The sequence below is a fragment of the Brooklawnia cerclae genome (assembly GCF_011758645.1).
Lineage (GTDB): Bacteria > Actinomycetota > Actinomycetes > Propionibacteriales > Propionibacteriaceae > Brooklawnia > Brooklawnia cerclae.
Genome location: NZ_JAAMOZ010000004.1, coordinates 57,359 through 172,701, shown reverse-complemented (window position 1 = coordinate 172,701; position 115,343 = coordinate 57,359). Strand labels below are relative to the sequence as shown.

The following is a 115,343-nucleotide window of genomic DNA, read 5'->3' as shown; positions in this document are numbered from 1 at the left end:
ACCAGCGTGGGATCGAGCTGTTTCAGCGCGTCGAGCGTGGCGGTGTCGACTTCGTAGTCGGTGGGGACGACGACGAGCGGCAACCCGGCCAGGGGATGATCGGCGGTGAGAGCGGCGGCGGCACGGAGGAGGACGTCGGTGCGGCCCGCGCTCACGGCTGCGGTCACGTCGGGCGAGCCGTAGAGGCCGCGGTAGAGGGTGCCGTCGTCCTGCAGAGCCTGGAGCCGGGCGAGCCAGGCGGCCGCGAGCGCGGATTCCTGCGGAGTCCCGTCACGTAGCGTCCCGTCGGGCAACTGGACGCGGAAGCCCGCGGCGAGCGCCGTGACCTCGTCGAAGAGCGCGGGATCGATCACAGTGGTGACTCCCGGCTGCTCGGCAAGGCGCATCAGGTCGGAGAGCCGATTGGCCAGTTCGCCGAGCAGCGAGGCGTCCACGAAGGTGGCCGGTTCGCTGCCGGTGCTGTCCAGCGGGAGCAGGGTGGGGCGGCTCGCCAGCACGACGACGGTGGACACCGACACGGTCGTGTCGTCCGGATAGGCCATGAGGGCCGCGGAACGGCCCAGCAGTTGGTACCCGCCGACCGATGCCGTCCCGAAGACCTCGACGCCCACCTGGTAGGCCGCCCCCGAGGGTGTGAGCCAGAGCGACTCGTCCGCGTTCGGATCGAGCGAAGCCTGCACGGTGAAGTCCGCGGACTCCCCGTCGGCGAGCGTCCCGCCGTCGGCGACCAGCACGCGGGCGCCGTCCGACTCCATCGTGGCGCCGAGCGGCTGGGTGTCGCTGAGCGCCCGGTCGAGGCTCGCCTCGTCGTCGATGGGCGTGGCATCGCGCCACAGTCGCACCTCTGCGCCGGTGATCGGGGCTCCGGAGGTGTTGGTGATGCGCCCCTCGACCACGAGATCACCGCTGGAGGTCAGCACGGTCGGAGTGACCGACGTCAACTCGACGCGGAGGTAGGTGGACTCGTCCGCGCTCGCGGCAGGCGTCCCATACGGTATGACAAGGCATAACAGCGCCATGACGAGACCGGCGAGCAGCGGGCGCCGGGCTCGGCGGGCCAGGGGACGCCCTCGCCGCCGCGTCGCGTGCATCCCGGTCCTGTCCACCGGACAATGGTAGGGCTTCGCCGCCCGTTCGCTCATCCGGTCGTCATGCCGCTTCGGGAGGCGGCCCTGGATCACCCAGGGTTCGCAGGTCGAACAGCGCCCACCCGAAGGCCAGGACGAGGACGACGGCGATGACGGCGAAGGCCCCCATGAACCCCTGGGACCAGCTGACGGCGGTGAGGCTGAAGAACACGGCGGTGATCATCGCGTTGCCCAGCGCGGTGCCGATGCGCTCGGCCACCTGCTTGACGGCTCCAGCCGTTCCCGCGATGGGGGCAGGGATGTGCTGCTGGCTCAAGGTCTGGGTGCTGGAGTTGACCGTGCCCACGCCCCAGCCGCACAGCACCAGGGGCAACGTGAGCCAGCGATAGTCGAGACCACCGTGTGCGGGATCGGTGAACCAGCCCATGACGATGCAGGCGAGGATTCCGACGATGTAGATGACGAAGGCGGTGACCACGGTGCGGCGCCCGTTGTACAGCACTCGTTCGCCGCTCCACATCGACGACAGCGCCGATGCGATGGCGTTGGGCACACCCAGCAGGCCCACGCCGAGCGCGGAGGCTCCGATCCCCGACTGCAGGTAGAGGGCGAGGATGACGAAGATCGACGTGCCCCCGATGAACTGGGTGCCGGACACGGCCATGCCGTGGGTGAACGAGCGGTACTCGAAGAGGGACAGATCGACCATGGGCTCGCGGCCGATCCGGGCGTAGCGGCGCTCCCAGGCCGCCCATGCCGCCAGCAGCCCGATACCGGCCGGGATGAGCAGGAACGAGATCGCCTGCTTGAGCATGAAGGGCGCCATGACGCACAACACGGCCAGCGACAGCAGTGCCATACCCACGGGGTCGAGGTCGATGTGGGTGGACACCTTCCTGCCCTCGGCCCGGGCGATCCGTCGCTCCCGCTCCTGCCCGAAGGGGAGCCAGCGGAAGGCGAGCACCACCGCGGCGATACCGAACGGCACGTTCCAGAAGAACGAGACCCGCCAGCCGAGATCGGGGCCGAAGGCACCGATGGACAGGCCGGTGAGCAGCGGGGCCACGGCTACGGACACCGAGACCGTCATGCCGAACATGGCGAACGCACGCGCACGACGGTGCCCGTCGAAGTACTGCACGATCATGCCGTTGACCTGCGGCGACGCGATGCCCGCGCCCACCCCTTGCACGACGCGGGCCGCGTTGAGCGTCATCGGGTCGTGGGAGAGCGCACATGCCAGTGAGGCGAGGGTGAAGACCGAGACCCCGATGACGAAGCAGGTGCTGCGTCCCATCACGTCGCCGACGCGCCCGGCGGCCACCAGGACGATGCCGAAGGCGAGCGCGTAGCCCGACAGCATCCACTGCAGGTCGGCCGGGCTGGCGCCGATGGTCTCCTCGATGGTCGGCAGGGCCACGTTGATGGCCGAGATGGCCATCAACGTCATGGCCAACAGGCTCAACAGGACGATGAGGATGAGCCGGCGGTAGTACACCCGGTCGGTTCCGGGCACGCGGATGGGGCCGCTCTGGGGGAGTTCGTCGGTCATCGGGGTCCTAGTCGTGCGGGTCGGGGTCGGTGGTCACTCGGTGCGATGCTCCGAGGCCCACCAACTGAGCAACTCGTCCCTGGCACGATCGGGGCCGAGGGGTCCGGCGTCCATACGGCGGTCGAGCAGGAACTGGTAGGCACGGCCGACGTCCCTGCCGGGGCCGATGCCGAGGATCCGCATGATCTCGTTGCCGTCGAGGTCGGGCCGGATAGCGTCCAGTTCCTCCTGCTTGGCAAGCTCGTCGATGCGGAACTCCAGCTCATCGTAGGCGCGGCGCAGTCGTTCGGCCTTGCGGATGTTCCGTGTCGTGCAGTCGCTCCTGGTGAGGATGTGGAGATGTTCGAGTTGGTCGCCGGCGTCCTTCACGTACCGGCGGACGGCCGAGTCGGTCCATCCGCTGGACAGACCGCCGGAGGAACCCTCCGCGTAGCCGTGGAAACGCAGGTGCAGGGCGATCAACTGCGTGACCGCCGAGATGACGTCCTTCGGATACCGCAGGGCGGTCAGGCGCTTGCGAGCGAGCCTGGCACCGACGACATCGTGGTGGTGGAACGTCACCTTGCCGTTCTCCAGGGCCCGGGTGGCGGGCTTGCCGATGTCGTGCAGCAGCGCCGCTAGACGGACGACGAGGTCCGACCGATGGTGGGGGTTGGGCTTGCCGTCGACGAGGTCCCGTCGCTTCTCGAGCTCGATGGCCTGCTCCAGCACGGTCAGCGAATGCTCGTAGACGTCCTTGTGACGCATGTGTTCGTCTCGTTCCAACCGCATGGCGGGCAGTTCGGGCAGGACGAAGTCGGCCAGGGTGGAGTCGACCAGGATGTTGAGCCCGGCGCGCGGGGAGTCGGTGAGCAGCAGCTTGCTCAGTTCGTCGCGGACGCGTTCGGCGCTGATGATCTGTATGCGCTGGGCCATCGCCGGCAGTGCCGCAGCGGTCTGCGGGGCCAGCTCGAAACCGAGCTGGGACGCGAAGCGTGCGGCCCGCATCATGCGCAGCGGGTCGTCACCGAAGCTCACCTCCGGGGACGAGGGCGTGCGCAGCAGCCGGGCGTCGAGATCGTCCAGCCCGCCGTGCGGATCGACGAACCGCCAGGTGCCGGGGTCGCCGCCGCTGACGTCGAGGGCCATCGCGTTGACCGTGAAGTCGCGCCGGATCAGGTCGTCGGTCACGGTGTCGCCGAACGCCACGTCGGGTTTGCGTGAGTCGGAGCGGTAACTGTCGGCACGGAAGGTGGTGATCTCGATCAGCCACGAGCGCCCGGACGCGTCGTCCGCCTTCGCGCTGATGGTCCCGAAGTCCTTGCCCACGTCCCACACGTTGTCGGTGAGGCGGCGCAGCAGCCGTTCGGTCTCGTCGGGGCGGGCCGAGGTGGTGAAGTCGAGGTCGTTGCCCAGGCGGCCCAGCAACGCGTCGCGCACGGAGCCCCCGACGAGATAGAGCTCGTGGCCGGCGTTGGCGAAGCCTCGCCCCAGCCGTCCGACGACCTCGCTGGCCGGCAGCAGGGTCGCGAGCACGGTCGATCGGTCGTGGCTGACGTTTGGCACAGCGAACAAGTCTACAAGTGAACGCGGCCCGGACGATCGAACCATCGCCCGGGGCCGCCGGGCGGAGGCCCACCAGGACGGTCGCCGGACCGGGCGAGGCGGGGAGCATGTCTTGGGCTCAAGGGCGATCGGCGTGCGCGGACGTCACCTTGTCGCCCTGCGAGGAGGCCCTGGCACCCTGTTAGGCACAAGAGAATCTGACGCCCGTTGCCGGTATGGATGCCGTGATGGGCAAATTATCGAACTGGCGTCAGATTCTCTTGTGCCGGATGCAGTAACAAGCCGAACTGGCGGTCGATCAGCCGAAGGCCGCACGCCGCGAGGCACGGCGCAGCACACGCAGCACGGGTGACCCGAGCACCACGACGAGCACGATGTTGGTGATCGCTCGCCCGGCGTTCCAGCCCATGCCCGTGACGAGGTTGACGACGAAGAACCGACGCAGGTTCTCCAGCGGGCCGGCCGCCGGATCGAACCCGGCGCCGCCCTGGCCCACGGCGAACGGCCAGTAGGCGAAGTCCATGGCGATGCCGAAGACGAACGACCAGACGGCGCCGTGCACCGCCAGCAGGGCGATCTCCCCGGCCCCGCGCGGGCGCCGGGGGAGCAGCCCCGAGCCCAGCCCGACGAACCCGGTGGCGAGCATCTGATAGGGCAGCCATGGCCCGACGTACCCGGTGATGAGCGCCGACGCGAACAGCGTCGTGTTGCCCAGGACGAACCCGAATCCGGGCCCGAAAACGCGCCCGGCGAGGATGACGAGGAAGAACACGGTCTCCACGCCCGCGGTCCCCGCTCCGAGGGGGCGGGCGAACGCGCCCAGGGCGGTGAGGACGCCCAGCATGGCGAGGGCCTTGATGTCCAACTGCCCGTTGGAGATCTGGACGAGCACGAGCGCGATCAGCAGCGGCAGGATCGCGCCGATGACGATCGGGGCGAGCGAGGTGTAGGACAGGGCGGCGTCCGGGCGCAGGAACAGCGGCCAGGTGAACGCGACGACACCGGCGACCGCGGCCGTGACGAGCATGATCGCCGAAGCGGCCCCGAGGGGGACGACGGCGGCCGCCGCCCGGGGCCGGATCGTCCCGGGGTGGGACGGTGGAGGAGCGCCGGGCTCGGGGCGATCCGGCCGTCCGGAACCGGTGCCGTGGGGTGCGACAGCTGTGGCACTCATCGCAGCGTCCCTTCGGTCGTTCGCCGAACCTCGCTCGCGGAGGCGGGACTCCCGCCGGAGGCCTGGCCGTCGGTGCGTTCCACCTCGTCGGGTGTCAGCAGCGAGCGCGGATGGAAGATCTTGGCCATCTGTGGCGAAAAGCTCGGCGACGAGGTGAGCACCGCGCGCGTCGGCCCGTCGGCCACCACGTCCGCGTCGGCCATCACGATCGTCCGCTGGGTGGAGGCGGCGGCGAACTCGACGTCGTGGGTGCTGATGACCACGCAGGTGCCATCGGCCGCCACACCTGTGATCAGGCGCGTGAGCTCGGCCTTCATCGCGTAGTCGAGGCCGCGGGTGGGCTCGTCCAGTAGCAGGGCCGCGGGGTGGCTCGCCAACTGGATCGCCAGGACGAGTGCCAGGCGCTGTCCCTCGGACAGGTCGCGCGGGTGACGGTCGCCGGGCAGATCGGCGCCGAGTCGGGTCAGGATCGCGCGCGTCGTGCCGTGCGGAGCCCCGGACTCGAGGTCGGCCTGTGCGCACTCGGCGTCCACCGTGGGCAGGTAGAGCAGGTCGGAGGCCGTCTGGGGGACGAGCGTCACCAGGCGTCCCACCTCGTCGGCGGGCAATGTACGGGGGTCGACGCCGCCGATCTCGACGGTTCCGGAGCTGGCGACCGCGCCCTGGATCGCCCACAGCAGGGACGACTTGCCCGCGCCGTTGCGTCCCATGAGGGCGGTGACGGTTCCGCCCACGAGGGCGAGTGAGACCGAGTCGACGGCCACCACCTCGCCGTAGCGGACGCGCAACCGGTCGGTTCGCACGACCGTCGGGGTGTCGGGCAGGGGCGGATCCGGAGGGGCCGGGGCCACCACGATGCGCTCGGCCTGCACACGGCGGCGCGCGTCGCGGACGCTGCCGGGCACCCGATCCCAGCCGAGACGGCGGGCGAGCGCCGACAGGGGTGGGACGACGTCGCAGCGCGCCAGCACCTCGGCGGTCGGCCCGACGTCGACCGTGCCGTCGCCGGGCAGCCAGGCGACCTGGTCGGCCACCTGGGTGACGCGTTCGAGGCGGTGCTCGGCCAGGACGACGGTCAGGCCGACCTCGTGCACGAGCGTGGTGATCGCCGAGAGCACATCCTGCGCGGCCGTCGGGTCGAGGGCGGAGGTGGGCTCGTCGAGGACGACGACCCGTGGCTGCGCGGCGAGGACGGCCGCGATGGCTACTCGCTGCTGCTGCCCGCCGGACAGGTCGAGCAGGGGCCGCCGCCGGAGGTCGGCGATGCCCATGAGGTCGAGGGTCTCCTCGACACGCTTGCGCATGGCCTGCGGGCTCAGGCCGAGTTGCTCCATGCCGTAGGCGATCTCGTCCTCCACCTGGTCGGTGACGAAACCCAGCAACGGGTTCTGCCCGACGGAACCGACGACGTCGGCGAGGTCGCGGGGCCTGTTGAGCCTGGTGGGGCGGCCCGCCACGCGCACCTCGCCGGTGAGCCGCCCCCCGGTGAAATGCGGCACGAGTCCGTTGATCGCACCGAGCAACGTCGACTTTCCCGTGCCGGTGCGTCCCACGACAAGCACGAGGTCGCCCTCGGGGATTCTCAGGCTCACGTTCCGCAGCACGGGCGGCGCGTAGGAGTTCGGGTCCTCCCCCGAGGCGTAGCTGATGGTCACGTCGTCGAAGTCGATCATCGGGAGACCTCCGGGGTCCGTGGCGTGGGCATCAGGCATCCTGCGGGGGACGAGGCGTCGCCACACCGGGTAGCGCCGCGACGACGGCCGTGAGCACCATGAGGGGGGTCAGCCGGGGCCATACCAGCGGGTAGGCGGCCATCGTCATGGCAGGCTCGGAGTTGACCAGCCACACGGCCAGAGCGGCAGCGGCCAGACCGCAGACCGCGACGAGCGAGTCGGGGGCCTGCCAGGGGTCGGGACGATAGCGCGTGACGGCAAGGTAGCGCCCACTACGCCAGACGGCCACGACTCCCAGCACCAGGCCGGCGAACAGCACGGGCAGCGCCCACCGGAGGCTGTCACTGGGCAGCCCCAGCAGGGCGAACATACCGAAGACGAGCAGGATCATGGCTCCGACGAGCGCGGCCGCGTCGAGGACGCCGAGGCGTCGTCCGGCCCGGGTGCGACCGAAGCCGCGCGACTCCATCCCCGCCGCCAACGCCAACGACCGGTCGACGGCGTCCTCCAGCACGGGGACGATGATCGAGACCAGGCCACCGATGCCCTTGCGGATGCCCCCGCGCAACCGCCGAGCGCGCCGGACGCGCAGCACCGACTCCACCAGTTGGGGGGCCACGGTGATCGCGATCACCAGCGAGGTCGCGATCTGGTGGAAGGCTGGGGGGACGCTGCGTAACGCCCGCTTGGGATTGGCCAGGGCGTTCGCGGCGCCGATGCAGATGATCAGGCCGGCCAGCCGTCCGGCGTCGAAGACCGTGTACACAAGGCCCTCGATCGTGACCGGCCCGCCGACGCGGATGCCCGCGGCCCAGCTGGGCAGGGTCAGTTCGGGCAGGGTGAACACCACGGTGCCCTCGCGGAGACCCCCGATCAGCACCTGGAAGACGAGACGGACGGCGATGATGATGCCGGCCAGCACGAAGTACAGGCCGAGCGAGCGCGCCCACGGAGCGGTCGTCCGCCGTTGCAGGACGACGAACGTCACCGCGGCGATCAGCAGGACGAGCAGGAGCGGGTTGTGGGCCAGGCTCACGGCGATGCCGGTGCCGATGGCCCACGACCACCACGCCCAGGGGTGGATGACACGGCCGACCATGCGGGCGCCCGGGCTGGGCGGCGCCTGCAGGACGCCCACCGCCGGGCGTGGCAGCACCCTGCTCACCGGGTCACTCCGGCTCGGGCAGGGTCGGCGGGTCGAAGGTGGTCGTCGGGTCGGGGGAGATCATCGGGTCGCCCGGACGCCTGTGCTTGCGCCAGGTCCACAGGCCGTAGCCGGCACCGCCGACGGCCAGCGCCGACAGCGTCCCGACGGTGGCCCAGGGGCCGCCACCACCTGTTGTCGGCTGTGAGACGGGCGTGGACGAAACCGACGCGTTCGACGAGGCGGAGGACGATGCGTCCGCCGAGCCCTGCGCCGACGGCGTCCCGCTCGACGAGGAGGATTCGGGCGACTGCGATGCGGACGACGGGTCGGTGCTCGCCGTGGTCTGGCCACCACTGGTCGTGGCGCCCGCTGCCGTGGGGCCGGACCCCTGCGAGGTGGTGGTGCCCGCGGCCTGGCCGCCTGCTTGGCCCGAGTCCTGGCCGGAGCCGCTGTCGGGCTGGGCCGCTGCGGGCTGTTCGGTCGCGGGGGCAGGCTCGGGCTGGGCCACGGCAGGATCGGGCGGGCTCACCGGGGGCGCCTGGCCGGTGGAGTAGTTCCATGCCTCGGCCGTGCCGGCGACACCCGCGTAGCCACCTCCGGCCGTGGCATAGGTCCAGCTGCCGTTCCGCCACCACCAGAAGCTCCAGTACACCTGGGTGCTCGAATCGACCTCGCAGGCGCCGTCCGGAACGCCACCGATCTTGCAGATGAATCCGCTTGATGTGGCTTGCGTCCCACCGGCAACCGAGCTGACTCTCTGATAGGCGTTGCTGCCCGAGGAGCATCCTTCAGCGATCTCGCTGCCCTGGTTGAAGACGTAGACGTAGATGCCGCCGTTGCCCATGCAGGTGGCCGCACCGGAATCCGCGGCGGCCGGCCGGGCCGACCCCACGGCCCCCGCGAGGACGAGGAGCGTCAGGAGCACGCCGGCCAGCACGCCGCGAGGGCGGAGAAGACGGCGCAGGGCTGCGGTCACTTCCGGATCCGCGATGCCGCGACCACCCCGGCCGCGAGGGTGATCAGAGCGAGACCGATCATGCCGGAGCCGTCACTCCCGGTCTGCGGGAGCTTCTGGGGCTTGTCGGCCGAGGCCGTCGGCGCCGGGCTGGTGCTGCTCGCCGAGGTCGTCGGGGTGGTCTCCTCCGGCACCGGCGTCGGTGCGACGCTGGTCGGAACGGGGGTCTGGGTCGGCTCGGTGTACTCGAACATCTCGACCGTTGCGAGGGAACTACCGGTGATGGCGATGAGTGCCTGTGAGGTGGCGTAGATGTCGCTGGCTCCGTTGTAGGCGAAGCCGCCGTCGCCTGTCTGCTGGGTCAGCAGCCAGGCGACCTCATCGGTCTCGTCGTATCCCGCGGTGGCCAGAGCCGGGATGACCAGGCCCGAGGTGTTGGCGGGCGAGTAACTGCCCCAATAGGCGCCGACGCTGGTGCACTGGCCGACGACCGTTGTGCACTGGTTGTCAAGCAGCCACTGGACGGCGGCATCCGCGGCGTCCTGAGCGTCCGGGTCTTCTGTGAGGAGGGAAAGCGCGAGCGCGGCTAGGCCGGTGGAGTCGATATCGATGCCTGAGGGAAAGGCGAACGCTCCTGAAGCTTCCTGCGTGGCTGACAGTGCGTTGACGATCCCGTCCGGCACGGTGGCACCGGATCGTGACAGAGCGAGCACCTGAAGAGCCAGTCCGTAGGGATTGCCGGCCTGGCTGCTGCCGTCGTCAGCAACCTTGCTGACCAGGTCGACGCCCCCGAAGTCTGTCGGGTCGATGCCCATGGCGTCCGCGACCAGCAGGAAACGAGCGGAATTGCCCGCGTTCGTGGCTGCCGTCGGTGCTTGGGACTGTAGCCATTCAACGGCCTTGGTGATGGTCTCGGGATGCGCCTGCGAGGCCACCAGGGCCAAGACTGCGTCCGCGGTGTTGGAGGGGTCCCCCTCGCCGGTGAAACCGGTCAGATACGTGCTATCGACGAACTGGCTGTTCAGCCAGTCGGCCGCGCGGGTGGCGGCGTCCTGGTTCTGCACCTGTGAGACGACGGGTCCCGCATGCGATTGGCTGGCGAGCGCCGTTGATGCGACGGGCGTCAGAACGAGGCCGGCCGCGATCCCGACGGCCAGCAGCTTGTTTCGGAGATTCATCCCCGGTCCTTTCCTGGTCCGGGGGAGGTGCGACGAGCGCCTGACCCACCCGTGGACCGCGACGAGCGTTACTGGTCGGCTCCGCACGGGCATTCCGGCTGGGACGCATCGGCGTCCATCACGGCTGCGGGTCAGCTCTGGGTTTGCACCAGATTCCCCCGATCGGATCCTCCTATGAGGCTAACCCAGCCCGTCCCCGGATGCCACCCGGGACCATTTCGGGAGATGCCGGGAGTAGCCGCGTCCTTTCGACAAGCTCAAGGACCACTTGCGGAACGCTCGTTGAGCTTGTCGAAACGAGCTCTCGGTCCAGCTCAAGGACCGCCTGCAGAATGCTCGTTGAGCTTGTCGAAACGAGTTCTTCCTTAGGCTCGAGGACCACTTGCGGAACGCTCGTTGAGCTTGTCGAAATGAGCTCTTCGGCAGGCTTAAGGATCACCCTTCGACCGGATCCTTGTCGTTGCCGCCCGGGTCGCGCGGCAACAGCGACGAGCCGGTGGGTGCCGCGCGGATCACCGACGCGGCCGATGGAGGATCAGCCTGACCGGTGACGGACTGCACGATCTGGCTGGGAGACTTCACACCCGCCTGCCGGAACAGGACGACCGCCCGCGCGCGCACCTCGCGTTCAGAGTCCCACTGCTTGTTGGCCGGGCACTTGATCATGACGGTGTACGTGGCCTGGGTGGCGTCGAAGCCCGTCAGGCCGAGCACCTTCGGCGTCTCCAGCATCTGGTCGCGCCAGGTCGGGTCCTCGTCCAGGGCCGCGCACAGCTCTTCCAGCAGGCCGATCACCCGGAACGGGTCCTCGGTGATGTTGGCGGGGATGGCGATGTACGAGGTCGACCATCCCTGCGACTTGTTCCCCAGGGTCACGATCTCGCCGTTGCGCACGTACCACATCTCACCGTTGGGGTCCTGCACGCGGGTGACGCGCAGCCCGACGCTCTGGACGGTGCCCTCGAGGTCCCCGACATTGATGTAGTCGCCGACGCCGAACTGGTCTTCCAGGATGACGAAGATGCCGGCGAGCACATCTTTGATCAGGCTCTGCGCACCGAAGCCGATGGCGATGCCGCCGATGCCCGCGGACGCGAGTGCCGGCATGATGTTCACGTTCAGCGCCTGGAGCACGGTGAACCCGACGATGATGACGATCAGCGTGTCCAGCAGGGAGTTCAGCATCGTGCCGAGCGTCCGGGTGCGGTGTACCTGGCGCTCGGTGTCGAGGCCACCGGCGCGGATCAGCACCTCCGCCGCCCTCTCCCCGAGAGTGGCCTTCTGCTCCTCGGCGCGCTTGGCGGCGTGCGCGATGGTGCGATTGATGAGGCGCTTGAGCAGGCCGCGGACGAGCACGGCGAGTACCAGGATGACCGTGATCTCGATCAGGGTGTCCGGCCAGGTGAATCGCATGGGGTCTCCAGTGTCCGTCAGGAAAGCAGTGCCGTGACGACGTCCTGCGGGATGCTGCCGCCGTTGTTGGTGTACTGCATCACGCTCACCGCGTAGCGGTCGTCGTAGCCGACCACCCAGCTGTGCGTCTTCGGGGGATCGTCGTTGGTGTATTCGGCCGTGCCCGACTTGGCCCCGTCGAGGACACCGGCCATCTGCGAGAGCGTCCCGCCGGACTGGACGACGGCTCCCATGAGGTCACGCAGCGCTGCCGCCTCCGACTCGGTGAGCGCCTGCCCGGTCGAGGCAGGCACCTGCTGCGTCAACAGGTAGGGGACGACGGTGTGCCCGCTCGCCGCGGACGCGGCCTCGGCCGCCAGAGCCATCGGTGACACAAGCACGTCGCCCTGGCCGATGGCACTCGCGGCACGCACGACGGAGTCGTCCAGCGTCGGGACCGTCCCGTAGAACGCGTCGAAGCCGGCGTCGAGGTCCATGCCGATGCCGAGGCTGGCCGCGGCGTTGCGGAGCTCGTCGGGCGACAGGTCGAGCGAGGCGTTCATGAAGGCGGTGTTGCACGACTTCTGCACCGCGGTGCGCAGCGGGATCATGCCGTTGTAGGCAGAGGGATAGCCGTTGTAGTTGTGGAAGACGCGCCCGTTGATCTCGGCGGTCTCGGTGCAGTTCACAAGGCTGTCGGGTGTCATTCCGCGTCGGATCAGTGCCAGCGAGGTGACGATCTTCATGGTCGAGCCGGGCGGGTACGCGCCGGTGAGCGCGAAGTTCTGGGATTCCTCCACGGGGGAGTTGGCCGCGGCGAGGATCGCCCCGGTCTGGCGGTCGAGGACGACCGCCATCACCAGTTCACCGGTGTAGGCGGCGAGCACTCCTTCGGTCTTCCGCTGGAGTTCGAGGTCGATGGTGGTCTCCAGGTCGGTGCCGTCCACCGCGGCCAGCGAGAACAGGAGCTGTTCGTCCCCCGAGCCGGAACTTCCGCTGGACGAGGCGCTCGGCTGCGTGCTCGACGACCCGGCGCCCGGCGTCGCGGTCCCGGAGGAACTGCTCGACGCGTCCGGCGTCGCGGGCGGCAACGAGGCGAGTTGTGACTCACTCCGGGGAATGATGCTGATGGTGTGCCCGGGCGACCCGCGGAGCTGCTCGTCGTGTTCGGCCTGCAGCCCGCTGAGGCCGACGATGTCGCCCTCGACGACCTTCCCGTCGCCGGCCTCGATCGCCTCGGCGGTGGCCTCGCCCGCGGTGCCCATGAGCCCGTCGGCGAAGTTCGACCACGGAGCCAGCGGCAGCGTCGTCTCAAGGGCCGAGGCACCGGCGACGTCGCCGATCTGGGGCGGTACCTGCCCCTGACGCAGAGTGATGGCCAGGACGAACGCCTGCGGCCCCGATGCCGCCACCTGCTGGGCGAATGCCTCCGCGTCGACGCCGACCAGGGCGGCCAGGGCACGGGCGGACGCGTCCTGTTGTGCCTGGTCGACCCGGGTCTTGTCGATGCCCACCTTGTAGACCGTCCGGTCCTCGACGATCGCCACACCCCCGGCCCCGGTGATGGAGCCGCGGTCGGCCTGCGTCCGCTCGTAGTAGAGCCGCGTCGTGGAGGTCAACTGGGGGTGCACGACGGTCGGGTTCCAGTCGACGAGCCACTGGTTGTCGGTCCAGGTCAGGGTGGCGGAGCTGGTGAACTCCCAGTCGCCCTGGTCGAAGGAGTAGGTCTGGCCGAGCTCCACGGTCGCGGTCGTGCCCGCGGAGTCGTAGGTGATCGCGCCGACCGACACCTCGGGGACGAGGCCGTCCATGGCTCCGGTAGCCTGCTGGTAGTCGAGTTCAGCACGGGACGCGTCCCCGGCCAGGGGGAGGCCATCGATCGTTCCCTCCTCCAGGGCGGAGGCCAGTGAGGCGGCCACTTGATCGGCGCCGGGGCTCGGCTGCGAACCGGGCGAATCGCCCAGCGAGCAGGCAGTGAGCCCGAGCACCGCCGCGACCAGCCCCGCGAGCCCGCGCCGGCGCGTGGAAGTCTTCGTCCGGGTGCCCACGAGTTCCATGACTTGAGACTAGCCGTCGCCTCTGTCACGACACCGGGTGGCAGGCGCACAAGGAGCGGCCGTCGTGTCCGTCTCGCCGGTGGTCGTCGTGTCTGCCGAGGCGACCGGGACCGAACTCGTCGATACCGCCGGGACGACAGGCCGCTCCACGGGCCTCCTCAGGCGGTTGCCGGCTTCTCCCAGAGGTTGACGCCCGACTCCACCGCGTATCGGTCGATCTCGGCGATTTCCTCGGCGGTGAAGGACAGGTTGCCCAGCGCGCCCAGGTTGTCCTGAAGCTGCCGGACGCTGGACGCGCCGATGAGCGTCGAGGTCATGCGGTCGTCCCGTAGCACCCAGGCCAGCGCCAGCTGGGGCAGCGACTGGCCACGACGTGCGGCGATGTCGCCCAGTCCCCGCACCCGTGCGAGCACGTCGTCGTTGAGCCAGCCCTGATCGAAGCTGCCTTGACGCGTGGCCCGCGAGCCCTCGGGCACACCACCGAGGTACTTGGTGGTGAGCAGCCCCTGGGCGAGTGCGGTGAACGCAATCATGCCCATGCCCTGGGCGGCGCACTCGTCGAGCAGCGAGCCGTTCGGGGTGGTGGGCTTCTCGATCCAGCGGTTGAGCATCGAGTAGCTCGGCTGGTGGATCAGCAGCGGTGTGCCGAGATCGCGGGCGATCTCCGCGGCCTCGCGGGTGCGTTCGGCGGAGTAGCTGCTGATACCCACGTAGAGGGCCTTGCCCTGGCGCACCGCGGTGTCGAGGGCGCCGATCGTCTCGGCGAGCGGTGTGGTGGGGTCGAAACGGTGCGAGTAGAAGATGTCGACGTAGTCGAGACCGAGGCGGCGCAACGATTGGTCGAGGGACGCGAGGATGTACTTGCGGCTCCCGCCCACCTGGCCACCGCCGTAGGGGCCGTCCCACATGTCCCAGCCGGCCTTGGTCGAGACGACGAGTTCGTCGCGGTAGGGCGCGAGATCGGTGCGCAGCAGGTTGCCGAAGTTGATCTCGGCCTGGCCCGGAGGCGGGCCGTAGTTGTTCGCCAGGTCGAAGTGCGTGATCCCCGCGTCGAACGCGGCCCGGACGATGGCCCGCTGGTTCTCGTAGGGGTGCAGGTCGCCGAAGTTCTGCCACAGGCCGAGCGAGATCACCGGTAGCAGCAGGCCGGAGGCACCTGCGCGTCGGTAGATCATCGAGCCGTCGTAGCGCGCCGGCGACGCCTGGTAGGCGATTCCATCTGTGAGCATGGCCTCATTGTGCACGGACGCGGGCTCCGGCGCGATGGGCTGAGTGCTCTTTGAGCTTGACGACGGATGGTCCCGGTCCCTGAGCTTGTCGAAGGGTCGTTTCGACGAGCTCAACGGCCGTTTGGGGTCCCTGAGTTTGTCGAAGGGTCGTTTCGACAAGCTCAACGGCCGTCTTGGTGCTCCTTGAGCTTGTCGAAAGGAGCGGTTGTGGAGGTCGTTTCGACAAGCTCGACGGCCGTTTGGGTCCCCGAGTCCGTCAGGACGCGTCCGCCGTGCTTGCCGGAGCGTAACCGGCGCTCAGGCGACGGCGCTGAGGGTCTTCCAGGTCTCCCAGTCGTAGGTCCAGCAGCCGTAGGTGTCCCAGGCCGGCACGGAACCCTTGGCGGACGTCCCCGTGAACTCGGCGGGGTCGCCGATCTGCGTCCAGTTGTACAGCCAGGTGGCGTTGTCGGTCGTCATGCCGGTGCAGCCGTGGCTGACGTTCGTGTTGCCGTGGTAGGCGTCCGCCCAGGGGGCCGCGTGGAAGTACTCGCCCGACCAGGTGATCCGCTGGTTCCAGTAGACGGTCACCTTGTAGCCGTCCGCGCTCTCGTTGTCGACCCCGTAGCTCTCCGAGTCCATGATGGTCTCGTATTCCTTTTCCATGATCAGCTTGGTGCCGGTCATGGTCTCGTCCCCGGGCTTGCCCAGGCTCACCGGGATGACGGCGTCGACGTTGCCGTTGCGCAGGCAGGTGAGTGAGTGGTTGTCGATGTCGGTCTTCAGGACGCGAAGGTCGCCGAACTGGTAGTCGGCGGCGGCGTCGGCCAGCACCCAGGTGTCGGCGGCGGGCAGGCCAGCGGCCTTGACCTCGACGTGGGCGGTGCTGCCCGCCTGCCAGTAGTCGCGCGGGCGCCAGGCGAGCGTGGTGTCGTCCATCCAGCCCCACGACCCCTCCTGGGCGGGCACGGTCGTGATGGTGGCGGTCTTCTCGATCGCGGCGCGCTGCTCGTCGGTGACGCTCATGTCGAACCGCACCCACACGGGCATGCCGTTGCCGATCTGACCGTCGGCGTACCGGAAGTCGACCTCGGTGACGAACTCGGGATCGATGGTGGTGGCGCTCACCGTCGTCGGGAACGCGACGCCGGACTCGTTCTCGGCCTCGACGGTGATCGTGTAGGTGGCCCGGACGAGGAAGTTCCGCTCGGGCTTCCACTGCGCCCCGGTGAGGGTTCCGGGTACGTCGCCGCCGTCGGCGCTCGTGACGGTGACCTTCGACACCGTCCCGCCGCTCACCTGGATGTCGAGGATGTCCTGCGGCCACATCGCATCGAACCCATGCTCGGCGGTGACCTGCACGGTCGGGGCGACGGTGGAGGCGGCCGAGGGGGACACGGGGGTCCCGCTGCCCGCCCCTGCTGTCGGGTCGTCGCTGTCCGACGGCTCGGAGGCGCAGCCGACCAACGTCACCACGGCGGCGCCGGCGAGCAACGTGCGTCGCGAAAAGGCGTTCGGGGGAGCCATCGATCATCCTCCTGCTGGACCGCGGACAGCATACCTCCCGTACATGACATTCCCCTTAACGAAAGGTGTGGGCCACAATTGGCACATGTCGGGCGTGATCGCTGTGCGTCTGCGCGTGATCGGACTCGTGCAGGGTGTCGGATTCCGGTACTCGTGCCTGCATCGGGCCGGTGAGTTGGGCGTGAGCGGCTGGGTCCGGAACGAGGGCGACGGCTCGGTGGGCGTGCACGCCGAGGGCGAGCCCGACGCGGTGGCCGCGATGGTGGCCTGGTGCCGCGAGGGTCCGCCGTGGGGCTCGGTCGAGCGCGTCGAGCAGCGCCTGGTGCCCGCTGAGGGCATGCGGGGGTTCCGTGTCAGGTAGGCAGCGGGGAAGCGGCCACGGGAGAATGCCGACCTGCCGACAATTGTGTCCTTGCCGGTAACGGGCTCGGCGACGGTTCAGCATGGTGGACAGCGCAGGGATCGGAGGAGTCGTGGGTGACAAGCGCTGGTGGCCCACCATGAGCGAGATCGCCGAGGATGTCCGCGGTTGCCTCGCCGCCGGTGACATGTCGCGCGCCCTTCGCATGCTCATGGACGGAGTCGGTCACCTCCCCGATGCGGACGCAGCGGGGCGATTGGACGAGGCGCTCGGCGAACCGGGTTCGACGGGGGACATCCGGTGGGACGCTTTGCTGGCTGGTGCGGTTCGGTACCGATTGCACCGGATGGGATATCGCGCGCTTCCCGCATGGACGGCCAAAGCACCCTTGGAGAAATTCTGGTGGCCCGTCGAAATCGGCAAGGGTCGTGCGCTGTACGACATTGCGAATGCGCCGGCGGAACTGTCGAGGTTGGGAATTTTCCTGAGTGAGAAGGATTTCGAGTCGGCATGAACGATGGCAACCGCGACCTCGCCCGGGACGACGTCGTCCAGCTTCTGACCGAAGTCGGGCAGGTGCTTGCGGGGCAGGGGCTGGTGGCCACGATATATGTGGTCGGCGGTACCGCGATGAGCCTGACGATCAACAGCCGCCGCACGACTCGGGATGTCGATACTGACATGCGGGATCACCGCGAGGAACTTCGTGCGGCGGCGGCTGAGGTCGCCGAACGGCATGGGCTCGATCCCCGCTGGTTGAACTCCGCTGCTGCCATGTTCCTGTCCAGCGAGCCCGATCCGGACGCTGGCGAGATGGATCTTCCGGGGCTGCCGACATCACCAACCGCCTGTTCGATGACACCGCTGTGGGCTGGTTCGATCCCGATGAGGCCCTGCACGTCGCTGAGGACGTCTTTCGTCGCGCGGAACGACTTGGCAGGCCGATCGGTACTCTCCAAGTCCCGGATGACACCTATCGGAATTCACTGGCAGTCGGAAGCGCGTGGGCCCAGGCCGCACGTCGCCACGATCACGGGCCGAGCACCTCACAATCGGACGACATACATCGGCAGGGAGCCGCGAACGATCCGATTCAATCGCCTGACCCGTAGCCGCCCGGGCCAAGCGCGGTCAACCATCCGACGGCCGGGATTGGTAGCCTGTCGGCCATGAGCAGACTCCTGGTGACCGGTGGTGCGGGTTTCATCGGTTCGAACTTCGTCCACCATGTGATGGAGCATTCGGACGACGAGGTCGTCGTCCTCGACAAGATGACCTACGCGGGCAACGCGGCGTCCCTCGAGGGGCTGCCCGAGAGCCGGTTCACGTTCGTCAGGGGCGACATCTGCGACAGGGAACTCGTCGACCGGCTGGTGTCGGGGGTGGACGCGGTGGTGCACTTCGCGGCCGAGTCACACAACGACAACTCACTGGCCAACCCCGAGCCGTTCATCACCACCAACCTCTACGGCACATTCGCGCTGCTCGAAGCGGTGCGCAAGCACGATGTTCGGTATCACCACATCAGCACCGACGAGGTCTACGGCGACCTGGAGTTGGACGACCCCGAGAAGTTCCACGAGACCACCCCCTACAAGCCGTCGAGCCCCTACTCGGCGTCCAAGGCCGGTTCGGATCTCCTGGTGCGGGCCTGGGCGCGCAGCTTCGGTGTGCGAGCGACCCTCAGCAACTGCTCGAACAACTACGGGCCGCGCCAGCATGTCGAGAAGTTCATTCCCCGGCAGATCACCAACGTCATCGACGGCATTCGCCCCAAGTTGTACGGGCAGGGCCTCAACGTGCGCGACTGGATCCACGTGGACGACCACAACGCGGCGGTGCTGCTGATCCTGGAGCGCGGCGAGATCGGCCAGACCTATCTCATCGGGGCGAACGGCGAGCAGGACAACAAGACCGTGATCGAGAAGATCCTCACGCTCATGGGGCAGCCCGCCGACGCCTACGATCACGTCAACGACCGTCCCGGGCACGACATGCGATACGCCATCGACGCCTCGCGGCTGCGTGAAGAACTCGGCTGGGAGCCGACTTACAAGGACTTCGACGCAGGCCTGGCCGCGACCGTCGAGTGGTACCGGGCCAACGAGGGCTGGTGGCGTCCACAGAAGGCGGCCGTCGAGGCCAAGTACGCGGCGCAGGGCCAGTAAGCGAGGATGCGGACGATGGCTGATCTGGCGTACGGCAAGCAACTGGGCATCGAGCAGACCCCGATTCCCGGCTTCCTCCACATCGACCTGACGGTGCACGGCGACACCCGCGGCTGGTTCAAGGAGAACTGGCAGCGGGAGAAGATGGTGGGCCTGGGCCTGCCCGATTTCGGCCCGGTGCAGAACAACATCTCGTTCAACGACGAGGTCGGGGTCACCCGGGGCATCCATGCGGAGCCGTGGGACAAGTTCGTCTCCGTGGCCACCGGCCGCGTGTTCGGCGCGTGGGTCGATCTTCGTGAGGGGCCGAGCTTCGGCGCCGTCTACACCTGTGAGATCGACCCGAGCGTGGCCGTCTACGTGCCGCGCGGGGTGGGCAACGCCTATCAGACGCTCGAACCCCACACGGCCTACACCTATCTGGTGAACGCACACTGGAGCCCGGACGCGTCCTACACCTTCGTGAACCTGGCCGACGAGACCGTCGCCATCGAGTGGCCCATTCCGCTCGACCAGGCGATCCTGTCCGACAAGGACAAGGGACACCCTCGTCTGGCCGACGTGACGCCGTTCCCGACCGCCACCGAGAGCCCGGCGGACCCCGGGACGGGTAAGAAGGTGCTGGTGACCGGGGCCAACGGCCAACTGGGACGCGAACTCATGCGCCAGCTACCCGAGGCCGGCTTCGCTCCGACCGGGGTCGACCTGCCCGGCTTCGACATCTCCGACGCACCGGCCGTCGAAGCGTTCGACTGGTCGGAATGGGACGTCATCGTCAACGCCGCGGCCTGGACGAACGTCGACGGCGCCGAGACACCCGAGGGGCGCCCGGCCGCCTGGAAGGCCAACGCCCTCGGCCCGGCCAACCTCGCCCGCGCGGCCTCGGCCAACGGCATCACGCTCGTGCACATCTCGAGCGAGTACGTCTTCGACGGCACGAACACGCCGCACACCGAGGACGAGCCCCCGAGCCCGCTCGGCGTCTACGGGCAGTCGAAGGCCGGCGGCGACGCGGCCGTCGCGTCCGTCCCCCAGCACTACCTCGTGCGCACGAGCTGGGTGGTGGGTGACGGCAAGAACTTCGTCCGGACGATGGCCTCGCTCGCCGAGAAGGGCATCTCGCCCGCGGTGGTGGACGACCAGATCGGCCGGCTGACCTTCACCGCCGATCTGGCGGCGGGAATCATCCACCTGCTGGGGTCGGGGGTGCCGTTCGGCACCTACAACCTGTCCAACGAGGGCCCCGTGACCAGTTGGTACCAGGTGGCGGCACGCGTGTTCGAACTGACCGGGCACGACCCCGCTTCGGTCAAGCCGATCAGCACCGAGGAGTACTACGCCGGCAAGGTGGTGGCGCCGCGTCCGCTGAAGAGCACACTCGACCTGTCGAAGATCGAGGCCACCGGGTTCGTGCCTGTTGATGCGGATCTTCGGCTCGGAGAGTATCTGGGGTAACGGATTGCGACCTGAGTCGCGCCTAGCAGTTCTGAGCCGAATGGGCCTCGGGCATTTTTCGTCGCAGGTACGGGTGCGGTTCTGTGGCGGAAGCGCATGGTTCTGCCGTGAGCTACCGGATCGCTACCTGCGGGCTGAGGACGGTTTCTGTAGAAGGGGCGCGCGAGACGGCGAGGCTCCGGGAGGTCGTTCCTTAGCGATGGATTCGGGAGCGTGGATCGGTGGCTCAGCGACACTAAGGTGGATGTTGTCATCGGCAGCGGAGTGTTCATTAGCTTCTTAGGAATGCGATCTCCAGGCCGGGGCTGGATGAGGTGGCTACCGCGACAACTGTCGGTTGCGCGGCGTACGCGACGCGCGTCTTCTGGGGTAGTGGAATGACGTATATTCGCTAGCTATCACATGGCCGTACAGGGGCGAGCAACTCCGGCGGCCAATTCCTTCGTTGGACGAGTCAGATCCGGTTTCACCGCCGAAGACGAGCGCAAGGCACCTCTACGGACCACCCAGAGGGAGCCGTGTCCAGTGTGGGTACACCGGACACGTTGGCAGCGCATTCCTGCTGAGCCTCAGCCACCTCGCTTGCCCAGACCGTGTCATTGAGAGTGAGCTGCGAGCGAAAGCTCGGAATCCAGATCACGCTCGCAACTACAATCACAACCAATCCTACCTTGTCTAGACGAGGCCATCTCTGTGCAGCCAATCCCAGGGCGAGGGCGCCGGCTGCCAGTAGGTATAGGGAGGCTGTCGTCCCCCAACGCAGTAGATAAGGCGTCTCGCGCGTGAAAGTGTAGCTACTGTTACCGGCTCCGAATGCGGAAGCCAGCATCCACGCGGCTAGGGATAGAAATAGAAAGTGCGGGACCTGCCAACGCCACGGCCGACGGCTCACGGTTGCTAGAGCAAGGCAGACGGCCACATACACCGTCAGGCCTACAGCGAGAGGCACGAACCCGTGATCTTCAACGAAGGCACTAATGACCTCTTGGCGGGAGGTCACAGATCCAGCGACTACATCGATCAAGTACCCACGGACCAGAACCATGCCGTCGGGAAAGGCCCCTGTTGAGTTGGCGCGAGGCGCGAGCAGCGTGGCCACTGTCTGCGTGGCCATGCCGATACCCCACCCGATTGCTACTGGCCGGAAGCTTCGATGGCGAACCAGTCGATACGCCATGACTGGTAGCACCAAGGCGCACTGCACCTCTGTAAGAGCACAGATCAGAGCGACTGCTCCCCAGGCGATGCCAGACCGCAAATTCTCGACCCTGATCAAGGCCACAAAGACGATCAGATAGGCGAAGAACCAGTGAGCATTTGCCAAATTGCCGATCGGCTCGACAGAAGGGACGGGCGAACACAGTGGAATACCTGCCAACAAGAGACGGCTCCAAGTCGGTAGACCGACGGACTCCAGCGACTTCCACACGAGAGCGCCTACGGACGCAAGGCAGACGGATGCCAAGAAAACACACCCGACCGGCCACAAGCCGACAGGCAGCATCGATACGAGGCCAGTCGCGACGCGAGGAACAACATGGAGGTAGCCGTCATAGGGCATGAACGGCAGAAGCACGGAGGGCTGATTGAGCCAGTCTTGGAGGAAGAATGCGCCATCCTCAGCGTACAAGGTGGAGCGATTAGCACTCGTGGTTCGTGCACAGGCCAAAATCAGGCAGAAGAGAAAGATGTAGAACACGTCTCGCGGCCGACTCGCACGTGGGCCTGCGGTTATTGACACGGGGTTGTTGGGCATAGCCAGCTTTCGCGGAGTTGCAGAGTGTCGGGCACACTTGGTGCCAACTCGATCGTAAACCGACTGTGACTGAGGTAGTCAGCTTACGGCCACTTGGACGGCAGGCTCAGGTCATCGTTCGACGGTTCGCTGGCGCAACTCACGAGCTACGGCGACCGCCTGGTACACGAGCACCGCGATTTCAGAAACGACGAGAGCCCACGCCACGCCTTGGGCTGCGAAGAACCATGCGCTCAGGATGACCAAAGGAATGCCAGCTGTTGCCCCGATGATCGTCGATGTGGCAAGAGCCTTGGTTCGCTTCAGTTGCACCAAGCAGGCAAGGCCCAACACCTGAGTGATCGAGACAGCGAAGAATACGAGCGCGAACGGCAGCGACATGCCAAAACCGAAGTCGATCTGGTTGGCTGACAGGAGTCTAGAGGCCCAAGGTCCCAGCGCAAGGATGCACGCTGCCCCGACCAAGCTAATGAAAGGGACGAACTGAGCAGCTCGTTTGACACGATACGCCAAGTTCTCCCGTCCCCCTTCAGGCAGCCATCCCTGAATAAACTGAAGGACCGGCGTGAATGCCGTGAGACCGAAGCGGAAGAGCTTGTCACCCATCGCATATAAGGACATTGCCGACGGATGAAGAGCATTTAGAACCAGCAGCGGCGTGGAAACATAAAGGCTCGAAGCAGCCGAGGTTGCAACTGAATGACGTTGCCCCCAAAGGCGTCGGAAGGCAGCTGGAATGGACCAGTTTAGGCGCACGGGTGCGGCACTGGTCCGGAAGACCACCAGCGCAGACACACTGACCCCGATGGTGTTGAAGATGAGCTGGGTTGTAACGGTCGCGACAAGATCACTGGTGATAAGCATCGTTACAACGCTTGCTGCGAGCCCAGTGGTTTGTGGCAGCGCGTCGAACCAGAATAGGCGTGACGGCTTGGATTCACCGACGAAATACCAAGAGGCGCCCAGGAAGGGCATCAGATAGGTAGCCGACCCAACGAGCACAAGCAATACAAAGTCAGGGTTGAGCAATGCCATCACGAGCGCCATCAAGGGGTAAGTCAGCAGCCACAAGTAGATGCGACTGACCAAGGAGCCCGCGTAGAACTGGGGACGCTCCGCTACCGGAAGAATCGCCACTTCTCCAGTGCCAGTCGTCCCCCAGCCGAAAGCGACGACCACGCCGAACAGCGTTGCTGCAGACTGGATCGCTGCTTGAATACCCCACTGATAGTCGCCGGCTCGGGCGATAATCACAGGCACTGCAATAAGACTTACCAGCGAACTCATGCCGGAAGTCAGAACAAAGGCCGATAGTCTCTTCAGCGCGGCCAGCCTTGCGTCCATCATCCGAGTCCTTTTGCTATTGAGCACCAAATGCTGCCTCCGTGAGGCGAAGTACACGTCACAGAATTTGGGAACTGGAGGGCCGTAGGTGGCGTACTGCAGAGCATCTCAGCATCCAATAGCCGCTCGTTGGGCTGGGGTTAATGAAGACAGAAGCGACCCTGGAAGCTGATGCCTAGGCCGCTTAAATAGGCCCTGCCACCATCCGCGGGTTGTTGAAGTAAGCCACAAGACTTTGTTCTTCGATACCGAGAACTGCTTTACGCAGTGAAGAGCGACACCTACCGTGTCGAGTAGGTCCTTGCTGACCGAGGAGCTTCTCTCGCGCACAAACCACAGATTGTTTCGTACATAGTAAAATAACCGAGATCCCATATCAAGCGATGCTGGGCGAGTGTTGGGATGGTTAACTCGACTGCTTGGGATAGTTAATGCCAACCCTTTGTGGGACAATCTTTGCGTATATTCCATATCGTCGACCCAAATAAAGAAATCGCTCAAGGGAAGATGCGTCCTCTCCGCGATTCGCAAATTGATAAGGACTCCCACAAAGGTTGCCGCGTCTATAGCGATTCCGTCGAGCTTGTTCGCAACCAACTGTTTTTCCGTGCTTTGGCTGATAGTCGGCTGATTTAGATCATTGAAAGTATCGCGTCCGGCGGTTACTAGAGAGGCAAGAAAGGCTGGCTTTTCGACCATGGAATCGAAACAGGCAGCAAGCGGCTCGAAGGCGTCAAGTTCCGGCTCAGCGTCATCATCCATGATCCAAGCCGCATCGTGTTCATGCGCCATGGCAATCTCGAGACCCCAGGAAAACCCGCCTGCACCCCCGAGGTTCTTGCTTGTCTGAAACAGGGTTATTAGTGGATGCATCTGTCGAACGTAGTCAGGGCTGCCGTCGGTTGAGCCATTGTCAACAACAATTATTTCGTCCAGTGCGCGAGTTTGGTGTTCGAGTGCGTGCAGGCACTTCTTCAGTAGCTCAATGCGATTGTAGGAGACGACCACGGCAACGAACGACATGGGCTTCCCTCACTTTCTCGTAGGGCTGGAGAGCTTCATGACTCCGCGAGTTCCGACGCGGCTGATGCTCCAACCATAGCGATCATCGGCAGGCAAGACGGAATCGCGGAGCATATTCGCCCGAAGGCTTCGGTGTTTCACGGCGATTGATCCAAGCAAGCGAACTGCAAACGTCATGTGTAGCGTCCGACGAGAAAGAGGATACTCAAAGCCCAGGAGGTGACCTTGGTCCCGTGCTGCAGGCCAAAGCGGGACAGATATCGCATTCGCGAGAACAAGTTACCCTGATTAGTGAAACCTGCTAGACATTCATGTCGTTGGGGAGATAGCTGAGTGGAAAAAAATTTTTCAAGTACCCGGCATTGCGTAGCATAAATATGGAAGTCGTGTGAGAGAAACATTTCGATCTGCCCACGAAGTCGCTGCGTCAGTCCGACGCTATATCCAATGACGTTGTTATTGTGAGATCGGTAGAGCGTGTACCACGAGTGGTCAAAATAGACCCGACCTAAACTCGCGGCAACCAAATACCACCAGTGATCATGCATGATGACGGCCTCAGGGTCGTAACTTTTGCGCGCAGCGAGCACCAGCGCCCGATTGGCCATCATCGTGTGTCCAGGCGCGATGTTCTGGATCATGGAGTTCTGAAAACTTGGAGCGCGGTGGTGGTCAATCGTCGGCCGAATGGGGTTCAGCTGTTCATCGGTTACCATTGATCGTGAACAATAGAGGATTGGCTCAGGTTCGCTGGCTGCGCGTGACATATAGGTGAGCGCCGCCGATACCTTATTCGGTAGCCAAACATCATCTTGGTCACAAAACATTGCGAGCGTAGAATCTGGATTCATTGCCTCCATGAGCTCCCCAAAGGAGCGAATTACGCCTACGTTGGTCCCTTCAATGATACGGATGTTGTCGTGCGCGGAAGCATACTTTCGTAGTATGGCCAGAGTGCTATCGGTTGACCCGTCATCACGAACTAGTATTCGGAGCTGATTTGCCGCGGTCTGTGCGAGGAGACTGTCGAGTAGTGGCGAAAGATACTTCTCACCGTTCCAAGTGCTGAGCAGGATCTCGACGGTGGGCGTACTCGATCTTTCTTCATTTGGCGCGTCCGGCACGGTCAGGAGCTTTCTTTCGGAAGAGCTAGTTCGTGAGCTAAATGTGGATCGATGGGACCAAAATGTCCAGTCAAGCCATGAAAAACGCCATAAGCAGTCGCCTCTAGGTGTTTGATTCGGTTCGGGCCACAAATCAAATTTATAATGTGCGTGCCCGAATCAATACGTATCTTTCTCGCGATCCACGAAGGTTGAGAAGCTGCATACCGCTTAAGTAGGAAGATGTAGTTTCGAGCCATGTAATAAACCCTGAAAGGAGGATGGTAATGGATTTCTACAGGCTTGCCGTGCCGTCGTAACGTATGCCCCATGACCTTTGCTGGAAGGTTCTTCCCGAGGGAGTGTAGAAGGTTGCAGCCGGGGGCGAGCAGCAGTACCCATCCCTGTTGCCTGGCCCGTGCATTAAATTCGGAGTCCACACTGTCGATAAACAATGGCTCGAGCAAGAATCCTAGCGCGCTAAAGAGAGACGCCCGAATCAGCGTGCCCGATTGGGTCGGGTCGAGCGGTTCCTCAATCCCGCTAGAAGGTTTCCACGAAGGGCAGCGAACCCCACTTAGCGATTCTGCGCACAGCATGCCAACGCGAGATGGATCTGGCGCAAACCGTAGCGCCCGGAAGGCTCGCGTTACGTAGTCCGCGTCCAGGTCAGAGTCTTGGTCCATCGTGAGGATCCAGTCGGGATGGTGCGTAGTAAGCGCGTGCTTGATCCCGATGTTGAGCGCATGGGCGATCCCCGAGTTCTGGCTGATGGCGATCACGTGGGCTCCGGCAGCTTTCAGTCGTTCGAGCACGTCGTGTGCCCTGTCTGAAGGCGAACCATCGTCGACCGCGATTACGGGGCCTATCTCAGCTATCCATCGGCTTGCGTGGTCGACCACACTTCCGGGGGGATTGTAGAGCGAGACGACAATGGCGACCCTGGAGCCGTGCGGCTGTTTGGAGGTAGACGGCGGGGGAGCGTCAGTCGCTCCCGCCCGGCCATTGATACTCCCGACTTCCGACGGAGTCCGTTTGGCACCGGCAGAGCGGAGGAGTTGGCTGACATGCCCAAGCCCCCGGCGTCGCGCGACACCCAGGCAGCGGATGAGCATCACCCGAGAGCGAAGTGCCGGCAGGACGCCGCGAGGCTGCGCCGGGGTCAGATTGTCTCCGTGATAGCGCCGCAGCACAGTCCGCTCGTCCAGGTGGGCGATGCTGCCGGCCATGTTTCCGCACAATCCGATCCACTGGTCGTGCGTTTCGGTGAGTTCCGGTGGGAAGGGCAGCAGATAGTCGAGCGCGTCCCGACGAACAGCCATCGCGCATCCCCAGTAGCACTGGAGACCACTTAGGAGGACAAGAAGATTCCAGGCGTGCCGCCGGGAATCTCCAGAACGGAGCCGCCAGTCCTTGATCCCGAACGGCCCCCCGATCCGAGCCGGGCCATTGAGAGTTGCCAAGTTGGTGGCGACCACTTGGTTGTCCTGCAACGCCTCCACCATGGCGTCAACTCGTCCAGGAACCCAAACATCGTCCTGGTCCGACAGGAAGACATAGTCACCGCTCGCCAGGCTCAATGCCTTCTCGAACGTTCGGACGTATCCGCGATTCATCGGCTGGGGAAAAATCTTGATGCGTGGATCACCCAGTCCGCGGAGCAGCGCAACGGTGTTGTCCTGCGATGCGTCGTCGACCACCACTACTTCATCGTCCGGGCGCAACTCCGACAGGATCGAGGTTATTTGCTCGTATATGAACTCGGAGCCGTTCCATGTAGCCATGCATACGCTGACCCGGCCACGACCGACTGTATCGGGCCGCACGTGTTCAGAGGCTGTCATAGTCGCCTCCTTGGAGCCGCAACGGTCCCATCGCATCGCACGTTGCCCCAATGTACCCAATGGCCCGTATCGTGTCATCGTGGCGTCGAAACGCACGTTCGCCGCCCGTGTTTGATGCCGCACGGGCTCCTGCCACTAGATTGGAGTTCAGAGAACGTCTGATGGTCGTCCGCGGGCGACGACGAGGAGGCACGCAACCATGCACGGGATCATCCTTGCGGGCGGCACGGGCAGTCGGCTGCATCCCATCACCGTCGCCACGAGCAAGCAGTTGCTGCCCGTCTACGACAAGCCGATGATCTACTACCCGCTGTCGACGCTGATGTTCGCGGGCATCCAAGACGTGCTGGTCATCACGACACCCCACGACGCCGAGCCCTTCCACCGTCTGTTGGGTGACGGCAGCGACTTCGGCATCAACCTGCAGTTCGCGGTGCAGCCCGAACCCAAGGGTCTCGCGCAGGCCTTCACTATCGGGGCCGACTTCCTCGGCGGCGATGCGGCCGCGCTTGTGCTCGGCGACAACATTTTCTATGGTCCGGGCCTGGGCACCCGACTGCGCAAGTACTCGGACGTCGAGGGTGCGGCGATCTTCGGCTACTGGGTCGCCGACCCGCAGGCCTACGGCGTCGTCGAGATAGACGCCACGGGAACGGCGATCTCGATCGAGGAGAAGCCTACTGAGCCCAAGTCGCACCTCGCGGTGCCGGGTTTGTACTTCTACGACGACAACGTGGTGGAGTATGCGCGAAACCTGAAGCCGAGCGCCCGGGGCGAGCTCGAGATCACCGACATCAACCGCATCTACATGGAGCAGCGCAAGCTCCACGTCGAGGTGCTTCCCCGAGGTACCGCCTGGCTCGACACTGGCACCTTCGACTCGCTCAACGACGCCGGGGACTTTGTTCGTACGATCCAGGCGCGCCAAGGTCTGCAGGTCGGTTGCCCCGAAGAGGCTGCCTGGCGCAACGGTTGGATGGACGACGAGGCTCTGCTCAAGCGCGCGGATGCCCTGGAGAAATCTGGCTACGGCACCTACCTGCGTCAACTGGTCGCCTTCGGACGCTGACAGTCCGTTCGGCTGGCCGACCCTACCGATTCGTCTACTTCACCAGATGTTCGGTGAGGTTCCGGACACCCTTCCAGTTGCGCTTGACGGCTGCCTTCGGTGCGAGCGTCGCTGCATGGAGCCGGGATGACACGTGCAGGCGCGCCACGCGTGCCGCATGACGCCAGCCCTTGGCATCCATCTCCCTGGCGATCGTCTGGAAGTAGCGTCGCTCCTCGGCGAAACGCGTGCCCTCCAGAGCCCGCCACGACGAGTCGGACCCCGAATGACGCCGATACATGAAGGCAGCCACGTCGTCGACGAGAAGGGTGCCCCCACTCATAGCGATGTCGAGCACCAGTGCCATATCCTGGACGACGTCGTAGCCCTCGCGGAACCCCAGTCGTGTGATGGTCTCGGCTCGCCATCCCAGCGATGGGAAGTACAACCAGTCCCCGCGCAGGATCGACACGGCGAGTCGCTCACCGCTCAGCAGACGTACCCCCTGACCGTCGGGACGGTAGTGGGCCTTCACCTGCTCCACGAGGGTGTTCGAGGGGGCGCCGTGCTCGTCCATCACATACACACCCGGTTGGAAGACGTTCGCCCACGGATAGCGCCCGGCACGGTCCACGAGCCAATGGAGATAGTTGGGCAGCATCATGTCGTCGGCACCCATCACCACCACGAGATCGTTCTCGACCAGGGTGAGGCATTTGCGGTAGTTGCCGTTGGCCCCGAGATTCTGTTCGTTGCGCTGGTAGCTCACCCGCGCGTCGTCCAACGACGCGAACCAGCCCGGGATGGAGTCGTCCGGGTAGCCATCGTCCACGACCAGCAGTCGGAAATCTGGGTGGGTCTGGCGCAGGACGCTGCGCACCGCGAGCTTCATCAAGTCGACGTCGCCGTAGTAGGGGAACAGAACATCCACTGTCATGGCCAAACTCCTGTGGGGTGCCTTCCGGCGTGTCGACGCTGAGTCGTTCGCCACACTACTAGGTGAGCTTGTTGGGCACCACGAGCGTGACCGCTTGTCGCTCGATGCCTCGGGTTGATGCGGCTTCTCGTACTCGGCCACTAGACTCGGGCCGTCTGGCGACGCAAGGGAGGCCGAGGATTCATGTGGTGGGCTCTGCTGCCGTTCGTTCTTGTTGCGTTGGCTGTGGTTCTTCTCCCTGGACTCGCGGTGAACCTGAGCGCAGGGTTCCGCCCACTCGTTGCGTTGGCTGTAGCCCCAGCAGTCAGCACCGGAATCGTTGCATCGGCTGCGATTCTTGCGCAGTTCGTCGGTGTCCCGTGGGGACCGCTGCCAGTCGTCGTCTGGACGCTGTTCTTCGCTCTCGTGGCGCTGGGCCTTAGGGTTGGGCTTCGTCGGATTCGAGGCATCGACACGAACGCTGAAGGCACGCAGGCTTCGGCGCAACCAGCACCCAGGTGGTGGGCTCGGCCCACCACCTGGGTGCTGGTTGCAGCCGTCCTGTCGATCACCGTTTTGTGTAGAGACGTGATCGCGATGCTTGGCACACCGACGGCATTCTCTCAAACCTACGACAACATTTTTCATTTGAACGCGGTTCGGTGGATCATCGACAACCACAACGGTTCCGCGATTGATATGCGCATGGTGAGCGGAGATGCGCCCGCAGCCTTCTACCCGACCGCGTGGCATGATCTCGCATCCTTGGTCCTGTTGAGCATGGGTAGTCAGAATGTTGTGGCTGGTATGAACGCAACCATCGTTGCGGTCGTTGGTGTGGTGTGGCCTCTGGGCTGCCTATTCCTGTCTCGTATGGTTCTGGAGCACACGCCTGCAGGCACGTTGACGACCGGGATCCTCGCAGCATCGTTTGCCCCGTTCCCCTACTTCATGCTCGCTTTTGGCGTGCTGTATCCGAACCTCCTGGGGTTGTGCCTGCTGCCCACGATGATGGGCTTGGCCGTAGGTCTGTTTCGGTTGGGTGAGGGAAAACACTTGCCGTTGTTGCCGACGCTTACTGCGGGTGGGATCGGTCTGGTCGGGTTGGGGCTCGCGCATCCCAATGTCGTGCTGGTCTATTGCGGTGTGGTGATCCCGATCATGACCTGGACCCTCGGACTGCGTGTGGTACGTGAGTCTTGGAGAGCTCGGGAGTTCGGTCGGCGTTTTGTTTGCGCACTGATTGCATTGCTCGGCATCACGCTTGTTGCGACGGCTTTGTATGTAGTGCTGCGCCCAGCGCATGAGGCCGCATTCTGGGAGCCCGTCAAGAGCCGTACGGATGCGATCGGTGAAGCTCTGTTGATGAGCCCACTAGACCTGCCCACGTTTATCCTCCCCGCGCTCATGACTCTTATTGGTCTGTACGCAGTTCTCCGAACTGGGCGGCACACCTGGTTGCTGGTCGCTCATGGCGCGTTCTGCGTGCTGTGGTTCATCGCCGCGACACAGCCGGTTGGTAGATTGCGGTGGTACCTCGTTGGCCCCTGGTACAGCGATCCACCGCGCCTGGCAAGTTTGCTCCCTTTGACTGCGATTCCACTAGCCGCTTTCGGGGCTCAGTTCCTCGAATCGAAACTCGTGGCGCTTCTTCCGTCAGGTGAGGACGCGACGACCATGCGGCGTCGGCTACTGGTGGGTGTTCTGTTGGCCGCGGTGCTGGCTGTGGGCACGCAGTTTAGTGGCGCCAAGCAGAAAACGATCGAATTAGTGAAGGATGAGTACTCGATTACGGGTGACTCAGAGTTGGTCAATTCCGACGAGTATGCGGTAATCCAGGCGGTCCCGGGGATCGTTCCGCCGGATGAAGTTATTGCAGTCAATCCGTACAACGGCAGTTCGATGGTTTACGCATTGACTGGGCGTCGTACAACCGCCACGCACGTGCTGTACGCACCAACTCCTGACCAAGAGATACTCATAGAGGATCTGGACGAGGCTTCCAACAATGAGCGGGTGTGTCAGGCGCTGATCGATCTGGATGTGCATTGGGTGCTGGATTTCGGGAACGATGATCTCATCAACGAGATGGACTATCCGTACTTGGGATTCGACAACCTGGCGAACAATCAGGGCTTCGTCGCAAGGGCCGCCAGCGGCCATGCGACTCTCTACGAGATAACGGCTTGCGGGTTGGGGTGAAAACGCTTCGGCGCCAGGATCCCTCAGTTCGAGTACGTCCCCACGAGGCGACTGACCGCAAGCACCGCGTCCGCGTAACCGTCGAGGAAATCCAGCCGCGAGGGTGCGCCCGCGACAGGACGTGACAGCGCGTACACGAAGAAGAAGTAGTGGTGTACGCCATGCCCGCTGGGCGGCTTGGGGCCGGTGTACCCGATGCCGCCTGCGTCGTTCGGGCCGGGGCGTCCCTCGTCCGGGACGATCGGGCCGTCCTGGGCCGGCAGCCCGTAGAGGGTCCAATGGGTGAAGCCGTGGGGCCGTGGGGCATCGGGGTCGTGCACGATGATCGCGAGCTCGGCGGTTCCCTGCGGGATGCCCGTGACCTCCAGTCGGGGCGTGCGGTTCTCACCGCTCTGGGTGAATGCGTCGGCCAGACGCTCTTCCGGCCCGAAGTCCGGGCTTGTCAGCTGAAGCCTCATGAAGTCAGGTGCCATTGTGGATGCCTCCGAGTGGGGACGTGCGTGGATGCCCCCGACTCTAGCGACGAGCATGCCGGTCGGCGCCGCCTTGGTCGGCACCGTCCTGGTGGAGGGTGTCCCGGTGGTCAGGTAGATTGTCGGGAGTCGCCGTCGACTGTTGAATGGGAGTGACATGGACGCGGATCTGGTCATCGTGGGGTCGGGCTTGTTCGGCCTCACGATCGCCGAACGAGTAGCGAACGACCTCGGCAAGCGGGTGGTGATCATCGAACGGCGTAGCCACATCGGGGGCAATGCTTGGTCGGAGACCGAACCGACGACGGGCATCGAGGTGCATCGCTACGGGGCGCACCTGTTTCACACCTCCAACGAGAAGGTGTGGGAGTACGTCAACCGGTTCACGACCTTCACGGGATACCAGCACCACGTGTACACCACCCACAAGGGCGTCGTGTACCCCATGCCGGTGAACCTCGGCACCGTCAACCAGTTCTTCCAGGCGGCCTATCGTCCCGACGAGGCCCGTGAGCTGATCAAGCAGCAGTCACAGGAACTCGGCGGAAAGGAGCCCTCCAACTTCGTCGAGAAGGGCATCTCGCTGGTGGGACGACCGCTGTACGAGGCGTTCTTCATGAACTACACCGCCAAGCAGTGGCAGACCGCCCCCGAGGACCTGCCTGCGTCCATCGTGAGCCGGTTGCCGGTGCGCTACACGTACGACAACCGCTACTTCAACGACACTCATGAGGGCCTGCCCACCGACGGTTATGGCGCCTGGCTCACGCGCATGGTCGACAACCCGCTCATCACGGTGCTCACCGACACCGACTTCTTCGACGACTCGCACGCCTACTCGAAGTCGAAGGTCGTCGGCACGGTCCCTGTGGTGTACACAGGGCCGGTCGACCGCTATTTCGGCTACCGCGAGGGCGATCTCACGTGGCGCACCATCGACCTCGAGGAGGAGGTGCTGCCCATCGGCGACTTCCAGGGCACCTCGGTGATGAACTACGCCGACCTCGACGTCCCGTTCACCCGCATCCACGAGTTCCGCCATTTCCACCCCGAACGCGACTACTACCCGACCGACAAGACGGTGATCCATCGCGAGTACAGCCGATTCGCGACGCGCGACGACGAGCCGTACTACCCGATCAACACCGAGGACGACCGGACCCGACTGAAGCTGTATCGGCAGGCCGCCGCCGCCGAGCCGCAGGTGCTGTTCGGCGGTCGGCTGGGCACCTACAAGTACCTCGACATGCACATGGCCATCGCCTCGGCGCTGATGGTGTACGAGACCCGCCTACGGCCGCATTTCGCCGAGGGCACCGCTTTGCGGAGTGGAGGAGCAGACGAATGAGCGAGTCGCTGACGGAGACCGGCGTCCGGATGCCCACGGAGTGGGGCGATCAGGCCGTGAGCCAGGTCACCTCCGCGGACCAGTACCGCATCGCCATGAGGGTGATCTTCCCGGTCGGAGGTGACTCTGATGTGTTGCCCGCCTACGTCGATCGTAGCGACGACGAGAACGCCGCCTGGAACATCCACCCCGACGACGTGCTCGGGCGTTACTCCATGCTCGTCCGCGCAGGTGACCGTGTCTCGTTCGGCTCGTATTGGAATGCCTTCCCGGCGTCCTACTGGCAGCGGTGGACCGACGTGCGCACCGTGCGGCTGGCGGTCAACACGATCGGGGATGGTTCGATCATCGTCTACCGTTCGAACGCGCGCGGCACCAAGCAGCGCGTCGACATGGTGCGCGTCGGCGCCGATGCCGAGCAGTCGGTCTTCGACCTGCCGATCAAGGAGTTCGGTGACGGCGGCTTCTACTGGTTCGAGTTCGTCGCCGGCAGCGCGGAGATGACTCTCGAATCGGCACAGTGGTGGGTGCCCGCAGGTGAGTCCTTCCGTGGCACGGTGACGCTCAGCACCACCACCTACAACAAGCCGGACTACGTCGTCCGCAACCTCAACCTCATCGCCTCGCAGCCCGACGTGGTGGGCATCCTCGACGAGATGATCGTGGTCGACCAGGGCACCAAGAAGGTCGCCGACGAATCCGGGTACGCCGAGGCGGCAACGGCCATGGGTGGCAAGGTCGCCATCATCGAGCAGCCCAATCTGGGTGGTTCTGGCGGCTTCGCCCGGGGACAGTACGAGGCGACCGTGCGCGGGCGCAGCGACTACGTCATCCTGCTGGACGACGACATCCGCATCGAGCCGGAGACCCTGGTTCGGCTGACGACCTTCGCCGACATGTCTAAGAAGCCCACCATCGTCGGTGCCCAGATGTTCGACCTCATGAACCGTTCGGTGATGTACACGTTCGGTGAGGTCGTCAACAACTACACGTGGGCGCCGGCCATCCCTCGGTTCGACAACGAGATGTACCACGACTTCGCCGAAGAGGGGCTGCGCAGTACCTCGTGGATGCACGGCCGCGTCGACGTCGACTACAACGGCTGGTGGTGCTGCCTGATCCCCACCCAGGTGATCCGTAAGATCGGGCTCTCGCTTCCCCTGTTCATCAAGTGGGACGACCTCGAGTACGCGGTCCGCGCGGGAAAGGCGGGCTTCCCCACGGTATCGCTGCCCGGCTGCGCCGTCTGGCACGTCACGTGGGCCGACAAGGACGACCTGGTCGGCTGGCAGAGCTACTTCCACAACCGCAACCGCATCATCACGGCCCTGCTCCACAGCCCCTTCGAAAAGGGTGGGGCGATGCTGGCGAACGCCGAGATCAACGACATGAAGCACATCTCGGCGATGCAGTACTACACCGCAGCCGGTCGGCTGCTCGCCGAGCAGGACGTGTTGGCCGGGCCCGATCAGTTGCACAGCATCCTGGAATCGCGCAACAAGGAGGTGCGCGCGATGGCCAAGGAATACAGTGACGCGCAGTTCAAGCCCGAGGTCGAGGACTTCCCGCCCGTCTACCTGGAGAAGCCGCGCCGTCCGACCAAGCAGGCATGGATGAAGGACGGCAAGGAAGTGCCCGTCCCCAAGCCCCGGCTGCTCGTCATGGGAATGCAGGCCGTGGCGCGGCAACTTCTCCCGCTGTCGAAGAACGCGACCGACAACCCGCAGACGATCATCCCGCACCGCGACAACAAGTGGTGGAAGGTCTCCCGGTGGGACAGCGCGCTGGTGACCAATGCCGACGGCAACGGGGTCAGCTGGTACCGCAGGCAACCTGAGAAGGTGCGGCAGATGGTGCTGGAATCATTCCGCAACTATGCGCGCATCTATGCGAAGTGGGACGAGTTGGCGCGCCAGTACCAGGAAGCGCTGCCACGTCTGACGAGCTTCGAGTCGTGGGAACGAACCTTCGGGATCTCCACTGAGCCATCGTCCCCGCAGCAGCGCGAGGAAACGGCCGGACGGGAGTGATGGTGGCGTCGACCAACGTCGACCTGGCGGACGAGCCGCTGCGTGCCCCGGGGCACAGCGCCGGCCTCCTGGAGCTCTTTCGGTGGCGCTTTCTGCTGAAGCTGCTTGTCAAGAAGGAGCTTCGCGTCCGCTATCGGGGTTCAGTGCTCGGCATGCTGTGGAGCTATGTGAAGCCTGCCGTGCAACTGATCGTGTATTACATCGCCATGGGGCAGTTCCTCGGGCTGGGACGCAGTATCCCCAGCTACGTCGTCTACCTGTTCAGCGGCATGGTGATGATCAACTTCTTCAACGAGATCTTGTCCAACACCACCCGTTCGATCATCTTCAACGCCCCGCTGGTCGGCAAGATCTTCCTGCCCCGCGAGCTGTTCCCGGTGAGCAGCGTGTGGGTCGCGTTCGTCCATGTCGTTCCCCAGATCGTCGTCCTCGTCGTCGGGGCGCTGCTCATGGGGTGGCGGCCGGGGCTGGTCAACCTGCTCGCCGGCGTCCTTGCCCTGGTCGTCATCTGTATGTTCGCCCTGGGCATCGGACTGGCCTTCGCTGCCTTCGATGTCTATTTCCGTGACGCCGAGAACATCATCGAACTGCTCATGATGGTGGCCATCTGGCTGTCGCCGGTGTTCTACCAGTGGACGATGGTGAGCAACGCGTTCCCCACGTGGCTGTTCACGCTCTATCAGCTCAACCCGCTGGCCCTGGGGGTCGAGCTGTCCCACTACGCCTTTTGGGTGCCCACCAACGGCGTGATCCCTGATGGGGGAGCCGCGGCCGACCTCATGCCGCCTCACTGGGTGATCATGTCCGGGGTCGGGGTGCTGGTGGCGCTGCTCGTCCTGGTCTGCGGGCAAGTCATCTTCCATCGCCTCGAAGGCAAGTTCGCGCAGGAGCTGTGATGACCACGTCCGCCGCATCGAGTCCTCTGCCGATGGTGGAGCTCAGCCATATCGACAAGAAGTTCTTCCTGCGCCACACGCGGTCCATCAAGGAGTACGTCGTGTGGTTGTTCACCGGTCGCAAGGGCGACCTCGGCGAGACGTTCAAGGCGCTGGACGACGTCTCCTTCACGATCAACCGCGGCGAGTCGGTCGCCCTGCTCGGCTTCAACGGATCCGGCAAGTCGACGACGCTCAAACTGATCAGCGGCGTCATGTTGCCGGACGCCGGCAGCGTCGGCACGCGGGGTCGGATCGCGGGCCTGATCGAGGTGGGTGCTGGCATGCATCCCGACCTCACAGGCCGCGAGAACGTCTATCTCAACGGCGCGATCCTCGGCATGGGTGAAGCCGAGATCGACGAGAAGTTCGACCAGATCGTCGCGTTCAGCGGCATCGAGAAGTTCATCGACACCGAGGTGAAGTTCTATTCGTCCGGCATGTACATGCGCCTGGCCTTCTCGGTCGCCGTGCATTGCCAGCCGGACATCTTCCTCGTGGACGAGATTCTTGCCGTCGGCGACGAGCCCTTCCAGCGCAAGTGCCTCGACCGGATGCACCAGCTTCGGGAGGACGGCCAGACGCTGGTCGTGGTGAGCCACGACCTCGAGATGATCAAGGGCATCTGCGATCGCGGCATCGTGCTGCAGCACGGCCGGGTCATCCACGACTCGCCGATTAGCGAAGCGGTGGACGTGCTGCGGGCCAGCACACCCGACTGACACGAGATTGCGGAAGGTTTGCAGGCGACTATGCCTGCAAACCTTCCGCAATCACCATCGCATGACATCGCGGGCAGCCCTGATAAGGCTCTGTCCAGCCGAGACGACGCAGCACCGAAGCAACCTGGAAAGCCACGTCGCACGAGTGCTCATTGCAGTCGACCCATCCGTATCGCAGGGTCATCTTCCCTGCCACCAGATGGTGGTTGTCCCGGTACATGTCGCGGAATCGCGACTCGCCGTCATGGCCGAGCCTGCCGTCGAGTTCCACGATGAGCCCGCCGTAGTCGACATCACGGCGGTACTGGCCGGCTCGCACTTGGCGGCGCCCACGAGGCAAGCCGTGGCTTCGCTCGATGGTGGCGTAGACCTGTTCGAGTTCGCTCTCGATCCCCGCGCGGCTCCGATCGAGCATCGACAACAGCGTGGCCCGGCCACGGACGCGTGGCCGGGCCTGCACAGCGGCAAGGATCGCTGACTCACTGGTCCTGCGGGTGTGCAGCGCGGCGCTCAGGCAGGATGCCGCTCGCTCCGGTTCCAGCGAGCAGACGTCGACGACGGTCTCGGGAAGTGGCGTGCGGGGTGGTGAGCCGTGCGGCTGGGGCATGTTCCGTGTGCGCAGGAATCGCCAGCGGGGATTCTGGCGTGCCACTTTCCGATGTTCGGCGATCAGGATGTCGATGACGTCCGGTGCCTGCTGGGTCAGCTTCCATTCGAAGGCTGCGGCGCTGCGTGCCAGCATGGCACCCTCACCCGCCGCCAGAACTCCACCCCAGGCCCAGGCATGCCATGGCACTTGGGATCCGGAGACGTAATACACGCCCCTGCTCAGTGGTTGCCAGGTGTGCTGGCCCACAAGGCGCTGCACGATATCGCGGCTGAGCCCGAGGCCGGTGCACTGTTCGAGCGTGACGACATGCGCTTGATGCTCGGCCAGGGTCAGGATCTCAGCCGGAACGGGTTGGCGAGGGTACACATGCCTACCCTGCCCCGTCGCGGCGCACGCGCGTTTGGGCCTGTGGATAACTCCCGCCGCGCTATTGCGGAAGATTGACAGGCGACTATGCCCCCCAACCTTCCGCAATGAGTGCACGGAGGTGACATCGCGGGGGCTCAGCACCGTGAGCCGACCTCGGCCCGGCGTCTGTCGGGCTCAGGAGCCCAACTTCGCCCGCGAATCGAGCCTGCGCATGCGCAACGCTCCCACCAGCGCCCGGAGCACGTTGCGAGCCTCCCCGGGCCCACCCCGTACCGGCGACAGCGCGACCACCCCCGCGGTCAGCACGAACGGTTTGAGTCGCACCAGGGCGTTCGTCCCGTACCGGAAGTGCACCGCGAACAGGTTGCGGTACATGTAGAAACCCTTCCAACTGGCCAGATCGTTGGACTGGACGAAGTCGAACTGGCGGCGCATGAGCGCATCCCTCACCGCCCACATCGCGAAGCCCGCACGCTGCGCCCGCAGCTGGAAGTCGCAGTCGTCGTAGAAGATGAAGAAGCTCGGGTCGGGATAGCCGATGGCATCCACCACCCGGCGGTGCACCATGAACCCCTCGAATGCCGCGTTCTCGATGTGGATGCGGGCCGGCATGGATGCGCGGCAGGGGTAGGTCTGCTCGATGCTGGCCACTTTCGGCCGCAGCTGCAGTGGATTGCTCAGGTCGAAGCGAACGGCCGCCTTCTCGACCAGGTTTCCGCGCCGGTCCTCTCGTACGCAGGCGAGGCAGTCCCCACCGTCGGCGAGGAGGGCCTGCAACGCCCATGGAGCGGGGCGCACGTCGTCGTCCATCAGCCACAGACGGTCGAAGCCGGCTTCATGGGCGGCCCGGACCCCTCGGTTGAACCCGCCGGCACCGCCGAGGTTGGCTCCGACATGATCGACCCGTAGCGGAAGCTCGCTATGTGCCTCCAGCACTCGGGCCGTGGCCTCGTCGCCGGAGTTGTCGACGACGAACACCCCATCGGGACGCCGGGTCTGCGCGGCGAGATCGGTGAGCAACTGATCGAGAAGCTCGGGCCGCTTGTACGTGACCACGACGACGGCGACACGTTCGCCCGGGGACGCGGGGTGCGGCGGACGCGGGGGCAGGAATCGCTCGTGCCCGGTGAAATTGCCCCGCAACCCGTCGAGGATCGCCTGTGCCGACAGGATCAGTCGCCGTGCACTCGGCTTCACGAAGGTGTAGAACCAGGCTGTCTTCGCCCAGAAGGCGGCCGCGTGGAGCGGCCCCCGGAACGTCAGTAGGTTGACCGTGTTGTTGCGCGCCATGCAGTAGTGCTTGAGGTCGCTCGGCGAATGGTTGTAGGTGGTCAGACCGCGCAGCATGGGCGTGCCGAGATCGTCGGTGGCCGGGTGCAGGAAGTGCGCGTCCACGATGGTCGCGACGCGGGCCCCCGCGTCGATCGCCCGCCACAGGTACTCGACGTCGTCGCCCCAGATGAAGAACTCCGCACGCACCGTGCCGATGCGATCGACGAGCTCGTGAGTGACGAGCACTCCGTTGAAGGGGATCACCACATCGGCCACCCGACCGTCGACGGCGACGTCCTCAAGTTGGTCGAGGGTACGAGCCACTGTCGCCGTCCCGGGCAGCCGCACCGGGAAGCACAGCTCGTCCGGGCGCTGCTGAGCCAGTACCGCCGGCCCCCAGAAGTCGTATTCACCCTTGTGGACGAGAAGTTTGTCGAGACAGTCGGGTGCGGGAAGCCCGTCGTCGTCCATCAACCAGGCCAGTTCCGCGCCGAGATCGTGCGCCCATTCCAGCCCGGCCTGGAAACCGCCTGCGCCGCCCGCGTTGGTGGGCAGGATGCGGTAGCGGACGCGAGGTTCGCGCGCCGACAGGTCGGCGAGCCATTCGCCGGTGCCGTCCGACGAGGCATTGTCGACGACCAGGATCGCGTCCACCGATCCCAGCTCGAGAAGACGGGTGACGAGGCGCTGCAGCAGGGCGACGCGGTTGAAGGTGACCACGACCGCGGCCACACCCAGCGTCTCCTGCCCGGACCCGTCGGTTCCGGATGCCTGCTTCATTGCCTGCCCCGTTTCACGACCCAGTGCCATTGTGCGAGCCTATCGGTTCTGCTGGTCGCTGCCGTCGGAGGCCTCCCCGGAGCCGGACTCCGACGACCCTCTCTTCCGGTCCTTCGACGTTTTTGGGGGCGGAGCGGGTTCGATGGCTGCGCGATGAGCCATCTCCGCCTGCGTGGGCATGCCGTAGGCGTGCGCGATGGAATCGTGCAGTTCGATGACCTTACGCCGGAGCCGCTCGTTGAACTCATGAGCTATCTCGCCGGGGCGCGGCCGCATCGGCAGCCCGAAGACGACATGCACGTCGGGGCGCCCGGGCCGCCAACGCCGCTCACGCGGAGGCCAGGCGGCCCACGATCCCACGATCGCGGTCGGCACCACCTGGCAGTTGAACGAGATCGCCAGGGCAGCCACGCCCGGAGTGAACGGGCCCATGCCGCCGGTGCGCGAACGAGTGCCCTCCGGGAACAGGAAAAGCGGGACGCTCTCGCTGAGCAGTTGCTTCGCCATGCCGCGGTGACTACGGGTGCTGCCCCGGTTGACGGGGAAAGCGTTCATGAACAGCTGCACCGTCGTCGCGTCGCGCCAGTTCGTGTAGAAGGTGTCCGCGGCCACACCCGTGGCGAGCCTGCGGCTGAGCCGACGCGGCAACGCGCCCATGATGAGCGGGGCATCGAAGTGGGACGAGTGATTCGCGATGACGATGAAGGGCGCCTCGACGCCGTCGAGGGCTTCCTCGCCATGAACGTGGACGGAGATGGCGCTCCACACCGCGGGCTTGAGCAGAAGCTGCTGGGCCGTGGTCGTCGCAAGGGCGTTGAGAGGCGACGTGAATCGCTTCCGATCGTCGCCTCGCTCGCGTTTGCGCTTGCGGTCGGCCATCAATGAACGCTCCTGGATCGGTTGATCCGCTGGGCGATGGCTCGGGGGAATGCTGCGGGACTGTGCTCCAGCACCCACACCGCGAGCTTCCACCGGCGGGTGGGCACCGAGATCACGCGCCCGCGACCGGCGTCCCGCAACGCCGAACGGGCAATTTCGCCGGCATCGACCCAGACCCATGCGGGAAGGCTGGGACGCGCCACCCCGGCTCGCTCGTGGAACTCCGTCTTCACCCATCCGGGGCACACGGCGGTGGCCTGGACCCCGGTGCCGTCGAGTTCGAGTGCCAGCGCCTGGGTGTAGGTGAGCACCCAGCGTTTGATGGCCGAGTAGTTGCCCTTCACGATCCACGCCGATACGGACGACACATTCACGATGATGCCTTGTCCGCGGGTTTTCATAGCTCTTCCCGCCGCCGCGGCCAAAATCAGGACCGCGGTGCACATGACGTCCATCGCCCGCTCCTGCAAAGCCACATCAGCGTCGAGCAGGCTCGCGTTGAGTCCGAACCCCGCATTGTTGACGAGCACATCGACGGGACGATCGGGGTCGCCGAGGCGTGCGATGATCGGCTCCAGGTCGTCCCGTACGGCGAGATCGGCCTGCAGCGTCTCGACCCGGCACCCGTGGTCACGGGACAACTCGGCCGCGACCTGGTCGAGCCGTCCCTGGTCGCGGGCAACCAGGACGAGGTCGTACCCCTGTGTCGCGAGCTCGGTCGCGAACGCCAAACCGATGCCGGACGTACCCCCCGTGATCAGTGCAGACGCCATAGTGCTCAACTTACCCGGCCCGCGCCGGTTGGTGCGACCACGAGCATCCCGAGCTCCCGCACGAGGAGAACGCCTCTGCCCGGCGGTCAGTTCGCAGCCAGCAGCTCGACCGACTGGCGGGCCATCGCCAGTTCCTCGTTCGTGGGGACGACCAGCACAGCGACCTTCGAGCCGGGCGTCGAGACGAGCCGGGCCTGCTTGCTACGCACCTTGTTGGCTTCCTCGTCCAGCTCGACACCGAAGATGCCCAGCCGGGCGCACACCTCGCTGCGCACCTCCGCGGCGTTCTCGCCCACGCCCGCGGTGAAGGTGATCGCGTCCAGGCCGCCCAGCAGGGTGGCGTAGCCACCGATGTAGAAAGCAAGACGGTGGGTGTAGACGTCCATGCCCAGACGCGCGCGCTCGTCACCGGCGTCGATGGCGGCGCGGACGTCGCGCATGTCCGTGTGGCCGGTGAGGCCGAGCAACCCCGACCTCTTGTTGAGTTCGGCGTCCACGGCGTCCACGTCCATGCCGAGCTCCCGGTGAAGGTAGCCCATGACGCCCGGATCGATGTCACCGCTGCGGGTGCCCATCACGAGGCCGGCGAGCGGCGTCAGCCCCATGGAGGTGTCGATGGCGTGACCGGAGTCGACGGCCGAGATGGACGCTCCGTTGCCGAGATGGCAGACGATCTGCTTGAGGTCGTCGCGTCCCAGGAACTTGGCGACCTCCTGGCTGACGAACTGGTGGCTGGTTCCGTGGAAGCCGTATTTGCGCAGCCGGGTCTTGCTGGCCAGTTCGGTGTCGAGGGCGTACGTGTAGGCATCGGCGGGCAGGTTCACGAAGAACGCGGTGTCGAAGATTCCGATGTGGGGCACGTTGCCGAGCAGCTTGCGGGCGGCCTTGATGCCGGCGATGCCCGGGGGGTTGTGCAGCGGAGCCAGGGGAGACAGCTCGATCAGCGTGTCGACGACCTCGTCGGTGATGAGTGTGGGAGCGGCGAACCGATCTCCGCCGTGCACGGTGCGGTGGGCGACGGCGATGGTGGCGTCCAGGTTGGGCCCGTGATCGCGGAACATCTGGAAGACGCCAGCGAGGGCGGTCTCGTGATCGGGCAGCTGCTGGTCGATGTGGTATTCGCCGGGCTCACCGGTGAGCACCTCGTGGTCGATCGTCCCGGGCTTCGTGTCGCCGATCTTCTGGACGAGCCCCTTGGCGAGCAGTTCCTCGCCTTCGGTGTCGATCATCTGGTACTTGATGGAGCTTGATCCACAGTTGAGGACGAGGATCGGCTTGGGCATGGTGGATGGGACCTCCGCTTGGCGAGTTTGCGCAGGGTCAGCCTAGCGCCTCGCCGCTCAGTGGCGGACGCGCGCTCGTCCCGTAGGCAGGGGCGGGGTTCCGTCGTCCGGTCAGTGCACGGGGCCGTGACAAATCTTCCTCAACTGCGTTCGGGGCGCAAGCCTCGCGAACCCACCCTCCACGCAGATCGGCCCGGGGTCCTCATCGACATCGGTGCTTGTCAATGAGGACCCCGGGCCGAAGACGCGGCCGTTCGCCAGCCGCGCTCACAAGCTCGCCGGGCTTGTTGAGACTTTCGTTCTTTCGACGGGCTCAAGGACCGGGCTGTCGCGCGTCGAGCCTCGTCGAGGCGTCCGACCAGCTGGGTCAGATGCCCATCTGCGCCTGGATCGCGGTGATCGCGACGGTGTTGACGATGTCGGGCACCAGGGCACCTCGTGACAGGTCGTTCACCGGCTTGTTGAGGCCCTGCAGCATCGGGCCGATCGCCACGGCCCCGGACGTGCGCTGCACGGCCTTGTAGGTGTTGTTGCCCGTGTTGAGGTCGGGGAAGATGTAGACCGTCGCCTGGCCCGCCACCTGCGAGTCGGGCATCTTCTGCCGGCCGACAGTGGGATCCATCGCGGCGTCGAACTGGATCGGCCCCGCCACGGCGAAGTCCGGCTGGGTGGCCTTGACCAACTCGGTCGCCTCGCGGACGGCGTCCACGTCCTCGCCGAAGCCCGACGTGCCTGTCGAGTACGACAGCATGGCGACGCGCGGATCGATGTCGAACGCCTTGGCAGTGGCGGCGGTGGCGATCGCGATGTCGGCGAGCTGCTCCGAGGTCGGGTTCGGGTTGACCGCGCAGTCGGCGAACACCAGCACCTGATCGGGCATCGCCATGAGGAACGCGCCGGAGACGACCTTGCGTCCCGGCTTGGTCTTGATGAACTCCAGAGCCGGGCGAATCGTGTTCGCCGTCGTGTGCGCGGCGCCCGACACCATGCCGTCGGCCATGCCGAAGTGGACCATCATCGTGCCGAAGTACGAAGGATCGGTCATCTTCTCGCGGGCCTGCTCGATGGTCACGCCCTTCTTGGCGCGCAGTTCGGCGTACTTGGCCGAGAACTTCTCCACCAGTTCGGGATCGCTCATCGACTGGATCTGGGCGCCCGCGATGTCGAAACCGAGCCGGGCCGCGTCCTGCTTGACCTGCTCGGGCTCGCCCAGCAGGACGATGTTCGCGACGTTCCGCTTGAGCAGGATCGAGGTGGCCTCCAGGATCCGGGCATCGTCGGCCTCGGGGAGGACGATGGTCTTCTTGTCGGCGCGGGCCTTCTGCATCACCTGGTACTCGAACATGCGCGGGGTACGCAGCTGGGCGCGTGGCAGATCGAGGGCGGCGACGACGGACTCCTCGTCCACGTGCTCCTGGAAGAGGCTCAGTGCCTCGGTGAACTTGCGGGCCGACCCGATGACCGTGCCGTGCGTGTCGTGCAGTTCGGTCGCGGTGGCGAATGTTCCCTTGTCGGGGACCAGACCGACGGGCACGGAGACACTGAGGCCGTCGAGCAGCTTGCCGACCGAGGCCGGGATCTCGTAGCCACCCACCAGGAAGATGGACGCGAGGTTCGGGAACGTGTCGGAGGAGTGCGCCAGCAGCAGACCGGGAAGCAGATCGGTACGGTCGGAGGCGACCACGACCGAGGACTCCGGCTCGAGCCGGTTGAGCACGTTCGGCAGAGTCATGCCCGCGACCACCACGCTCAGCGACTCGCGGTCGAGGTTGTTCTCGTCGCCGCGCCACAGCTGCGCGCCGAGCCGGTCGAACTGCGCCCGCACCGAGGGGGCCGCGAGCAGCGCGCTCTCGGGGATCGCGGCGCTGACCCCGTGGTCGATGGCGGCGAGCCCCGCCTTCACGGCGTCCAGGTGCTCGGGGTCCACGCGGTTGGCGATGACGCCGATCACCCTGTCGTGCTGATCCTCGAACGACCGGATCGCGTGCTCGGCCGAGGCGACGACCTCGTCGGCATCGCGCTCGCGGCCGCTGACGACCAGCAGCACCGGAGCATTCAGGTTCGCGGCGACGCGGGCGTTGAACGCCAACTCGGTGGGTGAGGCCACGCCTTCGTAGTCGCTGCCGATGACCACGAGCGCGTCGTAGCGGTCCTGCAGCGCACCGTACTGTTCGATGATCTGGGTGAGGGCTTGCTCGGGATCGTCCTCGGTCTGTCGGACCGTGAGCCCGACGGCTTCGTCGTAGGTCTGGTCGATGCCGGTTTGTGCGAGCAGGGCCTGGGCGATGGTGTCGTGGTCACCGATCACCATCGGGCGGAAGATGCCCACGGATTTGACCTGGCGGGATAGGGATTCGATGAGCCCGAGGGCGATGGCGCTCTTGCCGACCAACCCCTCGGGCGATGCGATGTAGACGCTCTTGTTGGTCACGCGTCTGAATTTACGTGCAATCGCTGTGCGCCACGCCGCGTCCCATGCAATCCGGGTTGTCGGAGGCCATGCAACCCGGATTGACAAGGTCCGGTTCGGGTGTGGCTCGGCGTGCTCCCGGCCCCACCGTGCGAGAGCCGCGTTCACCGGCGGTCGGGTGAGACCTGCGATCGTGCAGTGTCGACGCCGAGGGCCTCTGCGAACGCGAAAATCTGACGCCAGATCACGATCTGGGCTCTGAAAGAGACGAAAATGCGATCTGGCGTCAGATTCTTGCGTGCTCCGCCTTGGATGGTGCGAGCCGCGGGCATCCCCGACTCGGTGGAGGACGACGGGCTTCCCGTCGCGGCCAGGTTTGCCTCAGCCGTGAGTACGCTCGAAGTCCTTCATGAAGGCGATGAGCGCCTGCACCCCTTCGATCGGCATGGCGTTGTAGATGGACGCGCGCATGCCCCCGACCGACCGGTGCCCCGCGAGGTTGGTGAGACCGGCCTGCGCCGCGTCCGCCACGAACTGCTTGTTGAGGTCGGGGTTCGTCATGAGGAACGGAACGTTCATCCAACTGCGGGACGCGGGCTCGACCGGGTTGGAGTAGAAGCTCGAGGCGTCGATGAAGGAGTAGAGCGTCTCGGCCTTCAGGCGATTGCGCCCGGCCATTCCCTCCAGCCCACCCTGGGTCTTCACCCACTCGAGGATCTTGCCGAGCAGATAGATCGAGAACGTGGGGGGTGTGTTGAGCATCGAGTCGTGCTCGGCCATCAGCTTGTAGTTCCACACCGAGGGGGTGTCCGTGCGGGCGCGATCGAGCAGGTCGTCGCGCACGATGACCACGGCCATCCCGGCAGGGCCCATGTTCTTCTGCGTCCCGGCGAAGATGACGCCGAACTTCGACACGTCGATGGGCCGGGACAGGATCGTCGAGCTCAGGTCTGCCACGAGCGGGACGTTGCCGGTCTCGGGGATGTACCCGAACTCGACACCACCGATCGTCTCGTTGGGGGTGTAGTGCAGGTAGGCCGCGCCGGGCGTCGCCGCGAAGCTGCCCGCATCGGGCGCACGGGTGTAGCCGGAGGCCTTCTCGTCCGCGACGACGTTGCACGTGAGGTCGAACTTGCGCGCCTCGGCCAGCGCCTTGTCGCTCCACGAGCCGGTGAGGACGAAGTCGACGCTGTCGCCGGGAGCCGTGAGGTTCAGGGGGACGACGGCGAACTGGCCGTACGCGCCGCCCTGCAGGAACAGCACCGTGTAGTTGCTCGGGATCGACATGATCTCGCGCAGCAGGGCCTCCGTCTCGGCGGCGCAGGCGACGAAATCACCGCCCCGGTGCGAGACCTCCATCACCGACATTCCACCCTTCCAGTCGAGGAGCTCGGCCTGGGCGGATTCGAGCACCTCGATCGGCATCATGGCTGGACCAGCGGAGAAGTTGTAGACGCGCACCCGTCGATCCTGCCACGCTGGTCAGGCTGGTGCCATTGACAACGGATGGTGGGACGCGTCCGCACGCGGTGTCGTGGCACCCGACGGATGCGCGACCATCGTCCGGCACCGCGGGTGAGGCCGACCAGAAGCCGTGGCTCCCGCGAGCGAAATCAGCTCCCGCGCCCGAAATCTCGCTCGCGGGAGTTGATTTGGCGCGCGGATACGGCACGAATCGACGTACAGCCGGCCAATGACGACGACCAGGACTGATGACGACCAGGACGCGTCACATCGTGCGACGATCCGGGCGCAAGAAAACTCCAGGCCCTGCCCGACATGGAGACGGGCAGGGCCTGGAGTTCGTTCGACGCGGGTGGGTCAGGCGGTGACGACCTCGACCGGCACGTGGGCGGTCACGGCGTCCGTCAGCCTGACGGCGACGGTGTGCGTGCCCGCGGCCTTGATCGGCTTGGTGACCTTGACGGCGCGCTTGTCGATGGCGGGTCCGCCGGCCTTCTTGATCGCCTGGGCGACCTCGTTGGTGGTGACGGCGCCGTAGAGCTTGCCGGTGCCGTCGGCCCGGGCCGAGATGGTGATCTGCAGGCCCTCGAGCTGGTCGCGCACCTGAGCGGCATGCTCGTTGTCACGGATCTGCTTGGCGGAGCGTGCGCGCTGGATGCCCTCGATCTGCTTGGCGGTCCCGCGGTTGAACGGGATCGCCAGATGGCGGGGCAGCAGGTAGTTGCGGCCGTAGCCGTCCTTGACCTCGATGACGTCGCCGGGCGCACCCAGGCTGTCGATCGACGCGGTCAAAATGAGCTTCATGTCAGCGTCCCTTCTTGTCAGCGAGCGGTGCTCGTGTAGGGCAGCAGGGCGAGCTCGCGGGCGTTCTTCACCGCGATCGCGACCTTGCGCTGATCCTGGACGCTGAGGCCCGTGACCCTGCGTGCACGGATCTTGCCGCGCTCCGAGATGAACTTCCGCAGCGTGGCGGTGTCCTTGTAGTCGATGTTCGCGACCCTGACCGCCTTGACGGGGACGATCTTGCGCTTGCTCTGGGGCTTGCGCTGTGGACCGGCCATTGTGGTGCTCCTTTGTCTAGCGGGGATCTCCGTCCCCTGAGCCCGGTTCTCACCGGAATGTGCCTTGTGGATGTGTGATTGCCGCGTCGGCCGCGCTGAGGCTGCCGATCAGGCGTGTCGATCAGAAGGGAGGTTCCTCGCTCTGGGCGTTGGCCCACGGATCGTTCATGGCGCCTCGGTTGGACGACTGGTTGCCGCCGCCCGAGTTCCAGTTGTCGCCGGATTGGTTGGCGCCACCCTGACCGCCACCTTGGCCGCCGCCCTGCCAGTTACCGCCGGAGCCGGACGACGTCCGGGCGACCTTGGCGGTCGCATAGCGCAGGGAGGGGCCGACTTCCTCGACCTCGACCTCGAAGACCGTACGGCGGTTGCCCTCGCGGTCGTCGTAGCTGCGCGACTTCAGGCGGCCCTGGACGATCACTCGCATGCCCTTGGTCAGCGTCTCGGCCACGTTCTCTGCCGCCTGTCGCCAGATCGAGCAGTTGAGGAACATGGTCTCGCCATCTTTCCACTCATTGTTCTGCCGATCGAACGTGCGCGGCGTCGAGGCGACCGTGAAGTTGGCCACCGCCGCCCCCGAGGGGGTGAAGCGCAGGTCGGGGTCGCTGGTCAGATTGCCGATCAGCGTGATCTGGGTGTCGCCAGCCATCTGTTCCTCCGATACGAGTGTGTGCGGGAACCTTCGTCGGCCCGTTGCTCCAAGCGTGCCAGCCTGCGCTGACACATGGGACCCGGGCTGTGGAAAAGTCCCTCCGAACGCGGCCCGCCGGAACCGGCAGGAGACGCGCCGAGGGGGCGTCCCTACTTGTCGGTGCGCATCACCTTGGTGCGCATGATCTGCTCGTCGATCGTCATCAGACGATCCATCTCGGAGACGACATGCGGCTCGGCCGTGACGCCGAGGACCGCATAGATGCCTTCGGGCTTCTTGTTGATCTCGTAGGCCATGCGGCGCCGACCCCAGATGTCCTGGCCGTCGACGGTGCCTTCACCAGCGGTGATGGTCTTCAGATGCTTCTCCAGCAGAGCAGGCACCTGGCGCTCGTCGACGTCGGGGTCGATGATGACCATGATCTCGTATTTGCGCATACGCTAACTCCACCTCCTTCGGACTGGACGGCCGCGGGTCTTTCCCGTGGCAGGAGGGCGAATGCCGTGCTCTGGACGCGGGCGCGCCAAGAACACGAGGGACAAGTCTACCGGCGGGTTTCCCCAAAGTCGAAACGTCGCCGATACCCCTTCGACAGGCTCAGGGGTCCCTTCGGCAGGCTCAGGGGTCCCTTCGGCAGGCTCAGGGGTCCTTCGACAGGGCTCAGGGGTCCCTTCGACAAGCTCAGGGGTCCTTCGGCAGGCTCGCCGATACCTCTTCAACAAGCTCAGAGGTCCTCCGGCAGGGCTCAGGGTCCTTCGACAGGGTTCAGGGTCCTTCGACAGGCTCGGGGGCTCTCAGCGAGGCGGCCCCGGGATGAGCACCTGACCGTCGCGTACCCAGCCGAGGAGACCGCCGGCCAGCGTGTGGGCGTTGAAGCCCTCGTCCCGTAGCAGGTGGGCGATCGCCCCGGCATGGGCCGGGCTCGCGCTCACCACGATGACGGCCCGATCAGGGGTCTCCGGGTCGAGCATGGCGAGCGGATCGCGTCCCCAGATGGCCTCCAGGGGAGAGCTGCGCAGGTCGTTGATCGGCACCAGCCGCGCCCCCGGCAGGTGCCCACGCTCGTATTCGGCGCGGGTACGCACGTCGATGACGACCCCGCCGGAGGCGAGCAGCGAGAGCGCCTCGGTCACCGGCACGGCGGTCTCGTCCGCGGGGGACGAGCCCCCCGCGCGGCCGAAGATGTCCCGCAGTCCCATGAGCCAATCTCACCACCCGGCGCGGCCTTCGCGCTACCGGGGGGCACATTGACCGGAGGATAGGCTTTCGTCGTGAGTCCGATTCCCGACCTCGAAGCGTCGGCGCTCCTCGTGGTGGACGCGCAGGCCGGCGTCGCTGCGGGCATGCCCCGCGCGGACGGCGTGATCGCCGTCATCGCAGGCGTCGTCGATCGTGCCCGCCTCGCCGGGGTGCCGGTCGTGTGGCTTCGACGCACGGACGCGGACCTGCGCGTCGGTGAGCCCGGCTGGCAGGTGGTCGACGCGCTCGCCCCGGAGCCCGCCGAACAACTGGTCGACCATGCCTGGGACGATGCCTTCGCCGACACCGACCTGGCCCATGTCGTCTCGGTCGTGCTGGAGGCCGGGCACTGCTGGATCGTCGGCCTCGGATCCGACGCGGGGGTGCTCCGCACCTATCTGGGGGCCCAGCACCGCGGACTGGCGGTCACGCTGGTCGAGGACGCGCACTGTGCGGCCGATGTGGAATTCGACGGCTGTCGTTTCTCGGCGCGGCAGGTGGCCGCGTTCGTCAACCGGCTGGCGTGGCGCGACGTGTCTCCCGGCGTGACCGGCGACCTCGTGTCGTCCGCCACGATCGAGTTCGCCGACGACGGCCTCGACGACACCGAACTCATCGCCCGCGCGGAGGAGGAGACCGCCGCGATCGAGCAGGCGCTGGACGACCGGCCGGACGGTCAGTCCTGAACGCGCGTCGCCGGGCCGGTCGAGTCGCGGACCTGGAGCTTCGGGGTGACCACGATGCGGTGGGTCGGCAGGTGGGCGTCGTCCATGCGGCTCGCGAGCAGCCACATCGCGGCACGCCCGATGGAACTGCGTGGTGGGCGCACCGCCGTGATCGCCGGGCTGAACAACCCGGCGACCTCGTCGTCGTAGGCGACGATCGACAGATCCCCGGGAACGTGCAGGCCCTGGTTCTGGCACTGCTGGACGATGGCGATCGCCTCGGGATCGGCGTGGACGAGCAGGGCGGTCGTGCCTGACGACAGGCATTCGTCGATGATGTCGCCGATCACCGGGTCGGCGTCGAGCGACTGGCGCCGCGCCACCATGCGATCGACGACCCCGGAGACGTCCAGCCCACACTCGGCACTGGCCTGGATCCAGCCACGCCGGACGTGGGGCCCGGTGGGACTCTGTTCGCTGAGGACGAGCCCCACCCGTGTGTGGCCGAGATCCACGAGGTGCCGCACCGCTGCCATCGCGCCCGAGGCGTGGTCGGACACCACCGATTCCATCGGCTGGTCATGAGGGGGAACGGTGGCCTGCCGTTCCACCAGCACGGACGGCACTCCGGTGGTCACGAGCCAGTCGAGCATCTCGGCCGCTCTGGGTGAGTCCATGTTGGGAGCGAGCAACAGTCCGCCCACGCGTGCCTGGTCCAGCAGATGCTCGATCTGCGTCTGGTCGTCGTCGTTGCCGTAGGACGAGCCCCGCAGCACGGTGTGCAGTCCTCGTGAACGCGCTTCTTCCTCGGCCCCGCGGACGATCTCCGGCCAGTAGTAGTCCAGTGAGGGGACGATCATGCCCACGCTGGTCGACGTCGGTGTCCGAGTGGCCACGACGGGAACCGCGGGTTGGATGGGGATGGAGGCGTCCCTGATGAGCTGGGCGCCGCCGTGCACCCGATGGACGAGCCCCTCGTCGGCCAGCTGCGCGAGATCGCGCCGGATCGTGATGGACGACACCCCCAGCGCGTCCGCGACGTCGGCCACGCGCACGCTGCCCTGCTGGGTCAGCGCCTGGAGCAGGTAGACGCGACGGCTGCCGGGAAGGAGGCCGTTGTGTGGTTCGAGTGTCATGCTGTCGTCCCCCGTCTGCTGGTGGCTCGTCCATGGGCGGTCTCGCGGATGCTCACCGTGCAGGTGCCCGCCGTGCTGCGGCCCAGGGTCACGGTGGCGCGGACGAGCTCGGGCCCCCACACCTCCGACAGGAGGGGGTCGTCCAACGCCTTGACCTCGATCGAGAAGGTGCCGGCCGATGCCTCCACCTCGACCGTCCCGGCGTCCTCCAGCGCATGGACGAGCAGGCTTCGGTCGCCCGTCTGCTCGACGGCGCCGGCCAGTACGAGATGGAGGACGCAGGCCGGCGCGAGGGGGTCCGCGTCCAGCTGCCAGGTATCGGTGATCGTGACGATCCCGAACTCGCGGTCGAGCGCGGAGGTGCGCCGCCACGATCGAACGCCGGCCTCCGGGTAGCACAGGGCGAGATCGAGGGTGAGTGAGGTCGTGGACGCGCCCGCCACGGCCCGTACGTCGCGTGCCGCGTACCGCACCCCGGCGGGCTGGGCGACGCCACGGATCTCGGGGACGCCGTGCCAGGAACTCTGCATCGTCCAGATGCCGTAGCGGTCGGGACCGAACGTCTGGGCGGTGTAGGTGGGCCGTCCGGCGTCGACGAGCACCGGTACGCCGCCCAGGGCGACCACCACGCTGCCGACGTCGTTGTGGTTGTGGTGTTCACCGTTGTTCCCGCCCTTGGCGGCCAACGTCAGGCCCGCGGTGCTGCCCGCAGTCGGCCGCGCCATCAGCACCTGGATCGAAGGGAGCCAGACGTCGCGCGGTAGGGGCGAGGTCATGGGTGGCGACCGCAGCCACTCCGGATCGGTGAGCGCACCGAGCAGTCGGCCGAGCCCCAGGGCTTCAGAGGCCAGGGCGCCCGCGGTGTCGCGGTGGGCGACGGCGTGGGCTCGGGCCAGGTCGTCGCCAACCCGCAGGGCCGCCTGGTGAACGGCCTGCCACGGCTGCTGATCGGTCGGGCGTGCCTGGCCGTCGGCCACGTTGAGGTACCAGTCGTCGCCCAGGTGCATCCGGTGCGGGAAGGCGACTGTGGCACGGAGGGCGGGCACCTGTGACACCGCGTCGAGGCGGCCCCCGGTGGCGTGCGCGAGCAGGCCGAGGGCCTCCAGGGCACGGCAGGCGCCGTTCCACCAGTAGGAGTAGCCCTCGTCGGTGGCGCCGTCGGGGGGCAGCGCGGCCACGTAGCGGTCGAGGCCTTCGACGACCAGGCCGATGACGCGGTCGCGGGCCGGCGACGGCTCCATGAGGGCCAGGGCCGCTACCAGTACGTTGCCGTGGATCCAGGGATTCCAGTTGTGGACGTCGCCGTCGAGCCCGATCCAGTGCCAGTCGCGTCGGGTGAGGAACGGGTCGATGACCCGTAGAGCCGCTTCGTGGCGGATACGGGCACATACGCCCGGGACGTGCTCGTCCAGCTCGCGGCCCAGCAGATGATCGATCCAGGCGAGCTGGGCGACCACCTCGCCTGCACCGAGATCGAGAAAGGGCGACGATGCGGTGGGAAGGACGGCTCCGTGTCGCCGGTGCGTGTCGTCGTGTGCGGGCCAGCACCACGAGCTCTGCTCGCAGAGCAGGATCACGCCGTCGGCCACCTCGTCGAGCCATTCGGGGGCCAGGGTGGTGGCGGCTGCGACCGCCGCGCGGCTGAGCCGGCGTTGCCGCGCGAACACCGTCTGCTCGTACTCGTCGCGGTCGCCGTCACGGAAGTATCGCGCGTACTGGGTGGCGCGTGGGATGGGCCAGGGGCGGCCGAGATCGTCGTCGGCCCGGCTCATGATCGCGGCGAGAGCGTTCTGGTCGGCGGAGCCCACGGTGGGGGCCCATACCGCGCGATCGTCCGCGGGCGGTATGGGCAGGCTCTCCTCCGGGGCGAGCAGGATGCCGTCCAACCAGTCGGGAGACCGCGGAGCCCACAGCTCGGCGAGCGGGCCGATGAAGCGCGGATTGTCCGCCACGGTCACCCCTTTCGTCAAACGAACGACATTGTTCGATCCTGATCGTATCAGAACGGTTGGATACGCTGAGAAACGTCCGATATTGACTCCGAGAGGATCGTTTGTGTACAGTTTACGAACACGGACGCCTAAATGATCAATATTGATCATAAGTTCGAACTCACGGATGAGCAACGGGCCAAGAGGACGTGACATGGAAGCCAACGAAGGCAGATCGCTGTCGAGCCGGTGGGGACGTCCCGAGCTCGTCGCGTTCGCCGATCGTCTTGTCACCGCGGTTCGTCCGTACGCATCTCCCGGCCATTCGATGATCGTCCTCCCGGGGCCCGAGGGCGGCTACGGTCGCCGGGTCGACGGCCTGGAGGGCTTCGCCCGAACCTTCCTGCTGGCCGGCTTCCGCCTCGCGGGGGAGCGTGGCGCCGATCCCGACGGTCTGGCCGACTGGTACGCCCAGGGGCTTGCCACGGGCACCGACCCCTCGTCCCCCGAGCGCTGGCTGCGCATGGATGAACACCCGCAGGCGAAGGTGGAGGCGGCCTCGATAGCGCTGGTGCTCGACCTCACGCGTCCCTGGATCTGGGATCGCCTCGATCCGGTGGTTCAGGAGCGGGTCGTCGCGTATCTGTCCCACGTCGTCGGCGACGACACCTATCCCCGGATCAACTGGGTCTGGTTCCGCCTCGTGGTGCAGACCTTCCTCCGCTCGGTCGGCGGACCGTTCTCGCTCGGCGAGATGGCCGAGGACCTCGCCACTCACGACGGCTTCGCGCGTGCCGGCGGCTGGATGGCCGACGGCCGAGAGCGTTCCTACGATCACTATGTCGGATGGGCCCTGCACGTGTACCCGACCTTGTGGGGCAGGATGGCGGGCGCCGAGGAATTCGCCGCGCCGCGACGCGAGCACGACACCGCCATGCTCGACCGCTACCTCACCGACGCGATCCACCTGGTCGGCGGCGACGGGTCGCCGCTCATCGAGGGCCGCAGCCTGGCATACCGGTTCGCGGCGGCCGCTCCTTTCTGGACCGGCGTCATCGCGGGCGTGCCCTCGGTCCCCGCCGGGCAACTGCGGCGGGCGGCCACACGGATCGTCCAGCATTTCGCCGCCCGCGGGGTGCCGGACGACGCGGGCCTGCTCTCGACCGGGTGGTTTCGCCGGTGGCAGGGCCTGGCCCAGGCGTACTCGGGGCCCGGCTCGCCCTATTGGGCCAGCAAGGGATTGCTCGGCATCGCGCTGCCCGCCGACCACCCCGTGTGGGAGGCGCCCGAGATCCCGCTTCCCGTCGAGCGTGCCGACACCCTTCGCGTCGTGGAAGCGCCCGCGTGGATCGTCTCCGGCACCAGGGAGGACGGTCTGGTCCGGGTGATCAATCACGGCACGGATCATGCCGAGCCCGGGGCGATGTGCGGCGACTCTCCCCTGTACGCCCGCCTCGGCTACTCCACGGCGACCTTCCCCCTGCTCGACGTGGCGAGTTGGGTCTCGCCCGTCGACCAGAGCGTCACCCTGCTCGACGCCGATGGCATCGCCACCCACCGAGCGGGCATGGAGGTGCTCGATCTGGGTATCGCGGACGCCCCTGTCCCGATCGCCTGGGCGGCCTCGCGGTCCTCCGCCCACTGGCTCGATCCCGATCCGGTGCAGCAGAACCACGGCTACGGCTACACGGGCGAGGCACACCCGGCAGGCGTGCTGACCGTCGTGTCGCTCGTCCGGGACAGGTGGGAGGTACGCCTCGTCCGCATCGACTCCCTCGCGGGTGACGCGGCGACCACGTTGCGGATCGGCGGCTGGCCCGTGTCGGGGGACGAGTCCCGGATCGCCGGGACGACCGGCTCGGTGCGCACCGGCCGAACCGCTTCGGTGTCGGACGGGTGGCTCGTGTCGAGGATCACGGGTGTCCTGGGCGATACGAGGCCCGGAATCGACTCACGAACCGGCGCGAGCCCGCTCGGTGAGTTCAGCTGCACACCATGGACGGCCCTGGACCCGGTACCCGGTGTCTGGATGGGCGTCCTGATCGAATTCTTCGCCAGCACGAACGCTGGCGATGAGGGCACCTGCACGGTCGAGGAGTTGACCGAGGCCGGTGCCAGCCTGGCGATCCGTATCCAGTGGCCCGATGGGGTCACGACGGACACCAGGGCTCGGATCGGCCGGTCATCAGAACAACCGACGGCCGGCGGACGATAACCCCGGGCTCGATGCCCGGACCCAACTTCAACAGGAGTAGCAATGAGGCGATTCCCACTGATGATGGCCACGGCGGCGGTCACGTTCGCCCTGGCCCTGTCCTCGTGCGGCGGCGGCGAGTCCTCCGGCGATGGCAGCGAGGCGACCGGCACGCTCACCCTCGCCGGCTGGAGCCTTGCCAGCACGCCCGAGTTCCAGACGCTGGCCGACGCCTTCAACGCCACCGATCCGAAGTACAAGGTGGAGGTCAAGGAGTACCAGGACGGCAACAACTACGACACCCAGATGGTCGCCGACCTGGCGGCCGGCACCGCTCCCGACATCTATGTGCAGAAGAACCTGAAGAACTTCTACACCTACCAGGACGGCGAGCAACTGCTCGACGTCTCGGACGTGGCCACGGAGCTCTCGGACGAGACCGGCGGCCTGGACGCGTACGAGGTCGACGGCAAGACATGGGCGATCCCTTACCGTCAGGACGCCTGGGTGATCTTCTACAACAAGGATCTGTTCGCCAAGGCCGGTGTCGCCGAACCCGACGGCACCTGGACCTGGGACGACTACGTCACCGCCGCGGAGCAACTGACCGCGGCTCTGGGGGCCGACGGTGCGCAAGGTGCCTATCAGCACAGCTGGCAGTCGGTCGTCCAGGGATTCGCGCTCGCGCAGACCCCGGGCGCCGACCTTCTCAGCGGTGACTTCAGCTACCTCACGCCGTACTACGAGCGTTCATTGGCGCTGGCCGATGCCGGGGCGATGCCCGACTACGGCACGGTCACCACGAACAAGCTCACCTACCAGGCGCAGTTCGGCAAGCAGAAGGCGGCGCTCCTGCCGATGGGCACGTGGTACATCGCGACGCTGATCGCACAGCAGGCGAGCGGTGACGCCGACGCGTTCGAGTGGGGCATCGCACCCGCCCCGCAGTACGACGAGAGCACCACCGGTACCGACAACGTCCCGGTGACGTTCGCCGACCCGACCGGGCTGGGCATCAACCCGGCGCTGGACGAGGACAAGGTCCAGACGGCCAAGGATTTCCTGGCGTTCGCCGCGGGTCCGGATGGGGCCAAGGCAATGGCCGGCATCGGCATCACTCCTGCTCTCACGTCCGATGACGTCGTCGACACGTTCTTCGCGACCGACGGTGCACCGACCGACGAGTTGTCGAAGTTCGCATTCTCGACGCACGAGGTCAAGCCGGAGAACCCGGTGTCGGAGCACACCGCCGCGATCCAGAACCTGCTCAACGAGACGCATTCGGCGATCCTCTCCAAGAGCGTCACGGTGGACGAGGGCATAGCCGATGCCGAGCAGCGCGCGCAGGACGAGGTCCTCAACAAGTGACCCGAGTGCGGCGCGACGGTGGCGGGGCCAGCGGTTCCCGCGGTCCCGCCACCACGCTCCCGACCAGGAGGCCGAACATGTCCGAATCCAGTGTCGCAATCGCCCGTCCGACCGGTGCCGTCGGCACCCGCGGTCCGCTCCGACGCCTGTGGCTGCGAAATGCCCTTCAAGGATGGGGTTTCATTCTGCCGAACTTCGTAGGGTTCGCGCTGCTCACCATGGTGCCGGTGGTCACGCTCTTCTACTACGCGTTCACGAGTTGGAACGCGTTCGGCAAGGCGAAGTTCACCGGTGTGGAGAACTTCGTCCGCATGTGGAACGACGGCAGCTTCTGGACCGCGCTGTGGAACACCGTCTACTACACCGCCTTCCACATCCCGCTCACGCTGGTGGTCTCGCTGGGGCTGGCCCTGCTGCTGAACCGCAGGATCCGGGGCCTGGCGTTCTTCCGGACCGCCGCCTTCTTCCCCTACATCACGTCCATCGTCGCCATCGCCGTGGTGTGGAACACGTTGTTCAGCCCTGACTACGGGCCGATCAACCAGTTCCTGCGTGCCATCGGAATCGACAACCCACCCGGTTGGACGGCGTCGGCCACGTGGTCGATGCCGGCGGTGATCATCGTCGGAACCTGGCGTGAGATGGGCTATTACATGCTGCTCTTCCTCGCGGGGCTCCAGACCGTTCCCCGTGAGCTGTACGAGGCTGCGCGGGTGGACGGCGCGAACCGCTGGCAGCAGTTCTGGGGCGTGACGCTGCCGATGCTGCGTCCCACCACGTTCTTCGTCACCGTGATGCTGACGATCGGCAGCTTCAAGGTCTTCGACCTGATCCTGGTCATGACCGAGGGCGGCCCGGGACAGTCGACCCTCGTCCTGTCGCAGTACATCTACCAGAAGGGGTTCTACGAGAACGACTTCGGGTACGCGTCAGCTGTCTCCATCGTCCTGTTCGCGATCTGTATCGCGGTCACGGTCATCCAGTTCCTCTACAACAAGCGGAAGGACGCATGATGGCGGTCGTAGCCGAAGCCCCCGACATCGATCTGGCCGCAGTCCTCGACGGCCCCCCGCGCGACCACAACCGCAGCCGCGTGAGCCTGGTGGGGAGAATCCTGCTCTACGTGGTGCTGGTCATCGCGGCCGCCCTGGTGCTCCTGCCGTTCTACTGGATGGTGGCTTCGTCCCTGAAGACGAACAACGAGGTGTTCACCGTGCCGGTCCAATGGTGGCCGTCGGTGCCCCAGTGGGAGAACTACGTCACTATCTGGGTGAAGTCCGACATGCTCACATGGCTCAAGAACACGCTGTTCCTGTCGGTGGTCGTGACGGCTCTTCAGGTGTTCACCGGCAGTTTTGCCGCGTACGGCTTCTCCAAGACCCGCTTTCCCGGTCGGGACGTGCTCTTCCTCGCCTACATCGGGACGATCGCCGTGCCGTGGCAGTCGTACATGATTCCGCAGTTCATCCTGTTCTCGAAGCTGGGGCTGTCCAACACGCTGTGGTCGATCGTCGCTCTGCAGGCCTTCGGCGCCTTCGGTGTCTTCCTGATGAAGCAGTACTTCGACACCATCCCCGAGGAACTGAGCGAAGCCGCGCGCCTGGACGGGCTGAGCGAGTTCGGCATCTACCGGCGGATCATGATGCCACTGTCGGTGCCGGCCATCGCGAGCCTCACGCTGCTCATGTTCGTCACCACGTGGAACGACTTCCTCGGTCCCCTGGTCTATCTGCGCAGCCCTGACCTGTGGACCATCCAACTCGGCCTGCGCACGTTCATCTCGCAGTACAACGCGGAGTACGCGCTGATCATGACCGGCTCGGTGCTGTCGGTGCTGCCGATCCTGATCGTGTTCCTTCTGGGGCAGCGTTACTTCCTGGAAGGCATCGCGACCTCCGGGATGAAGGGCTGACAGATGCGCCGATTCGCTCAACACGCCTTCCCCATGATCTTCGGCACCGTGTATCTCGGGCTGATGACCAGTCTCCTCGTCGTGGTGGTCACGCTGCCGGCCGTGGCCGTGCTGCTCGCCACCGACCTGGCTGTGACGTGGCCGGTTCTCGCGCTGCTGTGCCCGCTGGTGGCCCCGGCGCTGTCCGCGGCGTTCGCGGTGTTCGCCGCTCACGAGCGGGACGGGTCGGCCGACGTGGTGCGCACGTTCTTCAGCGCGTGGTGGAAGGGCCTGGGCCGGTCGCTGGCCATCGGTGGGGTCGCGACTCTCGTCGTCGCGGCGTTCGCCGCCGACATCGCGTTCTTCTGGGGACACCGCGCGGGTGCCGTGGTGATCCCACCGCTGGCCACCGGGATCGTCGTCGCCCTGGCCGTGTTCCCCATGGTCCTGGTCGTCCGGCAGGAATGCCCGCAGGCCGGGATCCGCGACGTGGTGAAGGCCGCGGTGTTCGTCGTAGTCCGGCGCTGGTATCTCACCGCAGTCTCGTTGGCGGCGCTGGGCGTGCTGGCGGCACTGGTCGTCAGGGCGCCGGCGCTCGGGCTGGGCATCGCGCTGGCCCCCGCCCTGTACGTGGTGCGGGCCAACTGCCACCGCTCGCTCGTCGGGGTGGCTCACGCCGCGCACGCGGCGTCCGGCCCTCTACCGCCCGAACCCGGCGTCCCCGTCGTGGACGTCCACTGACCCCTGCGCGGCATCATGCCGGCTCAAGAGAGGACTCTGCCGATGACAGCTAGTCAGGCACTGATCGTGCCTTCCCGGGAAGGTGCGTTGGCAACCGCGTTGGCGACCGTCGATGCCAACCTGGCCCCTTTCGCACATGGCTACCCGGACGACACGACCGTGGACGGCCGATACCGCTCTCGTCCGGCCACCGCCGAGTTCCCGGAAGGAGCCAATCGCGGCTGGACGACCGGATTCTGGCCGGGGCAGCTCTGGCTCGCCTGGGAGCTGACCGGTGAGGAGCGATACCGGGCGGCGGGGCTTCGGCACATGTCCGACTTCGCCCGACGGGTCGCCGAGGGGATCGATCTGCACACCCACGACCTGGGATTCCTCTACACGCTGTCGTGCGTCGTGCCGTACGAACTGCTGGGGGACGACAGCGCTCGCCGAGCGGCACTGCTGGCGTCCGACCATCTGATGAGCCGCTACGTCGAGCCCGCGGGAATCATCCAGGCATGGGGAGACCTGAGCGACCCCGACCAGCAGGGCCGGGCGATCATCGACTCCCTCATGAACATGCCCCTCCTCTACTGGGCCTCACGCGTCAGCGGGGAGGATCGCTATGCCCGGGTCGCAAGGACTCATGCCGGCCGGTTGCGCGACACGATCATCCGCCCCGACGACTCGACCTTCCACACCTTCTTCTTCGACACCGTGACGGGCGAACCGCTGAGAGGGGCGACCCAGCAGGGGTACGCCGACGACTCATGCTGGGCGCGAGGCCAGGCCTGGGGCATCTACGGCTTCAGCGTCAACTACCGGCACACCGGCGACGAGACCTTCCTGCAGGCTGCCGAACGGTGTGCGGCGTACTTCCTCGACCACTTACCCACCGACCAGGTGGCCTACTGGGATCTCGTCTTCAGTGACGGCAGCGGGCAGCCCCGTGATTCGTCTGCCGCGGCGATCGCGGCCTGCGGCCTTCTCGAGTTGGGCTGTCACGTGGCCGGCGATCGAGCGGACCGGTATCGAGCCGCGGCCGAGGCGATGGTCGATTCGCTGGCCGCCGGGTACGCGCCCGCGCCCGGCACATCGGACGCGCTCCTGCTGGGTGCCGTCTACGACATGCCCAAGCTGATCGGTGTCGACGAAGGCTGTCTGTGGGGCGACTACTTCTACCTGGAGGCGCTCGCCAGGATCGCCCGGCCGCAGTGGCATCCCTACTGGTGAGGCGGACGCGATGCACCTGGTGAGATTCGATGACGGAGCCGGGCCGAGGTTGGGCTGCCTGCTGGACGGGCCCGGTGGGGCCCGGGTGCTGGACGTGAGCCGCGTCCTGCCTGAACGACCGGCCGACGTGGGTGAGCTGTTCGCCCTGGGAGACTCGGCGCTGGCGTCGGTGCGGGCGGCCGTCGCCGAGGCCGACCCCGGCCTGGTCGTCCCCCGCGACACAGCACGGCTACTGGCGCCGGTGGCGCGGCCGGGCAAGATCCTGTGTGTCGGGTACAACTACCGGGGTCACACCTCGGCCGACGACCGGGGCTCGGAGGACGGCCGGGCACCGGAGTTCCCCGACATCTTTGCCAAGACCCCCAATGTGCTCATCGGGCCGGGCGAGCCGATCCTGATACCCCCGACCACCACGCAGGTCGACTACGAGGCCGAGCTCACGGTGGTGATCGGCCGCCGGGGACGACAGCTGACGCCGGAGCAGGCGCGCGATCATATCGGCGGCTACACGATCTTCAACGACGTGAGTGCCCGCGACTGGCAGGGGCGCGGCAGCCAGTGGCTGTTGGGCAAGTCGTTCGACACTTTCGGCCCTCTCGGTCCCTCGGTGATCACCAGCGACGAACTCGACGGCACCGGCCCGCTGGAGGTGTCCGCCAGTTGCAACGGCGAAGTGACGTTGCGTAGCGACACCAGCCGGATGTTCCGCGACCCGGCCTGGCTCGTCTCGCACATCAGCCAGGCGATGACGCTGGAGCCGGGCGACCTGATCGCCACCGGCACTCCCCAGAAGTTCGCCGGAGCACTCGCCCACCAGAGCTGGCTGCGGCCGGGCGACAGTGTGTCGATCACCATCAGCGGGCTCGGCGCGCTGACCAATCCCGTCGCGGCGATGCCACCCGAGTCCCTCGGCCATCCGGTCGTGGACCGGGGGACTCCGCGGTGAGCACGTTCCGCCTGGGCGAGCGGGACTTCCTCCTCGACGGCGAACCCTTCCGGATCCTCTCCGGGGCCCTGCATTACTTCAGGGTGCACCCCGCGTACTGGGCCGACCGGATCCACAAGGCCAGGCTCCTGGGACTCAACACGATCGAGACGTACGTCGCCTGGAACGCCCACGAGCTGGTCCGGGGGGAATGGTCGTGGGACGACGGCCTCGATCTGGGCCGGTTCCTCGACCTGGTCGCGGCCGAGAAGATGCATGCGATCGTCCGGCCGGGCCCCTACATCTGCGCGGAATGGGACAACGGGGGACTCCCGGGCTGGCTGTCGGCCGATCCCGACGTGAGCGTCCGCCGGTCGGAGCCCCGCTACCTTGCCGAGGTGACGCGCTACCTGCAACGGGTTCACGAGGTCGTCGCTCCTCGTCAGATCGAGCGGGGCGGGCCCGTCGTCCTCGTCCAGATCGAGAACGAGTACGGCGCCTACTCGGACGACGCGGACTACCTGCGCACGCTGGTCGAGGTGACGAGACGAGCCGGCATCACAGTGCCCCTGACCACCGTCGACCAGCCTCAGGACGACATGCTGGCCGCGGGTTCGCTGCCGGAGCTCCATCGGACGGCGTCGTTCGGCTCGCGGTCGCGGGAACGGCTCGCCACGTTGCGGCGTCATCAGCCGGGTGGGCCCCTGATGGTGATGGAGTACTGGGACGGTTGGTTCGATGACTGGGCCGGGCCTCACCATGTCACCGACGCGGGTGAGGCGGCGCGCGACCTGGACGACCTGCTGTCGACCGGCGCCTCGGTCAACCTCTACATGTTTCACGGCGGCACGAACTTCGGGTTCACCAGCGGCGCCAACCACCACGAGTCCTACGCGCCCATCGTCACGAGCTACGACTACGACGCGCCGCTGGACGAGGCCGGTGATCCGACGGCCAAGTACTGGGCATTCCGCGAGGTCATCGCCTCGTACACCGAGATTCCTGAGGAGCGTCCGGCACCCCCGCACCCCGCACCGGCTCTGACAGGCTCCTTCGATCAGGTCGCCGATCTTGCCCTCGTGGCCGAACGGTTGGGCCACTGGACACGGCACGAGGATCCCCCGACGATGGATGCCCTGGGCCGGTTCCGGGGGCTCACGTACTACCGCACCCGCGTGGATCCCGTCCGCCCGGCGAGACTGGAACTCGGCGAGGTGCGCGACCGGGCCCTGGCGTTCGTCGACGGCGCGCCGGTCGGCTCGTGGACGCGAGGGGACGCCTGCGCGATCGATCTCGCCCCCGGCTCCGCTGAGATGACCCTGCTGGTGGAAGACCTCGGGCGGGTCGACTACGGCCCGCTGATCGGGGAACCGAAGGGCGTCATCGGGCCTGCGAGGCTGGAGGGGCGCATCCACGGAGGATGGGAGGCGCTGCCGGTTCGGCTGGAGCTGTTCGATGAACTCCTGGAAGCCGTCGGCTTTGTCGCCACCGGTGGGAAGGCGACCCCATTCGGCGTCCCGGTGTTCCGGATCGGGACCATCGTGGTGGACGAGCCCGCCGACCTGTTCCTCGACACCGCCGGGTGGGGGAAGGGATCGGTGTGGATCAACGGGTTCGCGCTTGGTAGGTTCTGGCATGTGGGTCCGCAACGAACCCTCTACGTCCCGGCCCCGATCCTGCGACCAGGGGCCAACCAGGTGCTCGTACTGGAGCTCGAACCGGGTCCCGGCCCCGCGCTCAGGACCGTACCCCACCCCGTCCTGGGGGGAACGGCCCCGGTGAATCATGCGTGATGGCCGACGTCCCCCGACCCCGGGCCGGCGCCGCCACCGAGCACGTGCAGATCGCATCCCGACCCTAGGGAGGAACAAGTGAACGCACACACCCCTGAACCCGAGCAGGCCGACGGGCTGACCCGCAGCATCGCCAAGATGCGTGCCGCCGGTGCCGATCAGGTGGCCATCGACGTCTTCAGCCACTATTACGAACTGGCCAAACAGGGGGCGACCGGCCTCATCAGCGAGGATTCCATCCAGCCGCTGACCGACCCGCCGAAGCTGGACGACGTGAGCGTCCCGGACGACGCGGCGTCCGAGGCGCTCGGCCGGACGGTCATCATCAAGCTCAACGGCGGCCTGGGCACGTCCATGGGCCTCGAGGCCGCCAAGACCCTGCTCCCGGTGCGTGACGGCAAGAACTTCCTCGACATCATCGTCGAACAGGTGCGTCATGCCAGGCGGGCCCACGGCGCGCGTCTGCCGTTGCTGTTCATGGACAGCTTCCGCACGAGGGACGACACCCTGGCCTACCTGGAGCGGTACACCGACCTGGCGGTCGAGGGACTGCCGTTGGACTTCCTCCAGAACCGGGAACCCAAGCTTCTCGCCGCCGACCTGACCCCGGCCTCGTGGCCCGCGGATCCCGATCTCGAATGGTGCCCTCCCGGCCACGGCGACATCTATACCGCGCTGCTGGGCTCCGGGATTCTGGACGAGCTGCTGGCCAAGGGCTTCCGGTATGCGAGCGTCGCCAACGGCGACAACCTCGGGGCCGCCCCGAACGCCCGCTTGGCGGGTTGGTTCGCCTCGACCGGTGCGCCGTATGCGGCCGAGGTCTGCACCCGCACGCCCAACGACCGCAAGGGTGGTCACCTGGCCGTCCGGCGGTCCGACGGCCGCCTCATCCTCCGCGACTCCGCGCAGACCTCGGACGAGGACCAGAAGTACTTCCAGGACGAGACCGTTCACCCCTACTTCCACACCAACAACCTGTGGTTCGACCTGCAGCAGGTGCGTGACGCGATGGTGGAGCGCAAGGGGGTGCTCGGGCTCCCGCTGATCCGCAACGTGAAGACGGTCGACCCGACCGACTTCTCGTCCCCCAAGGTCGTTCAACTGGAGACGGCCATGGGCGCGGCGATCGAGGCCTTCGACGGTGCCCGCGCGATCGCGGTGGGTCGTGACCGGTTCCTGCCGGTCAAGACCACCAACGAGCTGATGCTGCTGCGCTCGGACGTGTTCGCGCTGGCTGACGACGGTCGCCTGCTGACGACCTCGGCCATTCCCCTGATCGACCTGACGTCGGCCTACTACAAGCTGGTCTCCGACTTCGACGAGCGGGTGCGCGTCGTCCCCTCGCTCCGGCAGGCCACCTCGCTGGTGGTCAAGGGCGATTGGGTGTTCGACGAGCCCGCGCAGGTGGTCGGCGACGTCCTTCTGCCGGACGAGGGGGAGACCCGCCACTACCGCTGAGGATCAACGTGGAAGATTGTGGTTCGACTACGCACCACAATCTTCCACATTCATCGTGCCGACGCCGGGAACTCGTTTCGACAGGCTCAACGAGCGTTTCGACAGGCTCAACGAGCGTTTCGACAGGCTCAACGAGCGTTTCGACAGATGCCCCCTGAGCCTGTCGAAGGGCAACGGCGTTTCGACAAGCTCAACGGGCGTTTCGGGTGGTGGTCCCTGAGCTTGTCGAAGGGACGGAGCTCGTTTCGGCTGGCTCAACGGGCGTTTCGACGAGCGGGCCTCAACTGTGGCGGTGCAGGAACTCGACCGTCTGCTCGAAGGAGTTCCGGCCGGCCACCGCGTTGCCCCAGGGCGTGCCGCCGTTGGTGTAGGGAACGCCCGACACGGGGTGGACACGGGCCAGTTGTGTGCTCGGCAGGTTGGGCAGGCCGATGGCGTGACCGGCCACGGGGCCGATCAAGGTGCCAGCGCGTGACCGAACTTCCGCAACCAGTGGTGCTGGATGCTGCGACAAGGGGTGTTGAGCAAAGCGAGGGTGCCGGGAGCCACCATTGGGTAAGTTCTGTCACGCCCTCGTCCTGACAGATTCGTTCCTGTCGCCACGAACGAGTGCGACCCCGTCACCGAAGAGCCCTAGGGTGAGCGCCATGACCTCCGAACACCCCGACGCACCTCGCTCCACCCGCCCCGCCACCCCGGTCGACGAACTTGCCGAGCGCTACTACCGGGCGCGGCTCGATCTCTCGCCGATCGACGCGACCATGCTCGGCCTGTCGTCCGGCCAGGATCGCTACGACGACTTCTCGCCGGATGGGCACGCGGCACTGGCCGACCTCGCGTCCCGGACGCTGGCCGAGGCACACACGCTGCGCCCGGTCGACGAGACCGATCGCGTCACCCTGGCGGCCCTCGACGAGCGACTCGGTCTTGAGGTCGAGACCCACGATGCGGGCGAGGACCTGCCCGACGTCAACGGCATCGCCACGGGGCTGCATGCGATCCAGCAGGTGCACGACCTCATGCCGCAGTCCACCGACGACGACTGGGCGCTCATCGCCAGGCGTCTGCGGGCGGTGCCCGAGGCGATCGAGGGCTGGTTCGTCTCGCAGGACGCCGCCATCGGCGCCGGACTGCCGCCTGCGGCCCGCCAGGTGGACGTGCTGATCGAACAGTGCCGGGCCTGGGTCGCTCCCGGCGGCTACTTCGACTCCCTCGGTGCCGCCGCGGGCACCCGCCCCGGCTCGCTGGCGGGCGAGTTGTCGTCCGCCCTGCAGGTGGCCAAGCAGGCATTCGACGCCGCTGCGAACCGATTGGCGTCGCATCTCGCCCCACGCGCGGCGGATCGCGACGGGGTGGGTCGCGAGCGGTACCTGCTGGCGTCCCGGCAGTTCCTGGGGACCACGATCGATGTGGACGAGACCTACGCCTGGGGTCAGGAGGAAGTGGCGCGCCTCGACGCGCAGATGGCCGAGGTGGCGGACCGGATCGTCCCGGGAGCCTCGGTGGGGCAGGCGCAGGATGCGCTGGACGCCGACCCCCGCTACCAGATCCACGGGGTCGACGCGCTCGCGCGATGGATGCAGGAGCGCGCGGACGAGGCGATCCGCCTGCTCGTCGACGGTGGCCACTTCGCCATTCCCGAGCAGATCCGGCGGCTGGAGTGCCGCATCGCCGACACACACGACGGCGGCATCTACTACACCGGCCCCAGTGACGACTTCAGCCGTCCCGGCCGCATGTGGTGGTCGGTTCCCGAGGGCGTCGACACGTTCCGCGCCTGGCACGAACTCACGACCGTGTATCACGAGGGTGTGCCCGGTCATCACCTGCAGATAGCGTCGGCGATCGCGAACCGCGATCTCAACCTGTGGCGCCGCAACGGTGTGTGGGTCTCGGCGCACGCCGAGGGCTGGGCTCTGTACGCCGAGCGACTCATGCCCGAGTTGGGGCTGGTCACCGATCCCGGCATGGTGATGGGCCAGCTGGACGATGCCTCGTTGCGCGCGGTGAGGGTCGTCCTCGACCTGGGTATCCACTGTGGGTTGCCGGCCCCGGCATCGGTCGGCGGTGGCGAGTGGAGGTGGGACAAGGCATGGAGGTACTTCAACGACCACACCCGGCTCGCCGAGCCCAACGCTCGCTACGAGTTGCTGCGCTACTACGGCTGGCCGGGCCAGGCCCCCTCCTACAAGCTGGGTGAGCGCTGCTGGCTCGATCTGCGCGAGCGGGTGCGTGCCCAGGATCCCGGCGCGTTCAGCCTGCCGGAGTTCCATCGCGTGGCGCTCGACCTGGGGGAGTTGGGTCTCGATGTGCTCACCGATGCTGTCCTCGCGGCGTTCCCTGGTCCGGGTGCCCGGCCGGACGCGGGGAGCGGCTCAGGGGCGTGAGTCCGTGGTGGTCTCGGCGAGGTTCATGAGCGCGTCCACGTCGGGGCGTCGCCCGAGCATGGCCTCGCTCACCGGCCCGAGCGGGGTGGCGTGGGTGGGTGCGGGGTGCGTCAGCACCGCGTGCGCCACCGCGCGAGCCGCCCTGGTCAGGTAGCCGGCGGCGTTCCAGCACAGGGCGACGACGCGTCCGTCACCGCCCTCGGTGATGGGCCGGCCGACGATGCCGGACGATGAGAAGGCGTCGAGGGCGAGTTCGTTGAGCACACCTACCCCCAGCCCTGCCCGGACGAGGTTGATGAGGGTCTGGGGCTCCTCCGTGCGTCCGGCGATGCGGGGTGAGATTCCCCAGCGGGCGAAGGCGGCGGCGAACTCCGGGTCGATGGACGCGCCCGGCCGTGCGATGACGATGAGGTCCTTGCCGTCGAGTTCGTGCGGGGACAGGGGCTCGCCACGCTCACCGACGCCGCGGGCCGCCGGGAACACCGCGGTGAGTCGTTCGCGCCACAGGGGAACGTAGGCCAGCGTGCTGCCCTCGCTCTCGAGAGTGAGCGAGCGGATCGCCAGGTCGATGGTGCCCTGCCTGAGGGATTCGACGAGTTGTGTGGTCGTCTTCTCGGTGAGCTCGATCGCCACCCCGGGTGCCGATCGCTTCAGCCGCGACAACAACCCGGGCATGTAGCCGGCCGAGATGGACGGATGCGTCCCGAGTGTCACGGTTCCCCGTATCGCGCCGGTCGCGTCCCCGAACGCGTCCGCCGCCTCGTCCAGCGCCTGCAGCACGCGCCGGGCGTGGACGGCCATGATCACCCCCGCGTCCGTGAGGGTGACCGGACGGCGGCGGCGGTCGAACAGGGACTGACGTATCGCTGCCTCGAGTTGTGCCACGTGGGTGCTCACCCGCGGCTGCGAGCGGTGCAGCCGCGATGCCGCCTCGCTGAAGCTCCCCGTGTCGGCCACCGCAAGGAACGACTCCAGCCACTCGGGTTGAAAATGCTGATGTATCACGACTCCCTCGTCACTACTCGTTCACCCCGCCGGTGGGTGGGTTTCCCTGGGACGCTCCGACGCGCCGATGCCGGTGCCCGCCCTCCACAAGTGATGCATTCCGCTCTCGAGAGGTCGCGCTTCAGTGTATAGGATCTGTGCGCTCATCCTGGTTGGTATCCAATCTGACAAGCGCGGTTGTAGCCCTCCGGCTGGTCGTTGCCCGCACGCGCTCGCACCGAACCCTCCCGTGGCGCACCCGGCGGCGGTTATGCTCGTCGCGTCTGGGCCACGGTGTGCCATCGGCGGCATCATCCCTCGTGGGGGCGGGACGACGAAAGGGAATGGGCATGGATTGGTGGAGCGATAAGCGGCCCAACGACCCATACGGGCTCCGAGAGCCGTTCCCGATGGGTTCGGGCAATTCCGAAAGCACCCCGATCCACTCCCCGGTGGGGCTGCTCGTGGTCGGGATCGTGATGGTTGTGGTGACCGTCGTCTTCGGGGCTTTGGGCGCCTTCATGTACCTCACCGGTCGCGCAACGGACGACACTCCCTTGTGGCAGTTTTTCGCGCTGTGGCTGGTCATGCTCGCGCCCGGGGTGTACATCACGCGGGTCGGAGCTGTCCGGGTGGCCTGGCAGCGCCGCTATCGGCGGCTCTCGGGCACAGACCCTGAGATAGACCGCGGCTGACCCTTCGGTAACGCCTTGCCGAGACTACGTCGGATCGTCCTCCGAGCGCCGGGATGCCCGGTCGTCCCCCGGGATGCCCGCGAGGCCGTCGGTGGCCAGTCCCGCGTCAACGAGCACGCCGAGGATGTGGTCGACGGTGGCCTGCCGGGGTTCGCGTCCGTCGGGTAGCGGCGGGCTCGCGGCGAAGTAGCCCCCGTGCCCGGTGTGGCGGAGCGCGCCGAGGCTGACGACGGTGAGACGACCCTCGCGTCGGGCCCGATTCCAGCTGGAGTTGCGGAAGATCGGCCACCGCCGCGCGAACAGCACGAGACCGAGTTCCTGCGCCCTGTCGCTGTCGCCCCGCATGTGCCAGATGCGCAGGCAGCGGTCGAGGCCCGGGTCGGACGACAGGATGCCCGCCATCGACAGCAGCCTCACGGGCACCCCCAGGGCGGCCAGGTGCCAGGCCGCGCCGGCGGCGATCTGGGCGCCGCCGCTCCAGCCGAGCAGTGTGACAGGTCTGTGGTGCTCGGGCACGTAGCCGTGGCGCACGAGCGCCGCTGCGATCTGCTGGGCGACGGCAAGGTTGAACACCGGTCCGTAGCGTTTGTCGGAGCTCACGAACATCTGGAAGGCGTTGCGCAGGTTGATGAGGAAGGACAGTGCGCGCCACCGGGCCTTCTCGTGCTTCCAGACCGACAGGGTGCGCCACAGGCGGGCCAGACGCCGCCCCTGTGTGAGGGCGGTGTTCTCGACCGAGTAGGGGTAGATCTGCCATATCAGGGTGGTGTGGCCGACTCGCTGCTGTAGGAGGTCGATCAGCGGGGTCTCGACCACGGGTAGCTGGTCGGGGCTGCTGATACCGATGCCCGACAGGTAGACGAGATAGTGGTCGGTCTCGGGAGGAAGCGCGTCGGGCATCTCGTCGTCGGGGTCGTCGCCGGGTCGTTGGAAAGCCTCTGCCCGAGTGGGCCAGTGGATCGCCTTGTCGTCGAGGTCTCCCCGGCGCCACCAGCTCATGGCCTCGGTGGGGGCGACGAGCCCCGCGATGATCAGCGCCACGACGATGACGACGAGTATGTGGCCGAGGGTCATCGCCGGGCCTCCATCGTGGAACTGGCGAGCACGTCCTCGCTTGTGAGTCCTTTTGTCCCGCTGACCAGCCGAAACACACGTTCGCGGAGTCGCAGGGGCGAGTGCTCGACCAGCCAGCCGAGTGCGGTGGTCGCGAGCCAGCCGGCCGCGGCGACCGTGAGGGCGATCGTGCGCCCGACGTCGAGCACCGGGATGAGCAGCGCCCACAGGCAGACCAGGTGCCACACGTTGAGGCCGCGTGCGATGCCCGGTCCGCTGTAGGGGACGGCCACGAGGAACCCCAGCCAGTAGGGGGCGGACGACAGCAGTACCGGTGTCAGCAGGTCCATGACGTTGAGCGAGGCACCGGTCACCACGTGGCCGGCCAGTGCGATCATCAGGGCTTCCAGGGTTCCCGTCAGCACGGTGCCTATGCCGGACGCCAGCATGGTGAGCATGCGCCGGAAGCCCCGCACCCGGTTGATGGCGAGGACGACACCATGCCCCAGGGTGATGGAGACTCCCGAGATCAGGGCGACGGCGACCGGCACCCACCAGCCGAATCGCGTGCCCGTCGTCAGCGCGGTGGGATCGAGCCGCATGGCCCGGTTCGCCGCTGCCAGCAATGCCCCGAAGAAGTCGCCGATCAGCTGCAACACCTCCACCCGGCAAGTGTTTCATGACCGGGTCGCGCTCGCTGAATGCCGGTGCCGAGCGCGTCGAAATGGAGGCTCGGGGTGCCGGGCGGCCCGCGAGTCCGCGCCCGGCCACGGACGGCGCCGTGCCGGTCGCTCGGTGCAGTAGGCTCCCCTCATGGGCAGCAGGATCGGCGCGCATCTGCGGATCGATGGCCAACACGAGCCACGTCGCGAGTCGGGGTGCTCCGCGTGCTGTTGTCGTCCGTGCCCGACGATCGGCTAGCCCGTAGGAGGACGCCTCCGAACGAGGCCGGACGCGCGGGGGTGTCGTCCTGTCGCCGGGATCTTCCCGCTGCCGCGGTAAGGCCGGGATCCGGGTGCCCGCCATGGCGGTGCCGGGCCGGTCGGTCCACCCTCATGACCACTCACAAGGGCCGCGATGCCCACCATCGACAACGGTGGAGCCGTCGCTGACGCCCAGAACCACTGAAAGGACTCCGATGACCACGAACCTCTACTTCGTCGGCGGCGGCAACATGGCCGAGGCGATCATCGCTGCGGTGGCGAGCCGCCGGACAGGCTTCCCCATCGGGACGATCCATGTCGAGGACGTCCGGCCGGAGCGGGTGTCGCTGCTCGCGGAGAAGTACGGGGTGCTGCCCGCGGGCCCGGTGGATCGTCCGGACGCGGGCATCGTCGTCATCGCCGTGCGTCCCCAGGACGATCTGGTCGGCGTCGGCCGTTCCGTCGCCGAGCGCTTCGGCGCAGACACGGTCGTGGTGTCGATCGTGGCGGGCTACACCATCAAGCAGCTGGAACAGGTGCTCGGCGCCGACCGCCCGATCGTCCGCATCATCCCGAACACCCTGACCACCACGGACTACGGCTACTCGGGGGTCGCGCTCGGCGCCCACGCCACGCAGGAGTCGGTCGAGGGGTTCCTGTCGACCTTCGGCAAGACGCTCTACGTGGACGAGTCCTTGATCGACGTCATCACGGGCTTCTACCCGCCCAACATCGTGTACCACTTCGTCGATGCACTGATCGACGCGGGTGTGCTCGCCGGGCTGCCGCGTGACATCGCCACGAAGATCGCGATCGACAACATCGTGGGCGGCATCAACCTCCTGACCAGCGAGGACGTCCTGCCGCAGGTGCTGCTGCACCGGAACAACTCGCCCGCCGGGGTCGGCATCAACCTGCAGTACGAGCTGGAGAGGGGCGGGTTCGCCGCTGTCATCCACACGGCGGTGCTCCGTGCCGTCGCGCGAACCACCGAACTGGGCAGAGGGGAATGACATGACCACTTTCCGCTGGGATCACACCGTCCACTACGTCAACGACCTGGAGGCCGTGCGCGAGGCATTCGGCAAGTACGGGCTGGTCGCCGAACCGGGAGGCAGGCACGTCGGGCACGGCACCAAGAACGCGCTGGCCTATTTCGGGCTCAACTACGTCGAGTTCCTCACGATCGACGACGCCGAGCAGCTGAAGCCGGACGACCCCAGTGAACTGGTCTTCTCGGACGCCGCGAACTACCTGCCCGATTCGGAGGGATTCTCCCGCGTGGCACTGCGCGTGCATGACATCGACGAGGCGTGGCAGGAGCTCCGGGACAAGGGGCTCGCGGTCTCGCCGATCGCCGCGGGGAACCGCACCACGCCCCAGGGGCAGGAATTGCGGTGGCGGATCTTCACGATCTCCGGCACCGACGGCGGCCTGCCGTATCCGTTCGTCATCGATTGGCAGGTACCCGACGACGTCCGCCTCGGTCAGCTGGCCGGCAGCGGCCTGCTGGGAAAGCACGCCCAGGGTGAGGTCACCACGAGCCGCGCCGTCATCGAGGTGGACGATCCTGCAGCGCTCGCCCATCGGTGGGCGGAACTGTTCGGCCTGTCCCCGGTGAGCCCGACCGAACTGGGCATCGGCGAGCAGGTGCTGCAGTTCGTTCCGGGGCCCGCCAACGCCATCGTCGAGCTGGTGTTCGGCGTCGCGCCCGGGCCCGGGGACGACACCCCGGCCGGGCCGGGCTTCGACTTCCGGCTGGGCGGGGCGCGCTACCGCTCGGAGTCCTGACCCGGTTCGGGACTCCGAGCGGTAGCCCGGGATGTGGTCAGCCCGCCAGCCAGTTGCGGAGCGCGGCGGCCAGTGGTGCGGGATCGGCCATGAAGTCGTACTCCTCCCACGGCTGGGCGACCACGTCGACGGCAGGCAGGGCCGTGGCCAGGTAGTCCCGTTGCGCGGCGGGTGGGTGCCCTTCGGCGTCGTGCGACAGCCACACGGTCGCCGAGCCGGATGGCTGTTCGCGGAGGTTGGTGAGCCAGTCGAAATCCGGTTCGACAGCGGCCGGCGGCCAACGGCGCTCGTCGTACGGCTGCCGGAGTTCTTCGACAGCCCGCAGGCTGGCCTCTAGCCTGGCCCGGATCTCAGGTCGTCGGCTCAGGCCGCGGGCTGCCAGTTCGTAGGCCGCCTCGGGCAGGCGGCCTCTTTTGAATAGCGGGTCCATCAAGACAGCGGCGTCCGATGGATCCGGTGCAGTCTTCTTCGCCTCCGCCAGCCGCTCGAAGAAGTGCCGGTCGACCCTGCTGGCTCTGCCGAAGCCATCGTCGGCGGTCGACGTCGAGACAGGGTCGATCAGCAGCACGCGGGCAGCGATGCCATCGGTCAGCAGACGGGCCGCGGTGTTGCAGCCCGCCGCGCGGGCGACCATGGTTCGGGCTGGGGCCGTCTCGGCGCGGATGCCGGTGAGGGCGTCCTCCGCCTGAACGAGGGCCATTATCGAGTTGACGGTGGAGGCAGGCCAAGTACGGGCCCCGGGTATCAGTGGTTCCACCAAGCCGAGCCCGTGAGCACCGAATTGGGGGTCGATCAGCAGCACGGAGGTCACAAGTGCTCCTCAGGGAAGATGATGGCGACAACCCCAGGCGCAGGCAACGCCATTTCCTCCGGCGCAGATCGCGCAGGCGGCCCAGTCGACGGGGTTGAGGGCTGCGTTGAGGCACTTCCACGTACAGTCATCAGCGACTTCTAAAGATTCGGTGCTGAGTTGATCTTCCGATCAAGAAGCTAGCGCTCCTCGGTTCCGACGCGCAGCACAACTGAGATTCTTGTCAAGGTTTCGAGTCCCCGACCCTATACCGGTCGGGTGGCAGCAGCAGGACGCGCACGTGGGCGGCCGGTTCCGTGCGGAGGACGGCTCGTCATAGGCTCGACCCATGAGCATCGAGATCGGCGCACATGTGGGCCCGGGCAACCCGATCGCTGCCGCCGAGGCTCGCGGCATGTCCATCGTCCAGATTTTCATCGGCGATCCGCAGGGGTGGAAGGCCCCCGTGGTCGACTACCCCGGTGGCGCCGCGGCGCTCAGGGTGGACGCGCAGGCCGCGGGTGTCGGCCTGTATGTGCACGCGCCCTACGTGATCAATGTCGCGTCCACGAACAACCGCATCCGCATTCCCAGCCGCAAGCTGCTGCAACAGCAGGTGAGCGCCGCAGCCGAGATCGGGGCGCGCGGGGTCATCGTCCACGGCGGGCATGTCACTGCCAACGACGACCCGGCTGCCGGGTACCAGAACTGGTTCAAGGCGGTCGACGGCCTGCACATGGACTGCCCGATCCTCATCGAGAACACCGCCGGCGGCGCCCACGCCATGGCCCGCTACGTCGAGTCGATCGCCAAGCTCTGGGATGCCGTCGGCGCCGCCAGGGATTTCACCGAGGTCGGGTTCTGCCTCGACACCTGCCACGCCCATGCCTCGGGCGAGGACCTGGACGGGTTACCTGATCGCATCCGGGCGATCACCGGACGCATCGACCTGGTGCACGGCAACGACTCCCGTGATGCCGCGGGGTCCGGCGCCGACCGTCACACCAACCTGGGGCAGGGACAGATCGATCCCGACCTGCTCGTTGCGACCATCAGGGACGCCGCCGCCCCGGTGATCCTGGAGACGCCCGGCGATGTGGCCGAGCACGTCCGTGACCGGGACTGGCTGTTGGAGCGCTTGTAAGAGGTCCAGTGATTATTGGGGTTGATCGTGGGTCATAGTCGACCCACGATCAACCCCAATAATTTTCGCGGGTTCGATCCCGCACTCCAGCCACGCGCAAACGGGTCGCGCGTCCTCATGCCGGGGCTGCGGTCAGATGTGGTACGACCCTCCGCCGATGTGCCAGCGCGCGTCCTCATGCCGGGGCTGCGGTCGACTCCCTGACCACCAGTTCGGGACGGAAGAGCAGCGAACTACCCGGTGTGGGGTCCTCGGTCTCGACGGCTGCGTGCAGTGATTCGAAGGCGGCCGCCGCCATGTCCTTCATCGGCTGCCGTACGGTCGTCAGGCGTGGCGCGTAGAGCTCGGCGAGCATGATGTCGTCGAACCCGGCGACCGATATGTCGCGTCCCACCTCGAGCCCGGCGTCGCGTATCGCGCGGCAGACCCCGATCGCCGTCATGTCGTTCACGGCGAAGATCGCCGTCGGGGGCTCGGCGTTCGCGAGCAGCTCCGCCGTGGCCGCGCGGCCGACCTCCGCGGCTTCGACGTCGCCGAGGGGAGCGTCCGCACTGCCACCCCACACCGTGATCTCGTCCTTGGCGATCCCGGCGCGCTCGGCCGCATGCAGGAATCCCCGCAGTCGTTCCGTGCGGTTGATGCTGCGGATCGCTCCCGAGACGAAGGCGATGCGGCGGTGCCCGAGTGAGGTGAGGTGGTTGCCCATCAACTCGCCCCCGACCACGTTGTTGACGCTCACGCTGACGAGCGAGGGCGGGTCGGTGGCCTGGGCGCTGCGGTCGAAGGCCACCAGACGCAGGCCCTGATCGAGCAGTTCGGTGACGTGTTCCAGGGAATGGAGTGACGAGCACAGGACGATGCCGCGCACCCCCTCGGCCAGGAGTTCGTCGATGTAGTGGCGCTCGCGGTCGGGGTCGCGCTCGGAGTTGCACAGAAGGACGTGGTACCCCTCGGCGAGGGCGGCGGCTTCGAGGTACCGAGCCAATGCGCCCCAGTAGGGGTTCCCGACCGATGGGACGACGAGCCCGATGACGTCGGGCTGGCCTATGCGCAGCTGGCGCGCCGCGCGGTTCGGCCGGTAGCCGAGGTCGCGGATGGCCGACTCGACGCGTTGCCGGGTGTGGGGATGCATCTTGTCGGTTCGCCCGTTGAGCAGGTTGGACACCGTGCTGGTCGACACACCCGCGGTGCGCGCGACGTCGAGGATCGTCACTCGGGACATGCAGACCTTCGCTCCCTGGGCTCCAAGCATCAGTGGTTGGTGGACGAGCTGCTCGATGCTCGGTAGATCGTTCAACTCCTGAAAACGAGGATACCGCTTCGTACGATCGCGCGCCAGCGGCGCGCCGGTGGAGGTGTTTAAAGCTGTCAGAGCCATATTCCTGTGAAGGCCTTTCGGCTTCGGGACAGTGAGTCCCGGTCGGGACTTGACGTTGACTGACAGATCTGCCTAACCTTTGGTGCAACGTTGCACCAAAGGGTCGCGGACGACCCCGTGTCAACACCTGTCGTATCAATGCGGATCGAAAGGGTCACGCCATGGAACTCACCCGAAGGAGCCTGTTGGCTGCCATGGGCGTCGGGACGACGGCTTTGCTCGCCGGCTGCGGCGGTTCGAACTCCAGCTCGTCGAGCACGGGCAGCGCCGGGGGTGATCCCGCAGACGTGTCAGGGGATATCACGTTCCTGTGCGCACTGTTTGAGGGAGCCACGGGTAAAGAAACACTTGAGGGAAACTTGCTGAAGACCTTCAATCAGCAGTATCCGAACATCAATGTCACAATTGACTACACCAATTACAGCAAGCTCAACGAGAAGATCACCACGGCTCTTGCCGGCGGGCTGATGCCCGACGTCTTGACGCTCGGTGTCGGTTGGATCCCTCCGTTCGCCAACAAGCATGCGATCGCGCCGATCGCAGATTCACTCGCGACACGATACGCTTACCAGAGTCGAGTGCTCGAACCCGCGCGGTTCGATGGAAATCTCTATGGCCTCCCGATGGTGCTTGATGTTCGTGTCGGCGCGTATCGCAAGGACTTCTTTGCTGAAGCCGGGATCGATGCGCCTCCGACGAACTGGACCGATCTACGAAAATTTGCCAAAGAACTTACGGTGCGTGACTCAGGCGGATCAGTTATCCGAGCTGGCTTCGATCCATTCTCAATCGATCTGCGACAGGGATGGGAGACCTTTTTGTTCGCCAATGGCGGCGAAATGTTCTCGGAGGATGGTCGAGAAGTTCTCTTCGGCGGCGATGAAGGTGTCGAAGCATTGCAATTGTACATCGACCTCGTCGGAGACGGTTCGGCCATTTTTGCGAACGAAACTCCCGAAAAGGGCATGCCCTCGTCGCTTCAGTCAGGAAATTCGGCCATGATGATGACTGATAACTCGCTCATGCTGACACTTCTTGACCAAGCTCCGGAACTCATTCGAGACGACAAAGTTGGATGGTTCGCAGTTGCGAACCCGACTCCGGCGATCTTTCAGGGCGGAACTATCGTTTCGCAGTCAGCAACGTCCAAGCATCCCGAAGCGGCGGCCGCACTCGTCGAGTTCCTGGGAGGTCAGGATGCCGTGCTAGCGGCCTGCGCTCAACGAGGATCAGTTCCTGGCATGGACGAATTGTTGACTTCCGACTTTGTTGCCGGGAATCCGTTTGTGAAGTTTGCACTTGAGAACCTCGATAAGTCTCGTCCCGAAGGTGGCACTCCAGCCTGGATGGAAATTCGCGAGAAGATCAAGCCCACGCTTCAGAGTGCGGTCGTGGGGCAGCAATCGGCAAGGGCGGCAATCGATGAGCTCACTGGGATTGCTGAAGCTGCAATAGCGCGGTTGTGATGATCACAGTGCCAACCAGAGAAAGAGAGGTGGACCGTGACAGTCCTGACCCGCGAACAAACTATTGGACGAGATTCGGACGATTCTGTGAGGTTTAGGCCAGCGACACGACTACGTCGGCAGCGTCGACAAGCCAGCGCGGCTCGTAGGCATGCGGGCGCCCTTATGGCCGCGCCGGCGATGCTCCACCTGACCATCTGGATCGGCGTGCCAGTGCTTGCTGCATTTGCGCTCTCCTTTACGTCATACGACGTTCTGTCCTCGCCGGAGTTCATTGGTCTCGAGAACTACATGGACCTTCTACACGACTCGGTTTTTCGTCGTGCGATGATCAATACGCTTGTCTATGTGTTCTTTGTGGTACCAGTTGCAATGGCGCTCGGGTTGCTGATCGCACTTATGCTGAATATGCAAATTCGAGCACGAGCACTGTTCCGTACTGCAGTGTTCATCCCGCAGGTCACAGCGACGATCGCAGTTGCTTTAGTCTGGTTGTGGATTTATGATCCGCGAAGTGGCTTATTCAACGCAATCCTGAGTTTTTTTGGATTCCCGACTCATGACTGGTTGTCATCTACGACGCTCGCTATGCCAGCAGTGATTCTCGTGGGGATCTGGCAGGGAATTGGATTGAAGATGCTCATATATTTGGCCGCTCTCCAGGCTTTGCCGGAGGATGTGTATGAAGCTGCCGCGGTCGATGGGGCGCCGAAATGGCGTCAGTTCTTCAGCATCACGCTCCCACTGCTGAAGCCGACGACGTTCTTTGTGGTTGTAACGTCTGTGATTTCAGCTTTCCAAGCTTTTGATCTGATCTATATTCTGACAGATGGCGGCCCAGCCAATACGACATCAATGATCACCTACGAGATCTACAAATCGGCGTTTCGCGAGTTCCGGATGGGGTACGCCTGTGCTCAGTCGATTATCTTGTTCGTAGTTCTCGTCATCTTAACGATTATTAATCGTAGGATTAATGGAGGCGACCGCGGTGACCGTTGATGTCGTGAAAAGGACGCCATCTGCGCGCCGACTAGAGAAATCGCGGCCGTTAGTCTGGTCGGCAATCGGTCGAATTGCGTTGTACTCCTTGCTCGGCATCATTGCGGTCGTGATGGTGATGCCCTTCGTGTGGATGGTGCTGACGTCCTTGAAGTCGTCGCAAGATTTGGCAGCGTCACCCCCGACTCTGCTTCCAACGGAATGGAAGTGGAGCAACTATGCCGAGGCGATGCAAGCCGCACCGTTCGTAACGTACGCGCGCAACAGCTTGATCATCGCAGTCAGTCATACTGCTATCAATCTAGTCATCGCATCAATGGCAGGATATGCGTTGGCAAGACTCAAGTTTCGAGGCTCGAATCTCGCATTCATGGCGGTGCTGGGTGCACTGATGATTCCGACCTATACCAAAATTATCCCCGAGTTCCTGATTGTACGGTTTATGCCGTTGTTCGGTGGGAATGACCTCTTTGGTCAAGGCGGTACCGGCTGGCTCGACACATGGTGGGCTCTTATTGTTCCGGGTGCTGTGACTCCATTTGCTGTCTTTCTGTTCCGACAATTCTATATGGACCTTCCGGTTGAACTGGAGGAAGCGGCGCGACTAGACGGGGTGAGTGAACTGGGTATATGGGCTCGAATCATGACGCCGCTGATCAAGCCCGCTTTCATCACGGCCGGCCTTCTAACCTTTGTGGATTCGTGGAACAACTTCTTGTGGCCACTAATCGTGACTCACAGCGATTCGATGCGGGTCATTCAGGTTGGTCTGTCAGTTTTCAGAACTGAGAACGGAACCCAGTGGGCCTATCTGATGGCGGGAACGACTCTGGCGACGGCGCCGATGGTGTTGCTGTTCATCCTCGGCCAGAAGTACTTCGTCCGCGGGTTCGCCAACGCGGGCATCAAGTAACCACAACATCTGGGACGACCGGCGGTGTGCCGGCGTCCGGAAGGAGAGGAATCGGCATGGCAATGGATATGACTGGCGTTCGCGTACTAGTCACGGGCGCCGGGCATGGCATCGGACGCGGGATAGCGCTCGGGCTCGCCGCGGCCGGGGCGGACGTCGTGGTGCACCACGGGCACTCACCGGAGGAGGCGGCCGCGACGGTCGCCGACATCGAGGCGCTCGGTCGCCGCGCCATCGCGATCCAGGCCGATGTGACCGATGCGGACGCCGTCGATCACCTGGTCGGGGACGCGGTCGGGTTCCTCGGCGGGCTCGACGTGCTCGTGTGCAACGCAGGACATCTGGTCGGGCGGGTGAGCGTGGCCGAGATGTCCGACGAGCACTACGAGAAGGTCGTCGACCTCAACCTGGGATCCACGTTCCGCACGTGCCGGGCCGCCATCCCGTACCTGCGCGAATCCAGCAGGGGCCGGATCGTCACCATGTCCTCGCTTGCCGCGCACAATGGAGGGGGTCCCGGCTCGGTGATCTACTCCGCCGCGAAGGCCGGTGTCCGGGGGTTCACGAAGGGACTCGCCAAGGAACTCGGCCCGTCGGGGATCACCGTCAACGCGGTCGCCCCGGGATACATCGGCGGGACGTCGTTCCACGGCGTCTTCAGCACTCCCGAGGCTCAGCAGAAGATGGTCGCGGGAGCGCCCATCGGGCGTGGCGGGACGGTCGAGGACGTCGCGGCTGCCGTCCTGTATCTCGCCTCGGACGAGGCCTCTTTCATCACCGGCACCACGCTCGACGTCGACGGTGGGACCTGGCCGCGGTGATCGGACCGGTCGAATCGGCGACCAGCACCGGGGAGCCGCAGAAGAAGGTGGACCTGCCGTACACACGCGGCGGCTGGTGGCACAACTACGTGTGCCCGGTCCACGGCACCGAGTTGCTGCCGCAAGGTATCCCCGGTGCACGGCCTCCTGCGGGCGGGCTGCCCTGTGAGTACGGATGCGGCGTCGACACCGAGGACGTGAGGGGAGCCTGGCTCGTCCTCAGTCATCAGGCCTGGGCGCGGCGGGCCGATGTGCAGGCGTATCGCGCGGCGCGCACGGACGATCCGGTTGCCCGCGATGAAGCCGTCGCGCTTCTCACAGGGCTCGCCGACGTCTACGCGAGGGTGGCGATGGGGGGCGAGAACGAGCAGGCGCAAGGCTGGATGCTGCGCGGGCGGCTCTTCCAGCAGGCTCTGACCGACGCGATCTGGTCGGTGTCGATCGGGCACGCCGCGTGGTCGCTCGCCGGCACACGGCCTGGCGGCGCGCCCGAGCTCCACCCACTTCTGCCGGTGCTCGACCAGGCGGTCGAGGCAGCGCGTGCGGGGCGGCAGCACCTCGTCGATGACGGTCACTTCACGTCCAACTACACCGCGTGGCTGAACGCATCGGGACGGGTCTGCGGCGTCGCGGCATCCCTGATCAGGGGAGAGACGCCATCGACGGGTGTGGACGACGACTGGGTGGGCGGCGAGTACGGACAGATCGCGCACATGCTCGCATCGACCACGCGAGGTGGTTGGGAGTGGGAGGCGACCACCTACTACCACGGGTTCGTCCTGCGCGCGTACCTGCTGTCGCTGCGCGGCTGCGAGCCGACCCTGTTGCCGGAGAATGCCCGGGACCGGTTGCTGGCGATGATCGGTGTGCTGGAGGATCTGGCCACGGACGGCGGGATTCTGCCCGCGGTGCACGACGGCCCCTACCGGCGAGCGGGACTCGCGCTCGAGTGGATGGAATTGTGCGCGCTGAGCGACGCGTTCGCACGGAATCGGCGTCTCGGAGCAGTCGCCGACCGGGCGGGCAGGGATGCCGGAACTCAGGCGGACGATCTGGCGGACGAGATCCGCACGATCCCAGGAGGGTGGTTCGGCGCTCCCGCGCTCGAGGTGCCCGCTCGTCCGCGGGCGAGGGTGGCGGTGGACGAGGAGTCCGGCATCTGCGTGCTCCGCGCCGATGGCATCCATGCCGTGCTGGACTACGGCCCTCACGGAGGATCCCACGGGCATCACGACAAGCTCTCGCTCGCCCTCTACGGTGCGGTGACGCCGTGGCAGCCGGACCCCGGTCAGGTTCCGTACGGCCACCGGGCCTGGCGTGCGTACTACGCCTCGGCGGCGGCGCATCCGACGGTGCGGGTGGACGACCGCGATCCTGCGGAGGCGACCGGGACGCTCATCACCCGCACCGCCGACTCGGTCACCGTCTCGGTGACCGGCGACGAGAACACCTGGTACGAAGGCGCGCGGGCGATCCGGCACGTGGCCGTGGCCTCCGGTTACCTGCTCGACGTGGTCCGTGCCGCTGCGGATCGTCCACGCCGGCTGACGCTCGGTCTGAGACCTGACGTCGACCTGACCGTGCGGCAGAGCGGTGATCTCGTGCGAACACAGTGGAACGGTGAGGAAACCCTGTGGGGTCTGCACAGGGGGTTCCGCGACTCCGCCGCGCCCGGCAACGGTGTGCTGGCGATCGCCCACCCCGGGCCGGGGCCGGCCGACGACCCCCAACGCGTCCGTACCCATGTCGACTGGACTGCCGACGGGGCGACCACCGTGACATGGGTCTCGGTGTTCGAAGCCGGAGCGGCGACCGTGGTCGACGTCCAGGTCGATGGTGCGACCGTCGTCGTCCGGCATGGCGACGGCCGGGTGGACCGGCATCAACTGCCCGAGCAGGTGCTCCATGACTGATCCGATCGCGTCCGGCGGTGACGGGGCGCCTGCCACCACGCACACCATGCTGTTGCTGGACGACGAGCGCCTGCGCGACTTGCGCGGGCGACTGACCGGTGACCTGGCACCGCAATGGCGACGTCTGGCGGAGCAGTGCGATCTCTATCGGCGCATGTCGCCGCCGGCGGCCCACCCCATGGCCAGCATCACCTATCTGGGCCCCGCAGCGGCCAACCTCGCGCTGGCATACTGCCTGACAGGGCAGCCGCACTATCTCGAAGAGGCCTGGCGATGGATCGAGCCGGCGATCGGGTTCGAACACTGGGGCCGAGCACACATGCCGGATCACGACCTCGACGCCGGTTGGCTGCTCCATGGCCTTTCGCTGGCCTTCTCATGGTTGGGGAACGACCTGTCCGCGGGACGCAGGGAGGCGCTGCGCGGGAAGCTTTCCCTCCAGGGACGGCGGATGTACGAGTTCGCGCTCGAGTCGACGGGGTCGTGGTGGTCCAGTTCGTTCTGGCAGAACCACCACTGGATCTGCCATACCGGGTTGGCCGCCGCGGGCTACGTCCTCGGTGAGCGTGCGTGGACCGACCTGGCCAAAGACTCGTTCGATGTCGTCGTCGATGTGCTGCCCGAGGACGGATCGGACATGGAGGGGGTCGTCTACTGGCGGTACGGGGTGCCGTGGATCGCGATCTACCTCGATCTGCTGCAGCATTCCGAGGGCATCGACTGGTGGCAGCGTTGTCGCTTCCTCGCCAACACCTTCTGGTACAGGTTGCATCAGGCGGCTCCCGGCTATGAGGAGATCATCGACCACGGCGACTGCCACGATCGGCGCAGCGGCCACAGTGTCGCGCTCTACCGCATCCTGGCTTCGCGCTATCGCATCGGTGAGGCCCAGTGGCTGGCGGATCGCGTCGCGGACCGTTTCTTCTGGCGCGAGGCCTACGAGAGCGGCGTCCGCCCGGGCGTGCTGCCGGAGGCATGGGCCGAGTTGCTGTGGCACGATGCGAGCGTCCCGCCCGTCGATCCCGCGACGACCACGCCCCGCCAAGCGGCTTTCGGCGATCTCGGTCTCCTCGTGCACCGCACGTCGTGGGACGCCGACGCGACCGCCTACTCGTTCAAATCCGCACCGGGGGGTGGTCACAAGGCCTGGACCGTGTCGCGCAGTCTGGACGCGAGACACGGCTGGCACACCCTCAATGCGGGCCACCATCACCCGGACGCGGGTTCGTTCGTCCTCGTCTCGCGGGGTGCGTGGCTGCTGGTCGAGGACGGCTACGCGCGTCACAAGCTGGCGGGCAACCACAATCTCGTACTCGTGGACGGGAAGGGTTTCGCCGGCGAGGGCGATTTCAACGCCTACGGGGACGCGCCGGCAGACCGTGTGGCCGACATGACCGATGTGCTGGCCGAGCAGGGGTTCCTGCACGGCACGGCACGCGTCGGCGCGATGTACCCGCCCGAGCTGCGGGTCGCCTCGCTCGAGCGCACACTCGTGGTGATGCCGTCAGGCCGCGCCGTGATCGTGGATCGCGGGTTGTCGGACGCCCCGCACGCGTGGACGCTGCTGTTCCATTCCGACCATCCGGCGGAGCGTGTCGATGACGGAACCGGCATGGGAGTCGTGCGGCGAATGCTCCGCAACGGCCGGGCCGGTGCCTGGCTCACCGTGCATTCGGCCGGTGCGGTGGCGAGCCAGGGTGTGACCGACGTGGTGGCGAACCCGACCTCGAGCACTCCCGACCTCGTTCTCGCCCGTCGGCTGCACACACTGCGGGTGACCCCGGTGGTCGCGCCGCAGCTGCTGGCAGTCACCGTCATCGAGCCCTTCGACGCGTTCGCGCCGACTGCTCCCCAAGCACAGCTGCAGCCCTGCGGCGGTTCGACGACGGTCGACCTCGGCTGCGGTGAGCGGGTGCTTCTCGCCGGAGCGGACGGCATCATCGAGGCCGACGACCTCGTCACCGACGCGCGGGCCGTGCTCGTCGCCTCCTCCGAGGCTGGCGGTCGTGTGGCGGTCGTCGGTGCGCGGCATCTGGAGATGGGTGGACGAGGACTGGTCGATTCCGCGATCCCGTTCACCGGCGTGTTGGAGGTCGGGAGGTGACCGCACGCGCACGAGAGGTCGCACGGCGCCGGCACCGGCCCATCTTCTGGTGGCTCGACTACCTCGCCTATCCGGCGATGGCGGGCGTGGCGTTCGTCGTCCTCGCCCTCGGCGTCGTCACCTGGCTGCCCGCGCTCGCAGCCGCCGGTCGGGCACTCGACGGTTGGCGAACCAACGGCGACACGAGTGTGCTCACCGGGACGTTCCGCGCCTTCCGGCGCTATGCGCGCGTCCTGATGCCGCACGCCGTGGTCTCGACGCTCGCCCTGGCGCTACTGGCGATCGACGTGATCTTCCTCTCGGGCCGCAGCGGCCCGGTAGCCCTGGCCCTGTTCATGATCTGCCTGGGGCTGGTTCTCGTGCTGCTGATCTACCACGTCGCTCTGGCCGTGGTCGCGGCGACCCGGCCGGACGAGTCGGTGGGCGAGTGGATACGGGGGGCACTCTGGTTCGCGTTCGGTTCGGTCACCAGGGGGACGGCGCTGCTGGGCGCGATCGTGGCGGCCCCCATCTGCTCACTCCCGATCCCGCTGGGCCCGCTGCTGTTCTCCGCCACCGCGCCGGTGCTCGTCGGGCTGCTCGTCCTCGATCGTACGAATCCGCAATAACCGCAATTGAGCTCATGGTCGGGGTCTCATTTCGCGCTGGTAAGAAACCGGCCTGGGAAACTTCCACTTTTCTTTCCTGACCCAGTCACCACGATCCAACCAGGAGGAAACAGATCCATGGCATTCTTCGACAAGTCGCTCGACGAACTGCGCCGCTATCGTCCGGCGCGCGAGGAACCAGACGACTTCGACGCGTTCTGGCAGACGACCCTGGCCGAGTCGCCGGTCGATTCCTCGGTGCTGGCGTGCGAGCCCTTCGAGACCCCCCTGGCGACGGTTGAGGCCTTCGACGTCACCTTCTCGGGCTGGTTGGGGCAGCCGATCAAGGCCTGGTTGTTGCTTCCTCGCCATCGCACCGGCCCGCTCCCCACGGTCGTCCAGTATCTCGGCTACAAGGCGGGACGGAGCGTTCCGTGGAACTGGTTGACGTGGACCGCGTTCGGGTTCGCGCATGTTGTGATGGACAACCGAGGGCAGGGTGGCGGAGGCAAGACGACCGGTATCACTCCGGATATCAATCCGTTCGGGCACGGTGCGTCCGCGCCGGGTTTCCTCACCAGTGGGGTCGAGGATCCAACGAGGTACTACTTTCGCCGCCTGATCACCGATGCCGTCCGGGCGGTCGACGCCGTCAAGCTCCTACCCGCGGTCGACAGGGATCGGGTCGCGGTGCTGGGCGGCAGCCAGGGCGGTGGGCTGGCGCTGTCGGTTGCCGGGCTGCGTGACGACGTCGCAGGCATGATCGCCGACGTGCCCTGCCTGTGCCACTACCGGCGGGGTTCGCAGATCACCGATCAGGGCCCCTACGCGGAGATCTCGCGGTTTCTCATGAGCCACCGATTCGAGGTCGAGCCGGTCATGCGGACGCTGTCGTACTTCGACGGGGTCAACTTCGCCGCGCGTGCGCGCTGCCCCGGCTGGTTCTCCGTAGGGTTGATGGACAAGATCTGCCCGCCGTCGACGGTGTTCGCCGCCTACCACGCCTATGCCGGTCCTTCGCAGATCGAGGTCTTCACGTACAACGGGCACGAAGGTGGCGCCCAGTACGACGTCCCGCGCAAGCTCGGCGCCTTACAGGAGGTTCTCGGCGTTCAGGGATGAATGGGGTCACCACACATTGGGGTTGATCGTGGGTCGAGTATGACCCACGATCAACCCCAATAATCCTGCGGGTGCGTTCTCACACACCACGCCGGGCGCGAGTGGGCGGCTCGCCCTCGTCCGACGACCCCCACAACTCCGATTCCCACGGCGGCGGGGCTTCGGCGGTTCCCCGGCGCGCACCGCGCGACGGCGGCGCCTCGGGCTCGGAGGCCCCCCATTCCGGTGGGACGACGAACCCCGGTGCCTCGCCGGGTGCTTCTCGGGGCGTGCCGTACGACGGCGCGGCATGGCGGGCGGCGGGGAACCGCGCCGCCCCGGTGTCGTCCATCGGGGCTCCGGCGCCCGCTGCGGATTCCAGGTGCGCAGCCAGGCCGGTTTCGGCCGGGGGCTCGGCATGCGCCGGGCCCTCTACGGTTTCCTCGGGATCGGGGAGGAGCATCAACCTCGCGCGTGCGGGACGTCTCGTCTCCCCGGGAACCACCGGCATGTGTTCGGTGTCGTCGGTCAGGGTCTGCTTCCGGACGGAGGGCCGCACACCGTCCGCCTCGGCCGCGTCGGCGTCACGCACGAAGGCGACGAGCGCGGCCACCGCCCCCACGATGCCCGCCGCGAACAAGGCGATCCGGGTGCCCAGGTGCGTGCCGGTCAGCATCTCGAACAACCCGTAGCCGGTGATGACGGCGAAGCAGGACGCGCTCACCAGCCCGATCGGCGGCCAGGCATTGATGCGGGCGGTGGACCGGCCGCTGCCGCTGACCAGGGCCTTCACGTACCAGCCCAGGAAGCTCCCGCCGACGGCGATGGAGAAGGCGATCGCAGCGGTCGAGGCGGCCTGACCGGCTGCCAGGGCGAGCCCGATGACGAACACGATGAGCGAGGCCATCACCAGCGTCACGACCACCACCAGCGTGGCGGTCGACGAGGGCGGGCGTCCCGCGGGATGGGCTCCGACCTGCCCGCTCCGGATGCGGGCGGGGCCCAACGTTTCGTCGCTCAACATGGCCTCCGCGTGTTCGCAGCCATGCTAGCCCGGTGCCCTGAGGGCACCGGAGGCGCTCGACCGGGCCGGACGCCGCAGGCGAGTCAGGGTCAGGGCAGCACGCGGTAGACGGCGGCGATGTCCTCGCGGCCCTGGCCCTGCTCCTCGGCCTTGGCGTAGAGCCCGCGGAGCGCGTCCAGGATCGGGAACTTCCCGTCGTCGCCGGTGGCGTCCTCGGCCAGCTCGAGGTCCTTGTGCAGGCCCCGCAGCTGGAAGTTCGCCGGCTGGTAGTCGTCGGCGATCATGAGATCGCCCTTGACGTGTGCGTAGACGCTGTCGGACTGACCACCGGCGATCGCGTCCAGGAAGAGCTTCGGGTCGAGCCCGAGGGCGCGCAGCATGGCGAACGCCTGTCCCGTGCCCGCCGTGAGGAGAGCGATCCAGGTGTTGCAGACGAGCTTGAGCCTGCTGCCCGCGCCCACCTGCGGCCCCGCGTACACGCGCTTCTGGCTGACGAGGGCCAACAACGGGTCGATCGCGGTGAGGCGGTCGGCGTCGCCTCCGGTGAGCAGCACCAGCGTGCCCTGCTCGGCGGGTCCCTTGGTGCCGAGCATCATCGACTCGACCAGCGTGAGCCCGTGTTCCCGGGCGACCGCGGCCACGGTGTCGGTGCCCTCGATGCCGATGGTCGACATCTGCACCCACGTGGCTCCCGCGGGCGTGGCGTCCGCAGCCTCCTTCAGGACGCCGATCACGGCGTCGGCGTCGAAGAGCGTCAGGAGCACCACGTCGGCTCCCGTGACAGCCTCGGCCGGTGTCGCGGCGACCGTCGCGCCGGCGGCGGCGAGGGAAGCCGCGCGTTCCGGCGTCCGGTTCCAGACGGTGACGTTCTCGCCCTGGCCGAGCAGGCGCCCGGCGAGCGCCGTGCCCATGATCCCGGTGCCGAGCACAACGACCTTGCCGTACACGCTCATGTGACGGACCTCCTTGACCGACTCGAAAGACTATGCCGACCCACACATTACGCTCGGCGCCGGGCCGTCGCCCGGGCCGGGTTCGGCGGGGTGGACAGGGTAGAAAAGAGTGCATGAGCCGAGGCATCCTCTTCGACCTGTACGGCGTCATCATGCGCGACCAGAGCCCCGAGACCATCGCCGCGATCGAGCGCGCCGCCGGTTTCGGGGGCCCGCAGCTGTGGGACGTGTACTGGGCGACCCGAGACGACTACGACGCGGGGCTGATTTCCGGACGCGACTACTGGCTTCGCCTGGCGGCGAAGGCGGGGCACAGCTTGCCGGACCCGGACGCGGTGCTCGCCGCCGAGGTCGAGGGCTGGTCGCGTGCGGACGAGCAGATGGTCGCCTACGTGCGCGGGCTCGCGTCCGGCCACCGGGTGGGGGTGCTGTCCAACCTGCCCCCGGAGGTGATCGAACTCGTCGAGACAACGCAGCCCTGGCTCGCCACGCTCGACTCCGTGACCTACTCAGGGCGGGTCGGGCTGGTCAAGCCGGACCCCCGCATCTACCGGATCGCTCTTTCCGGGCTCGGGTTGCCTCCCGCCGACGTGCTCTACGTCGACGACCGTCCGGTCAACGTCGAGGCCGCCCGGGGTCTCGGCATGCCGGCCGTGGTGTTCACCGGCCTGGCCCGTCTGCGCCCGATCGTGGACGCGCATCTGGGCCCGGCTGGTATCAAGGAAGCATGAATCTGGTCCTGCGCGTGCTCGCCACGGCCGCCGCCGTATGGGTGGCCGGCCTGCTCGTGCCCGGCATCCACATCGCCGCCTCCGGGGTCGGGGGAGCCGAGGGGGCGGGGACGGTCGTCACACTGCTCATCGTCGCCGTCGTGATAGGCCTCGTCAACGCGGTGGTCAAGCCCATCGTCGAGGCGTTCTCGGGGTGCATGATCCTCCTGACGCTGGGGCTGTTCCTCCTGGTCATCAACGCGGCCATGCTGATGCTGAGCGCCTGGATCTGCGCTCGGCTCGGCGTCCCGTTCACGGTGGAGGGCTGGGGGGCCGCGTTCCTCGGCTCGATCGTCGTCAGCATCGTGAGTGGGCTCATCAACGGCCTCACGGGTGTCAATCGCGACTCCGACCAGGGACGGTAGAGGCAAGGTGACCATGGGACGTGTCAGCCGGGTCATCCTGATCCTCGTGGCGGTGGCTGCCGCGCTGCTCGCCGTGGGACTCGTCCGCGGCGGGCACCTGGCCGCTGCCGGCGCCGAGGTGCTGGTGGGCGGCGGGTTCGTCTACTGGCTCGGTCGTCGTGGGCCGCAACGGGAAGCGAACGTCGGCTGGGCGGCTGCCCGGGGACGTATCGCACCTGGTCACGCGGTGGTGTTGTGGAAGCCGGGCTGCATCTACTGCGCGGCGTTGCAGCGCGAGCTCGCCGACGACGACCGGATCACCTGGGTGAACGTCTACGAGGATCACGAGGCGAACTCGCAGCTGCGCGACCTCAACAGCGGGGACGAATACACCCCGACGGTCGTCGTGGGCAACGTCGTGCTCCGCAATCCGGGCGCGGACGAGGTGCGCGCGGCCCTCGGTGACGCTGGCGAACTGGATTGAGGCGGCCAGACGCTAGAGTTGTCAGCCATGAGTGAGCCCGTGAGTTCGGCTGGGGACTTCATCAGCGACATCGTCCGCCACGACAATGCCACCGGCACCTATTCGGGACGCGTCCAGACCCGGTTCCCACCCGAGCCGAACGGCTACCTGCACATCGGGCACGCCAAGGCCATCACCGTCGACTTCGGCATCGCGGCCGAGTTCGGTGGCCTGTGCAACCTGAGGTTCGACGACACCAACCCCGACACCGAGGACACCGAGTACGTCGACTCGATCATCGAGGACGTGCGCTGGCTCGGATACGAACCGGCCGGTGTCTTCTACGCGTCCGACTACTTCGAGCAGCTCTACCTGTGGGCCGAGGTCCTCATCGGCGACGGCAAAGCGTACGTGGACGACCAGGACGGCGAGACCATCTCGGCGCAGCGCGGTGGCTACGGCAAGCCAGGCATCGCCTCGCCCTATCGCGATCGGACGCCCGAGGAGAACCTCGATCTGTTCCGCCGCATGCGTGCGGGCGAGTTCCCGGACGGCTCGCGGGTGCTGCGCGCGAAGATCGACATGAACCACGAGAACATGCAATTGCGCGACCCCGTGCTGTACCGCATACGCCGGGGACACCACCACCGGACGCAGGACGCGTGGGTGATCTACCCCACCTACGACTGGGCCCACGGTCAGTCGGACGCGATCGAGGGGGTCACGCACTCGCTGTGCACGCTGGAGTTCGTCGCCCATCGTCCCCTGTACGACTGGTGCCTGGAGCAACTGCCGTTGCCGCACGACAAGCCCAGGCAGATCGAGTTCGCCCGACTGGAACTCACCAACACCGTCACCTCGAAGCGGCGTCTGAAGAAGCTCGTGGACGACGGCACCGTCGACGGCTGGGACGACCCTCGCATGCCCACGCTGTCGGGCCTGCGCAAACGCGGCTATCCCGCGTCCGCGATCGTCGCCTTCTGCCGCGACATGGGCGTGTCGAGGACGAACTCCCGGCAGGCGATCGAGGAACTCGAGAGCTACGTCCGCCGCGACCTCAACCGCACCGCCCAGCGGCGGATGGCCGTGCTGCATCCCCTGCGCCTGACGATCACCAACTGGCCGGCCGGCGAGGTCGAGTACTTCGAGGTGGCGAACAACCCCGAGAACCCGGACGACGGCACCCGCCGGGTCGCGTTCAGCGGCGACCTGTTCATCGAGCGCGAGGACTTCGCCGAGGTGCCGCCGCCGAAGTTCTACCGGCTGGCCCCCGGGCGTGAGGTGCGCCTGCGCGGCGCCTACTTCGTGACCGCCACCGACGTGGTCACCGACGCCGACGGCACCGTCGTCGAGGTGCGGGCGACCTACGACCCGGCGACCAGCGGCGGGGACGCACCCGACGGCCGCAAGGTGAAGTCGACGATGCACTGGGTCTCGGCGCCCCACGCGGCGGATGCGACGGTCGCGCTCTACGAGCGGCTGTTCACCGCGGCGCTGCCCGGTGAGGCGACCGGTGAGCCGCTCGACGACCTCAACCCCGCATCGCGCGAGCTCCTCGACGGCTGCAAGGTGGAGGCGGCGCTGGCCACGACGAAGCCGGGTGAGGTCGTCCAGTTCGAACGCCTCGGATATTTCGCGCTCGATCCCGAGGCGCCGATGCATTTCCACCGGACGGTCGGTCTGCGTGACGAGTGGGCGGCCATCCAGAAGCGGCAACGCTGAGGCGTTCCGGAGTCTCCCCGGTGGCCGCCTGTCGGCCTACGATCGGACCATGACCACGATCGCCATCAGCGGCGCCAGCGGTTTGGTCGGCACCGCCCTCGCCGAGCACCTGCGCGCCCGCGGCGACACGGTGATCCGCCTCATGCGCCGATGCGCGGTACAGCCGGACGAGGTGGGCTGGGATCCTGGGCGGGCCGAACTCAACGTCTCGTCCCTCGAAGGGGTGGACGCGATCGTCAACCTGAGCGGAGCCCCGATCGGGCGCCGCTGGACCGCCGCCTACCGCCGCGAGATCGTCGAGAGCCGCCTGGGCCCGACGCGGACGCTGGCGCGAGCCGCCGCCGAGTTGGGCAGCCAGGTGACGCTCGTGAACGCGTCCGCCGTCGGTGTCTACGGCGATCGTGGGCGCGAACCCCTCACCGAGGACAGCGAGCCGGGGGAGGGGTTCGTCCCCGAACTGGTGCTCGACTGGGAGGCTGCGACGCGCGACGCGTCCGACGCCGGCAACCGTGTCGCGCTGGCCCGCACGGGGCTGGTGATCACCGGCCGAGGTGGAGCGCTCGGGCAACTGATGCCCCTCGTCCGGCTGGGCCTGGCGGGCCCGATCGGCCCGGGCACCCAGGTGTGGCCGTGGATCAGTCTGGCTGACGAGGTGGGCGCGCTCACCTGGCTCGTCGACAACCCGGTGGCCGGGCCCGTGAACCTGTCGTCCCCCGCCACGACCACGAACGCCCAGCTCATCGCGGCGATCGCCCGGGCCGTGAACAGGCCGGCCCGGTTGCGCGTCCCGACGTGGGCCCTGCGCCTGGTGTTGGGCGGGTTCGCGGACGAGATGGTCGCGAGCCAGAATGAGATCCCCGGGGTGTTGGTGGCTTCCGGCTACACCTTCTCCCATCCCACTGTCGAGGCGCTGACCAGCTGGTTGGCCACCGAGGAGGCCTGACATGTCGCTTCTGCGCATAAATCCCGAGACCCTTCACCGGTCGCCCCACTACTCCCAGGCGACCCTCGTGGCACCTGGTGCCTCGTTGGTGTTCATCGGCGGCCAGAACGCGGTGGACGCGTCGGGCGGGCTCGTCGGACCGGGCGACGTCGTGGCTCAGACCCAGCAGGTCATGACCAACGTCACCGCCTGCCTGGACGCGGCAGGGGTCAGCTCGGCCGATCTCGTGAGCCTCGACATCAAGGTCGTCGACGGCGTCGACCTCGCTGCCGCCCAGCAGGCGGCGGCGCCCTACCTCGACCCGGAATCGCCTCCCCTGATCACCGTTTCCGTCGTCACCAGGCTCGCCCTGGACGGCGCGCTGGTGGAGGCCGGAGCCGTCGCCGCGGTGCCCAACATGGGTGATGCGGTCTGGCTCGGACGCTACGTCGCGGGCGAGGAAGTCTGAACTGCGGCGCGGTTGGGAAACTCCGGCTGCGGGTGACTATGGTAATGGCCGGGGACGCTTCTGCCTGATTCTGGTAAGCTTGGATCGCCGGTCTGTGGGACTAAAAGGACGGTCCTGCGTCCCAACTGCCCCATGGGCGGGACGCGAACGCGCGGGCATCACCCTGCGTTCAGTGGACCGGCGACGATAACGGCGTTGCGAGGGCATTCATGAAGTTCCATGTTGGTCAGACCGTCATTCACCCCCATCACGGCCCCGCGACAGTGACGAAGGTCATGACCCGGGCAGTCCGTGGTGAGCAGGTCGAATACGCCGAACTCGAGGTCGTCAGCAGCAAGCTCATGGTGAGCATTCCCGTGACCAGGGCAGGTGAGATCGGTATCCGCGACGTCGCGGGGGTGAAGGAACTGGACCGTCTGGCCGAGGTGCTGAGCGGGCCGACTGTCGGCGAGGAACCACAGTGGTCCCGTCGATACAAGGCCAATCGTGCGAGCATCGCCACCGGTGATCCGCTGCAGCTCGCGGCCGTCGTCCGCGATCTCGTGCGCCGCCGCGAGCGCGGCTCGTTGTCGCTGGGCGAGAAGGATCTTCTCAAGGAGGCGTCCGCTCCGTTGCTGGCCGAGATCGCCCTGGCGATCGACGTCTCCGAGGAGGACGCGCGTGAGGTCATGCACTCCCTGATCCTGGACGAGTCGCGTGCCGCGCTCGACGCGCTCGACGAACGCGAGGCCGAGGCTCAGGCGGTTTGAGGCACTGGCGGTTCGAGGCGATCTGGTGACTGCTGCGCTGGTCTTGGACATCGTCATCGCGGCTGTCCTCGTGGGACGCACCATCCTCGGCGTCCGCAACGGCCTGGTCGTCGGCTCGTTGAGCCTCGTCGGGGTGGTCGCCGGTGGGTGGGCGGGCCTGTGGGCCGGCCCACGTGTGGCCGCTGCGTTGCCCGTGCTCGACGCGAGCCGCCTGTTGCGGACCATCGTCCTGCTGCTCGTCTTCGTCCTGGGCGTCGGCCTGGGTGAGACCATCGGTGGAACCCTGGGCCGTCGCTTCCGTGGCGACAACCGGGCCAAAGGACTGGACGCCGTTCTGGGCGGGGTTGCCGCCGCCCTCGTCGTCGCCGTGGTCACGTGGGGGATACTGATGGCCGCGCGCCCCGTGTCGCCGACCCCCATACAACAGGCGATCGACGGATCGCGGATCTACAAGGCGCTCGACGACGTGATGCCCGATCGCTTCGACGAGGTGCCGGGACGTGCCATCGATTCCCTCGTGAGCAACCTGCCGGAGGTGTTCGGCGGTGACGAGCCGGTGCTGCCCGTCTCACCCCCCGACGACGACGCGCTCGACAGCGCCGAGGTGCAGGCCGCGGCGGCAAGCGTCGTCCAGGTCAAGACCAGCGCCCCGAAGTGCGAGAGTGATTCGGCGGGAAGCGGTTGGGTGGTCGCCCAGCAGCGTGTGGTGACCAACGCGCACGTGGTCGCGGGATCCGACAGCGTCACCCTGTCGGTGGCGGGAAGCGGCCGTGACCTGGAGGCCAGCGTCGTCGCGTTCGATCCGAACCTCGACCTGGCCATCCTGGCGGTGCCCGACCTGACCGCGTCCCCCCTCACCCGCGCCGGTGAGTCCCTGGACGCCGGCGTCGACGTCGTGGCTGCCGGCTATCCCTGGGGCGGCCCCTACAAGACGAGTTCCGGGCGTCTGCGGGGAACGGTCACCGAGGACGGCGGGAACATCTACGGCGAACAGGGGATCGCGCGCCAGGTCTACGCGATCCGGGGCGTCGTGCGTCCCGGGAACTCGGGTGGCCCACTGCTCACCGGGGACGGCCGGGTTGCCGGCACGGTCTTCGCGATGTCGCTCGTGGACTCCGACACCGGCTATGCGCTCACGGATGCGGCCACCGGCGCCATGCTGGACGCTGCGTCCGCCTACGCGGACCCGGTCTCGACCGGAGCCTGCGCCTCGGACTGAACGGGGTGGCAGTCGCTGCTCGTTTCGACAGGGCGAGTCCTGAGCCTGTCGAAGGGCAACGAGCGTTTCGGCTGACGGCCCTTGAGCTTGTCGAAGGGCAACGAGCGTTTCGGCTGACGGCCCTTGAGCTTGTCGAAAGGGCGACAAGCGTTTGGGTGCAATGGCGTCCCATTGGGGTGCCATGATCAAATGGACCTATGAGCGATTCGAACGTGGTGATCATCGGAGGAGGCTTCGCGGGGCTGCGCGCAGGCCGGATGCTGACCGGGGCGGGCCATGAGGTGACCATCATCGACCGGCACCCCTACACGACGTTCCAACCGCTGCTGTACCAGGTCGCCACCGGCGGTCTCAACCCCGGGGACGTGACCTACTCCCTTCGCCGTTGGGCGAGCAACAACCCCAGTCATCTTGCGAGTTTCCGCCGGGCGACCGTCACGGGCATCGACCAGGAGAACAAGCGGGTGCTGGTCAGCCGCGGCGCACCCGTCCCCTACGACAAGCTGGTGGTCGCCACAGGTGTGGGCGCGAACTTCTTCGGCGTCCCGGGCGCGGAGGAGCATTCGCGCCAGATCTACACCCGCGGGCAGTCGCTGGAGGTGCGTGACATCATCTTTTCCGGCCTCGAGTCGATGGCCGCCGATGCCGATCCCGACCGCCGGTTCTGCGTCGTCGTCGTCGGCGGTGGCCCCACCGGCGTCGAGATGGCCGGCACGCTCGCCGAGATGAAGACACAGGCCCTGCCCGTCCTGTATCCCGAGATCGGTGTCGACAACTTCCACGTCGTGCTCGTCGAGATGACCGATCGCCTGCTCGGCCCGTTCGACCGCAAGCTGCAGCGCTACACCCGCCGCGAACTCGCCAAGCGTGGTGTCGACGTGCGGCTCAGCACCGCCGTCAAGGAGGTCCATGCCGACCGGGTGGATTTCGCGGACGGTTCGACCCTGCCCTGCGACATCGTCGTGTGGGCCAGCGGCGTCGGTGCTCACAAGGCCGTGGCCGACTGGGGGCTTCCCCAGGGCCGGGGCGGCCGCATCAAGGTGGGGCGTGACCTCCAGGTCGTCGGTGCCGACGACATCTACGCCGTCGGTGATTGTGCGATCTGCGAGGACGACCCGCAGCCGCAGCTGGCGTCTCCCGCGATCCAGATGGGCGAGCAGGTGGCGCGCAACATCCTCGCCGCTGACGCCGGACTTCCCGCGACCGACTTCGCCTACCACGACAAGGGGACGATGGCCACGATCGGGCGCAATGCCGCGGTCGTCCAGCTCTCCGGTGGGTTGAAGATGACCGGCCTGCCGGCGTGGCTCACCTGGGTCGTCCTACATCTGGCCACGTTGCTTGGTGGGCGCAATCGCGTCTCTGCGCTGATCAACATCGCCGTGCGCTACTTCGCGTGGCCGAAGTCGGCAGCGGGCATCATCGGGGATGCGGCGGATTCCCCCGCACAGCGCGCCCACCGTGACGCGGAATGAACGGATGCTCGCGCCGGAGCCCGGCGCACTCGAAAGGGTGCTTCCCGGGTCGGTGACGAGCCTGTTCGCCGGGGACGACCTGGCTGAACTCGTCGTCCTGCAACGGTGCTGCTGGGTGCCGCAGGCCCTGGTCAACGAGACCCTCGACGTGCCCGCGCTACGCGAGAGCCACGATGAGGTGGCCGCCTGGGCCCCGGAGTGGACGACGGTGGTCGTACGGTTGGCGGGGCGGATGGTCGCGGCCGGACGCGGTCGCGTGGAGAACTCCGCCGACTGGCAGGTGGGCCGCCTCATGGTCGCCCCTGACCTCGCGGGGCGGGGCATCGGCAGTGTGCTCATCCGGGTGGTCGAGTCGTTGGCGCCTGCGCCGGTGAGCCGTTTCGTCCTCTACACAGGCGGACGGAGCCTGGCCAACATCCGCTTCTACCAGCGTGCGGGATACGCCGTGACCCCCGGGGAGATCCCGCCCGGCCACATCGCCGGGGCCGTGCTCCTGACCAGGCCCCGGCGGGCGGAGGACTGAGTAAGCTCGATCCCCGGATAGTCGGATCGGTTCACAAGGAGGAACCTCATGACACGAATTCCGCGTACTGAGCTCGACGTCTTTCCCCTCAACCTCGGCGGCAACACGTTCGGGTGGACGTCGGACCGTGACACCTCGTTCGAGGTGCTGGACACCTTCGTCGCCCAGGGTGGCAACTTCGTCGACACCGCGGACAGCTATTCCGCATGGGTGCCCGGCAACAAGGGCGGGGAGTCCGAGACGATCATCGGTGAGTGGCTGGCGCGGCGCGGCAATCGGGACGGCGTGGTCATCGCCACCAAGGCGGGCGCACATCCCCAGCTCAAGGGCCAGGCCCGCGCCACCGTGACCACCGCGCTGGACGCGTCCCTCACACGCCTGCAGACCGACCATGTGGACGTCTACTACGCCCATTACGACGACGAGTCGCAGACCGTGGAGGACATGGCCACGACCTACGACGGTTTCGTCAAGGCGGGGAAGATCCGCGCCATCGGCCTGTCGAACTTCACCCCCGAACGAATGCGGGCGTGGTTCGAGTTCGCATCGTCCGAAGGCCTTGCCGTGCCCTCGGCCATCCAGCCGCACTACAACCTCGTGCACCGCGGGCCCTACGAGCAGACGTATCGGCCGATCGCCGAGCGGTTCGACGCTGCGGTCTTCCCCTACTACTCGCTGGCTTCGGGCTTCCTCACCGGCAAATACCGTACCCAGGAGGATCTTGCGGGTAAGCAGCGTGGCCAGGGTGCGGGGCAGTACCTCAACGCCGACGGGTTGCGGGTGATCGACGCGCTCGTGGCGATCGCGGACGCCCATGGTGCGCAGCCGACGTCCGTCTCGCTGGCGTGGCTGCTCGCCAAGGGGGTCACCGCCCCGATCGCGTCCGCGAGCCGTGCCGACCAGGTGCCCGCGCTGACCGCCGCGGCGGCGCTGCAGCTCACCGCGGACGAGGTCGCGAGGCTGGACGAAGCCTCCGCCACCTTCGCCTGAGGGCCCACGAGAACAGCGTGGAAGATTGTGGTGCGTAGTCGAACCACGATCTTCCACGCTGTTGCATGTGAGCGTCGTCCCGCCGGTCGCGGTCGTCACCGTGTGAGTTCCGGCAGTCGCGTCGCGGTCGGCAAGCGCCTCGTCAGCATGTAAACGCCGATCGCGCCGGCCAGGACTCCGAAGGCGATGCCGCCCAGCCCCGTGTACTGGGGAGTCGACTCGCTGTAGGAGAACGACAGCAGGGCGGACTGGGTGAGGACCAACAGGACGAAGGCGCCCGCGAGGTTGCTCAGCTTGATCATCTCGACCACCAGGTCGCTGTCGCGCCGCGCCGCGAACACCCCGTACAGGGCCATCCCGAGCTCTGTGAAGGTGACGGCCGCGATCGTGATGCCGGCGACGTCGTCGTACCTCTCCACCTGCCCGCCGTTGAGCACCATCGTGAGGCAGCCGGCGATGTAGACGACCGCGAGGACGATGATCCCCGCGCCCGTCGCGCGATACATGATGTGCTGGCGCCGCTCGATCACCTCGGGAGCCCGAGGTGGCCTTCCAGGACGTCCCGGCTGGTGGGCCGAGACCGCGATGTACTTGACGATCGCCAGCCCGATGCTGAAAGCCGCGTTGGTGAGCCAGAACAGGGACGCGGTGGCGACGACGGCCACGATGATCTTCCAGACCGCCATCAGCAGGCTCGTCACGATCGATACCCGGGCGAAGGTGACGTTGCGCTCGGTGCGGTTCAGCCAGCGGCCTTGGACGCGCGCGGGCAGCAGGCGGGCGACCGCCAGTTCCAACCGGGGGAGCCTCGGGCTGACGGGTTCCAGCACCGAGCCGGGTGCGGGGTGCGGGTCCAGCGGTCCCTGCGCGTCCTCCTCCGGGTGTCGGGTGCGGATGCGGCGGGGCATGCTGGTTCTCCTCGGTGGCTGTCTGGATGGCATGTTCAGTCTCCCGACTTCGTCCCGCTCGGGAATCGTCCGTTCGGACAACGCTGGACTACTGCCGATGCCGTATGCGATCGCTCCGGCCGGACGATTTGCGCAGGCGCGCCGATGGCGACGATGGACTGGAAAGGGCAATCGACCCTGTCCGGGCCACCGTCCACCCACCGAGAGGAACCTCCGCATGTCATCCACCACCGAAACACGCAGGCGGCCGCCCGGCCTCGTCGTGGCGATCCTCGCCATGACGGGCGTCATCGCCACTGGGATCCAGACCCTCGTGGTGCCGTTGATCGGCCAACTGCCGACCATCCTGGGTGCCTCGCCCGCGAACACCTCGTGGGTGGTGACCGCGACCCTGCTCACCTCGGCGGTCACGGTGCCCATCGCCGGACGTCTCGGCGACATGCTGGGCAAGCGTCCGGTCGTGATGGCCAGCCTCGTCCCACTCATCGTGGGGTCGGCGGTGTGCGCACTGTCGGGTTCGCTGGCGCCGATGATCGTCGGACGCGGCCTCCAGGGGTTCGGAATGGGCGTGGTCCCGCTGGGCATCAGCCTGCTTCGTGAGGCCGTCCCGCCGCAACGCGTCGGCTCGGCGGTGGCGATGATGAGCGCGTCCATGGGTATCGGCGGTGCACTCGGCCTCCCGTTCGCCGCGATCGTGGGGCAGACCACGAGCTGGCGGGTGATGTTCTGGACGTTCGCCGGTCTCGCATGCGTCGCGTTGCTGCTGGTGTGGCGGCTCGTGCCCGGCGGTACGAGGCCGACCGGCCGAGCTCGCTTCGATGCTCCCGGGGCCCTGTTGCTGTCGTCCGGCCTCGTGTGCCTGCTGATGGTGGTCTCGAAGGGCTCGGTCTGGGGGTGGACGTCACCGTCAGCTCTCGGCCTGGCAGCCGGCGCGGTGCTGCTGCTCGGCACGTGGGTGCACCGGCAGTTGCGGGTGAGCGACCCCCTGGTCAACCTGCGCAGCCTGCGTGATCGGCGGATGGCGCTCACCACCATCGCGTCCGTGCTGATCTCCTTCAGCACCTACCCGCTGTCGTACGTCGTTCCCCAGATCCTGCAGCTGCCGGCCGAGACCGGGTACGGGCTCGGCCAGTCGATGCTGGCCATGGCGCTGTGGCTCGCCCCCGGCGGATTGTCCATGCTGGTCTTCTCACCCCTCAGCGCGCGACTGTCGGCTCGGCACGGCGCGAAGACCACGCTCGCCCTCGGGGCCGGCATCATCGCCGCGGGGTTCGCGTCCACGATCTGGCTGATGGGCTCCACCCTGGGCCTGATGGTGGTGGTCATGAGCTGCAACATCGGGCTCGGCATGGCCTACGCGGCGATTCCCCTGATCATCATGGACGCCGTCGCGCCCACGGAGACGGCGTCCGCGAACGGGTTCAACACTCTCGCGCGGGCCGTCGGCACCAGCACCGCCGGGGCGGTGATCGGCGCCGTGCTGGCGGCGAACGCCACGCAGGTGGAGGGGTTCGCTGCTCCGTCGCTCGGCGGGTTCCACCTCGCCCTGCTGCTCGGCTGTGCGGTGGCGATCGTGGCGGCCCTCCTCGCACTGGCCCTCCCCGGGCGCTCGCGTCCCGCACGGGACACCCCGGAAGCCCTGACCGTCGGGGAACCCGTGCGGGTCTGAGCCGGCGAACGGTCTGCCGTGCCGGGTAGACCGCGGCCCGGCGCGGCTCTCCGGCGCGGCTCTCCGGCGGGCCGCCTGATCTCCGGCAGGTCCTGTGTCTTCCCGCGGACGATATATCACCCGCGGGAAGACACCCGGCCCGCGTGGATCACACGGCGCCCGCGGGAGGCCTGGGGACGTGCCAGGGGAACCCGGATCCACGGTGCGAGCCGCCTACTGCTGTCGCAGTAGGGCAGATCCGTTCGCGCGGACGATTCGTCCCGAAGGCGTCGGCGCGAGGATCGAGACAGGGCGGCAGGACGATGACCGTGAGGGGCGCGATCGCCCCGGAATCGGATCGCCGGGCCGTACCACAGCCGTCGCCCGCCGGATGGCGGTGGGCATCACGAGGAGAAGATCATGACCACCACAGCCAGTACCGGGTACGTCGCCTACGAATACGTGGACGTCCAGGTCGACCGCGAACTCGAGCCCCTGTACCGGGACGCCTATCACAACTTCGGTTGGGTCTTCGAGGGGTACGGCGCCCAGCCGCCCCTCGCGTCCCGTGTCGTCCTGAGGCTCAGGCGCGACCGCCGCATCGCGAACCGCGGTGAGCTCATGGAACAGCAGCGGGCCTGCGAGCACGCGCTGAGCAACATCGCCACCCTGGAGCAGTCGAAGGCGGCCATTCCCATGGCAGTCGCCCTGGGCCTGGGGATCATCGGATCGGCCTTCCTGGCCGGTGCCGTGTTCGCGATCTCGGCAGGTGCGTGGGGGCTGGGTGTTCCGCTCGGCCTCGTCGGTCTGGCGGGGTGGGCCGCGGGGTTCTTGGCCCATGGACGCGTCAAGGCCGACAAGACCGCTCAGGTGGCTCCACAGATCGACCGTGAGTACGAGGCGGTTTACGTCACCGGCGAGCGCGCTGCCCGGCTGCTGGCCGTCTGACAGGGCGGGATGTGGTGACGCATGGCCAACCTGCAGGACTACGTGCGCTGGCGTGGCGACTTCACGCTGGCCGAACGGGAGTTCAACACGGTCGACAACCTCGTCTTGTCCGCGCTGTCGTACCTCGATCTGGACGGCATCGTGCCCGGACCCGGGGAAGGATCGATCACGCTGGCGGCGGCCTCGGCCCTGTGGCGCCGAGCCCCGAGTGGCCTCGACCAACGTCGGCTCACCGTGACCGATCCGAGTCTGCTGCTCGACCTGGGTGATTCCGCCCGATTCGGGACGGCGGTGGCGTCGGACTACGTGGACGCGATCGATCCGGACTCCGGAATGCAGTTCGCCGCCCTGACCGTCCGCCTGGACGACGGCTCGGCCTACGTCGCCTTCCGCGGCACCGACAACACCATCCTCGGCTGGCGCGAGGACTTCACCATGAGTTTCCAGACGGTCCCGGCGCAGGCCGCCGCCCGCGACTATCTACGCGCTCGCCTCGCCGGCGAAACGGGCCCTGTTCGCGTCGGCGGCCATTCAAAGGGGGGCAACCTGGCGCTCTACGCGGCCATGGGGCTTCCCGATCATCTCCACCACCGCGTGACGACCGTCTACAACAACGACGGCCCCGGGCTCAGCCCGCAGATCGTCGACGGCGAGCGGGTTGAGCGGTTTCAGGACAAGATCGTCTGGATCGTGCCGGAGTTCGCCGTCGTCGGGATGCTGTTCAACCATGCCGCCCCGCCCCGGGTCGTCGCCAGCGGCGCCCGCGGTCTGGTCCAGCACAGTCTCATGACCTGGCAGGTCGAGGGAACCGACCTCGTCGACGCGCCCGGGATCGCCGCCCAGGCCGGGCTACTGAACCGGGCCTTCGACTCCCTCCTCGAAGACGCCACCGATGACGACCGCCGCGACTTCACCGAGGCATTCTTCGGGGCCCTGACAGCCGGCGGAGCCACCCTGATCACCGACATTCCTCGTTGGGACGGCGGCAGCTTCGAGTCCGTGCTGTTCGCGCTGGCGCGTTCGCGTGGCAGGACCAGGCGAACCGTCACGGCGGGTGCGCGGTCGGCTCTGCGGGCCGTGGTCGGGGTCGACTATCCGGCCCTGATCCGGCAGCATGCCGCTGCCCGGTCGCTGCTCATGGTTGCGACAGGACTGTTCTTCATCGTCGTCCCCCAGTTGGCCATTCAGTTGCTCGGGTCGCTGGCGGTGCTCGTGATCTGTGGCGCGATCGTCTTCCGCCTTGCGCGCTATTTCATGAAGTACAAGGAGAGACATCGGATGAGCAGACCGAAGGCCGTCGCTGCCGGCGTGGTGACGGTCGCGGCGCTCGTGGTCCTCATCCAGATTCAGGCGTTCGTCACCCCGATGAACCTTCTCATCGGGGTCGCCTTTCTGGGCAACGCCTGGTCGAGCGGCAAGCGGGCGCTGGGGGCGCTGAGGCGCTCGCCGAGGCGGTGGCCGAGGGGCGTCCTCCTGTTCGTGAGCGCCGTGGCCTCGCTGTTGTTCGGCGTGGTGGCGCTCTCGGTCGTCGATCAGGTGGTGCCCTTCTACGTCCTGCAGGCCGGTCAGTACTGCCTCGTCGTGGGCCTGGTCGAGATGTTCTTCGCTGCGCGCGACCGTGTCGTCCGCCAGTATGCCCATGACACGGCGGTCGCGTTGTGGCCGGCCCGGGGACCGCTTCGTCCGGGTGATTCGCCGGCCGGATGATCGGGGCGGCGGGATAGAGTCGATCAAATGAGAATTGGTGTCGATAGTCGGCTCGGAGGCTCGTGATGGGGAAGAGGCAGGTGCCCGTCATCGCACTCACGGGATACCTGGGGGCGGGCAAGACCACGGTGCTCAATCACCTGCTCCAGACCCCGGGTGCGCGCATCGGCGTCGTGGTCAACGACTTCGGGACGATCAACATCGACGCCGCGCTGGTCAGGGGGCAGGTGGACGAACCCGCGTCGATCGCGGGCGGCTGTCTGTGCTGCATGCCGGACGCAGGAGGGCTCGACGATGCCCTCGGCAGGCTGACGAACCCACGCCTGCGCCTCGATGCCGTGCTCGTCGAGGCGAGTGGTGTGGCCGAACCGGCCGCGCTGGCCGGGATCATCCGCACCTGCGATGCGGCGACCGCGCGTCCCGGCGGCCTGATCGACGTGGTGGACGCGGCGGCATACCTCGGGACCGTGGACGACGACGGCCCCATGCCGCCGGTCCGGTTCGCGGCAGCGTCCCTCGTCGTCATCAACGAGGTCGACCGGCTCCCGCCGGGGACGCGCGCCTCCACGATCGCGCGGATCACGGCACGGGTACGAGAGCGCAACCCCGGCGTCTGCATCGTCGAGACCGACCGCGGCAGGCTCGACCCCGCCCTCGTCCTCGACGTCGCCGATACGGCGGATCCCGCCGACGAACTCCCGCTGGCCGGGTGGGCCCGTCATGTGCACGAGACCGTCCACCACGAACACGCCGATGCGGTGACGGTTCCGGTTCGGGCACCGGTCGATGCCGGACGCCTCGCCGACCTGCTCGACGATCCGCCCGAGGGGGTCTACCGGCTCAAGGGCCGGGTGCTCGTCCGGACGGCGAACGGCCCGCGTGGGCGGGTACTCGACCTGGTGGGCCGGCAGGCGCACGTCACTACTGATCGAGTCGCCGACGGGGCAGGGGCGCTGGTGGCCATCGGCATGCATCTCGACACCCTCGCCGTGCGCACGCGCCTCGAGCAGGCGGTGAGCCCGGCCACCGGCCTTCCGGCGACGGGGACGATACGCCGCCTCTCGCGCTACCGCTGAGCGGTGTGTGATCCCGATCCCCGAACCTGTCGGAGGGCGACGATCGCTGTTCCCTGAGCGACGATCGCTGTTCCTTGAGCGACGATTGCTGTTCCCTGAGCCTGTCGAAGGGTGACGATCTGTTCCCTGAGCTTGTCGAAGGGTGACGATCTGTTCCCCGGGCTTGTCGAAGGGTGACGATCTGTTCCCTGAGCCTGTCGAAGGGACTGGCTTCGACAAGCTCAGCCAGCGTTCTGGGTTAGGTCTGCTGTTCTGGACTCAGCCAGTGTTCTGGGTCAGGCCCGTCGTCCTGGGCTCAGCCCGCGTCCGGACGCAGCCAGGTTCCGGGTTCAGTCGGCGTCCGACGGTGGCGAGCTCAGGACCTGCTGAGCGTGAGTCCTCGGCAGCCTCGTCCACGTGGGGTTGTTGGTGGTCCAGGCCGGATCGGTGAGCATCCGGGCGACGGCGAGCCCGGCGGCCAGCGAGACGACCACGGAGAGGCTGGCGATCGCGTTCGTCGTGGCCGCGTCGCCGTCTCGTCCGATCATGGCGACCAGGGCTCGATAGGTGGTGGCACCCGGGATCATGATCAGCACCGCGGGCACCGAGAGGATGATGCGCGGCGCGAGGATGCGCTGGCTCGCCCAGCCCGCCAGCAGACCCACCGCCAGGGTGGCGGCCGCGGCACACAGCAGTGGGTTGGCGCCTCCGTCGAGGACGGTGAGCCGAGCGGCGTTCGCGGCCGCGCCGATCGCGGCGGCGACCAGGGCCGGGCGCAGCGGCGTGTTGAAGGTGAGCGCGAAGCCGAGGACGCCGACGAAGCTGGTGGCCACCCGCAGTGCGAGCAGGAGCCAGGCGGGCAGGTCGGGCACCGGTGCCTCCGCGGGCGACAGCCCGAACGCCAGCGCGATCACCCACGCTCCCAACGACGCGGCCAGCGTGATCATCGACACGTACATCAGCCGCGAGATCCCGGACGTGAAGTCGAACCGCGCCAGGTCGAGAGCCGCGGTCATCAAGGGAAAGCCGGGCACGAGGAACAGGACCGCCGAGGTGAACGCGGCCTCGTGCAGGGTGGCTGCGAGGCCGGGCACGAGCATGTGGACGAGTCCGGCGACCGCCACGTAGACGACGCAGGCGACGATGGCGGCCAATGCCACCATGACGAGTTGGTTGAGCTTGAACCGGCGCACCGCCAGCTGGCACAACTTGCCGCTCGCGGCGGCGAACCCCGCGGCGAGACACTCCAGCCAGCCACCGTTGTTGAGGAACGCGAAACTGGCGCAGGCGATGGCCGCGCCGACCACCACGACGCCACCCGGGAAGAGTGGACGGGCGGCCTCGACCTCGTCCAGCTGATCCTGCAACTCGGCCGCGGTGAGCCCCGGAGTCGCCCGCAACGACACCCGGAGCAGTCGGCGGATCCGGTCGGCGTCCACCGTGGGTACGGGAACCTCGACGACCTGTGTGCGGAACCCTCCCCGCGCCCGCGTCGTCGCCACGATCTCGGTGAGGCTGACCTGTGCCTCGAGTTCCTCGATGCCCAGGGCTGCGGCGACGCGTCCCATGGCCTGCTTGACCCGGTACGAACCCGTGCCGGAGGTCAGCATCATCGAGCCCATCCGGCAGACGGCGTCCGACTTCTCGATCAGATCCGGGTCCGCCAGTGGTGCGTGTGTGGCCGGCCGATCGGACGCCGAACCTGTCATGGGCCTTCCCCTCGTCTGCCGTCGCCTGTCCCCGGCCAGCCTAGGCAACCGCGTCCGGACGTGCCCGGGAGACCAATTGGCGGTTCCGCGACGCCGGTGCACAGCGACCGAATCACACGCGTGTAAGTAATCCCCAGCCTGTGGACAACTTTGTGGGAAAACCGTCGCAAATACACACAGGGTGGGGACGACGACTGCTCAGTCGTCGTATTCGGCCAACTCCTCGGGGGGTGCGGCCGGCAGGCGGACTGTGAACAACGCGCCCGCCCCCGGTTGGTTGCCCGCGGCGACGGTTCCGCCGTGTGCGTTCATCGTGTGGGCGACGATCGACAGACCCAGCCCCGTGCCGGGGGTGTTCCGGGCCTTGTTCGAGCGGTAGAAGCGGTCGAAGATCTTGTCGAGGTCCTCCTCGGCGACTCCGGGGCCCTCGTCCCAGATCCTCAGTTCCTCGCCCGCCAACCGCACGTGGATCGTCCCGTGCTCGGGGGAGAACTTCACCGCGTTGTCCAGCAGGTTCGTGACCGCCCGCTCCAGGGTGTCGGGCTCGCCGATGATGAACAGCGGCTCCAACTCGACGTCGAACCCCAACGACGGCCCGCGGCGCTTGGCCCGTTCGACGGCCGAGGCGACCACGGTGGCGAAGTTCAGGGGCTCGGGGTTGGGCGTCACCACGTCGTCGCGGCTGAGCTGGACGAGGTCGCCGACCAGTGAGGTGAACTCGCCCAGTTGCGCGGCCACGTCGGTCAGGATCTCGGCGCGTGCCCCCGGTGGGAGCATGCCGGTCTTCTCGTCCGCCACGAGCAACTCGACGTTGGTGCGCATGGAGGTCAGCGGCGTCCGCAGTTCGTGACCGGCGTCCGCGATGAGCCTGCGCTGCCGATCGCGGGAGCTCGCCAGCGAGTGCATCATCGTGTCGAAGCTGCGGGAGAGTTCGCCCAACTCGTCCTCGGTGTAGGCACCGATCGGTATGAGCTCGTCGGTCTCCGTGACACGTTTGACCGCGCCCGACAGCTCCTTGAGCGGACGGGTGAGCTGCCGTCCCGAGTAGAAGCCCATGAGCCCGGCCAGCGCGATGAGCACGACACCCATGATCGTTACGACATTGCGGATCTCGCTCAGGGTCGTGCGGGTGGGATCCAACGGCCGGGCCAGCACCATGGCGTAGTTGCCCGACTCCGTCTGCAGGGGCACGGCCACCACGCGGTACAGGACTCCGTCGTCCTGCCCGACCACCGATCGAACCGAGCTGCCCTGCTGGGTGCGGGCGATCGCGAGTTCCTCAGGGCCGGGGGTGATGGTGGCAGGCATGCTCTGGACGCGACGAACCGTCCCGTCGGCACGCAGCAGGATGAGGGTCACGTTGGCCGACTGCAACGCGGACGCGTTCAGCCCGCCCATGCCCTCGACGTCGGTGCTGATCGGGCCGGACGCGTGACTGGCGACCTCGACGAGTTCCTGGTCGAGCTGGTGGTAGAGGCTCTGCTGGGCAGTGAAGTAGGTGCCCACGCCGATGACGAGCACAGCCAGGGCGACCCCGGTCGCGGTGATGCGAGCGAGCCTTCCCTGCAAGGAGTGGGAACGCTCGCGCCACCGTCGAACGATGTCACGGATGCGGATCACGGGGGCGTTTCACGCAGGACGTAGCCGATTCCGCGCACCGTGTGGATCAGCCGGGACTCGTTCTCCTGCTCGGTCTTGCGGCGCAGATAGCCGATGTACACCTCGAGGGAGTTCGCCGTGGTCGGGAAGTCGAAACCCCAGACCTCGTTGAGCAGCCAGCTGCGTTCGAGCACGTGACGGGGGTGTTCCATGAACGTCTGGAGCAGAGCGAACTCGGTGCGCGTGAGGCTGATGCGTCGTCCTCGCCGCGTGACCTCGCGAGTCGCCGTGTCCATCATGAGGTCGTCGAAGACGAGGGTCTCGCTGGCCTCCTCGTGGTCGGGACGCGCCCTCCGCGTCAGGGCCCGCAGCCTGGCGGTGAGCTCGTCCAGCGCGAACGGCTTGACCATGTAGTCGTCCGCCCCAGCGTCGAGGCCGTCCACGCGATCGCCGACGGCGTCGCGGGCGGTCAGGATCAGGATCGGCACGTCGTTGCCCGTGGATCGCAGCATGCGGGTCGTCTCCAACCCGTCCAGGCGCGGCATCATCACGTCCATGATCACCGCGTCGGGACGCATGGACGACAGCTTGGCAAGCGCCTCCAGCCCATCCTCTGCGGTGGTGACCTCGTAGCCGCTGCCGTACTGCAGTGAGCGGGCCAACGAGTCGCGGACGGCCTGGTCGTCGTCAACCACGAGGATGTGCATGCCACTAGATTGCCACTAACGCCCAGAACTACTCCAACAACTCCACCGGCGAACGCTCGTTTTTGCGCGCCGACCGGCAAGGATCGCGCTTGTCGGGCCGTCCGTTGAGCCTGTCGAAACGACCGCGTCCCTTCGACAGGCTCAGGGACCGATACGCGCCGCTGCAGGAGCGGATCGTTGTCCCAGGGTCCCTTCGACAGGCTCAGGGACCGATGTCACGGCCGGAACGCTCGTTGAGCCTGTCGAAACGACCGCGTCCCTTCGACAGGCTCAGGGACCGATGTCACGGCCGTTGAGCTTGTCGAAACGATCGGGCCGTCCTCGACGGACTCAGCCGCCCGGGGCACATCAGTGCCGGGGCTCGAACCGGACGACGAACTCGTCGGCCTCTCCGCTCACCCATGCCACGCGCCCGGGACCCATCACGGCCGTGCGCCCGGACGACGCGTCCACCACCAGCGCGGTGTCCTCGTCGATGAGCACCACCGACCGCATCGGGCCCACCTTGAGCGCCGCCATGGCGCGTCCCACGAGGAACTGCGAGTCGGCGTGGGTCTCGATGCTCGGCCCGATGAGAGCCAGGCCGTCACGGATGTCGAGCTCGGTGCTGCCTTCGCCGACGATCTCGGGGGCCACCTGGCGTCCCTGATGACGCCATCCGCCGACGATGGCGTGGCGACCGACGATCATGGCTCCCGCCGACCAGCCGAGATAGGGGATGCCGCGGCGCACCAGGGTCGAGATCAACTCGCGCTGCGGTGTGAGCGCGTCGAGGTATCCAGGGGTCCAGCCACCTGCGACCACCAGCCCGGCCAGGTCCTCGGGCGCCGTGGGCCATGCGATCGGACCGTCGTCGGGCTCGATCAGCCAGACGGGCTCGATCAGTGCCTCGGGGAAGCGGGAGGTGATCGGATCGGCGTACGCGTCGAGGAATCCGGCGGCCTCGTCCTCGGAACCGAGGATCGCGACCGCGATGCGGTTGCCGCGGCCGCGGGCGGCGGCAACGAACTCATCGAGCACGGGCGCGACGGCCTGCGTTGGACCGCCTCCGATGAGGAACAGGGTCATGCGTCCAGACTAGCCGTGCGTTCCGTGTGCCGATCGACATCGGCGAGGGACGCGGCGCCCGTGGTTAGCCTGCCCGACCGGCCAGGTCGTCGTCCGCGCCGCGCACCTCGGCGAGGATGCCGGGCATCGCCGCCTCGATCGCCGCGAGGGTCTCCTCGAAGTCGGCCGGCCCGCCGTACCAGGGGTCGGGGATGCCGCTGCCGGGTTTCGCCGACGGATCGAAGTCGGTGACCAGACGAAGGTTGGTGGCGTCCGGGACGATGCGCCGCAGCATGCGGAGGTGCTGGGGCTCGAAACCCAGGACGAGCGAGGATGCGCCTACGAGTGCGGAGGTGACGAGCTTGGCGCGATGAGCGCCCGGGTCGTATCCGTGGACGCGTAGGATGCGGGCCGCCCGGGGGTCGATCGGGTTGCCGCGCTCCTCGTCGCTGACCCCCGCGGAATCGGCACGGATGCCCAGACCCTCCTGCTCGGACCACGCCAGGGCGATCCGCTCGCCCATGGGAGAGCGGCAGATGTTGCCCCAGCAGACGAAGGTGATGAGCGGTGTCACCCCACGAGCGTATCGGGCGGGGCATCCCCGGGCCGGGCCCGCTGCTGCGGGGCATCCCCGTCCCCATGTGCTCCCGGTTACCCGGCGACCGCGTGATACAGTTCCTTCAAATTGTGGGCGCGAGAATCGCGGCTAGGGGAAACGCCTCGATGAAGGCGGAGACGCGCCAATTTGAAGGACATCTGTCACGCGACCCGAGGACGACCCTGCGATGTGGTGGTCTCGATGCGCTCGGCCGGCCCTAGGAACACGAGCCGGATGCCCTCGTGGTGGTGCCCGCAGGTCGGAGCCGTTCGGTGCCCGGCCGGGCGAAACACTAAAGTCGTGCCATGACCGACCTGCACCTGCGCAGCTTCCTGAAGGAACACGACTTCTCCGCCGACGAGTGGGAATACCTGCTCGACCTCTCCGCGGACCTCAAGGCGGCCAAGCGCGAACGCAGGGAGGAGCAGCGATTGGTCGGACGCAACATCGCCTTGATCTTCGAGAAGACGTCGACCCGCACGCGGTGTGCGTTCGAGGTGGCCGCGCACGACCAGGGCGCACACACCACCTACCTCGACCCGTCGGGGTCGCAGCTGGGCCACAAGGAGTCGGTGGCGGACACCGCCCGCGTCCTGGGCCGCATGTTCGACGGGATCGAGTACCGCGGCTTCGAGCAGACCCGGGTCGAGGAACTCGCGGCCCGGTCCGGCGTCCCCGTGTGGAACGGCCTCACCAACGAATGGCATCCCACCCAGATGCTGGCCGACCAGCTGACGATTCGTGAGCACCTCGGCCGGCCGCTGTCGGAGGTCTCGATCGCCTACCTCGGTGACGCCCGGTACAACATCGGCAACTCGATCCTCGTCAGCGGTGCGCTCATGGGCATGGACGTGCGCGTCGTCGCTCCTGCCGAGCTCCAGCCGTCCTCCGACGTGGTGGCGCAGGCGGAGCGGCTCGCGTCCGGCTCGGGCGCGAGCATCACCATCACCGAGGACGTGGACGCCGGTGTTCGCGGCGCCGACGTCGTCTACACCGACATCTGGGTGTCGATGGGTGAGCCGAAGGACGTGTGGGACACCCGCATCGACCTGCTGCGCCCGTACCAGGTGAACGCCGACCTGTTGTCGCGCACCGGCAAGCCCGATACGAAGGTCATGCACTGCCTGCCCAGCTACCACGACCTGGGAACCGCGATCGGCCGTCAGATCCATGAGCTCACAGGTCTGGAGGGTCTGGAGATCACCGACGAGGTCTTCGAGGCGAACGCTGACATCATCTTCGACGAGGCCGAGAACCGCATGCACACCATCAAGGCGGTCATGGTCGCCACGCTCGGCGACTGAATCTCGGCTCTGGCTGCGGGGGTCCCCGGCAACAGGCTCCCTTTCGGCAGGCTTCCCTTCGACAAGCTCAGGGACCGAGACCGGGGACCGGCGCTCACGATCGTTGAGCCTGTCGAAACGCCTGTTGAGCCTGTCGAAACGCCCGACTCTTCGATAGTGACCGCCCCTTTCGACGGGCTCCCTTTCTCCTCGGGCCTCGTGCGCGTTGTCGGAAACCCACAAGAACCTACCTACGGTTCCGTAGGCATCTTCCCGCCATGAAACCTACGAATCGGTAACCTTGATTCCGGCAGCAACCTACGGTTCGGTAACTTCCGGTTCCAAGGAGGCAGGGTGACCAGTTCGATGTCGATGGGCCAGCCGGTCGGCGCGTCCGGGACGGCCGGGCGTGGACGCTTCGAGGCGCCCGCCGCGTCCGTCACCCCGATGGTGCAGTTGGTCGATCCCAGTGGCGTACGAGTGGACGATCCGGACTTCGCGCCGATCGCCCCTCCGGACCAGACAGCCGCTTTATTGCGGGACATGGCATTGATAAGGCGCTTCGATACCGAGGCGACTGCTCTGCAGCGCAAGGGCCAACTCGGCCTGTGGGCCCCGTTGCTCGGGCAGGAGGCGATCCAGGTCGGTGTCCACAGCGTTCTGGGCGGAACCGACCACGTGTTCCCCAGCCACCGCGAGCACGGTGTCGGCATGCTGATGGGGCTTCCCATCGAGCGGATGTTCGGCATCTTCAAGGGCTGCGAGATGGGCGACTGGGACGCGGAGGCCCTGCGGTTCCACCACTACTCGATGGTGATCGGCGCGCACACCCTGCACGCGGTCGGCTACGCGATGGGCATGGCGGCCGACGCCCGCCGGGAGGACGCGCGGCGCACCGACGGGCAGCGTCCGTCGTCCGAGCCGGGTGTGAGTGTGGTCTTCCACGGCGACGGCGCGATCAGCGAGGGCGACGTCAACGAGGCGTACATCTTCGCCGCCGCCTATCAGGCGCCGACCGTGTTCATCTGCGTCAACAACCAATGGGCGATCAGCGAGCCTGTCGAGCGGCAGAGTCGCGTCCCCCTCTATCAGCGGGCCTGGGGGTTCGGCATCCCCGGCATCCGGGTCGACGGCAACGACGTACTGGCCGTGCAGGCCGTGACCAGTTGGGCGCTCGACCGTGCCAGGACGGGGCAGGGGCCGACCCTCATCGAGGCGTTCACCTACCGGATGGGTGCCCACACCACCAGCGACGATCCCACCAAGTACCGTTCCGCGGACGAGTCCGAGGGCTGGCAGCACCGCGATCCCATCGCCCGGACGAGCGCGTGGCTGCGCTCGGTGGGTGAGTGGGACGACGCCCAGCAGGCCCAGCTCGACCAGGACACCGAGGCGTTCGGCGCCGAGGTGCGTGCGGCCGTTGACCGCGTCCCCGACCCGTCGCTCGGTCAGGTCTTCGACCGCGTGTACGCCGGGACGACCGACCTGCTGGAACGCGAACGCGCCGAGGCACTCGGACGGGTGGCCCGATGAGCCAGACGGCGACGGCGGTCTCCTCGTCCACCCTCACTCTCGCCAAGGCGCTCAACGCCGGGCTGCGGGCAGCCATGGAGGCCGACGACCGGGTGCTCATGTACGGCGAGGACATCGGGCCGCTCGGCGGGGTGTTCCGCGTCACCGAGGGTCTGCAGGCGCGGTTCGGCGCCGACCGGGTGCTCGACTCCCCGCTGGCCGAGTCGGGTCTGGTGGGCACGGCCATCGGCATGGCCATGCGCGGCTACCGGCCCGTCGTCGAACTGCAGTTCGACGGTTTCGTGTTCCCCGGGTTCGACCAGATCACCCAGCAGCTCGCCAAGCTGCGTTCCCGCAGCCATGGGCGCGTCGGGCTGCCGGTCGTCGTCCGGTTCCCGTACGGCGGGGGCATCGGCAGTATCGAGAACCACTCGGAGTCGATCGAGGCGTACTTCACCCACACCCCGGGCCTCACGGTGGTCAGTCCCTCGAACCCGCACGACGCCTACTGGATGATCCAGCAGGCCGTCGCCTCACCCGACCCGGTGATCTTCCTCGAGCCCAAACGCCGTTATCACGAGAAGGGAACGGTCCGTCTGGACGCGCCCGGGCGCGACCTGCACGAGGCCGCAGTGGTGCGTCCCGGGGCCGAGGTGACCTTGCTCGCGTGGGGACCGATGGTGCGAACGTGCCTGGACGCGGCCACTGTCGCCGCGGACGAGGGGCGGAGCGTCGAGGTGGTCGACGTCCGCAGCCTGTCGCCGCTCGACATGACCACCATCCTCGAATCCGTCGGGCGCACGAGCCGCGCGATCGTCGTGCACGAGGCAGCCGGATCGTACGGGCCGGGCGCGGAGCTTGCGGCGCGCATCACCGAGGAGTTGTTCTACGTGATCGAGTCGCCCGTGTTGCGCGTCACCGGCTACGACACGCCCTACCCCCCGAGTCGCCTCGAGGCTGAATGGCTGCCCGGCGTCGACCGTATCCTGGCCGCCGTCGACCGTTCACTGGGCTACTGACAAGGAAGGACGCATGTTCCGGTTCAACCTGCCCGACCCTGGTGAGGGTCTCGTCGAGGCAGAGATCGTCAACTGGCTCGTGGCCGAGGGCGACGAGGTGCGCATCAACGACATCCTCGTCGAGATCGAGACCGCCAAGTCGCTGGTGGAACTGCCGAGCCCGGTCTCGGGCACGATCGGACGCCTGCTGGCCCCCGTCGGACAGACCGTGGCCGTCGGCAGCCCGATCATCGAGATCGACGACGGCTCGCCCGGCGAGCCCCTGCCGGCCCCCGTCGTGCCCCAGGCCGCGGAGCCCGAGGAGGCCCCTCCCGCGAACCTCGTCGGCTCCGGTCCCATCCCCGAGCCCGCCACGCGGTGCCGCAACCCATCCCCGGTCGCGGCGCCCGTGACGGCCCCCGCTCCCGTCCAGAGGCCCACCACCACCCCGGTGGGCAAGGTGCTCGCCAAGCCGCTGGTCCGGCGGCTCGCGCGCGATCTCGGGGTCGCGCTGCAGTCCATCCGCCCCACCGGGCCGGGCGGGTCCGTGAGCCGGGCCGACGTCGAGGCCGCCGCGGGGATGAACCGGGTGGACGACGGTGCGCGTGTGCCGATCAGGGGCGTCCGGAAGGCCACCGCCGAGGCCGTCGCCGGCTCGGTGGGCAAGCACGTGCACGTCACCGAGTTCAACACGCTGGACGTGAGCGCGACCATGGCCCTGGTGGCGACCCTCAAGCAGCGCCGCGAGTTCCGCGACCTGCACGTGTCGCCGCTGCTCCTGCACGCCAAGGCCGTGTGTCTCGCGATGGCCAGGCAGCCCGACCTCAACGCGTCCTGGGACGCCCGCGCCGGTGAGATCGTCCACCACGACCATGTGAACCTCGGCATCGCGGCGGCGACGCCACGCGGCCTGCTCGTCCCGGTGATCCGGGAGGCGGAGACCCTGAGCCTGGTCGAGTTGTGCCGTGCGATCAACGAGATCGTGGCGGTGGCGAAGGCGGGCAAGCTCCAACCCGCCGACTACTCCGGGGGCACCTTCAGCATCACCAACGTGGGCGTCTTCGGCATCGACAGCGGCACCCCCATCATCAACGGGGACGAGTCGGGGATCCTCGCCATGGGCGCGATCAAACGGCGCCCCTGGGTGGTGGGCACCGGGGACGACGAGCGAATCGAACCGCGCTGGGTGACCACGCTCGCGCTCAGCTTCGACCACCAGCTCATCGACGGCGAGGGCGGCTCGAGGTTCCTTGCCGACATCAGCGAGATCCTCGCGTCCCCGGAGTTGGCGCTGCTCTACTGACCTGCGCTGTTCGGGACGGCGGCCGGGTCGTCCCCCGCCGCCCTCGTGCCGGGTCCCGAACGGCAGTGCAAGGATGGCTTCATGCTCTACGCGACACACGCGGAAGTGAATCTTGCTGCCATCGCCCACAACGTGCGCCAGGCCCGGTCGCTGGCGCCCGGCAAGAAGGTGCTGGTGGCGCTGAAGGCCCAGGCATACGGGCACGGTGCTGTGCCCGTCGCCCGCCACCTGGTCGCCGAAGGACTCGTGGACTGGTTCGGGGTCGCGACGACTCCCGAGGGCATCGAGTTGCGCGACGCGGGCATCGACACCCCGA

100 protein-coding genes and 1 riboswitch (2 of these 101 running past the window's edge) are annotated in these 115,343 nt (G+C 67.0%); of the genes, 54 read left to right on the top strand and 46 right to left on the bottom strand.

Going from position 1 to position 115,343, the window contains the following annotated elements; translation table 11 throughout:
- The 12 genes from FB473_RS16600 to FB473_RS16545 form a co-directional block, all read right to left on the bottom strand.
- Positions 1-1,106, bottom strand: partial view of a DUF6049 family protein gene (locus FB473_RS16600; protein WP_167171578.1) — the 5' portion only. Its footprint begins 934 nt before the window's first position; only the first 1,106 of its 2,040 coding nucleotides appear in the window; its start codon is at positions 1,104-1,106; the stop codon falls past the left edge of the window.
- A gap of 43 nt (positions 1,107-1,149) precedes the next feature.
- Entirely contained in the window at positions 1,150-2,640 is a 1,491-nt protein-coding gene (locus tag FB473_RS16595) for an MFS transporter (protein ID WP_167171575.1), read from the bottom strand.
- Between the two features lie 33 nt (positions 2,641-2,673).
- Positions 2,674-4,185 (bottom strand): CCA tRNA nucleotidyltransferase, encoded by a 1,512-nt coding sequence (locus FB473_RS16590; protein ID WP_376837158.1) that lies wholly within the window; start codon positions 4,183-4,185, stop codon positions 2,674-2,676.
- A gap of 298 nt (positions 4,186-4,483) precedes the next feature.
- Complete coding sequence (locus FB473_RS16585; protein ID WP_243864087.1) at positions 4,484-5,212, bottom strand: ECF transporter S component; 729 nt, start codon at positions 5,210-5,212, stop codon at positions 4,484-4,486.
- A 143-nt stretch (positions 5,213-5,355) separates the two neighbouring features.
- Positions 5,356-7,032, bottom strand: a complete 1,677-nt coding sequence (locus FB473_RS16580; protein WP_167171565.1) for an ABC transporter ATP-binding protein — start codon at positions 7,030-7,032, stop codon at positions 5,356-5,358.
- 31 nt (positions 7,033-7,063) lie between these two features.
- Positions 7,064-8,197, bottom strand: coding sequence for a CbiQ family ECF transporter T component (locus FB473_RS16575; protein ID WP_167171562.1), 1,134 nt, complete (start codon positions 8,195-8,197; stop codon positions 7,064-7,066).
- A gap of 4 nt (positions 8,198-8,201) precedes the next feature.
- On the bottom strand, positions 8,202-9,155 hold the full coding sequence (locus FB473_RS16570; RefSeq protein ID WP_167171560.1) for a hypothetical protein: 954 nt from the start codon (positions 9,153-9,155) through the stop codon (positions 8,202-8,204).
- A complete protein-coding gene (locus tag FB473_RS16565) occupies positions 9,152-10,312 on the bottom strand; it encodes a prenyltransferase/squalene oxidase repeat-containing protein (protein WP_167171556.1) in 1,161 nt (386 codons plus the stop codon). Before FB473_RS16565 ends, FB473_RS16570 begins: the two co-directional genes overlap by 4 nt.
- Positions 10,313-10,399: 87 nt before the next feature.
- Positions 10,400-10,471: riboswitch (cobalamin riboswitch) on the bottom strand.
- A 276-nt stretch (positions 10,472-10,747) separates the two neighbouring features.
- Positions 10,748-11,725, bottom strand: coding sequence for a mechanosensitive ion channel family protein (locus FB473_RS16560; protein ID WP_167171552.1), 978 nt, complete (start codon positions 11,723-11,725; stop codon positions 10,748-10,750).
- Positions 11,726-11,742: 17 nt separating this feature from the next.
- On the bottom strand, positions 11,743-13,761 hold the full coding sequence (locus tag FB473_RS16555; RefSeq protein WP_167171549.1) for a penicillin-binding transpeptidase domain-containing protein: 2,019 nt from the start codon (positions 13,759-13,761) through the stop codon (positions 11,743-11,745).
- Positions 13,762-13,919: 158 nt separating this feature from the next.
- Positions 13,920-14,990 carry an L-glyceraldehyde 3-phosphate reductase gene (mgrA, locus tag FB473_RS16550; protein ID WP_208390880.1) on the bottom strand — a complete coding sequence of 357 codons (1,071 nt, stop codon included), beginning with the start codon at positions 14,988-14,990 and terminating at the stop codon, positions 13,920-13,922.
- Positions 14,991-15,287: 297 nt separating this feature from the next.
- Positions 15,288-16,496: a L,D-transpeptidase gene (locus tag FB473_RS16545; RefSeq protein ID WP_167171545.1), complete on the bottom strand. Its 1,209-nt coding sequence runs from the start codon at positions 16,494-16,496 to the stop codon at positions 15,288-15,290.
- An 85-nt stretch (positions 16,497-16,581) separates the two neighbouring features.
- On the opposite strand from FB473_RS16545, the gene FB473_RS16540 reads away from it, so the two are divergent.
- The 5 genes from FB473_RS16540 (at position 16,582) to FB473_RS16520 (ending at position 20,480) form a co-directional block, all read left to right on the top strand.
- Positions 16,582-16,857 carry an acylphosphatase gene (locus FB473_RS16540; RefSeq protein WP_167171542.1) on the top strand — a complete coding sequence of 92 codons (276 nt, stop codon included), beginning with the start codon at positions 16,582-16,584 and terminating at the stop codon, positions 16,855-16,857.
- A gap of 112 nt (positions 16,858-16,969) precedes the next feature.
- Positions 16,970-17,371, top strand: a complete 402-nt coding sequence (locus FB473_RS16535) for a hypothetical protein (RefSeq protein WP_167171539.1) — start codon at positions 16,970-16,972, stop codon at positions 17,369-17,371.
- Positions 17,368-18,030, top strand: a complete 663-nt coding sequence (locus FB473_RS16530; RefSeq protein ID WP_167171534.1) for a hypothetical protein — start codon at positions 17,368-17,370, stop codon at positions 18,028-18,030. Before FB473_RS16535 ends, FB473_RS16530 begins: the two co-directional genes overlap by 4 nt.
- A complete protein-coding gene (gene rfbB / locus FB473_RS16525) occupies positions 18,027-19,025 on the top strand; it encodes a dTDP-glucose 4,6-dehydratase (protein ID WP_167171531.1) in 999 nt (332 codons plus the stop codon). The genes FB473_RS16530 and rfbB overlap by 4 nt, the downstream gene beginning before the upstream one ends.
- A gap of 15 nt (positions 19,026-19,040) precedes the next feature.
- On the top strand, positions 19,041-20,480 hold the full coding sequence (locus tag FB473_RS16520) for a sugar nucleotide-binding protein (RefSeq protein WP_167171528.1): 1,440 nt from the start codon (positions 19,041-19,043) through the stop codon (positions 20,478-20,480).
- A gap of 1,867 nt (positions 20,481-22,347) precedes the next feature.
- Here FB473_RS16520 and FB473_RS16515 read toward each other — a convergent pair.
- The 4 genes from FB473_RS16515 to FB473_RS16500 all read right to left on the bottom strand — a co-directional run bounded on the left by FB473_RS16515 (position 22,348) and on the right by FB473_RS16500 (position 27,550).
- On the bottom strand, positions 22,348-23,580 hold the full coding sequence (locus tag FB473_RS16515; RefSeq protein WP_167171524.1) for a lipopolysaccharide biosynthesis protein: 1,233 nt from the start codon (positions 23,578-23,580) through the stop codon (positions 22,348-22,350).
- A gap of 108 nt (positions 23,581-23,688) precedes the next feature.
- Entirely contained in the window at positions 23,689-24,603 is a 915-nt protein-coding gene (locus FB473_RS16510; protein WP_167171521.1) for a glycosyltransferase family 2 protein, read from the bottom strand.
- Between the two features lie 173 nt (positions 24,604-24,776).
- Positions 24,777-25,727 carry a glycosyltransferase gene (locus FB473_RS16505; protein ID WP_167171517.1) on the bottom strand — a complete coding sequence of 317 codons (951 nt, stop codon included), beginning with the start codon at positions 25,725-25,727 and terminating at the stop codon, positions 24,777-24,779.
- Positions 25,728-25,729: 2 nt separating this feature from the next.
- Positions 25,730-27,550 (bottom strand): glycosyltransferase, encoded by a 1,821-nt coding sequence (locus tag FB473_RS16500; RefSeq protein WP_167171514.1) that lies wholly within the window; start codon positions 27,548-27,550, stop codon positions 25,730-25,732.
- Positions 27,551-27,749: 199 nt separating this feature from the next.
- On the opposite strand from FB473_RS16500, the gene rfbA reads away from it, so the two are divergent.
- Entirely contained in the window at positions 27,750-28,619 is an 870-nt protein-coding gene (gene rfbA, locus FB473_RS16495) for a glucose-1-phosphate thymidylyltransferase RfbA (protein WP_167171511.1), read from the top strand.
- Between the two features lie 34 nt (positions 28,620-28,653).
- Here the strand turns inward: rfbA and FB473_RS16490 are convergent, their stop codons facing one another.
- Positions 28,654-29,535 carry a glycosyltransferase family 2 protein gene (locus FB473_RS16490; protein WP_167171507.1) on the bottom strand — a complete coding sequence of 294 codons (882 nt, stop codon included), beginning with the start codon at positions 29,533-29,535 and terminating at the stop codon, positions 28,654-28,656.
- Positions 29,536-29,718: 183 nt separating this feature from the next.
- Here FB473_RS16490 and FB473_RS16485 point away from each other — a divergent pair, with 183 nt between their 5' ends.
- The gene (locus tag FB473_RS16485) at positions 29,719-31,716 is read left to right on the top strand and encodes a DUF6541 family protein (protein ID WP_167171504.1); all 1,998 of its coding nucleotides are present in this window, start codon (positions 29,719-29,721) and stop codon (positions 31,714-31,716) included.
- Positions 31,717-31,739: 23 nt separating this feature from the next.
- On the opposite strand, the gene FB473_RS16480 is transcribed toward FB473_RS16485, so the two are convergent.
- Positions 31,740-32,189 carry a YbhB/YbcL family Raf kinase inhibitor-like protein gene (locus FB473_RS16480; protein ID WP_167171500.1) on the bottom strand — a complete coding sequence of 150 codons (450 nt, stop codon included), beginning with the start codon at positions 32,187-32,189 and terminating at the stop codon, positions 31,740-31,742.
- A 157-nt stretch (positions 32,190-32,346) separates the two neighbouring features.
- Here FB473_RS16480 and glf point away from each other — a divergent pair, with 157 nt between their 5' ends.
- From glf to FB473_RS16460, 4 genes are read left to right on the top strand one after another with little or no spacing between them, the layout of a single operon-like run.
- Complete coding sequence (gene glf, locus FB473_RS16475; RefSeq protein ID WP_167171497.1) at positions 32,347-33,537, top strand: UDP-galactopyranose mutase; 1,191 nt, start codon at positions 32,347-32,349, stop codon at positions 33,535-33,537.
- Positions 33,534-35,567, top strand: a complete 2,034-nt coding sequence (locus tag FB473_RS16470) for a glycosyltransferase (RefSeq protein WP_243864069.1) — start codon at positions 33,534-33,536, stop codon at positions 35,565-35,567. Before glf ends, FB473_RS16470 begins: the two co-directional genes overlap by 4 nt.
- On the top strand, positions 35,567-36,463 hold the full coding sequence (locus FB473_RS16465; RefSeq protein WP_167171494.1) for an ABC transporter permease: 897 nt from the start codon (positions 35,567-35,569) through the stop codon (positions 36,461-36,463). The genes FB473_RS16470 and FB473_RS16465 overlap by 1 nt, the downstream gene beginning before the upstream one ends.
- A complete protein-coding gene (locus FB473_RS16460; RefSeq protein ID WP_208390879.1) occupies positions 36,463-37,224 on the top strand; it encodes an ABC transporter ATP-binding protein in 762 nt (253 codons plus the stop codon). The genes FB473_RS16465 and FB473_RS16460 overlap by 1 nt, the downstream gene beginning before the upstream one ends.
- Before the next feature lie 28 nt (positions 37,225-37,252).
- Here FB473_RS16460 and FB473_RS16455 read toward each other — a convergent pair whose 3' ends face one another.
- The 12 genes from FB473_RS16455 to FB473_RS16400 form a co-directional block, all read right to left on the bottom strand.
- On the bottom strand, positions 37,253-38,200 hold the full coding sequence (locus tag FB473_RS16455; protein ID WP_167171491.1) for a type IV toxin-antitoxin system AbiEi family antitoxin domain-containing protein: 948 nt from the start codon (positions 38,198-38,200) through the stop codon (positions 37,253-37,255).
- A 177-nt stretch (positions 38,201-38,377) separates the two neighbouring features.
- Complete coding sequence (locus FB473_RS18120; RefSeq protein WP_243864068.1) at positions 38,378-40,285, bottom strand: glycosyltransferase; 1,908 nt, start codon at positions 40,283-40,285, stop codon at positions 38,378-38,380.
- Positions 40,286-40,294: 9 nt separating this feature from the next.
- Positions 40,295-41,134, bottom strand: coding sequence for a lysophospholipid acyltransferase family protein (locus FB473_RS16445; protein ID WP_167171487.1), 840 nt, complete (start codon positions 41,132-41,134; stop codon positions 40,295-40,297).
- Positions 41,134-41,907 (bottom strand): SDR family NAD(P)-dependent oxidoreductase, encoded by a 774-nt coding sequence (locus tag FB473_RS16440; protein WP_167171483.1) that lies wholly within the window; start codon positions 41,905-41,907, stop codon positions 41,134-41,136. The genes FB473_RS16445 and FB473_RS16440 overlap by 1 nt, the downstream gene beginning before the upstream one ends.
- An 86-nt stretch (positions 41,908-41,993) precedes the next feature.
- Positions 41,994-43,190, bottom strand: a complete 1,197-nt coding sequence (locus tag FB473_RS16435; protein ID WP_167171480.1) for an acetate/propionate family kinase — start codon at positions 43,188-43,190, stop codon at positions 41,994-41,996.
- Positions 43,191-43,557: 367 nt separating this feature from the next.
- Positions 43,558-45,621, bottom strand: a complete 2,064-nt coding sequence (gene pta, locus FB473_RS16430; protein WP_167171477.1) for a phosphate acetyltransferase — start codon at positions 45,619-45,621, stop codon at positions 43,558-43,560.
- A 360-nt stretch (positions 45,622-45,981) separates the two neighbouring features.
- A complete protein-coding gene (gene serC / locus FB473_RS16425) occupies positions 45,982-47,061 on the bottom strand; it encodes a 3-phosphoserine/phosphohydroxythreonine transaminase (protein ID WP_167171473.1) in 1,080 nt (359 codons plus the stop codon).
- A gap of 360 nt (positions 47,062-47,421) precedes the next feature.
- Complete coding sequence (rplI, locus tag FB473_RS16420) at positions 47,422-47,868, bottom strand: 50S ribosomal protein L9 (RefSeq protein WP_167171470.1); 447 nt, start codon at positions 47,866-47,868, stop codon at positions 47,422-47,424.
- Positions 47,869-47,885: 17 nt separating this feature from the next.
- Complete coding sequence (gene rpsR / locus FB473_RS16415) at positions 47,886-48,125, bottom strand: 30S ribosomal protein S18 (RefSeq protein ID WP_167171467.1); 240 nt, start codon at positions 48,123-48,125, stop codon at positions 47,886-47,888.
- A gap of 121 nt (positions 48,126-48,246) precedes the next feature.
- Positions 48,247-48,774 carry a single-stranded DNA-binding protein gene (locus FB473_RS16410; RefSeq protein ID WP_167171464.1) on the bottom strand — a complete coding sequence of 176 codons (528 nt, stop codon included), beginning with the start codon at positions 48,772-48,774 and terminating at the stop codon, positions 48,247-48,249.
- 152 nt (positions 48,775-48,926) lie between these two features.
- The gene (gene rpsF, locus FB473_RS16405; protein WP_167171459.1) at positions 48,927-49,214 is read right to left on the bottom strand and encodes a 30S ribosomal protein S6; all 288 of its coding nucleotides are present in this window, start codon (positions 49,212-49,214) and stop codon (positions 48,927-48,929) included.
- Between the two features lie 357 nt (positions 49,215-49,571).
- On the bottom strand, positions 49,572-49,976 hold the full coding sequence (locus FB473_RS16400; protein ID WP_167171456.1) for a rhodanese-like domain-containing protein: 405 nt from the start codon (positions 49,974-49,976) through the stop codon (positions 49,572-49,574).
- Positions 49,977-50,048: 72 nt separating this feature from the next.
- Here FB473_RS16400 and FB473_RS16395 point away from each other — a divergent pair, with 72 nt between their 5' ends.
- Complete coding sequence (locus FB473_RS16395) at positions 50,049-50,702, top strand: isochorismatase family protein (RefSeq protein WP_167171452.1); 654 nt, start codon at positions 50,049-50,051, stop codon at positions 50,700-50,702.
- Here the strand turns inward: FB473_RS16395 and FB473_RS16390 are convergent.
- Together FB473_RS16390 and FB473_RS18540 are read right to left on the bottom strand one after the other, a co-directional pair.
- Positions 50,693-51,817, bottom strand: coding sequence for a LacI family DNA-binding transcriptional regulator (locus tag FB473_RS16390; RefSeq protein WP_167171448.1), 1,125 nt, complete (start codon positions 51,815-51,817; stop codon positions 50,693-50,695). The genes FB473_RS16395 and FB473_RS16390 overlap by 10 nt on opposite strands.
- Positions 51,814-53,769, bottom strand: a complete 1,956-nt coding sequence (locus FB473_RS18540; protein ID WP_208390877.1) for a heparinase II/III family protein — start codon at positions 53,767-53,769, stop codon at positions 51,814-51,816. The genes FB473_RS16390 and FB473_RS18540 overlap by 4 nt, the downstream gene beginning before the upstream one ends.
- A gap of 193 nt (positions 53,770-53,962) precedes the next feature.
- Between FB473_RS18540 and FB473_RS16380 the strand changes: the two genes are divergently transcribed.
- The 9 genes from FB473_RS16380 (at position 53,963) to FB473_RS16340 (ending at position 65,330) form a co-directional block, all read left to right on the top strand.
- Complete coding sequence (locus FB473_RS16380; RefSeq protein ID WP_167171441.1) at positions 53,963-55,963, top strand: DUF2264 domain-containing protein; 2,001 nt, start codon at positions 53,963-53,965, stop codon at positions 55,961-55,963.
- A gap of 42 nt (positions 55,964-56,005) precedes the next feature.
- On the top strand, positions 56,006-57,310 hold the full coding sequence (locus FB473_RS16375; RefSeq protein WP_167171438.1) for an ABC transporter substrate-binding protein: 1,305 nt from the start codon (positions 56,006-56,008) through the stop codon (positions 57,308-57,310).
- Between the two features lie 77 nt (positions 57,311-57,387).
- Complete coding sequence (locus tag FB473_RS16370) at positions 57,388-58,323, top strand: carbohydrate ABC transporter permease (protein WP_167171435.1); 936 nt, start codon at positions 57,388-57,390, stop codon at positions 58,321-58,323.
- The gene (locus tag FB473_RS16365; protein ID WP_243864067.1) at positions 58,320-59,222 is read left to right on the top strand and encodes a carbohydrate ABC transporter permease; all 903 of its coding nucleotides are present in this window, start codon (positions 58,320-58,322) and stop codon (positions 59,220-59,222) included. The genes FB473_RS16370 and FB473_RS16365 overlap by 4 nt, the downstream gene beginning before the upstream one ends.
- A 3-nt stretch (positions 59,223-59,225) precedes the next feature.
- The gene (locus FB473_RS16360) at positions 59,226-59,942 is read left to right on the top strand and encodes a DUF624 domain-containing protein (RefSeq protein ID WP_167171430.1); all 717 of its coding nucleotides are present in this window, start codon (positions 59,226-59,228) and stop codon (positions 59,940-59,942) included.
- Between the two features lie 87 nt (positions 59,943-60,029).
- Positions 60,030-61,154: a glycoside hydrolase family 88 protein gene (locus FB473_RS16355; RefSeq protein WP_208390876.1), complete on the top strand. Its 1,125-nt coding sequence runs from the start codon at positions 60,030-60,032 to the stop codon at positions 61,152-61,154.
- A 10-nt stretch (positions 61,155-61,164) separates the two neighbouring features.
- Positions 61,165-62,100, top strand: a complete 936-nt coding sequence (locus FB473_RS16350; protein ID WP_167171424.1) for a fumarylacetoacetate hydrolase family protein — start codon at positions 61,165-61,167, stop codon at positions 62,098-62,100.
- Positions 62,097-63,872, top strand: coding sequence for a beta-galactosidase (locus FB473_RS16345; protein ID WP_167171421.1), 1,776 nt, complete (start codon positions 62,097-62,099; stop codon positions 63,870-63,872). The genes FB473_RS16350 and FB473_RS16345 overlap by 4 nt, the downstream gene beginning before the upstream one ends.
- Before the next feature lie 138 nt (positions 63,873-64,010).
- On the top strand, positions 64,011-65,330 hold the full coding sequence (locus FB473_RS16340; RefSeq protein ID WP_167171694.1) for a UTP--glucose-1-phosphate uridylyltransferase: 1,320 nt from the start codon (positions 64,011-64,013) through the stop codon (positions 65,328-65,330).
- A 280-nt stretch (positions 65,331-65,610) separates the two neighbouring features.
- Here FB473_RS16340 and FB473_RS16335 read toward each other — a convergent pair whose 3' ends face one another.
- Positions 65,611-65,790 (bottom strand): acyl-CoA thioester hydrolase/BAAT C-terminal domain-containing protein, encoded by a 180-nt coding sequence (locus tag FB473_RS16335; protein WP_243864066.1) that lies wholly within the window; start codon positions 65,788-65,790, stop codon positions 65,611-65,613.
- Between the two features lie 187 nt (positions 65,791-65,977).
- Between FB473_RS16335 and FB473_RS16330 the strand changes: the two genes are divergently transcribed.
- On the top strand, positions 65,978-67,717 hold the full coding sequence (locus FB473_RS16330; RefSeq protein ID WP_167171417.1) for a DUF885 domain-containing protein: 1,740 nt from the start codon (positions 65,978-65,980) through the stop codon (positions 67,715-67,717).
- On the opposite strand, the gene FB473_RS16325 is transcribed toward FB473_RS16330, so the two are convergent.
- Positions 67,706-68,722 (bottom strand): LysR substrate-binding domain-containing protein, encoded by a 1,017-nt coding sequence (locus tag FB473_RS16325; protein WP_167171414.1) that lies wholly within the window; start codon positions 68,720-68,722, stop codon positions 67,706-67,708. The two genes, FB473_RS16330 and FB473_RS16325, sit on opposite strands and share 12 nt — an antisense overlap.
- Before the next feature lie 389 nt (positions 68,723-69,111).
- Here FB473_RS16325 and FB473_RS16320 point away from each other — a divergent pair, with 389 nt between their 5' ends.
- Entirely contained in the window at positions 69,112-69,396 is a 285-nt protein-coding gene (locus tag FB473_RS16320; RefSeq protein ID WP_167171411.1) for a hypothetical protein, read from the top strand.
- A gap of 24 nt (positions 69,397-69,420) precedes the next feature.
- Here FB473_RS16320 and FB473_RS16315 read toward each other — a convergent pair whose 3' ends face one another.
- Positions 69,421-70,470 carry a hypothetical protein gene (locus FB473_RS16315; RefSeq protein ID WP_208390874.1) on the bottom strand — a complete coding sequence of 350 codons (1,050 nt, stop codon included), beginning with the start codon at positions 70,468-70,470 and terminating at the stop codon, positions 69,421-69,423.
- On the bottom strand, positions 70,467-71,114 hold the full coding sequence (locus FB473_RS16310) for a hypothetical protein (RefSeq protein WP_167171407.1): 648 nt from the start codon (positions 71,112-71,114) through the stop codon (positions 70,467-70,469). The genes FB473_RS16315 and FB473_RS16310 overlap by 4 nt, the downstream gene beginning before the upstream one ends.
- A 473-nt stretch (positions 71,115-71,587) precedes the next feature.
- Between FB473_RS16310 and FB473_RS16305 the strand changes: the two genes are divergently transcribed.
- The gene (locus tag FB473_RS16305) at positions 71,588-72,385 is read left to right on the top strand and encodes a pyrroline-5-carboxylate reductase family protein (RefSeq protein ID WP_167171403.1); all 798 of its coding nucleotides are present in this window, start codon (positions 71,588-71,590) and stop codon (positions 72,383-72,385) included.
- 1 nt (position 72,386) lies between these two features.
- Positions 72,387-73,163 (top strand): VOC family protein, encoded by a 777-nt coding sequence (locus tag FB473_RS16300; protein ID WP_167171399.1) that lies wholly within the window; start codon positions 72,387-72,389, stop codon positions 73,161-73,163.
- A 37-nt stretch (positions 73,164-73,200) separates the two neighbouring features.
- Here FB473_RS16300 and FB473_RS16295 read toward each other — a convergent pair whose 3' ends face one another.
- Entirely contained in the window at positions 73,201-73,965 is a 765-nt protein-coding gene (locus FB473_RS16295; protein WP_167171396.1) for a hypothetical protein, read from the bottom strand.
- Between the two features lie 337 nt (positions 73,966-74,302).
- Between FB473_RS16295 and FB473_RS16290 the strand changes: the two genes are divergently transcribed.
- Positions 74,303-75,097, top strand: a complete 795-nt coding sequence (locus FB473_RS16290) for a deoxyribonuclease IV (protein ID WP_167171392.1) — start codon at positions 74,303-74,305, stop codon at positions 75,095-75,097.
- A gap of 175 nt (positions 75,098-75,272) precedes the next feature.
- Here FB473_RS16290 and FB473_RS16285 read toward each other — a convergent pair whose 3' ends face one another.
- Entirely contained in the window at positions 75,273-76,319 is a 1,047-nt protein-coding gene (locus FB473_RS16285) for a LacI family DNA-binding transcriptional regulator (protein ID WP_167171389.1), read from the bottom strand.
- Between the two features lie 317 nt (positions 76,320-76,636).
- Between FB473_RS16285 and FB473_RS16280 the strand changes: the two genes are divergently transcribed.
- The 8 genes from FB473_RS16280 (at position 76,637) to FB473_RS16245 (ending at position 86,403) form a co-directional block, all read left to right on the top strand.
- Positions 76,637-77,941: an extracellular solute-binding protein gene (locus tag FB473_RS16280; RefSeq protein WP_167171386.1), complete on the top strand. Its 1,305-nt coding sequence runs from the start codon at positions 76,637-76,639 to the stop codon at positions 77,939-77,941.
- 165 nt (positions 77,942-78,106) lie between these two features.
- Entirely contained in the window at positions 78,107-78,943 is an 837-nt protein-coding gene (locus tag FB473_RS16275; protein WP_167171383.1) for a carbohydrate ABC transporter permease, read from the top strand.
- Complete coding sequence (locus FB473_RS16270; protein WP_341770157.1) at positions 78,933-79,856, top strand: carbohydrate ABC transporter permease; 924 nt, start codon at positions 78,933-78,935, stop codon at positions 79,854-79,856. Before FB473_RS16275 ends, FB473_RS16270 begins: the two co-directional genes overlap by 11 nt.
- Positions 79,857-79,912: 56 nt before the next feature.
- Positions 79,913-80,677: an SDR family NAD(P)-dependent oxidoreductase gene (locus FB473_RS16265; RefSeq protein WP_167171377.1), complete on the top strand. Its 765-nt coding sequence runs from the start codon at positions 79,913-79,915 to the stop codon at positions 80,675-80,677.
- Complete coding sequence (locus FB473_RS18535; RefSeq protein ID WP_208390873.1) at positions 80,674-82,590, top strand: heparinase II/III domain-containing protein; 1,917 nt, start codon at positions 80,674-80,676, stop codon at positions 82,588-82,590. Before FB473_RS16265 ends, FB473_RS18535 begins: the two co-directional genes overlap by 4 nt.
- Positions 82,583-84,694, top strand: a complete 2,112-nt coding sequence (locus FB473_RS16255) for a heparinase II/III domain-containing protein (protein ID WP_208390872.1) — start codon at positions 82,583-82,585, stop codon at positions 84,692-84,694. Before FB473_RS18535 ends, FB473_RS16255 begins: the two co-directional genes overlap by 8 nt.
- Positions 84,691-85,302 (top strand): hypothetical protein, encoded by a 612-nt coding sequence (locus tag FB473_RS16250; RefSeq protein ID WP_167171374.1) that lies wholly within the window; start codon positions 84,691-84,693, stop codon positions 85,300-85,302. The genes FB473_RS16255 and FB473_RS16250 overlap by 4 nt, the downstream gene beginning before the upstream one ends.
- Positions 85,303-85,419: 117 nt before the next feature.
- Positions 85,420-86,403, top strand: coding sequence for an acetylxylan esterase (locus FB473_RS16245; RefSeq protein WP_167171370.1), 984 nt, complete (start codon positions 85,420-85,422; stop codon positions 86,401-86,403).
- Between the two features lie 79 nt (positions 86,404-86,482).
- On the opposite strand, the gene FB473_RS16240 is transcribed toward FB473_RS16245, so the two are convergent.
- Positions 86,483-87,406: a hypothetical protein gene (locus FB473_RS16240; RefSeq protein ID WP_208390871.1), complete on the bottom strand. Its 924-nt coding sequence runs from the start codon at positions 87,404-87,406 to the stop codon at positions 86,483-86,485.
- A gap of 89 nt (positions 87,407-87,495) precedes the next feature.
- Positions 87,496-88,359, bottom strand: a complete 864-nt coding sequence (locus FB473_RS16235) for an NAD(P)-dependent oxidoreductase (protein ID WP_208390870.1) — start codon at positions 88,357-88,359, stop codon at positions 87,496-87,498.
- 113 nt (positions 88,360-88,472) lie between these two features.
- On the opposite strand from FB473_RS16235, the gene FB473_RS16230 reads away from it, so the two are divergent.
- The 11 genes from FB473_RS16230 (at position 88,473) to FB473_RS16180 (ending at position 98,005) form a co-directional block, all read left to right on the top strand.
- A complete protein-coding gene (locus FB473_RS16230; RefSeq protein ID WP_167171364.1) occupies positions 88,473-89,090 on the top strand; it encodes an HAD family hydrolase in 618 nt (205 codons plus the stop codon).
- Entirely contained in the window at positions 89,087-89,494 is a 408-nt protein-coding gene (locus FB473_RS16225) for a phage holin family protein (protein ID WP_167171360.1), read from the top strand. Before FB473_RS16230 ends, FB473_RS16225 begins: the two co-directional genes overlap by 4 nt.
- A 13-nt stretch (positions 89,495-89,507) precedes the next feature.
- Positions 89,508-89,957: a glutaredoxin family protein gene (locus FB473_RS16220; RefSeq protein ID WP_167171357.1), complete on the top strand. Its 450-nt coding sequence runs from the start codon at positions 89,508-89,510 to the stop codon at positions 89,955-89,957.
- 27 nt (positions 89,958-89,984) lie between these two features.
- On the top strand, positions 89,985-91,658 hold the full coding sequence (locus tag FB473_RS16215; RefSeq protein WP_167171353.1) for a glutamine--tRNA ligase/YqeY domain fusion protein: 1,674 nt from the start codon (positions 89,985-89,987) through the stop codon (positions 91,656-91,658).
- Positions 91,659-91,707: 49 nt separating this feature from the next.
- On the top strand, positions 91,708-92,601 hold the full coding sequence (locus FB473_RS16210) for a TIGR01777 family oxidoreductase (RefSeq protein ID WP_167171350.1): 894 nt from the start codon (positions 91,708-91,710) through the stop codon (positions 92,599-92,601).
- A 1-nt stretch (position 92,602) separates the two neighbouring features.
- Positions 92,603-93,049 carry a RidA family protein gene (locus tag FB473_RS16205; RefSeq protein ID WP_167171347.1) on the top strand — a complete coding sequence of 149 codons (447 nt, stop codon included), beginning with the start codon at positions 92,603-92,605 and terminating at the stop codon, positions 93,047-93,049.
- Between the two features lie 209 nt (positions 93,050-93,258).
- Positions 93,259-93,798, top strand: a complete 540-nt coding sequence (locus FB473_RS16200; protein ID WP_167171343.1) for a CarD family transcriptional regulator — start codon at positions 93,259-93,261, stop codon at positions 93,796-93,798.
- Positions 93,799-93,823: 25 nt separating this feature from the next.
- Positions 93,824-95,017 carry a MarP family serine protease gene (locus FB473_RS16195; protein ID WP_167171340.1) on the top strand — a complete coding sequence of 398 codons (1,194 nt, stop codon included), beginning with the start codon at positions 93,824-93,826 and terminating at the stop codon, positions 95,015-95,017.
- A gap of 197 nt (positions 95,018-95,214) precedes the next feature.
- Positions 95,215-96,492 (top strand): NAD(P)/FAD-dependent oxidoreductase, encoded by a 1,278-nt coding sequence (locus FB473_RS16190; RefSeq protein WP_167171336.1) that lies wholly within the window; start codon positions 95,215-95,217, stop codon positions 96,490-96,492.
- Between the two features lie 4 nt (positions 96,493-96,496).
- Positions 96,497-97,015: a GNAT family N-acetyltransferase gene (locus tag FB473_RS16185; RefSeq protein WP_167171333.1), complete on the top strand. Its 519-nt coding sequence runs from the start codon at positions 96,497-96,499 to the stop codon at positions 97,013-97,015.
- A 48-nt stretch (positions 97,016-97,063) separates the two neighbouring features.
- Positions 97,064-98,005, top strand: coding sequence for an aldo/keto reductase (locus tag FB473_RS16180; protein WP_167171330.1), 942 nt, complete (start codon positions 97,064-97,066; stop codon positions 98,003-98,005).
- Positions 98,006-98,100: 95 nt separating this feature from the next.
- Here the strand turns inward: FB473_RS16180 and FB473_RS16175 are convergent, their stop codons facing one another.
- Positions 98,101-98,913 (bottom strand): hypothetical protein, encoded by an 813-nt coding sequence (locus FB473_RS16175; protein ID WP_167171327.1) that lies wholly within the window; start codon positions 98,911-98,913, stop codon positions 98,101-98,103.
- Between the two features lie 217 nt (positions 98,914-99,130).
- Here FB473_RS16175 and FB473_RS16170 point away from each other — a divergent pair, with 217 nt between their 5' ends.
- The 4 genes from FB473_RS16170 to FB473_RS16155 all read left to right on the top strand — a co-directional run bounded on the left by FB473_RS16170 (position 99,131) and on the right by FB473_RS16155 (position 104,292).
- Complete coding sequence (locus FB473_RS16170; protein WP_167171324.1) at positions 99,131-100,582, top strand: MFS transporter; 1,452 nt, start codon at positions 99,131-99,133, stop codon at positions 100,580-100,582.
- 399 nt (positions 100,583-100,981) lie between these two features.
- Complete coding sequence (locus FB473_RS16165; RefSeq protein ID WP_167171320.1) at positions 100,982-101,509, top strand: hypothetical protein; 528 nt, start codon at positions 100,982-100,984, stop codon at positions 101,507-101,509.
- A 21-nt stretch (positions 101,510-101,530) separates the two neighbouring features.
- The gene (locus FB473_RS16160; RefSeq protein ID WP_167171317.1) at positions 101,531-103,216 is read left to right on the top strand and encodes an Mbeg1-like protein; all 1,686 of its coding nucleotides are present in this window, start codon (positions 101,531-101,533) and stop codon (positions 103,214-103,216) included.
- 65 nt (positions 103,217-103,281) lie between these two features.
- On the top strand, positions 103,282-104,292 hold the full coding sequence (locus FB473_RS16155) for a CobW family GTP-binding protein (protein ID WP_167171314.1): 1,011 nt from the start codon (positions 103,282-103,284) through the stop codon (positions 104,290-104,292).
- Positions 104,293-104,621: 329 nt separating this feature from the next.
- Here the strand turns inward: FB473_RS16155 and FB473_RS16150 are convergent, their stop codons facing one another.
- The 5 genes from FB473_RS16150 to FB473_RS16130 form a co-directional block, all read right to left on the bottom strand.
- Positions 104,622-105,980, bottom strand: a complete 1,359-nt coding sequence (locus tag FB473_RS16150) for a threonine/serine exporter family protein (RefSeq protein ID WP_167171311.1) — start codon at positions 105,978-105,980, stop codon at positions 104,622-104,624.
- A gap of 198 nt (positions 105,981-106,178) precedes the next feature.
- Entirely contained in the window at positions 106,179-107,582 is a 1,404-nt protein-coding gene (locus FB473_RS16145) for a sensor histidine kinase (RefSeq protein ID WP_167171682.1), read from the bottom strand.
- 14 nt (positions 107,583-107,596) lie between these two features.
- Complete coding sequence (locus tag FB473_RS16140) at positions 107,597-108,286, bottom strand: response regulator transcription factor (RefSeq protein WP_167171308.1); 690 nt, start codon at positions 108,284-108,286, stop codon at positions 107,597-107,599.
- A gap of 348 nt (positions 108,287-108,634) precedes the next feature.
- Positions 108,635-109,354 carry a Type 1 glutamine amidotransferase-like domain-containing protein gene (locus FB473_RS16135; RefSeq protein ID WP_167171305.1) on the bottom strand — a complete coding sequence of 240 codons (720 nt, stop codon included), beginning with the start codon at positions 109,352-109,354 and terminating at the stop codon, positions 108,635-108,637.
- A gap of 64 nt (positions 109,355-109,418) precedes the next feature.
- Entirely contained in the window at positions 109,419-109,907 is a 489-nt protein-coding gene (locus FB473_RS16130; RefSeq protein ID WP_167171302.1) for an arsenate reductase/protein-tyrosine-phosphatase family protein, read from the bottom strand.
- Between the two features lie 329 nt (positions 109,908-110,236).
- On the opposite strand from FB473_RS16130, the gene argF reads away from it, so the two are divergent.
- From argF to alr, 5 genes are all read left to right on the top strand, one after another.
- Positions 110,237-111,235 carry an ornithine carbamoyltransferase gene (argF, locus tag FB473_RS16125; RefSeq protein WP_167171298.1) on the top strand — a complete coding sequence of 333 codons (999 nt, stop codon included), beginning with the start codon at positions 110,237-110,239 and terminating at the stop codon, positions 111,233-111,235.
- A gap of 333 nt (positions 111,236-111,568) precedes the next feature.
- Positions 111,569-112,747 (top strand): thiamine pyrophosphate-dependent enzyme, encoded by a 1,179-nt coding sequence (locus FB473_RS16120; protein WP_341770155.1) that lies wholly within the window; start codon positions 111,569-111,571, stop codon positions 112,745-112,747.
- A complete protein-coding gene (locus tag FB473_RS16115) occupies positions 112,744-113,745 on the top strand; it encodes an alpha-ketoacid dehydrogenase subunit beta (protein ID WP_167171294.1) in 1,002 nt (333 codons plus the stop codon). The genes FB473_RS16120 and FB473_RS16115 overlap by 4 nt, the downstream gene beginning before the upstream one ends.
- 13 nt (positions 113,746-113,758) lie before the next feature.
- Complete coding sequence (locus FB473_RS16110; RefSeq protein WP_167171290.1) at positions 113,759-115,027, top strand: dihydrolipoamide acetyltransferase family protein; 1,269 nt, start codon at positions 113,759-113,761, stop codon at positions 115,025-115,027.
- Positions 115,028-115,108: 81 nt separating this feature from the next.
- Positions 115,109-115,343 carry the 5' end (the start) of an alanine racemase gene (alr, locus tag FB473_RS16105; protein ID WP_167171286.1) on the top strand. The gene runs 917 nt beyond the window's last position, so only the first 235 of its 1,152 coding nucleotides appear in the window; the start codon lies at positions 115,109-115,111; the stop codon falls past the right edge of the window.

Coding starts and splice junctions, on each gene's coding strand:
- FB473_RS16400 (WP_167171456.1), bottom strand. CDS start 49,976: ATGGGACTGCGGGACATCTTCGGCCGCGCGGGGGGCTCGTCCCCCGCG.
- FB473_RS16485 (WP_167171504.1), top strand. CDS start 29,719: ATGTGGTGGGCTCTGCTGCCGTTCGTTCTTGTTGCGTTGGCTGTGGTT.
- FB473_RS16460 (WP_208390879.1), top strand. CDS start 36,463: ATGACCACGTCCGCCGCATCGAGTCCTCTGCCGATGGTGGAGCTCAGC.
- FB473_RS16545 (WP_167171545.1), bottom strand. CDS start 16,496: ATGGCTCCCCCGAACGCCTTTTCGCGACGCACGTTGCTCGCCGGCGCC.
- FB473_RS16595 (WP_167171575.1), bottom strand. CDS start 2,640: ATGACCGACGAACTCCCCCAGAGCGGCCCCATCCGCGTGCCCGGAACC.
- FB473_RS16360 (WP_167171430.1), top strand. CDS start 59,226: ATGCGCCGATTCGCTCAACACGCCTTCCCCATGATCTTCGGCACCGTG.
- rpsR (WP_167171467.1), bottom strand. CDS start 48,125: ATGGCCGGTCCACAGCGCAAGCCCCAGAGCAAGCGCAAGATCGTCCCC.
- FB473_RS16185 (WP_167171333.1), top strand. CDS start 96,497: ATGCTCGCGCCGGAGCCCGGCGCACTCGAAAGGGTGCTTCCCGGGTCG.
- FB473_RS16470 (WP_243864069.1), top strand. CDS start 33,534: ATGAGCGAGTCGCTGACGGAGACCGGCGTCCGGATGCCCACGGAGTGG.
- FB473_RS16160 (WP_167171317.1), top strand. CDS start 101,531: ATGGCCAACCTGCAGGACTACGTGCGCTGGCGTGGCGACTTCACGCTG.
- FB473_RS16375 (WP_167171438.1), top strand. CDS start 56,006: ATGAGGCGATTCCCACTGATGATGGCCACGGCGGCGGTCACGTTCGCC.
- FB473_RS16305 (WP_167171403.1), top strand. CDS start 71,588: ATGACCACGAACCTCTACTTCGTCGGCGGCGGCAACATGGCCGAGGCG.
- FB473_RS16515 (WP_167171524.1), bottom strand. CDS start 23,580: ATGGACGCAAGGCTGGCCGCGCTGAAGAGACTATCGGCCTTTGTTCTG.
- FB473_RS16140 (WP_167171308.1), bottom strand. CDS start 108,286: ATGCACATCCTCGTGGTTGACGACGACCAGGCCGTCCGCGACTCGTTG.
- FB473_RS16440 (WP_167171483.1), bottom strand. CDS start 41,907: ATGGCGTCTGCACTGATCACGGGGGGTACGTCCGGCATCGGTTTGGCG.
- FB473_RS16445 (WP_167171487.1), bottom strand. CDS start 41,134: ATGGCCGACCGCAAGCGCAAACGCGAGCGAGGCGACGATCGGAAGCGA.
- FB473_RS18120 (WP_243864068.1), bottom strand. CDS start 40,285: ATGGCACTGGGTCGTGAAACGGGGCAGGCAATGAAGCAGGCATCCGGA.
- glf (WP_167171497.1), top strand. CDS start 32,347: ATGGACGCGGATCTGGTCATCGTGGGGTCGGGCTTGTTCGGCCTCACG.
- FB473_RS16560 (WP_167171552.1), bottom strand. CDS start 11,725: ATGCGATTCACCTGGCCGGACACCCTGATCGAGATCACGGTCATCCTG.
- FB473_RS16190 (WP_167171336.1), top strand. CDS start 95,215: ATGAGCGATTCGAACGTGGTGATCATCGGAGGAGGCTTCGCGGGGCTG.
- FB473_RS16315 (WP_208390874.1), bottom strand. CDS start 70,470: ATGACCCTCGGCCACATACTCGTCGTCATCGTCGTGGCGCTGATCATC.
- FB473_RS16390 (WP_167171448.1), bottom strand. CDS start 51,817: ATGACACTCGAACCACACAACGGCCTCCTTCCCGGCAGCCGTCGCGTC.
- FB473_RS16240 (WP_208390871.1), bottom strand. CDS start 87,406: ATGTTGAGCGACGAAACGTTGGGCCCCGCCCGCATCCGGAGCGGGCAG.
- FB473_RS16110 (WP_167171290.1), top strand. CDS start 113,759: ATGTTCCGGTTCAACCTGCCCGACCCTGGTGAGGGTCTCGTCGAGGCA.
- FB473_RS16285 (WP_167171389.1), bottom strand. CDS start 76,319: ATGTCCCGAGTGACGATCCTCGACGTCGCGCGCACCGCGGGTGTGTCG.
- FB473_RS16290 (WP_167171392.1), top strand. CDS start 74,303: ATGAGCATCGAGATCGGCGCACATGTGGGCCCGGGCAACCCGATCGCT.
- FB473_RS16235 (WP_208390870.1), bottom strand. CDS start 88,359: ATGAGCGTGTACGGCAAGGTCGTTGTGCTCGGCACCGGGATCATGGGC.
- FB473_RS16435 (WP_167171480.1), bottom strand. CDS start 43,190: ATGCCCAAGCCGATCCTCGTCCTCAACTGTGGATCAAGCTCCATCAAG.
- FB473_RS16115 (WP_167171294.1), top strand. CDS start 112,744: ATGAGCCAGACGGCGACGGCGGTCTCCTCGTCCACCCTCACTCTCGCC.
- FB473_RS16205 (WP_167171347.1), top strand. CDS start 92,603: ATGTCGCTTCTGCGCATAAATCCCGAGACCCTTCACCGGTCGCCCCAC.
- FB473_RS16255 (WP_208390872.1), top strand. CDS start 82,583: ATGACTGATCCGATCGCGTCCGGCGGTGACGGGGCGCCTGCCACCACG.
- FB473_RS16480 (WP_167171500.1), bottom strand. CDS start 32,189: ATGGCACCTGACTTCATGAGGCTTCAGCTGACAAGCCCGGACTTCGGG.
- FB473_RS16370 (WP_167171435.1), top strand. CDS start 57,388: ATGTCCGAATCCAGTGTCGCAATCGCCCGTCCGACCGGTGCCGTCGGC.
- rpsF (WP_167171459.1), bottom strand. CDS start 49,214: ATGCGCAAATACGAGATCATGGTCATCATCGACCCCGACGTCGACGAG.
- FB473_RS16200 (WP_167171343.1), top strand. CDS start 93,259: ATGAAGTTCCATGTTGGTCAGACCGTCATTCACCCCCATCACGGCCCC.
- FB473_RS16210 (WP_167171350.1), top strand. CDS start 91,708: ATGACCACGATCGCCATCAGCGGCGCCAGCGGTTTGGTCGGCACCGCC.
- FB473_RS16340 (WP_167171694.1), top strand. CDS start 64,011: ATGCGTGCCGCCGGTGCCGATCAGGTGGCCATCGACGTCTTCAGCCAC.
- FB473_RS16265 (WP_167171377.1), top strand. CDS start 79,913: ATGGCAATGGATATGACTGGCGTTCGCGTACTAGTCACGGGCGCCGGG.
- FB473_RS16530 (WP_167171534.1), top strand. CDS start 17,368: ATGAACGATGGCAACCGCGACCTCGCCCGGGACGACGTCGTCCAGCTT.
- FB473_RS16220 (WP_167171357.1), top strand. CDS start 89,508: ATGGGACGTGTCAGCCGGGTCATCCTGATCCTCGTGGCGGTGGCTGCC.
- FB473_RS16410 (WP_167171464.1), bottom strand. CDS start 48,774: ATGGCTGGCGACACCCAGATCACGCTGATCGGCAATCTGACCAGCGAC.
- FB473_RS16540 (WP_167171542.1), top strand. CDS start 16,582: ATGTCGGGCGTGATCGCTGTGCGTCTGCGCGTGATCGGACTCGTGCAG.
- FB473_RS16135 (WP_167171305.1), bottom strand. CDS start 109,354: ATGACCCTGTTCCTCATCGGAGGCGGTCCAACGCAGGCCGTCGCGCCC.
- FB473_RS16520 (WP_167171528.1), top strand. CDS start 19,041: ATGGCTGATCTGGCGTACGGCAAGCAACTGGGCATCGAGCAGACCCCG.
- FB473_RS16170 (WP_167171324.1), top strand. CDS start 99,131: ATGTCATCCACCACCGAAACACGCAGGCGGCCGCCCGGCCTCGTCGTG.
- FB473_RS16180 (WP_167171330.1), top strand. CDS start 97,064: ATGACACGAATTCCGCGTACTGAGCTCGACGTCTTTCCCCTCAACCTC.
- FB473_RS16175 (WP_167171327.1), bottom strand. CDS start 98,913: ATGCCCCGCCGCATCCGCACCCGACACCCGGAGGAGGACGCGCAGGGA.
- FB473_RS16150 (WP_167171311.1), bottom strand. CDS start 105,980: ATGACAGGTTCGGCGTCCGATCGGCCGGCCACACACGCACCACTGGCG.
- rfbB (WP_167171531.1), top strand. CDS start 18,027: ATGAGCAGACTCCTGGTGACCGGTGGTGCGGGTTTCATCGGTTCGAAC.
- FB473_RS16565 (WP_167171556.1), bottom strand. CDS start 10,312: ATGAATCTCCGAAACAAGCTGCTGGCCGTCGGGATCGCGGCCGGCCTC.
- rplI (WP_167171470.1), bottom strand. CDS start 47,868: ATGAAGCTCATTTTGACCGCGTCGATCGACAGCCTGGGTGCGCCCGGC.
- FB473_RS16350 (WP_167171424.1), top strand. CDS start 61,165: ATGCACCTGGTGAGATTCGATGACGGAGCCGGGCCGAGGTTGGGCTGC.
- FB473_RS16275 (WP_167171383.1), top strand. CDS start 78,107: ATGGCCGCGCCGGCGATGCTCCACCTGACCATCTGGATCGGCGTGCCA.
- FB473_RS16330 (WP_167171417.1), top strand. CDS start 65,978: ATGACCTCCGAACACCCCGACGCACCTCGCTCCACCCGCCCCGCCACC.
- FB473_RS16380 (WP_167171441.1), top strand. CDS start 53,963: ATGGAAGCCAACGAAGGCAGATCGCTGTCGAGCCGGTGGGGACGTCCC.
- FB473_RS16465 (WP_167171494.1), top strand. CDS start 35,567: ATGGTGGCGTCGACCAACGTCGACCTGGCGGACGAGCCGCTGCGTGCC.
- FB473_RS16510 (WP_167171521.1), bottom strand. CDS start 24,603: ATGTCGTTCGTTGCCGTGGTCGTCTCCTACAATCGCATTGAGCTACTG.
- FB473_RS16245 (WP_167171370.1), top strand. CDS start 85,420: ATGGCATTCTTCGACAAGTCGCTCGACGAACTGCGCCGCTATCGTCCG.
- FB473_RS16585 (WP_243864087.1), bottom strand. CDS start 5,212: ATGCTCGTCACGGCCGCGGTCGCCGGTGTCGTCGCGTTCACCTGGCCG.
- rfbA (WP_167171511.1), top strand. CDS start 27,750: ATGCACGGGATCATCCTTGCGGGCGGCACGGGCAGTCGGCTGCATCCC.
- FB473_RS16500 (WP_167171514.1), bottom strand. CDS start 27,550: ATGACAGCCTCTGAACACGTGCGGCCCGATACAGTCGGTCGTGGCCGG.
- FB473_RS16215 (WP_167171353.1), top strand. CDS start 89,985: ATGAGTGAGCCCGTGAGTTCGGCTGGGGACTTCATCAGCGACATCGTC.
- FB473_RS16230 (WP_167171364.1), top strand. CDS start 88,473: ATGAGCCGAGGCATCCTCTTCGACCTGTACGGCGTCATCATGCGCGAC.
- FB473_RS16490 (WP_167171507.1), bottom strand. CDS start 29,535: ATGACAGTGGATGTTCTGTTCCCCTACTACGGCGACGTCGACTTGATG.
- FB473_RS16225 (WP_167171360.1), top strand. CDS start 89,087: ATGAATCTGGTCCTGCGCGTGCTCGCCACGGCCGCCGCCGTATGGGTG.
- FB473_RS16365 (WP_243864067.1), top strand. CDS start 58,320: ATGATGGCGGTCGTAGCCGAAGCCCCCGACATCGATCTGGCCGCAGTC.
- FB473_RS16300 (WP_167171399.1), top strand. CDS start 72,387: ATGACCACTTTCCGCTGGGATCACACCGTCCACTACGTCAACGACCTG.
- FB473_RS16165 (WP_167171320.1), top strand. CDS start 100,982: ATGACCACCACAGCCAGTACCGGGTACGTCGCCTACGAATACGTGGAC.
- FB473_RS16555 (WP_167171549.1), bottom strand. CDS start 13,761: ATGGAACTCGTGGGCACCCGGACGAAGACTTCCACGCGCCGGCGCGGG.
- mgrA (WP_208390880.1), bottom strand. CDS start 14,990: ATGCTCACAGATGGAATCGCCTACCAGGCGTCGCCGGCGCGCTACGAC.
- FB473_RS16320 (WP_167171411.1), top strand. CDS start 69,112: ATGGGTTCGGGCAATTCCGAAAGCACCCCGATCCACTCCCCGGTGGGG.
- FB473_RS16155 (WP_167171314.1), top strand. CDS start 103,282: ATGGGGAAGAGGCAGGTGCCCGTCATCGCACTCACGGGATACCTGGGG.
- argF (WP_167171298.1), top strand. CDS start 110,237: ATGACCGACCTGCACCTGCGCAGCTTCCTGAAGGAACACGACTTCTCC.
- FB473_RS16580 (WP_167171565.1), bottom strand. CDS start 7,032: ATGATCGACTTCGACGACGTGACCATCAGCTACGCCTCGGGGGAGGAC.
- FB473_RS16280 (WP_167171386.1), top strand. CDS start 76,637: ATGGAACTCACCCGAAGGAGCCTGTTGGCTGCCATGGGCGTCGGGACG.